The sequence below is a fragment of the Ruminococcus flavefaciens genome (assembly GCF_900119075.1).
Taxonomy (GTDB): Bacteria; Bacillota; Clostridia; order Oscillospirales; family Ruminococcaceae; genus Ruminococcus; species Ruminococcus flavefaciens_Q.
In genome coordinates this window covers 460,159-575,501 of record NZ_FPIP01000001.1, presented here as the reverse complement: position 1 = coordinate 575,501, position 115,343 = coordinate 460,159, and the positions used below count along the sequence as shown (strand labels likewise).

108 protein-coding genes, 2 tRNA genes and 1 other RNA gene (2 of these 111 only partly in view) are annotated in these 115,343 nt (G+C 43.1%); 78 read left to right on the top strand and 33 right to left on the bottom strand.

What is annotated here, in order from left to right; genetic code table 11:
* The 5 genes from BT105_RS02625 to BT105_RS02605 all read right to left on the bottom strand — a co-directional run.
* Window positions 1–610, bottom strand: the 5' portion of a protein-coding gene (locus tag BT105_RS02625; protein WP_072299267.1) for a LysR family transcriptional regulator. Its footprint begins 329 nt before the window's first position; the window shows 610 of its 939 coding nt (coding positions 1–610); its start codon is at window positions 608–610; the stop codon falls past the left edge of the window.
* Window positions 611–922: 312 nt separating this feature from the next.
* On the bottom strand, window positions 923–1,528 hold the full coding sequence (locus BT105_RS02620) for a DUF308 domain-containing protein (RefSeq protein WP_072299266.1): 606 nt from the start codon (window positions 1,526–1,528) through the stop codon (window positions 923–925).
* A 1-nt stretch (window position 1,529) separates the two neighbouring features.
* Window positions 1,530–4,289 carry a transglutaminase-like domain-containing protein gene (locus tag BT105_RS02615; RefSeq protein ID WP_072299265.1) on the bottom strand — a complete coding sequence of 920 codons (2,760 nt, stop codon included), beginning with the start codon at window positions 4,287–4,289 and terminating at the stop codon, window positions 1,530–1,532.
* Window positions 4,289–5,482, bottom strand: coding sequence for a DUF58 domain-containing protein (locus tag BT105_RS02610; protein ID WP_072299264.1), 1,194 nt, complete (start codon window positions 5,480–5,482; stop codon window positions 4,289–4,291). The genes BT105_RS02615 and BT105_RS02610 overlap by 1 nt, the downstream gene beginning before the upstream one ends.
* 9 nt (window positions 5,483–5,491) lie before the next feature.
* Entirely contained in the window at window positions 5,492–6,445 is a 954-nt protein-coding gene (locus BT105_RS02605; RefSeq protein WP_072299263.1) for an AAA family ATPase, read from the bottom strand.
* A 443-nt stretch (window positions 6,446–6,888) separates the two neighbouring features.
* Between BT105_RS02605 and BT105_RS02600 the strand changes: the two genes are divergently transcribed.
* From BT105_RS02600 to BT105_RS02560, 9 genes are all read left to right on the top strand, one after another.
* Complete coding sequence (locus BT105_RS02600; protein WP_072299262.1) at window positions 6,889–7,866, top strand: cell wall hydrolase; 978 nt, start codon at window positions 6,889–6,891, stop codon at window positions 7,864–7,866.
* A gap of 98 nt (window positions 7,867–7,964) precedes the next feature.
* Complete coding sequence (locus BT105_RS02595) at window positions 7,965–8,231, top strand: Asp-tRNA(Asn)/Glu-tRNA(Gln) amidotransferase subunit GatC (RefSeq protein WP_072299261.1); 267 nt, start codon at window positions 7,965–7,967, stop codon at window positions 8,229–8,231.
* On the top strand, window positions 8,231–9,664 hold the full coding sequence (gatA, locus tag BT105_RS02590; RefSeq protein ID WP_072299260.1) for an Asp-tRNA(Asn)/Glu-tRNA(Gln) amidotransferase subunit GatA: 1,434 nt from the start codon (window positions 8,231–8,233) through the stop codon (window positions 9,662–9,664). The genes BT105_RS02595 and gatA overlap by 1 nt, the downstream gene beginning before the upstream one ends.
* Complete coding sequence (gene gatB, locus BT105_RS02585) at window positions 9,627–11,096, top strand: Asp-tRNA(Asn)/Glu-tRNA(Gln) amidotransferase subunit GatB (RefSeq protein ID WP_242940070.1); 1,470 nt, start codon at window positions 9,627–9,629, stop codon at window positions 11,094–11,096. The genes gatA and gatB overlap by 38 nt, the downstream gene beginning before the upstream one ends.
* A gap of 1 nt (window position 11,097) precedes the next feature.
* The gene (locus BT105_RS02580) at window positions 11,098–11,448 is read left to right on the top strand and encodes an arsenate reductase family protein (protein ID WP_072299258.1); all 351 of its coding nucleotides are present in this window, start codon (window positions 11,098–11,100) and stop codon (window positions 11,446–11,448) included.
* 84 nt (window positions 11,449–11,532) lie between these two features.
* Window positions 11,533–14,043 (top strand): heavy metal translocating P-type ATPase, encoded by a 2,511-nt coding sequence (locus BT105_RS02575; RefSeq protein ID WP_072299257.1) that lies wholly within the window; start codon window positions 11,533–11,535, stop codon window positions 14,041–14,043.
* Between the two features lie 134 nt (window positions 14,044–14,177).
* The gene (locus BT105_RS02570; RefSeq protein ID WP_072299256.1) at window positions 14,178–16,157 is read left to right on the top strand and encodes a toprim domain-containing protein; all 1,980 of its coding nucleotides are present in this window, start codon (window positions 14,178–14,180) and stop codon (window positions 16,155–16,157) included.
* A gap of 11 nt (window positions 16,158–16,168) precedes the next feature.
* The gene (locus BT105_RS02565) at window positions 16,169–16,393 is read left to right on the top strand and encodes a hypothetical protein (protein WP_081367765.1); all 225 of its coding nucleotides are present in this window, start codon (window positions 16,169–16,171) and stop codon (window positions 16,391–16,393) included.
* On the top strand, window positions 16,394–18,634 hold the full coding sequence (locus tag BT105_RS02560) for a DNA gyrase/topoisomerase IV subunit A (RefSeq protein ID WP_072299255.1): 2,241 nt from the start codon (window positions 16,394–16,396) through the stop codon (window positions 18,632–18,634). It begins immediately after the preceding gene.
* Between the two features lie 42 nt (window positions 18,635–18,676).
* Here BT105_RS02560 and BT105_RS02555 read toward each other — a convergent pair whose 3' ends face one another.
* From BT105_RS02555 to BT105_RS02490, 14 genes are all read right to left on the bottom strand, one after another.
* Window positions 18,677–19,651, bottom strand: a complete 975-nt coding sequence (locus BT105_RS02555; protein ID WP_072299254.1) for an aldolase catalytic domain-containing protein — start codon at window positions 19,649–19,651, stop codon at window positions 18,677–18,679.
* A gap of 180 nt (window positions 19,652–19,831) precedes the next feature.
* Window positions 19,832–20,647, bottom strand: coding sequence for a putative ABC transporter permease (locus BT105_RS02550; RefSeq protein WP_072299253.1), 816 nt, complete (start codon window positions 20,645–20,647; stop codon window positions 19,832–19,834).
* Window positions 20,648–20,650: 3 nt separating this feature from the next.
* A complete protein-coding gene (locus tag BT105_RS02545; RefSeq protein WP_072299252.1) occupies window positions 20,651–21,322 on the bottom strand; it encodes a lactate utilization protein in 672 nt (223 codons plus the stop codon).
* A gap of 66 nt (window positions 21,323–21,388) precedes the next feature.
* Window positions 21,389–21,916 (bottom strand): ribosome hibernation-promoting factor, HPF/YfiA family, encoded by a 528-nt coding sequence (gene hpf / locus BT105_RS02540; protein ID WP_028515516.1) that lies wholly within the window; start codon window positions 21,914–21,916, stop codon window positions 21,389–21,391.
* A 141-nt stretch (window positions 21,917–22,057) separates the two neighbouring features.
* Entirely contained in the window at window positions 22,058–23,419 is a 1,362-nt protein-coding gene (locus BT105_RS02535; protein WP_072299251.1) for a penicillin-binding transpeptidase domain-containing protein, read from the bottom strand.
* Complete coding sequence (locus tag BT105_RS02530) at window positions 23,416–24,708, bottom strand: FtsW/RodA/SpoVE family cell cycle protein (RefSeq protein WP_072299250.1); 1,293 nt, start codon at window positions 24,706–24,708, stop codon at window positions 23,416–23,418. The genes BT105_RS02535 and BT105_RS02530 overlap by 4 nt, the downstream gene beginning before the upstream one ends.
* Window positions 24,698–25,117 carry an FHA domain-containing protein gene (locus tag BT105_RS02525; RefSeq protein ID WP_072299249.1) on the bottom strand — a complete coding sequence of 140 codons (420 nt, stop codon included), beginning with the start codon at window positions 25,115–25,117 and terminating at the stop codon, window positions 24,698–24,700. The genes BT105_RS02530 and BT105_RS02525 overlap by 11 nt, the downstream gene beginning before the upstream one ends.
* 121 nt (window positions 25,118–25,238) lie before the next feature.
* Complete coding sequence (gene ftsH / locus BT105_RS02520; protein ID WP_072299248.1) at window positions 25,239–27,140, bottom strand: ATP-dependent zinc metalloprotease FtsH; 1,902 nt, start codon at window positions 27,138–27,140, stop codon at window positions 25,239–25,241.
* Window positions 27,141–27,157: 17 nt separating this feature from the next.
* Window positions 27,158–28,495, bottom strand: a complete 1,338-nt coding sequence (gene tilS / locus BT105_RS02515) for a tRNA lysidine(34) synthetase TilS (RefSeq protein WP_072299247.1) — start codon at window positions 28,493–28,495, stop codon at window positions 27,158–27,160.
* A complete protein-coding gene (gene dnaB, locus BT105_RS02510) occupies window positions 28,492–29,847 on the bottom strand; it encodes a replicative DNA helicase (protein ID WP_072299246.1) in 1,356 nt (451 codons plus the stop codon). The genes tilS and dnaB overlap by 4 nt, the downstream gene beginning before the upstream one ends.
* 12 nt (window positions 29,848–29,859) lie before the next feature.
* Window positions 29,860–30,306, bottom strand: coding sequence for a 50S ribosomal protein L9 (gene rplI, locus BT105_RS02505; protein WP_028515647.1), 447 nt, complete (start codon window positions 30,304–30,306; stop codon window positions 29,860–29,862).
* 18 nt (window positions 30,307–30,324) lie between these two features.
* Window positions 30,325–32,301 carry a DHH family phosphoesterase gene (locus BT105_RS02500; protein WP_081367764.1) on the bottom strand — a complete coding sequence of 659 codons (1,977 nt, stop codon included), beginning with the start codon at window positions 32,299–32,301 and terminating at the stop codon, window positions 30,325–30,327.
* 55 nt (window positions 32,302–32,356) lie between these two features.
* Entirely contained in the window at window positions 32,357–34,186 is a 1,830-nt protein-coding gene (locus tag BT105_RS02495) for a ribonuclease J (protein WP_143186525.1), read from the bottom strand.
* A 501-nt stretch (window positions 34,187–34,687) separates the two neighbouring features.
* A complete protein-coding gene (locus BT105_RS02490) occupies window positions 34,688–35,947 on the bottom strand; it encodes an alanine/glycine:cation symporter family protein (protein WP_072299244.1) in 1,260 nt (419 codons plus the stop codon).
* 127 nt (window positions 35,948–36,074) lie between these two features.
* Here BT105_RS02490 and BT105_RS02485 point away from each other — a divergent pair, with 127 nt between their 5' ends.
* The 3 genes from BT105_RS02485 (at window position 36,075) to rnpB (ending at window position 38,358) form a co-directional block, all read left to right on the top strand.
* A complete protein-coding gene (locus BT105_RS02485; protein ID WP_072299243.1) occupies window positions 36,075–36,527 on the top strand; it encodes a PH domain-containing protein in 453 nt (150 codons plus the stop codon).
* Window positions 36,517–37,980, top strand: coding sequence for a PH domain-containing protein (locus BT105_RS02480; RefSeq protein WP_072299242.1), 1,464 nt, complete (start codon window positions 36,517–36,519; stop codon window positions 37,978–37,980). The genes BT105_RS02485 and BT105_RS02480 overlap by 11 nt, the downstream gene beginning before the upstream one ends.
* Before the next feature lie 31 nt (window positions 37,981–38,011).
* Window positions 38,012–38,358: RNase P RNA component class A (gene rnpB, locus BT105_RS02475), an RNA gene on the top strand.
* 34 nt (window positions 38,359–38,392) lie between these two features.
* Here rnpB and BT105_RS02470 read toward each other — a convergent pair.
* From BT105_RS02470 to BT105_RS02460, 3 genes are read right to left on the bottom strand one after another with little or no spacing between them, the layout of a single operon-like run.
* On the bottom strand, window positions 38,393–39,253 hold the full coding sequence (locus BT105_RS02470; protein ID WP_072299241.1) for an AraC family transcriptional regulator: 861 nt from the start codon (window positions 39,251–39,253) through the stop codon (window positions 38,393–38,395).
* Between the two features lie 31 nt (window positions 39,254–39,284).
* Window positions 39,285–39,536: a hypothetical protein gene (locus BT105_RS02465; RefSeq protein ID WP_072299240.1), complete on the bottom strand. Its 252-nt coding sequence runs from the start codon at window positions 39,534–39,536 to the stop codon at window positions 39,285–39,287.
* 50 nt (window positions 39,537–39,586) lie between these two features.
* Window positions 39,587–40,408 carry a DNA-3-methyladenine glycosylase family protein gene (locus tag BT105_RS02460; RefSeq protein WP_072299239.1) on the bottom strand — a complete coding sequence of 274 codons (822 nt, stop codon included), beginning with the start codon at window positions 40,406–40,408 and terminating at the stop codon, window positions 39,587–39,589.
* Window positions 40,409–40,511: 103 nt separating this feature from the next.
* Between BT105_RS02460 and BT105_RS02455 the strand changes: the two genes are divergently transcribed.
* The 5 genes from BT105_RS02455 to BT105_RS02435 all read left to right on the top strand — a co-directional run bounded on the left by BT105_RS02455 (window position 40,512) and on the right by BT105_RS02435 (window position 45,122).
* The gene (locus BT105_RS02455; RefSeq protein WP_072299238.1) at window positions 40,512–41,405 is read left to right on the top strand and encodes a TPM domain-containing protein; all 894 of its coding nucleotides are present in this window, start codon (window positions 40,512–40,514) and stop codon (window positions 41,403–41,405) included.
* Window positions 41,406–41,425: 20 nt separating this feature from the next.
* Window positions 41,426–43,291 (top strand): ABC transporter ATP-binding protein, encoded by a 1,866-nt coding sequence (locus BT105_RS02450; protein WP_072299237.1) that lies wholly within the window; start codon window positions 41,426–41,428, stop codon window positions 43,289–43,291.
* 21 nt (window positions 43,292–43,312) lie between these two features.
* Complete coding sequence (locus BT105_RS02445; RefSeq protein WP_072299236.1) at window positions 43,313–44,005, top strand: GTP pyrophosphokinase; 693 nt, start codon at window positions 43,313–43,315, stop codon at window positions 44,003–44,005.
* A gap of 480 nt (window positions 44,006–44,485) precedes the next feature.
* Window positions 44,486–44,788 (top strand): hypothetical protein, encoded by a 303-nt coding sequence (locus BT105_RS02440; RefSeq protein ID WP_072299235.1) that lies wholly within the window; start codon window positions 44,486–44,488, stop codon window positions 44,786–44,788.
* 94 nt (window positions 44,789–44,882) lie between these two features.
* Window positions 44,883–45,122: a YdbC family protein gene (locus BT105_RS02435; RefSeq protein WP_072299234.1), complete on the top strand. Its 240-nt coding sequence runs from the start codon at window positions 44,883–44,885 to the stop codon at window positions 45,120–45,122.
* 30 nt (window positions 45,123–45,152) lie between these two features.
* Here BT105_RS02435 and BT105_RS02430 read toward each other — a convergent pair whose 3' ends face one another.
* Together BT105_RS02430 and BT105_RS02425 are read right to left on the bottom strand one after the other, a co-directional pair.
* On the bottom strand, window positions 45,153–46,016 hold the full coding sequence (locus tag BT105_RS02430) for an undecaprenyl-diphosphate phosphatase (protein ID WP_072299233.1): 864 nt from the start codon (window positions 46,014–46,016) through the stop codon (window positions 45,153–45,155).
* 101 nt (window positions 46,017–46,117) lie between these two features.
* Window positions 46,118–46,729, bottom strand: a complete 612-nt coding sequence (locus BT105_RS02425; RefSeq protein ID WP_278289511.1) for a Crp/Fnr family transcriptional regulator — start codon at window positions 46,727–46,729, stop codon at window positions 46,118–46,120.
* 161 nt (window positions 46,730–46,890) lie between these two features.
* Between BT105_RS02425 and nrdD the strand changes: the two genes are divergently transcribed.
* The 9 genes from nrdD (at window position 46,891) to BT105_RS02380 (ending at window position 56,862) form a co-directional block, all read left to right on the top strand.
* Window positions 46,891–47,157, top strand: a complete 267-nt coding sequence (gene nrdD, locus BT105_RS02420) for an anaerobic ribonucleoside-triphosphate reductase (protein WP_028515631.1) — start codon at window positions 46,891–46,893, stop codon at window positions 47,155–47,157.
* Window positions 47,158–47,227: 70 nt separating this feature from the next.
* Window positions 47,228–47,779: an NADH peroxidase gene (locus BT105_RS02415; RefSeq protein ID WP_072299231.1), complete on the top strand. Its 552-nt coding sequence runs from the start codon at window positions 47,228–47,230 to the stop codon at window positions 47,777–47,779.
* 142 nt (window positions 47,780–47,921) lie between these two features.
* On the top strand, window positions 47,922–50,690 hold the full coding sequence (locus tag BT105_RS02410; RefSeq protein WP_072299230.1) for a glycoside hydrolase family 3 protein: 2,769 nt from the start codon (window positions 47,922–47,924) through the stop codon (window positions 50,688–50,690).
* Between the two features lie 2 nt (window positions 50,691–50,692).
* Window positions 50,693–51,034, top strand: coding sequence for an arsenate reductase family protein (locus BT105_RS02405; protein ID WP_072299229.1), 342 nt, complete (start codon window positions 50,693–50,695; stop codon window positions 51,032–51,034).
* A 180-nt stretch (window positions 51,035–51,214) separates the two neighbouring features.
* Entirely contained in the window at window positions 51,215–52,555 is a 1,341-nt protein-coding gene (locus tag BT105_RS02400) for an SPFH domain-containing protein (protein WP_072299228.1), read from the top strand.
* Window positions 52,556–52,627: 72 nt separating this feature from the next.
* Window positions 52,628–53,707 carry a TFIIB-type zinc ribbon-containing protein gene (locus BT105_RS02395; RefSeq protein WP_072299227.1) on the top strand — a complete coding sequence of 360 codons (1,080 nt, stop codon included), beginning with the start codon at window positions 52,628–52,630 and terminating at the stop codon, window positions 53,705–53,707.
* Between the two features lie 12 nt (window positions 53,708–53,719).
* Window positions 53,720–54,184, top strand: coding sequence for a hypothetical protein (locus tag BT105_RS02390; RefSeq protein ID WP_072299226.1), 465 nt, complete (start codon window positions 53,720–53,722; stop codon window positions 54,182–54,184).
* Between the two features lie 130 nt (window positions 54,185–54,314).
* On the top strand, window positions 54,315–56,153 hold the full coding sequence (glmS, locus tag BT105_RS02385) for a glutamine--fructose-6-phosphate transaminase (isomerizing) (protein WP_072299225.1): 1,839 nt from the start codon (window positions 54,315–54,317) through the stop codon (window positions 56,151–56,153).
* Between the two features lie 67 nt (window positions 56,154–56,220).
* Complete coding sequence (locus BT105_RS02380) at window positions 56,221–56,862, top strand: class I SAM-dependent methyltransferase (RefSeq protein ID WP_072299224.1); 642 nt, start codon at window positions 56,221–56,223, stop codon at window positions 56,860–56,862.
* Window positions 56,863–56,867: 5 nt separating this feature from the next.
* Here the strand turns inward: BT105_RS02380 and yunB are convergent, their stop codons facing one another.
* The gene (gene yunB, locus BT105_RS02375) at window positions 56,868–57,449 is read right to left on the bottom strand and encodes a sporulation protein YunB (protein WP_242940068.1); all 582 of its coding nucleotides are present in this window, start codon (window positions 57,447–57,449) and stop codon (window positions 56,868–56,870) included.
* Window positions 57,450–57,640: 191 nt separating this feature from the next.
* Between yunB and BT105_RS02370 the strand changes: the two genes are divergently transcribed.
* The 13 genes from BT105_RS02370 (at window position 57,641) to BT105_RS02310 (ending at window position 70,288) form a co-directional block, all read left to right on the top strand.
* Complete coding sequence (locus BT105_RS02370; RefSeq protein WP_081367762.1) at window positions 57,641–60,211, top strand: translation factor GTPase family protein; 2,571 nt, start codon at window positions 57,641–57,643, stop codon at window positions 60,209–60,211.
* 224 nt (window positions 60,212–60,435) lie between these two features.
* On the top strand, window positions 60,436–61,833 hold the full coding sequence (locus BT105_RS02365; protein ID WP_072299221.1) for a pyruvate carboxylase subunit B: 1,398 nt from the start codon (window positions 60,436–60,438) through the stop codon (window positions 61,831–61,833).
* Between the two features lie 12 nt (window positions 61,834–61,845).
* A complete protein-coding gene (locus BT105_RS02360) occupies window positions 61,846–62,235 on the top strand; it encodes an OadG family transporter subunit (protein ID WP_072299220.1) in 390 nt (129 codons plus the stop codon).
* Between the two features lie 2 nt (window positions 62,236–62,237).
* On the top strand, window positions 62,238–62,639 hold the full coding sequence (locus BT105_RS02355) for a biotin/lipoyl-containing protein (RefSeq protein ID WP_072299219.1): 402 nt from the start codon (window positions 62,238–62,240) through the stop codon (window positions 62,637–62,639).
* Between the two features lie 12 nt (window positions 62,640–62,651).
* On the top strand, window positions 62,652–63,872 hold the full coding sequence (locus tag BT105_RS02350; RefSeq protein ID WP_072299218.1) for a sodium ion-translocating decarboxylase subunit beta: 1,221 nt from the start codon (window positions 62,652–62,654) through the stop codon (window positions 63,870–63,872).
* 195 nt (window positions 63,873–64,067) lie between these two features.
* The gene (locus tag BT105_RS02345) at window positions 64,068–65,288 is read left to right on the top strand and encodes a phosphoglycerate kinase (RefSeq protein ID WP_072299217.1); all 1,221 of its coding nucleotides are present in this window, start codon (window positions 64,068–64,070) and stop codon (window positions 65,286–65,288) included.
* A 129-nt stretch (window positions 65,289–65,417) separates the two neighbouring features.
* Window positions 65,418–65,639, top strand: coding sequence for a hypothetical protein (locus BT105_RS02340; protein ID WP_072299216.1), 222 nt, complete (start codon window positions 65,418–65,420; stop codon window positions 65,637–65,639).
* Window positions 65,640–65,657: 18 nt separating this feature from the next.
* On the top strand, window positions 65,658–66,434 hold the full coding sequence (gene tpiA / locus BT105_RS02335) for a triose-phosphate isomerase (RefSeq protein WP_024859683.1): 777 nt from the start codon (window positions 65,658–65,660) through the stop codon (window positions 66,432–66,434).
* Between the two features lie 60 nt (window positions 66,435–66,494).
* Window positions 66,495–68,015 carry a 2,3-bisphosphoglycerate-independent phosphoglycerate mutase gene (gene gpmI / locus BT105_RS02330; RefSeq protein WP_072299215.1) on the top strand — a complete coding sequence of 507 codons (1,521 nt, stop codon included), beginning with the start codon at window positions 66,495–66,497 and terminating at the stop codon, window positions 68,013–68,015.
* Between the two features lie 113 nt (window positions 68,016–68,128).
* Window positions 68,129–69,166, top strand: a complete 1,038-nt coding sequence (locus BT105_RS02325; RefSeq protein WP_072299214.1) for an FAD:protein FMN transferase — start codon at window positions 68,129–68,131, stop codon at window positions 69,164–69,166.
* A complete protein-coding gene (locus BT105_RS02320) occupies window positions 69,159–69,515 on the top strand; it encodes a NusG domain II-containing protein (protein ID WP_072299213.1) in 357 nt (118 codons plus the stop codon). The genes BT105_RS02325 and BT105_RS02320 overlap by 8 nt, the downstream gene beginning before the upstream one ends.
* 1 nt (window position 69,516) lies before the next feature.
* Window positions 69,517–70,017 carry a Gx transporter family protein gene (locus tag BT105_RS02315; RefSeq protein WP_072299212.1) on the top strand — a complete coding sequence of 167 codons (501 nt, stop codon included), beginning with the start codon at window positions 69,517–69,519 and terminating at the stop codon, window positions 70,015–70,017.
* A gap of 43 nt (window positions 70,018–70,060) precedes the next feature.
* Entirely contained in the window at window positions 70,061–70,288 is a 228-nt protein-coding gene (locus BT105_RS02310) for a hypothetical protein (protein WP_072299211.1), read from the top strand.
* 27 nt (window positions 70,289–70,315) lie between these two features.
* Here the strand turns inward: BT105_RS02310 and BT105_RS02305 are convergent, their stop codons facing one another.
* The gene (locus BT105_RS02305; RefSeq protein WP_072299210.1) at window positions 70,316–70,831 is read right to left on the bottom strand and encodes a cob(I)yrinic acid a,c-diamide adenosyltransferase; all 516 of its coding nucleotides are present in this window, start codon (window positions 70,829–70,831) and stop codon (window positions 70,316–70,318) included.
* Between the two features lie 119 nt (window positions 70,832–70,950).
* Between BT105_RS02305 and BT105_RS02300 the strand changes: the two genes are divergently transcribed.
* The 3 genes from BT105_RS02300 to BT105_RS02290 all read left to right on the top strand — a co-directional run bounded on the left by BT105_RS02300 (window position 70,951) and on the right by BT105_RS02290 (window position 75,450).
* Window positions 70,951–71,739 (top strand): HAD-IIB family hydrolase, encoded by a 789-nt coding sequence (locus tag BT105_RS02300; RefSeq protein ID WP_072299209.1) that lies wholly within the window; start codon window positions 70,951–70,953, stop codon window positions 71,737–71,739.
* 184 nt (window positions 71,740–71,923) lie between these two features.
* Window positions 71,924–73,141: a 6-phosphofructokinase gene (locus BT105_RS02295; RefSeq protein ID WP_072299326.1), complete on the top strand. Its 1,218-nt coding sequence runs from the start codon at window positions 71,924–71,926 to the stop codon at window positions 73,139–73,141.
* 212 nt (window positions 73,142–73,353) lie between these two features.
* Window positions 73,354–75,450 carry a glutamine synthetase III family protein gene (locus BT105_RS02290; protein ID WP_072299208.1) on the top strand — a complete coding sequence of 699 codons (2,097 nt, stop codon included), beginning with the start codon at window positions 73,354–73,356 and terminating at the stop codon, window positions 75,448–75,450.
* Between the two features lie 44 nt (window positions 75,451–75,494).
* On the opposite strand, the gene BT105_RS02285 is transcribed toward BT105_RS02290, so the two are convergent.
* The 4 genes from BT105_RS02285 to BT105_RS02270 all read right to left on the bottom strand — a co-directional run bounded on the left by BT105_RS02285 (window position 75,495) and on the right by BT105_RS02270 (window position 78,775).
* Complete coding sequence (locus BT105_RS02285; protein ID WP_072299207.1) at window positions 75,495–77,036, bottom strand: hypothetical protein; 1,542 nt, start codon at window positions 77,034–77,036, stop codon at window positions 75,495–75,497.
* Window positions 77,026–77,559: an RNA polymerase sigma factor gene (locus BT105_RS02280; RefSeq protein WP_081367761.1), complete on the bottom strand. Its 534-nt coding sequence runs from the start codon at window positions 77,557–77,559 to the stop codon at window positions 77,026–77,028. The genes BT105_RS02285 and BT105_RS02280 overlap by 11 nt, the downstream gene beginning before the upstream one ends.
* A 66-nt stretch (window positions 77,560–77,625) precedes the next feature.
* Window positions 77,626–78,513, bottom strand: a complete 888-nt coding sequence (locus BT105_RS02275; protein ID WP_081367760.1) for a radical SAM protein — start codon at window positions 78,511–78,513, stop codon at window positions 77,626–77,628.
* The gene (locus BT105_RS02270) at window positions 78,503–78,775 is read right to left on the bottom strand and encodes a hypothetical protein (RefSeq protein WP_072299204.1); all 273 of its coding nucleotides are present in this window, start codon (window positions 78,773–78,775) and stop codon (window positions 78,503–78,505) included. Before BT105_RS02270 ends, BT105_RS02275 begins: the two co-directional genes overlap by 11 nt.
* A 172-nt stretch (window positions 78,776–78,947) precedes the next feature.
* Here BT105_RS02270 and proC point away from each other — a divergent pair, with 172 nt between their 5' ends.
* From proC to BT105_RS02245, 5 genes are all read left to right on the top strand, one after another.
* A complete protein-coding gene (proC, locus tag BT105_RS02265; RefSeq protein WP_072299203.1) occupies window positions 78,948–79,748 on the top strand; it encodes a pyrroline-5-carboxylate reductase in 801 nt (266 codons plus the stop codon).
* A 107-nt stretch (window positions 79,749–79,855) separates the two neighbouring features.
* Window positions 79,856–80,386 carry a hypothetical protein gene (locus BT105_RS02260; RefSeq protein ID WP_143186524.1) on the top strand — a complete coding sequence of 177 codons (531 nt, stop codon included), beginning with the start codon at window positions 79,856–79,858 and terminating at the stop codon, window positions 80,384–80,386.
* A gap of 18 nt (window positions 80,387–80,404) precedes the next feature.
* Window positions 80,405–81,328, top strand: a complete 924-nt coding sequence (locus BT105_RS02255) for a YesL family protein (RefSeq protein ID WP_072299201.1) — start codon at window positions 80,405–80,407, stop codon at window positions 81,326–81,328.
* A gap of 102 nt (window positions 81,329–81,430) precedes the next feature.
* On the top strand, window positions 81,431–81,913 hold the full coding sequence (locus BT105_RS02250) for a sigma-70 family RNA polymerase sigma factor (protein WP_072299200.1): 483 nt from the start codon (window positions 81,431–81,433) through the stop codon (window positions 81,911–81,913).
* A complete protein-coding gene (locus BT105_RS02245; RefSeq protein ID WP_072299199.1) occupies window positions 81,910–83,310 on the top strand; it encodes a hypothetical protein in 1,401 nt (466 codons plus the stop codon). The genes BT105_RS02250 and BT105_RS02245 overlap by 4 nt, the downstream gene beginning before the upstream one ends.
* Before the next feature lie 88 nt (window positions 83,311–83,398).
* Here the strand turns inward: BT105_RS02245 and BT105_RS02240 are convergent, their stop codons facing one another.
* Window positions 83,399–83,884: a metallophosphoesterase family protein gene (locus BT105_RS02240; protein WP_072299198.1), complete on the bottom strand. Its 486-nt coding sequence runs from the start codon at window positions 83,882–83,884 to the stop codon at window positions 83,399–83,401.
* Between the two features lie 189 nt (window positions 83,885–84,073).
* On the opposite strand from BT105_RS02240, the gene BT105_RS02235 reads away from it, so the two are divergent.
* The 8 genes from BT105_RS02235 (at window position 84,074) to BT105_RS02200 (ending at window position 89,416) form a co-directional block, all read left to right on the top strand.
* Entirely contained in the window at window positions 84,074–84,322 is a 249-nt protein-coding gene (locus tag BT105_RS02235; protein WP_028515699.1) for a hypothetical protein, read from the top strand.
* Window position 84,323: 1 nt separating this feature from the next.
* Complete coding sequence (locus BT105_RS02230; RefSeq protein ID WP_072299197.1) at window positions 84,324–84,677, top strand: hypothetical protein; 354 nt, start codon at window positions 84,324–84,326, stop codon at window positions 84,675–84,677.
* 16 nt (window positions 84,678–84,693) lie between these two features.
* Window positions 84,694–85,002 (top strand): hypothetical protein, encoded by a 309-nt coding sequence (locus BT105_RS02225; RefSeq protein ID WP_072299196.1) that lies wholly within the window; start codon window positions 84,694–84,696, stop codon window positions 85,000–85,002.
* Window positions 85,003–85,012: 10 nt separating this feature from the next.
* Window positions 85,013–85,267, top strand: a complete 255-nt coding sequence (locus BT105_RS15410; RefSeq protein ID WP_072299195.1) for a pro-sigmaK processing inhibitor BofA family protein — start codon at window positions 85,013–85,015, stop codon at window positions 85,265–85,267.
* A 76-nt stretch (window positions 85,268–85,343) separates the two neighbouring features.
* A complete protein-coding gene (locus BT105_RS02215; RefSeq protein ID WP_072299194.1) occupies window positions 85,344–86,618 on the top strand; it encodes a thymidine phosphorylase in 1,275 nt (424 codons plus the stop codon).
* 36 nt (window positions 86,619–86,654) lie between these two features.
* Entirely contained in the window at window positions 86,655–87,068 is a 414-nt protein-coding gene (locus tag BT105_RS02210; protein ID WP_072299193.1) for a zinc ribbon domain-containing protein, read from the top strand.
* Between the two features lie 207 nt (window positions 87,069–87,275).
* Window positions 87,276–88,910 carry a class I adenylate-forming enzyme family protein gene (locus BT105_RS02205; RefSeq protein ID WP_072299192.1) on the top strand — a complete coding sequence of 545 codons (1,635 nt, stop codon included), beginning with the start codon at window positions 87,276–87,278 and terminating at the stop codon, window positions 88,908–88,910.
* Between the two features lie 146 nt (window positions 88,911–89,056).
* Window positions 89,057–89,416: a sporulation initiation factor Spo0A C-terminal domain-containing protein gene (locus BT105_RS02200; protein WP_072299191.1), complete on the top strand. Its 360-nt coding sequence runs from the start codon at window positions 89,057–89,059 to the stop codon at window positions 89,414–89,416.
* A gap of 178 nt (window positions 89,417–89,594) precedes the next feature.
* On the opposite strand, the gene BT105_RS02195 is transcribed toward BT105_RS02200, so the two are convergent.
* A tRNA-Lys gene (locus tag BT105_RS02195) sits at window positions 89,595–89,670 on the bottom strand.
* Window positions 89,671–89,846: 176 nt separating this feature from the next.
* On the opposite strand from BT105_RS02195, the gene BT105_RS02190 reads away from it, so the two are divergent.
* The 23 genes from BT105_RS02190 to BT105_RS02080 all read left to right on the top strand — a co-directional run bounded on the left by BT105_RS02190 (window position 89,847) and on the right by BT105_RS02080 (window position 115,156).
* Window positions 89,847–89,923: transfer RNA gene (locus BT105_RS02190), tRNA-Arg, on the top strand.
* A 97-nt stretch (window positions 89,924–90,020) separates the two neighbouring features.
* A complete protein-coding gene (locus tag BT105_RS02185; RefSeq protein WP_072299190.1) occupies window positions 90,021–91,106 on the top strand; it encodes an SGNH/GDSL hydrolase family protein in 1,086 nt (361 codons plus the stop codon).
* Window positions 91,107–91,200: 94 nt separating this feature from the next.
* Window positions 91,201–91,989: a hypothetical protein gene (locus BT105_RS02180; protein ID WP_072299189.1), complete on the top strand. Its 789-nt coding sequence runs from the start codon at window positions 91,201–91,203 to the stop codon at window positions 91,987–91,989.
* The gene (locus BT105_RS02175) at window positions 91,989–92,678 is read left to right on the top strand and encodes a class D sortase (protein ID WP_072299188.1); all 690 of its coding nucleotides are present in this window, start codon (window positions 91,989–91,991) and stop codon (window positions 92,676–92,678) included. The genes BT105_RS02180 and BT105_RS02175 overlap by 1 nt, the downstream gene beginning before the upstream one ends.
* A complete protein-coding gene (locus BT105_RS02170; protein WP_072299187.1) occupies window positions 92,675–93,571 on the top strand; it encodes a hypothetical protein in 897 nt (298 codons plus the stop codon). The genes BT105_RS02175 and BT105_RS02170 overlap by 4 nt, the downstream gene beginning before the upstream one ends.
* 152 nt (window positions 93,572–93,723) lie before the next feature.
* Window positions 93,724–94,956, top strand: coding sequence for a UTP--glucose-1-phosphate uridylyltransferase (locus BT105_RS02165; RefSeq protein WP_177243907.1), 1,233 nt, complete (start codon window positions 93,724–93,726; stop codon window positions 94,954–94,956).
* Window positions 94,957–95,033: 77 nt separating this feature from the next.
* Window positions 95,034–96,767 carry an ABC transporter ATP-binding protein gene (locus BT105_RS02160; protein WP_072299186.1) on the top strand — a complete coding sequence of 578 codons (1,734 nt, stop codon included), beginning with the start codon at window positions 95,034–95,036 and terminating at the stop codon, window positions 96,765–96,767.
* Window positions 96,760–98,499 carry an ABC transporter ATP-binding protein gene (locus tag BT105_RS02155; protein ID WP_072299185.1) on the top strand — a complete coding sequence of 580 codons (1,740 nt, stop codon included), beginning with the start codon at window positions 96,760–96,762 and terminating at the stop codon, window positions 98,497–98,499. The genes BT105_RS02160 and BT105_RS02155 overlap by 8 nt, the downstream gene beginning before the upstream one ends.
* Before the next feature lie 128 nt (window positions 98,500–98,627).
* Window positions 98,628–100,565, top strand: a complete 1,938-nt coding sequence (locus BT105_RS02150) for an aconitate hydratase (RefSeq protein WP_072299184.1) — start codon at window positions 98,628–98,630, stop codon at window positions 100,563–100,565.
* 13 nt (window positions 100,566–100,578) lie between these two features.
* Window positions 100,579–101,301 (top strand): TraX family protein, encoded by a 723-nt coding sequence (locus BT105_RS02145; protein WP_072299183.1) that lies wholly within the window; start codon window positions 100,579–100,581, stop codon window positions 101,299–101,301.
* Between the two features lie 43 nt (window positions 101,302–101,344).
* The gene (locus BT105_RS02140; RefSeq protein ID WP_072299182.1) at window positions 101,345–102,556 is read left to right on the top strand and encodes an NADP-dependent isocitrate dehydrogenase; all 1,212 of its coding nucleotides are present in this window, start codon (window positions 101,345–101,347) and stop codon (window positions 102,554–102,556) included.
* Between the two features lie 21 nt (window positions 102,557–102,577).
* The gene (locus tag BT105_RS02135; RefSeq protein WP_072299181.1) at window positions 102,578–103,225 is read left to right on the top strand and encodes a redox-sensing transcriptional repressor Rex; all 648 of its coding nucleotides are present in this window, start codon (window positions 102,578–102,580) and stop codon (window positions 103,223–103,225) included.
* Window positions 103,226–103,740: 515 nt separating this feature from the next.
* Window positions 103,741–105,117 (top strand): class II fumarate hydratase, encoded by a 1,377-nt coding sequence (gene fumC / locus BT105_RS02130; protein ID WP_072299180.1) that lies wholly within the window; start codon window positions 103,741–103,743, stop codon window positions 105,115–105,117.
* A 24-nt stretch (window positions 105,118–105,141) separates the two neighbouring features.
* Window positions 105,142–105,939, top strand: coding sequence for a CoB--CoM heterodisulfide reductase iron-sulfur subunit B family protein (locus tag BT105_RS02125; RefSeq protein WP_072299179.1), 798 nt, complete (start codon window positions 105,142–105,144; stop codon window positions 105,937–105,939).
* Window positions 105,932–106,315 carry a 4Fe-4S dicluster domain-containing protein gene (locus BT105_RS02120; RefSeq protein WP_072299178.1) on the top strand — a complete coding sequence of 128 codons (384 nt, stop codon included), beginning with the start codon at window positions 105,932–105,934 and terminating at the stop codon, window positions 106,313–106,315. The genes BT105_RS02125 and BT105_RS02120 overlap by 8 nt, the downstream gene beginning before the upstream one ends.
* A gap of 14 nt (window positions 106,316–106,329) precedes the next feature.
* Complete coding sequence (locus BT105_RS02115; RefSeq protein ID WP_072299177.1) at window positions 106,330–108,321, top strand: CoB--CoM heterodisulfide reductase iron-sulfur subunit A family protein; 1,992 nt, start codon at window positions 106,330–106,332, stop codon at window positions 108,319–108,321.
* The gene (locus BT105_RS02110) at window positions 108,312–108,758 is read left to right on the top strand and encodes a hydrogenase iron-sulfur subunit (protein WP_072299176.1); all 447 of its coding nucleotides are present in this window, start codon (window positions 108,312–108,314) and stop codon (window positions 108,756–108,758) included. The genes BT105_RS02115 and BT105_RS02110 overlap by 10 nt, the downstream gene beginning before the upstream one ends.
* A complete protein-coding gene (locus BT105_RS02105; protein WP_072299175.1) occupies window positions 108,743–109,714 on the top strand; it encodes a 4Fe-4S dicluster domain-containing protein in 972 nt (323 codons plus the stop codon). The genes BT105_RS02110 and BT105_RS02105 overlap by 16 nt, the downstream gene beginning before the upstream one ends.
* Window positions 109,714–110,733 (top strand): 4Fe-4S dicluster domain-containing protein, encoded by a 1,020-nt coding sequence (locus BT105_RS02100; RefSeq protein WP_072299174.1) that lies wholly within the window; start codon window positions 109,714–109,716, stop codon window positions 110,731–110,733. Before BT105_RS02105 ends, BT105_RS02100 begins: the two co-directional genes overlap by 1 nt.
* Window positions 110,733–111,560, top strand: coding sequence for an FAD/NAD(P)-binding protein (locus BT105_RS02095; RefSeq protein WP_072299173.1), 828 nt, complete (start codon window positions 110,733–110,735; stop codon window positions 111,558–111,560). The genes BT105_RS02100 and BT105_RS02095 overlap by 1 nt, the downstream gene beginning before the upstream one ends.
* 15 nt (window positions 111,561–111,575) lie before the next feature.
* Window positions 111,576–112,259: a 4Fe-4S dicluster domain-containing protein gene (locus BT105_RS02090; protein ID WP_072299172.1), complete on the top strand. Its 684-nt coding sequence runs from the start codon at window positions 111,576–111,578 to the stop codon at window positions 112,257–112,259.
* Between the two features lie 14 nt (window positions 112,260–112,273).
* On the top strand, window positions 112,274–113,875 hold the full coding sequence (locus tag BT105_RS02085) for an FAD-dependent oxidoreductase (protein WP_072299171.1): 1,602 nt from the start codon (window positions 112,274–112,276) through the stop codon (window positions 113,873–113,875).
* A gap of 117 nt (window positions 113,876–113,992) precedes the next feature.
* A complete protein-coding gene (locus tag BT105_RS02080) occupies window positions 113,993–115,156 on the top strand; it encodes an aspartate-alanine antiporter-like transporter (RefSeq protein WP_242940067.1) in 1,164 nt (387 codons plus the stop codon).
* 35 nt (window positions 115,157–115,191) lie between these two features.
* Here the strand turns inward: BT105_RS02080 and pyrE are convergent, their stop codons facing one another.
* Window positions 115,192–115,343: the 3' portion of an orotate phosphoribosyltransferase gene (pyrE, locus tag BT105_RS02075; RefSeq protein WP_072299169.1), read on the bottom strand. Its footprint extends 502 nt past the window's final position; only the last 152 of its 654 coding nucleotides appear in the window; its start codon lies off the right edge, out of view — the gene reads right to left on this strand; its stop codon occupies window positions 115,192–115,194.

Sequence of the window (115,343 nt, the reverse complement as noted above, 5' to 3'; positions counted from 1 at the left end):
GGATTATCTCAGGATACTCTGAAAGAAGCTCATAGGGGACGTCGTCGTATTTGGCAAGAGGGTGAGAATCGCTCATAACGATCTGGAGAGGAAACTCCATGATAGTTCTCCCCACAAGATTGCGAGCCTTAAGACGGCTCTCTATCATTTCAGCATAAGTGCTTGGGACGCGGATAAAACCTATATCGTATTTGCCAGCACATATGTCCTCAAGTACCTTAGCAGTGCTTGTTTCCATGACATGGACTTCGATTTTATCTGTCTTATCGATATATTTGCTGATAAACTTTCCGATAGCTGCGGTAGCATAGGTAGAGCGTGCAGCAGCAACCTTGAGTCTCATTTCGTTGTCAGGAGTCTGTGCGTAGTCTCTTTCAAGGCTCTGCATTTCGTCTACGATAGTCTGAGCACGGGCAAGGAACTCCTCGCCCTCAGGAGTAAGTATCATTCCGTTGGGGGAGCGATTGAATATCTGTATACCCAGAGAAGCTTCAAGCTCTTTAAGGGCAATGCTTATATTAGGCTGAGCCTGATAAAGCTTCTTAGCCGCCTTTGTAATACTGCCTTCTCTTGCAACGGCAATAACATATTCGAGCTGCTGTATTTTCATAAGCAAATCCTACCTTATCATTATTCATAGTAAACTATATAAATATTATATCACTATATAAATGAAATTGCAATACTAATTTCAGAATAATTTAATTTAAGTTAGTTTTAATAATTTAATTTCTATGATATAAAGAATTATATAAGTTTTTTATAATCCCAAAGCGCTTATACACAAACTTATAGTTTTATCATGCAGGAGCTTTCGGGAAAACACCGATTATTATTGTACCATAAAATGCTTGATTTGTCAAAGCCCTGTCCTGTTTCTCAGGCAAAAAAGAACTGCCGATAGCTCAGCAGTTCTTTTATATTATTGAAGCTTTGGTTTGGTATCATTATCAGGAACATCATGTCCGACGGTATCGATTATGTCATCGTATTTTTTATCGGCAGAAGTATTGCTTATAACTCCGCCATTGCGCTCATTGATAACATAAGCCACGTAGAAGTTGAACAAAGCATAGCCTATCAGGATAATGCCAACAATGATACGGATAATATTTCCGCCCTTGAACGGATCAAAAATGAGAAATACCGAACCGATAAGAAGAATGATTCCGAAAACCAGCTGAAATATCTTCAAGCCCTTTTTCATTTCCTTGGTCAGCGCCTTTATTATCTGAACAATTGCGATTATTAGTATGATGAATCCAACTATTATTGATATATGAGCGCTTATGACCTTTGGAAGACACATGACGAACAGACCTATCGCTACGCCTATTCCGCCGACAGGGAGAAGCGAGCCGTCCCCCTGAGTGATACCACCGAGGGAAGTGAGAGCACTTCCTACGACGATTATTCCGCCGATGATATAGAATGTCCAGGAAATAACATTGGGGAAGAACGCAAAGCATACACCGCACACCGCAAGAAGTATGCCTTTGACGATATATCCTGTGTTGTCTATCTTCATATTATTCCCCCTTTACAAGAACCTTAAGATATACAAGAGTGAATTTTTGCAGCCTGTCTGACTTCTTGAATATGGTTTCCGCGAGGTCATTCAGGATCTTTTCACACTTTTTGATATCTTCATCGCTTGGAGTTTCATTATTGAAGGCCGATCCGAGAGCAATATCTGTGATTTTTTCAAATCCGCCCTTTTCAAAGTATATATCTCCGTGATATTTTTCCACTTCAGCAGCGAACTGCTTGTATTTTCCGTATTCGTTCCTGAGATTCAGCTCCGCAAGAAGCTTTTCCGCATAAGAATACATATATCTTATACGAGTGCTGTTATCTCCTGACTTGAAGCGCTTATCTCTTAGCCTGAGAATAAGAGTTCTTCTGGCTTGTACCAGCAGTACTATTGCAGCGATAAACAGGATAATAAACAGGATATCCTTGATAAAACTCGGAATATGGGCTCCCTTGCCGCCCTTACCGCCCTTTACATCAGTTGTAACAACGCTTGTGTCTGTCACGGTAGTTGATGTATGTGCAGAGGTTATCGCAGTATTCTTTGATGTATTTGATACGGAAGTACCTGTTGTTGTAGTAGTAGTCGAACCTGACTGAGTTGTTGTAGTTGTTTCAGAAGATATTGTAGTCTCAGGCGGGATATTCTGATGTATGTAATCAGCTGTAAACTCATATGGTATCCAGCCTATACCGTCGATATAGATCTCAGCCCATGCGTGGCTTTTGTTGTCTTTTACTTCAATGGTAACGGACTCGTCGTCGTTTATTTTGCCGCCTTTTATATCGTCGTCTAAAATAATGTAGCCTGTAGCGTAACGAGCGGGGATACCTGCCATTCTTGCGAGGATAACACCAGATGAAGCGTAATGTGTACAATAGCCCTCATGCTTTTCAAGCAGAAAGTAATTTATAAAATCGCGCGTGGGAGGAGTTGCTCCCGGTTCAAGAGTATAGGTGTTATTAGCAGCCATTCTTATCCTTATATTATTGAGTATCTCGAATACTTCCTCAGGCGTATTGCCATGCTTGACATTTACCAGATCGCTGTAAGCCTCTCTGACCTCATCCATGTCCTTATTATCCGGTACATCAAGATAGTTTTCGTAAACGAACTTCTTATAGCTGTTCTGTAAAAGCTCAGCCATGATAATGTTGCCGTGTTCATAAAGATATGCAGCGTCCGCAGGAAGTTCAAAATCTATGCAGAAATAATCATCATAGGTTATGAGGTCATTATCCTTGCAGTATTTGATTACTTTGTCCTTCCATTTTGTATCTTTTATTTCCGAAGCTGAGAAAATATTTCTTGCAGAAGAGAGAGAGGAGTTTGATGAAGGATTAAGAATGAGAGCGTCACTGTTTGAATTAGCAAAAAAGACGTCCATGCCTGTACCGAGAAGAACCTCCATGTTGTCAGGGTTGGTCGGTACGAATTTATATGATGTTTCGCCTTTTTTCTCTGTTTCGGGGAAAAGAAGAGTATCATTGGTGTATTTGATCTTACCGAAGTTTTCGACTCCGTAAGGAGAGAATACACGTCGTTTTTTTCTGGGGCTGTTCTTGATCCAGATAGTATTTTTGTCGTCTTTTCTTTTTATGTAGTTTCCGAAGATAGCGGGGAAATTCTGTGGCGAAACGCCGTATTCCTTAAAATCAGAGAATACCTTGTCCTTGTATTTTGACGACGGAAGCAAAAACCACTCATTGTCGTGATAAACGGAACGTATATTGTCCTTAAGATATAACGCACCTGATACAGGTTTCTCAATAGTGACTGTAAGGTCGGTGACGTTTTTGTAGCGTACATGCGCGACAGTTCCCATCTTGTAATTTTCGTAATCAAACTCAAAGCCGAAGGCTTCGGTCAGATTTGTAATGCTTTCGCCGAAATTACGAAAAGAGAAATCCTCTACAGCGTCACTGATGTCGCGGCGCTTTTCGTTTATGGAATCGCTTCTCTTATAATGTGTGAGATTAAGGTAGCAGTTTGCAAGAACTGCAACTATCATAACAGAGGCAATGACGAACATACCGCATCGTTCTGTTACCTTTAGTTTCATGTGCCGTTTGGGGAAGAACAGATTGTTTTTTCGGACGAATCCACTTTGTCCGCCAGAATATTCGCCTACGTCAATTGTAGACATAGCCAGTATTGCAAGCCAGTATGCGATACACATGATTCCCCAGAATACAGGCATTTTAACGCCGTTGTACATACCGATCTCAAGTACGGGGAAGGTCACCATGAGCGGGAGAACAGGGTTTGGTCTGCATATGGTGAAATAGCATATCACAATGGCAAGAAGCCATATGTAAAGGACGAAGAGCGTGGTTACATGCGATATTTCAAGTGCCTTTTTCAGATCCGTATAAAGGGTGGCATTTGAGTCAAAGGCTTCTTTGCATATAACATTGTATACGAATTTATAACCGAGAAGTATTTTTTTCTTTTTCTTATACACGAAAAAGAAAAACCCCATCAACGACAGCAGATATGCACCGAGAGCTTTTCCGCCTTTAAGGGCTATCAGAATGTGAAATGCTGCAAAGCAGAAAAATGCAGCAACGACAGTGCTCTTGCTATAGCGGAAATGGTACATTCCAAGAAATGACATGACAACGGACAGCATACCGATAACGGAGATAGCCGCCGCATAGAATTTTCTCATGCTCGGATGTTTTTGTTTTACGGACATTACTATGCTGTCGCTGATATTAATGCCGTTTGTGTTTTGTATGTTCTTTCTTTTCATTATATATCTATATCCTTTATTGAGGCAGATATTCTGCCGACTACGACAGGTATAACGTTAAGTGAAGAATAACCGCCGCCCAAGGAAGCGGTCTTATCTATATCGTCAATGATTATGACAGCGTTCTTGAAATCGGCTTCGACTTCCTCGTCGATGCTGTCAAGAAGCTTCTCATTGAAATCAGAGCTTATATAAGTGAATGAAGCAAATGAAAGCGAATCATTCTCTGTAAAGTAAACATCGGGCTTCTGACAGTAGCGCATATCGTCTACCGAAGCTATAAGAGCTTTGACTACTGACGCGAGATCAGCTGAGCTCGTTATGCTGTACTCGGCGAACTGATTCTGAGAAGCGTTGAAGAATACAACCGAATGACATCTTTCGTTATCAAGCAGGAACTGCGAGATAGAAAGAAAAGTCTCGATAAGTGTGTCTGTTACAGGGAGCGCCGAATCATTTTCAGAATAGCATTTCAGGTCAATGAAAAGCATACACGGAACGTCTATGGGCAGGCTGTAATCCTTTACGATGAAATCGTCCTTTTTTGAGCTGAGCTTCCAGTGTATGCGGTTAAGCTTGTCTCCTGCATTGTATTCGCGGAGATCAAATACCTCTGACGGATCATCACCTGGGCGGTGCTCCGAGAAAAGATCGCTTTCCTCATTTACGCGGTCGCTGTAATGAACGATACCGCCGATATCGTGCCCCTCGGGCATGATAGTTACCTCTGTATGGATATTGCTTGCAGTTCTGAACTTGAATATCCTGAGGGGATCGTAAATATTGAGATATAATGTTCTTATTTTAATAGTGCCGCAGAACTTGGAGTTGAGCTGAAAGGTAACACGCTGTGAGTTCCTTGGCTGTATGGGCAGAAACAGGTCAAAGGAGGAAATATCCTTGCTGAATGAATTGTAGTATTCCACCTTTGCCTCGGCTTTTCCGATAGGGAAAATGCTGTTGTTGGTAACAACGAGCTGAACAGGAAAGTCCTTGAACTTTACAGCGTTCTTGTCCTTTACAGCGAATTCAACCTTTATACTGCGTTTTGCTATCAATGTTGAGACAAACATAATGATAGGAAGAGCTATCATTACAATAAGAAGTACAAGTGCAAAGTCCCATATATATAGTATATAGAAAAGTGCACATACTATAATAAGTACGATGAACAGCAGCTTAGTAAGTATCATGCCGCCGCCTTACTTTTCGCCGATCCCCGGGACAGGAACCGTTCTGAGTATTTCCGTGATCACATCTGAAGCAGTGGTATCCGAAAGCTTTGCCTTGGAATTGAGCATTATACGGTGCTCAAAGACATCGTTGCAGATATATGAGATATCCTCGGGAATAACGTAATCACGTCCCATAGCAACAGCGATACCCTTTGAAAGCTGCATAAGTGCCAGAGTGCCGCGGGGGCTGACGCCAAGCTTGAGCATAGGGTGCTTACGTGTAGCAGCGGAAATAGAAACGATGTACTCGTAAATTCTGTCATCTATGTATATATTTGATATGTATTCCTGAAGCTCGGTAATAAAGCTTGCGTCGGCAACAGGCTTTACATTCTGAAGCGGATTGTCATTATGTTTGGCTTTAAGTATCGACACCTCTCCGCTGAAATCAGGATAGCCCATGCTGAGCTTTATCATGAAACGGTCAAGCTGCGAATCGGGAAGATTATGAGTACCAGCCGAACCGATAGGATTCTGTGTAGCTATTACGGTATACGGCTCAGGGAGCTTATATGTATTACCGTCTACGGTAATGCTTTTTTCCTCCATGAGCTCAAGAAGAGCTGACTGAGTTTTGCTTGATGTACGGTTTATCTCATCAGCAAGAAAGAGGTTGCAGAATGCAACACCGGGACGGAACTCGAATTTTCCGTTGGTCTTATTATAAACGGAAAAGCCTGTAACGTCCGACGGGAGTACATCGGGAGTAAACTGCATACGGTTGTGTTCAAGAGAAAGTGCTTTTGAAAAAGCAAGTGCAAGAGTAGTTTTTCCTACGCCGGGGATATCCTCTATAAGGATATGACCTTTACACAGCATAGCGAGCAGTGCCTTGACGATTATAGCGTCCTTGCCGATAACGGCTTTTTTTACTTCTGCGATTACAGAATTTATTTGGTTAGTATAATAAGTCTTGTCCATATTGTTTCTCCTATGAATTTGTTTATACTATATTATTATAGCATTAAAAGCTGACATTTGCAATAGCTCCCTGTATATTTTTACAATAGTGATTTGTAACTATTCAGTTACCAAAAACACTCTTGCAAAATGTCGTAAAATGGTGGAAATGGCGTAAAACAGAGAGTTTAATTTTGCGCAAATATACGGCAAAACGAACTGCGTTGTTACTATTTTGTAACAAAACGCAGTTAAAATCGAATTATTATTAATAATTTAGTAACACATAGTCCATTAAATCTCCATATAATATGTGCACATTTACTCCGAGTCAATAAATACCGTGGAAAATATTAGCCACAAAATGGAAAAAATCCTAAAAGTATTGCCATTTCGAGGAAGATGTGTTATCATATCAACAGCCCGAAAAAATTGAAAACACTTTTTCAGGAAAGGATGAGTTGATGGGTAATCTCAAAGCCGCAGCGTTAGCTTGCGGAGTAGTTGCTTCAGTTTTGGGCGGAGGAATCGGAGTTGGATATCTTACATCTTCGACCGTAAGAACATCTGATATAGTTAGTGCGGAGGGCACAGTGGCAAATGCCATGAGCGCTGTTTCAAACACAGCGGCTGAGCTTTCAGTAATGACCGAAAAGGCAACTGCAAACAAAGGAACAACCACCAAGAAATCTTATACAGTCGAAAAGTCGACGGCTGCAAGCAAAAACCAAATTGCTGCACAGGAAGGCACAACTTCACTGTACGGTATAGAAGTAGCTACAACAGCTGCTCAGATTTCAAGATCGGTGCCCGCACCGGCACATGCGCCGGCTGCAATCACACAGCCTGCTACGCAGGCATCTACAACTGCTGCAATAGTAGCAAGAGCTACAGAGGCAGTTAAGGTAACTACTGCAAAGCCCGTAGTTACAACAACATTGATGACAACAACAACGACTGCTGCCACCACGACCACGATGGTAGAAACAACAATTGCTGCAGAAGAATACGTTGAACCAACAACCGAAGCTCCGCAGGAAACAACAGAGACTTATGTTGAGCCTGAAACAGAGCCTGTAGTGATCGATGTTGAAACAGAAGAGGACTCATTGCCTATAACCGATGAAGAGTACATACTCCTTTGCAACGCTGTGGCACACGAAGCAGGCTGCAACTGGATCAGTACCGAGGATAAGGCAAAGGTAGTAGAAGTGATTATGAATAGAGTTTCTTCTCCTAAGTTCCCGAATACGATTTACGGTGTAATCACACAGCCGTACCAGTTCTCGGGTTCAAGTACATACGCAAACTTAAACACATACAGTTCTCACGTTACACAGAGCGTGAAGGACGCGGTTACACTTTACTTCAAGGAAAATGGATCCTTTACTCAGGGTTACATTGGTTTCTGGGGTGACGGTTACAGTAACCACTTCTATTAATTAATAGTATCAAAACAGTCGGCATACAGTCGGCTGTTTTTTTATTTGCATAAAAACTGCCGATGTGATATAATATATAAAAATAAACGGAGTTGATTATGGATATTAATGTTAGAAAAATAGCAGAGCTTGCGTCCCTTGATATCTCTGATGATGATATACCGCGCTTTGAACGTGATATGAAAGATATAGCCGCTATGGTATCAGAGCTTCCCGATTTGGGCGGCGAGAGCTTTATCGGAATGCCTATGGAGCTTCGCAGTGATATTGTAGAAGATAGCGCTGTATCCCGTGAGGAGCTTATGAAAAATGCTCCTGAGTCTGTCAAAGGCTGTTTTGCTGTTCCGAGGACGGTGGAGTACTGATGAAGCTGTATGAAAAAAGCGCATATGAGATTGCTGCAATGCTCAGAAGCAGAAAGTGCAGTGCAAAGGAGCTTCTGCATGATGTAATGGGCAGAGCAAGGGAGCTTCAGCCGCGGCTCAATGCGTATATCACATTCAATGACCAGGCAGAAAATGCTGCCGAAAATGCCGACAGGCTAATTGCAAAGGGTGGAGATATTCCGCCTTTATGCGGAATACCTATCGCTGTAAAGGACAATATCTCTACAAAAGGTCTGCGTACCACCTGTGCTTCAAAAATGCTTGAAAACTACATACCTCCCTACAGTGCCACGGCAGTTGAGCTTCTCGAGGCGGCAGGAGCTGTTATTATAGGCAAGACCAACATGGACGAGTTTGCCATGGGCTCCGCCTCGGATACAGGAGCGTTCGGAGCAGTGTACAATCCGGCAGATACAGCATATTCCGCAGGCGGCTCATCAGGAGGTTCAGCGGCGGCTGTTGCAGGCGGCGGTGCAGTACTTGCACTCGGTTCGGATACAGGCGGCTCTGTGCGTCAGCCTGCTTCATTCTGCGGAGCAGTTGGCTTCTGTCCGTCTTACGGTGCGGTATCGCGTTTCGGACTTATAGCCTTTGCCTCTTCTCTTGACAGAATAGGTTCTATCGGAAGAAACGTGCGCGATGTTCATATGCTCCACAATATAATAAACGCTTCGGATATCAAAGATGTAACACATATTCCAAAAAAATTTTCAAAAACTCTCTGCGGCAGTCTTAAAGGTATGCGCATAGGTGTTCCCAAGGAGCTGTTTGACGAATATATAAGCGATGAAGTAAAGTCAGCCGTTATGAATGCAGTGAAGCTGATGGAGAGAGCAGGAGCCATCATAAAAGAGGTATTCCTGCCCTCAGCTTCGGCAGCTGTAAAAGCATACTATATAATCTCTTCGGCTGAGGCTTCTTCCAATCTTGCAAGATACGACGGCGTACGTTATGGCTTCAGAGCAGATAATTGCACCACTCCTGCCGAGATGTTCAGAAAGAGCAGGACCGAGGGCTTCGGTGATGAGGTCAAAAGGCGTATTCTGCTTGGAACCTTTGTACTCAGCGAGGGATGTTTTGATAGGTATTACAAAAGAGCGGCAGCTCTCAGGCAGAAACTTTGCGGCGAATTTGATGATATATTTACAGAATGCGACTTTATTGCCGCACCTGTTTATCCAAATGCAGGGATACTTCACGGAGCTGAAAGAAAACCCGCAGAGTTATATGCTGCTGATATATGCACAGTACCGTCAAGCCTTGGCGGACTGCCTGCCGTAAGTATTCCCTGCGGCAGGGCAGGCAACGGACTGCCCATAGGCTTACAACTCATAGGCAGGAGATGTGGCGATGAGGAGCTGCTCGATGCAGCGTATGGATATGAGCTTGCAGGAGGTGGCTGCGATGTATGAGCTTGAATGTACAATAGGGCTTGAAGTCCATGCAGAGCTCAAAACTGCGACAAAGATATTCTGCGGCTGTAAGAATGAGTTCGGCGCAGAGCCCAATACTCATGTATGTCCCGTTTGTCTCGGTCTTCCGGGAGCATTGCCGCGGCTCAACAGTAAGGTCTGCGACTTTGCAGTAAAAATGGGACACGCTCTCGGCTGTGAGATAAATCCGGTAAGCCGTATGGACAGAAAGAATTACTTCTATCCCGACCTTCCCAAAGCCTATCAGATATCTCAGTCGGATATCCCTTTATGCGGCAGGGGCAGGCTTGATATCATAGTCGACGGGGATATCAGAACTGTTGGAATAACACGTATCCATATCGAAGAAGATGCGGGCAAGCTTATACACGACGATGATTTTGCAGGAACTCTCTGTGACTATAACCGCTGTGGAGTGCCTTTAATAGAAATAGTTACAGAGCCTGACCTGCACAGTTCCCGTGAAGCCTATGTTTTCCTCGAAAACATACGAAGCATACTCAGATACATCGATATCTCCGACTGCAAAATGCAGGAGGGAAGTATACGATGTGATGTGAACGTTTCTGTTCATGAAAAAGGAACTCCTCTCGGTGAGCGCTGTGAACTGAAAAATGTCAACAGTTTCAGTGCGGCTGTCCGCGGTATCGAATACGAAATAAAGCGGCAGAAAGATATCATAAGCTCAGGCTGCATGGTAGAGCGTGAGACTCGGCGCTGGGACGATAAAAAGGGCATAAGCACAGTAATGCGAAGCAAGGAGAATTTGCAGGATTACAGATTCTTTCCCGAACCTGACCTTGGTGCTATAGTTCTTGAACATGAGAGGATAGAGCGCCTTCGCGATGAGATACCTGAACTCCCGAATAAAAAGATGATACGCTATGTCATTGAACATGGCATGAACTGCGATGAAGCCTTTGTTATCGCTGACTCACCTGATAAGGCGAAGCTGTATGATGAGTGCGTTGCTCTTAGTATTTGTAAGCCGCGGTCTGCTGCAAACCGAATACTTGGCGATGTAACGAAATTCATGAATGATACAGGCAGAAGCATTGCTGATACGCCTCTTACTGCCGAAGCTCTCAGCGAACTCTGTAAAGCCGCTGAGGACGGCGTTATATCAAGTACAGGCGCAAAGCGCGTATTCATCGAGCTTGTAACAAAAGGCGGAGACACTGCCGAGATAATAGAAAGGCTTGGTCTTGCACAGAATTCAGACGAGGGCTTTCTTAATGAAATTGCGGAGAAGGTAATTTCAGATAATGAGAAGAGCGTCAGCGATTATATTGGCGGAAAGTCCAATGCGTTGGGCTATCTTGTCGGACAGGCGATGAAGCTTTCAAAGGGCAGGGCAGATCCTGCAAAGCTGAAAAGTATACTCGAAAACAAACTAAAAAAGGAGAATTGATATGAAGTTTATATGCTATCCAAAATGCACTACCTGCCAGAAGGCAAAGAAATGGCTTGATGATAAGGGAATATCCTACGAGCTTAGAGACATCAAGGAGAATAATCCGACAGAAAAAGAGCTGAGAGAATGGTATAAGAAAAGCGGACTTCCTCTTAAAAAGTTCTTCAACACAAGCGGACTTCTCTATAAATCAATGGAGCTGAAGAACAAGCTGCCTGATATGAGCGATGACGAGCAGATAAAGCTGCTTGCTTCGGACGGTATGCTCGTAAAAAGACCTATTGTCGTTGACGGTGACAATGTACTTGTAGGTTTCAGGGAAAAGGAATACGAAGAGCTTTTCAAGTAATACTATATATGTGCTGTTAACCGCGGTTAATTGACAATTGTCAGACTTTGCAGTATAATCAAATAAAAGGAAGGGAGATAAACTATGAAGCAGTATAATGTTACGGGAATGAGCTGTGCGGCTTGCAGCGCACGTGTAGAAAAGGCTGTATCATCAGTTGACGGCGTTACATCATGCTCCGTCAGTCTCCTTACCAATTCAATGGGAGTCGAGGGAACTGCCTCTGCTGAAGCGATAATAGCCGCTGTGAAGAATGCAGGTTACGGCGCGTCAGTTAAAGGTGAAAGCAGCAATGTATCTTCAGGTGAAGATGAACTCAAGGACACGGAAACTCCTAAGATGAAACGAAGACTTATAGCTTCACTTGGTTTCCTTTTGATACTGATGTATATTTCCATGGGGCATACTATGTTCGGAGCTCCATTGCCCTCCGTAATGGCAGGAAATCATGTTATGACTGCTCTTGCGGAGCTTCTTCTTGCCGCTATAGTAATGGTCATCAATCAGAAGTTCTTTATAAACGGTTTCAAGGGAATAATATACCGTTCACCCAACATGGATACTCTTGTTGCACTCGGCTCGGGAGCGTCTTTCGTTTACAGCACGGCTGTACTGTTTATGATGACTGCCGCTCAGCAGAGAGGAGATACATCTGCGGTCCATGCCTATATGCATGATCTGTATTTTGAGTCGGCGGCAATGATACTGACTCTTATAACCGTAGGTAAAATGCTTGATGCCCGCTCCAAAGGAAAAACTACCGACGCATTGAAAAGTCTTATGAAGCTTGCCCCCGAGACGGCTGTTGTGGTTCGTGACGGCGCAGAAGCAGAAGTCCCTGTGGCTGAGGTAAAAAAAGGCGATATTTTCATAGTCAGGGCAGGCGATAGTATACCCGTTGACGGAATAGTCATTGAAGGTGAAAGCGCAGTAAACGAAGCGGCTCTCACGGGTGAGAGCATACCTGTTGACAAAACTGCAGGCGACAGCGTATCCGCGGCAACGATAAACAGTTCCGGATATCTGCGCTGCGAAGCTTCCCGTGTAGGCGAGGACACAACACTGTCCCAGATAATAAAAATGGTAAGTGACGCAGCGGCTACAAAAGCACCGATTGCGAAAATAGCCGACAAGGTCTCGGGCGTTTTTGTACCTGTAGTAATTGGTATCGCGGTCTTGACGCTTATAGTATGGCTTATTATCGGCAAATCTGTAGGCTTTTCGCTTGGCAGAGCCATAGCTGTGCTCGTTATAAGCTGTCCGTGCGCTTTAGGACTTGCAACTCCTGTTGCTATAATGGTCGGAAACGGCGTTGGAGCTAAAAACGGACTGCTATTTAAAACAGCGGCTTCACTTGAAGAAGCTGGAAAGGCTCAGATAATAGCCCTTGACAAGACAGGTACGATAACAAGCGGTGAGCCGAAGGTCACAGATATTATCCCCGTAAACGCCAACAGCGAGCATGAACTAATAACGCTCGCGTATTCTCTGGAAAAGAAAAGCGAACACCCCCTTGCAGGCGCTATAATACGATACGGAAGTGAAAACGGGATCACATCTGATGAGATCACCGAATTCAAGGTACTCGCAGGCAGCGGCGTATCGGGAAAGTGCGGAGAAAGCACATATATCGGCGGAAACTTCGGACTTATAAGCTCTGCTGCTGTAATAAGCGAGGATATTAAAGCAATGTCCGACAAGCTATCGGAGCACGGAAAAACTCCGCTGTTCTTTGCTAAAGACGGAGTTCTTGTCGGGATTATCGCTGTTGCTGATGTTATAAAGGAGGACAGCCCTCAGGCGATCCGCGAATTGCAGAATATGGGTATCCGCGTTGTAATGCTTACAGGTGACAATGAGCGCACAGCCAAAGCTATCGGAACTCAGGCAGGTGTTGACGATGTCATTGCAGGCGTACTTCCTGACGGCAAGGAAGCCGTTATACGCAGGCTGAAAAAGCAAGGCAAGACTGTAATGGTCGGTGACGGAATCAATGACGCTCCTGCACTGACAGCGGCTGATATGGGTATAGCTATCGGAGCAGGCGCTGATGTAGCTATTGACGCTGCGGATATAGTCCTTATGAAGAGCAGACTAAGTGATGTTCCGGCGGCTGTAAGGCTTAGCAGGGCAACTCTGCGGAATATCAGGCAGAATCTTTTCTGGGCGTTTATCTACAATATCATCGGTATACCGCTTGCGGCAGGAGTTTACTCAAAGCTTTTCGGCTGGCAGATGAATCCGATGTTTGGAGCCGCTGCAATGAGCCTTTCGAGCTTTTTTGTTGTGAGCAACGCTCTCAGACTTAACTTTTTTAAGGTTAATGACAGCAGCCGTGACAAGAAACGCGCTTATACGCTCTCCGAAGCTTCAGGTTCAGCAGATACTGCGGTCATAAAGATAAAAGGCATGATGTGCGGACATTGCGAGGCAAGAGTTAAGAAGGCTCTGGAGGAGCTGCCCTTTGTTGATGAAGCAGTAACAAGCCATGAAAAGGGAACAGCGGAGCTTAATTTATCAGGCACCCTTGACGAAAAGGCAGTCAAAAAAGCCGTTAACGACGCAGGATATAAATATATCGGCATTAACCGATGAATATATAAAAAGCAGTCTTTTGGGCTGCTTTTTTCAGTATATCGGGAAATTATTGCCGCGCACTTGCTTTTTTGAAAATTATATGATATAATAACTTTTGTATGCATTAAAACGTGACCGAAAGGCAGAGGATTATGGCTAAGAAACAAGACTACGGCAACGACAGTATATCAATGCTCAAGGGCGCGGACAGAGTCCGTAAACGTCCTGCGGTTATATTCGGCTCTGACGGCTTAGACGGCTGCGAGCATTCGATTTTTGAGGTCATCTCGAACTCTATTGATGAAGCTCGTGAGGGCTACGGAAACAAGATAATAATCACTCATTACAGGAACAACGACATCGAAGTAGAGGATTTCGGCAGAGGCTGTCCTGTAGACTATAATAATAATGAAAAGCGTTATAACTGGGAGCTTGTTTACTGTGAACTCTATGCAGGCGGCAAGTATGATTCAGCTGCTGAGTCCTATGAGTACTCACTTGGTCTTAACGGACTCGGTCTGTGCTCAACCCAGTATTCTTCGGAATTTATGGACGTTGAGGTAATTCGAGACGGATTTAAATATGACCTGCACTTTGAAAAGGGCAATAATGTAGGCGGACTTAAAAAAGAGCCCTGCAAGAAAAAGCAAACAGGTACAAAGACTCGCTGGCGACCTGACCTTGAAGTATTTACTGATATAAATGTTTCTGATGAGTTCTTCTGTGATATTTTAAAGCGTCAGGCTATCGTAAATCCGAATATACTCTTTGTTTTCCGTTCAGAAAATGAAGCAGGCGGCTTCAATGAGCAGGAATTCTTATATGAGCAGGGTATAACCGAGTACGTTCAGGAGATTGCAGGTGAGGGCGCACTGTCCTCAATACAGCACTGGACTGCCGAGAAAAAGGGCAGAGACCGTGACGACAAGCCTGAGTACAAGGTAAAGCTTGATGTGGCTGTTACATTCTCAAATAAGGCAAAGCTTACGGAGTATTATCATAACTCCAGCTTCCTTGAGCACGGCGGTTCACCTGCCGAGGCTGTAAAACGAGCTTTTCAGGCGCAGATAGACAGTTATATCAAATCCGTGAACGGCTATCAGAAGAACGAGAGCAAGATAACCTATGCCGATATTGAGGAATGTCTGATACTTGTATCATCTTCCTTCTCAACTCAGACTTCTTATGCTAACCAGACCAAAAAGGCTATAACCAACAAATTTATCCGCGAGGCTATGACAGAGTTCCTGCGTCATCAGCTTGAGGTATACTTTATTGAGAATCCAGATGAAGCCCAGAAGATAGCCGAGCAGATACTCATAAACAAGAGAAGCCGTGAAAACGCGGAAAAAGTCCGCCTTAATGTAAAGAAGAAGCTCACAGGTACTATCGATCTTGCAAATATGGTGGAGAAGTTCGTGGACTGCCGTACAAAGGACGTTTCACGCCGTGAAATATACATCGTGGAGGGTGATTCGGCTCTCGGTTCTGTAAAGCTTGCCAGAAATGCGGAGTTTCAGGCTATAATCCCTGTCCGCGGCAAGATACTCAACTGTCTCAAGGCTGAGTACTCAAAGATATTCAAGAGCGAGATAATCACTGACCTTATCAAGGTACTTGGCTGCGGTGTTGAAGTTACCACCAAGGCTAACAAAGAACTCTCAAACTTTGATATCAATAACTTCCGCTGGAGCAAGATAGTTATCTGTACCGATGCGGACGTTGACGGTTTCCAGATAAGAACACTAATACTTACAATGCTGTACAGGCTCACACCTACTCTTATCGAGCAGGGATACGTTTATATCGCAGAGTCTCCGCTTTTTGAGATAAACACTAAGGAAAAGACATATTTTGCCTATACAGAGCAGGAAAAGCAGCGTATTCTCGAAATGATAGGCGATAAAAAGCACACTATACAGCGCTCGAAAGGTCTCGGTGAGAACGAACCCGACATGATGAGCCTTACAACAATGAATCCTGATACAAGGCGTCTTATCAAGGTAACTGCCGATGATATCACGGAGTCCGCAGAGGTATTTGAGATGCTTCTCGGTGACGATCTGCAGGGTCGTAAGGATTACATCTCTGAATACGGCGCTGATTACCTTGAACTTGCTGATATCAGCTAAGGAGCTGTCCTATGAAAAAGATCAGAATGACAAAATGCCGTTTTTGCGGCGGAACTGAATTTATAACAGGATATCAGAACTTTTACGGAGCTGTTTACAGTGCCGACAGCCTTATGCGCTCAACATCACTGTATCATACCATATGCAGAGATTGCGGCAGTATTGTAAGGTCTTATGTAAAAGATCCCGAAAAGCTCCTGAAAAAGAGTGAACGACGTAAAGAAGGAGAAGAATAAATGCCAAGGAAAAAGGATACTCCAAATAAACAGCCTGTTTTCAAGCATGAAGCTTATATTGAGGGCTCGGGAAGCGTTGTTGATGAAAGAATAACAGATACGCTGAAAAAGAACTATATGCCCTATGCCATGAGCGTTATCATCTCCCGAGCACTTCCTGAGATAGACGGTTTCAAGCCATCACACAGAAAGCTCCTTTATATGATGTACAAAAGGGGACTGCTAAGCCCTGATAAGGAGCGTTCCAAGTCTGCTAACGTTGTCGGCGAGACAATGAAGCTGAATCCTCACGGCGATCAGGCTATATATGAGACTCTTGTCCGTATGACACGAGGCAATGAGGCACTTTTGCACCCCTATATTGACAGCAAGGGTAACTTCGGAAAGCAGTATTCAAGCAAGATGCACTTTGCTGCTCCGCGATATACTGAGGTAAAGCTCGAAAAGATATGCAACGAGCTTTTCCGTGATATCGACAAGGAGACTATAGATTTCGTACCTAACTACGATAATACCATGCAGGAGCCAACTTTGCTCCCTGCAACATTCCCGACTGTGCTTGTCAACTCAAACACAGGTATCGCTGTTTCAATGGCGAGCAATGTGTGTCCCTTCAACCTTGAAGAGGTCTGCGAGACTACAATAGCTCTCATGAAGGATCCGAATCATGATATTATCAGTACGCTTAAAGGACCTGATTTTCCCGGCGGCGGACTTATGCTTTATGATGAAGCAGAGCTCAACAAGGTCTATGAAACAGGACGCGGAAGTATAAAAGTACGTTCAAAATACAGCTATGATAAGAGCGCTAACTGCATAGAGGTAACTGAGATACCTTATACGACCACTATCGAAGCTATTATCGAGAAGATAATCGACCTCGTTAAGCAGGGCAAGATAAGAGAGATATCATATATCCGTGATGAAACTGATATCGACGGACTTAAGATCGCTATCGACCTGAAGCGCGGAACCGATCCCGATAAGCTTATGCAGAAGCTTTACCGTCTTACTCCATTACAGGACAGCTATCCTTGCAACTTCAATATACTTATTGCAGGTACTCCAAAGGTAATGGGAGTTCGTGAGATACTTATCGAGTGGACTGCTTTCCGTGAGGAGTGCGTACAGCGCAGGACATACTTTGACTTACAGAAGAAAAAGGAAAAGCTCCACTTGCTGGAGGCTCTCTCAAAGATACTTCTCGATATTGACAAGGCTATAAAGATAATCCGTGAGACCGAAAACGAAGCGGACGTTGTGCCGAACCTTATGATAGGCTTCGGTATTGACGAGATACAGGCTGAATATGTTGCAGAGATAAAGCTCCGCAACATCAATAAGCAGTATATTCTCCGCCGTGTTGAGGAAGTCGACCAGCTCAAAAAGGATATTGAGGAAATGGAGGATATCCTCCGTGACAAGAAGAAGATACGCAAGATAATCGTAAACGAGCTACGTGACGTCATTAAGAACTACGCTCAGCCGAGAAAGACGATGTTCTACTATCAGGCTGACGTTGAGGAAGCTGAGGAGGTCGATGATACTCCCGATTATCCTGTTAATATCTTTGTGTCCGACAGCGGCTACTTCAAGAAGATAACTCCTCAGTCTCTCCGTATGAGCAGCGAACAGAAGCTTAAAGAGGGAGATTTCATCAGTCAGTGCTTCGAGGCAACTAATAAGACTGAGCTTGTATTCTTCTCGGATAAGGCTCAGGCTTACAAATCGAGAGCCAGCGCCTTTGACGATACAAAGGCAAGTGTTATGGGTGATTATATCCCTGCGAAGCTCAGCTTTGACGAGGGTGAGAGCCTTAAAATGGTAGTTCCGACTATTGATTACAGCGGATATGTTATATTCTTCTTTGAAAACGGAAAAGCTGCAAAGGTACCGCTTAAGTCATATGAGACAAAGACTAACCGTAAGAAGCTTGCAAATGCATATTCGTCAAAGTCTCCGCTTATTGCAGCTCTGTTTATCCCAGAAGAAACTGATATACTCTTAAGAACTACAAGCGGTCACGCTCTTGTATTCAATACAGGAATGATACTGCCCAAGTCTACAAGAGATTCTCAGGGCGTACAGGTCATAACACTCAGAAAGAAAGCGACTCTTTCATCGGCTTCGCTTATAGCTCCCGAGGAACTGCCTGAGCTTGAAAAATACCGTTCAAAGAGCGTTCCTGCCGCAGGCAAGCCTGCAAAGGAGCTTGGAGACAGCAATCAACTTACATTCTGATAAAAATAAGCCCGAAAGCATTGCTTTCGGGCTTTATCTTTATTATTCCTGTGAGATGATCTCCTTGTAGAACTCGGAGAAATCCTTGCGCTTATCCTTTGTGAACTGGATAGCTGTTCTTGGGTGCTGATTAAAGAGACCTGTGAGGAGGTACTGGAGATCATATCCCCATACAGCGCCTTCCTCGCGGAGCTTTTCCATGTGTTTCTCAATGAACTGGAATACAGGATATACATTGTACTTTGGATTTTTGAGGAAACCGAGAAGAAGCTCCATTGCGCAGTTGCCTGCGCCTCTGCCCATTGATGAGTATGTAGCGTCAAGCCAGTCAACACCGTCGCCAACAGCTTCAATTGTATTTGCAAAAGCAAGCTGCTGGTTGTTGTGAGCGTGGATACCGACCTTTTTGCCGTATTTGTCTGCTGCTTCAAGGTAAAGGTTTGCTATCCGTGCCAGTTGCTCGGGGTAGAGTGCTCCGAAGCTGTCAACGATGTAGAATACATCAACAGGGGACTGTCCGATAATGTCAAGAGCTACTTTAAGGTCGCCCTCCTGAGCATTTGATATTGCCATGATATTGCAGGTAACTTCATAGCCCTTCTTCTTAGCGTCTTCTATCATATCAACAGCAGTTGGTATCTGGTGAAGGTATGTTGCAACACGGATAAGGTCAACAGGGGAGTTCTCACGCTCAACGATGTCCTGCTTGTAGTTGCAGCGTCCTACGTCAGCCATGATAGCTATTTTGAGGTCAGTGTGGTTCTCGCCAACTATAGAGCGGATATACTCATCGTCGCAGAACTTGCATGGACCGAAATCCTCGACCTTGAACATTTCCTTGTCAGCTCTGTAGCCGAACTCCATATAATCAACGCCTGCCTTGATATTGGACAGGTAAAGGTCTCTTACGAACTCATCAGAAAATCTGAAATCGTTTACAAGTCCTCCGTCGCGGAGAGTAGCGTCTACAACTCTCACATCTGATCTGTAATTCATCAGCTTAGATATCTCTTTCATATTTATCCCTCTTTCACAAAGTAAACTGTAACGCTTTTAAGCTTTTGAGCTTTAAAGCGATTTGTTTCTTTGTATAGTATATCACACATTTTGTACTTTGTCAAATACTTTTTTGGAGTTTAAGAATGCAAATTTTTATGTAAAATAACAAGGGACTTTGCAAAAAAGTCCCTTGTTAATTCAATGTTTGTTTTTACGGAGCTCCTCGAGTTGATCCTTAAAGCTTTTAATGTTTATGATATCAAGCTGAGGAAATGCTTTGGAAAGACGTTTAAGAGTAAAGCTTCGTTTCTCATGGATCGATTTGTACTTATCCCTGAGCTCTTCGAGCTTTTGTCTGTATTCTGCATTGCGTTCATCGAGCTCACTTTTCTTGTCCATGACGTGTTCTACACCCGTAAAGATCTTTTCGCCTGTTTTATCTGATATCTTTCTCATTTCAGCGGATATTCCTTCAAGAACCACAAGTCTTTGCTTGATATGGATTATTGCCGCAACAGTGATTATAGTATCGCTGATGAAACCTATAAGTATCACCGTTAAGATAACGATACCGAAGGCAGAGGGGATATCGCGGACAAATTTAACAGTAAGAGGGTGTATAAGTCTGACGGTAACAAGGCAGGCGACTCCCCATAGAAGGGAGAATTTAAGACATATATAGCCTTTGAGGTTGAAACGTTCACCTGAGTAATCCCACCATTTCTGCGAAAAAAACTTTTCCAGCAGAAAGCCTGTAATAAGTTCAAGGAACGTTGTCAGCAGAACAGAGCCAACATAAAGAACAACAATGTTCTCCTTGATAGGTTCAAGGGCGAAACAGACGAGTATCACCCCAAAGCCGTATATAGGACAATACGGACCGTTGAGAAAGCCGCGGTTTATGAACCTGCCATGTTCTACAGCCTGATAAACGACTTCAAGGCACCAGCCTAAAAAGGCGTATATGACGAAATAGCCTGCTGTTCGGCAGATAGCAAGGGCAGTATCGTTCATATATTAATAGCCCAGCTCCTCGCCGACGATAATGACCTTGATACGTCCCTTATGGCGCTGATGTGCGGAGATAAGATAATTACAGCATATTCTGCCGTCACTGCCGCAGCCGTCATACATCTGAGAGCCCGATTTTGTAAGAGAGACGCATTCGCCCTTTTCCTTACAGTAGGTATCACAGTTGAGACGGACGCAGTTAGGCGGTGCAGCCTCGCGCTTAACACGGAGCTCTGCTTCCCTGAGGTCCTTTACAATTTTATTGTAGCCTGCGATAATGATAACAGACTTTGGTCCGAAAGCTATTGCGGCGATACGGTTGCTGTTGCCGTCAACATTATAAAGAACGCCGTCCTCGGTGATAGCGTTTGAGCTTGAAATATACACATCTGCGAAAAAGGCTTTTCTGTAGAGCTCCACTACTTCCTCGGGAGTATTTACCTTTGCGCGGTCAAGGTATTTATACTTTGGCGATTCAAGGAGTGATTTGAGTCCTATCTCTCCCATAGTCATCGTGCCGCCGTTTGTGATAACGTCGCCCTCTTTTAAGAGAGATTCAACGATAGGACAGACATCGGCGCTTGTTTCGGCGTAGTAGAATTCCATATTGTTCTTTTTGAGGTTTTCGCCTGTTTTATTTATCCTTTTTTCGATTATTGATTTTTTATTATCGTCCATGATCTTTACTCCTTTATAAATTTAATATGCGGAACATAACGTTCCGCATATTATTTCAATAATTAATTAAGCGTTGTCAGGCTCAAGTACAGCGTAGTTTCCGTCGTCACGCTTATAAACTACGTTTATCAGACCTGTCTCTGCATTTGTGAACATAAAGAACTCGTGATCCAGCATATTCATCTGGAGTATAGCCTCGTCGATGTCCATAGGTCTCATCTTGAACTTCTTGTGCTTGATAACCTCATACTCGACTGTCTCGGGTACAGGATAAGCGAAAGCCTCCTTGAAAGCGGCGTCTTTAAGCTTCTTCTCGACCTTGGTCTTGTTCTTGCGGATCTGTCTGATTATCTTGTCGATAGCGTCATCGAGGGCAACATACTTGTCCTCGGCAGACCTTTCTGCACGGAAAATAATGCTGTTATATTTTACTGTGAGCTCAAGAACTATCTGAGTCTTGATCTCAGAAATTACGATTTTTGCATCAGCGTCCTCTCCAAAGAATTTTCCCAGACGGGAGTCGATTCTCTTTTCAGCATACTCTGTAAAGTTTGTTGGAATCTGCATTTTCTTAGCTGTGATAGTTGTTTTCATATTGGTCCTCCTTTTTGCTTTGTAAAAACAAAGCATAAGTTTATGGTTATATTATACCATAATAAATCGTGGTATACAATAGATTTTTATTAATTTTGTTTAAATGCACAAAGAGTTTTCCATAATTTGTTTGTTTTGACATCAATAATTGTTTTTTAAATTATCAAGAAGCACCTGTGCAACTTGTTCTGTAGTGAGATATCCGCTGTCTTTATCCTCGATAAGAATGCAGAATGCAATAGGGAATGAGGGATCATCTACAAAGCCCACAAGAAGCGAATTTTCCTTTGCACCCTCGTCTACCTGTGCAGTACCGCTCTTTACGCCGACTTTATATCCGCTTATCAGATATGAATATCTATCGGAGCCGTTTGTCAGCATTATCTGTTTTACGGTTGAAGCTGTGCTTTCGGAGAAAAGCTTTTCGCTGTAGTGAGTTTTGGCTTTTTCTTTTTCGTGGCCGTTAAGGTCTGTCACATGGTCGATGAGGTAGGGCATGGTCATTTTGCCTGTGCCGTTAGCAATGGCGCTCTGCCACATCATGAGCTGTATTGGGCTTACGAGAGTATCGCCCTGACCGATACAGCCCCACTGGGTACGGAATTCGTAGGAGTTTTCGAGAGTTGTGGAGGCTGTTTCACACTGTATACCGTTGATGTCGATATAGGTCGGCTTGCCGCCGTTAAGAACATACCCCATTTTTTCGTACTGCTTCTTTACCTTTTCAAGAGGCATATCATCGTCCTCGATAAGCTGTGCAAAGAACGGGTTACAGCTGTTTTCAAAGGCTTCCTGTATATTCTGAGTGCCGTGACCGTAGATGTTATGGCAGTCAATGTCATTTCCTGTCCTGTTGGTATATTTGCCGTTACAGGTATAGCTTTTGGAGAAAAGCTGAGCGCTTCCCATTATTTCAACAGCGGAAATAACCGTGGAGACCTTTTGTGTCGAACCTGGAACTGTTCCGTACATATTCTTAGATAAGAGAGTACCTGATTTGAAGTTTTCAAGCCCCTCATAGCCCTTTGTAACATCAAGAGAGGGGAGACTTGTGCAGACAAGAATTTCGCCTGTTTTGTAGTTATAAGCCGATACACAGCCTTCCATATAGCCGAATGAATTGAATACAGCACGGTTGGCTTCGTGATTGAGTGTCGTGTAGATAGCGGCTTTTCCGCCCTGTTTTTTCAGTCCGTCAGAGAAGCTGTAGTTGTTCAGCTTCTGGAGATTGCGTGCAACAAGAGTGTTCTCCATTTGTCCCTTGTCATCACCGATGAGGTTGCCGATGTCAAGGAAATAATTATCGGGATATGAGCCCTGTCCAGTACCGTCAAAGAGTACATCGCCCTTGCGGTCATAAACAAAACCAAGCTGATGTGTGTCGGAGTTCATCATGTAGAAATCGGCTTCGTGGTTTATTTTTAAAACCAGAAATGCCATGCCTGCGATGAAAAGGATAATTATGAGACTTATTATTCGCTGAGTTCTTCTTATGCTCTTCATTCCTGCCACCTCCAAGTCGGTACGTCCGCTTCTTTCTTCTTATGCTTGGGTTCTTTGAAAGAAGGCGACTGTGCAGCCATAAGCATTCCAACCATGAATCCGCTTACCATGAGGGAGCTTCCTCCTGCAGAAATAAACGGAATCGTAACGCCTGTGAAGGGAATAAGATTGCATGAACCGAAGATATTCAGAGCCATTTGTACTATCAGAGCAGCGCATACACAAGCTGATATAGTACCGTGATAGTATGAACGTGCAGGATTTACAAGGGGAACAGATGTCATTACGAGAATAGCGAATATCGCCATGAGCGCATAAATTAGTCCCCATTCTTCGCTTATTGTTGCAAATACGATATCATTTTCAAAGGCGAATACATTTGAAAGAAACCCTTTTCCGGGACCTACGCCGAACCAGCCGCCCTTGGCAATAGCGATAAGCGCCTGTGACTGCTGATAGCCGTCGCCTGTCTTGTCGCTCCATATGTCAACATGAAGTCTGTGCTGAACGTACTCGGGAGCGTACTTTAAACCGATAAGAACGAAAACGATAACAAGAGCGATAACGCCTATAAGCTTCTTTTTTGAGAATTTTGCCTTTGGATAGCATATCCTGAGAAGAAATCCTGCGGCAAAAATGCTTAAAAAAGTGGGGAGACTTCCGTAATCGTGGGATTTTACCTGTATAAGGCATACTATCGCAGTAAGAGCCAAAAGAGCAAGATTCTCATAGACAACGCTGAAAGTAAGTATCTTGTGCTTCTTCTGCTGGTCTGCAATTGAAGTTGCACAGGCAAGTATGAACAGCGGCTTTGCAAACTCTGAGGGCTGTATTGCGAAGCTGCCTATTCTTATCCACATATCCTCGGGACTGGTGAATACAAAAACAATGAGCATTACAAATATTACTCCGCCGTAGATATATGGCTTTTTGTCCTGTAGCAGCTTGTGATTCCTGCAAAGAATATACCCTGCCTTACATGAAGCAAGACAAACGATACATGTTATGAGGTGTTTTACGTCAAAACCTACCTTGCCGAAGCAGGATTGGAAGATAAAGCTCATATTAAGTACAAGTATCAGCAAAAAATCAAGGACGTATGAGGTCTGCTTGAATAGAAGTATCACTATAAAATAGGAAATATCAAGTATGAGAACTGCTGCTCCGAGAACTGCAACATCTCTTACTTCGGTGTAGTTTCCGTTGAAATACACGTTCAGAAGCATTGCAATGTGAGCAATAAGAACAAAAATACATGAGAAAACATATGCAACAGGGTTAGCGTACACGTTCAGACCTCCTTTTTCTGAAAATCAGTCTGCGGTTGCCGAGAGTAATGAGGTCATTTTCGTGCAGAACAGCCTCGCGGACCATACTGCCGTTTACAAAGAGTCCTGATTTAGAGCCCATGTCGTGTATGGTCCATATACCGTTTGAAACAGTAAGCATGGCGTGATATCGGGATACTGACAGGTCGGGTAGTCTGATATCTGCCGACGCGTGGCGTCCGATGAGAACTTCGTCACAGCCTAATTCATAAGTGACGTTCTGCTCAGTCAGAACCATATCGTGTGATAACTCATGCCATGTCTTCTTTGATGACCTGCGCTCACGGTAGGCGGTCAGAAGCAGTACGAATATACACACATCAAGTGCAGCGGCTGCTGCAATACATAATATCGTATCAAGTGATTCCAAAAGAAAACCTCCGATCAGATAATGTTATTTTTTTATCACTGATTTATATTATATCACAAATCAGCAAGGAGTTCAACAAGGCAAAGAAAATCCCGAAGAAGATCTCTTCGGGATATTTCTATTATAAATTGCTTTCGTCAACATCAGCCTTTTCATAAGGCGGAATCTCGTCGGGAATATCCGAAACATCAACTATGAGCTCATTTCTCATAAGCTTTTCAAAGTCATCGCCGTCGATCTTTTCATACTTGAGCAGATATTTTGCAAGGAGATGCATCTTATCAGCATTAGCTCTGAGTATCTGTAGACAATCAGCATATGCCTTGTCGATGATAGCCTTTACTTCTTCGTCTATCTGAGCTGCTACAGTTTCGCTGTAGTTCTTTGTGTGACCGTAATCCTTGCCAAGGAATACTTCGTCGTTATCAGAACCGTATACAACAGTACCGAGCTTGCTTGAGAAGCCGTACTTGGTCACCATTTTTCTTGCGGTAGATGTTGCACGCTCGATATCGTTTGAAGCTCCCGTACAGATATCATTTGTGAACAGCTCCTCTGCACAGCGTCCGCCAAGCAGCGAGATGATGTTCTCGAACATTGTAGTTCTTGTAAGGTGCTGATCATCGGTCTCAGGACGGTAAATAGTCATACCTGCTGCCATACCGCGCTGGATTATAGTTACCTGATGAACTCTGTCCTGAGTCTTGAGGTTATAGGAAGCAACAGCGTGACCTGCTTCATGGTAAGCGGTAATGAAGTTATCACGGGGAGTAACTATCCTTGATTTCTTTTCAGGACCCGCAATGACCTTGAGGGTTGCTTCTTCGATATCAGCCTCAGTGATAGAGAGTCTGTCATTTCTTGCAGCAAGGAGAGCTGCTTCATTGAGTACGTTTTCAAGGTCGGCACCTGTAAATCCGCGGGTAGTTCTTGCAATACGCTTGATATCAACATCAGGGCCAAGAGGCTTGTTCTTGGAATGAACAAGAAGTATCTCCTCACGTCCCTTGACATCAGGGTATCCTACAACTATCTGTCTGTCGAATCTGCCCGGTCTGAGAAGAGCGGGATCGAGGATATCACGTCTGTTGGTAGCGGCGAGAACGATTACGCTGTCGTTGCCTGTGAATCCGTCCATTTCAACGAGAAGCTGGTTAAGCGTCTGCTCACGCTCGTCATGTCCGCCGCCGAGACCAGCGCCTCTGTGGCGTCCTACAGCGTCTATCTCATCGATGAAGATGATAGCAGGAGCGTGTTTTTTAGCCTGCTCGAAAAGGTCTCTTACACGCGAAGCACCGACACCGACGAACATTTCAACGAAATCAGAACCTGAGATAGGGAAGAACGGACAGCCTGCCTCACCTGCAACTGCACGGGCAAGAAGAGTCTTACCTGTACCGGGAGGGCCGAGAAGAAGTACGCCCTTAGGCACCTTTGCGCCAAGCTCTGTATATTTCTTAGGATTCTTGAGGTAGTCAACTATCTCGATAAGCTCCTGTTTTTCCTCATCAGCACCTGCAACGTCCTTGAAGGTAGCCTTACGACCGCTTGCGCCGTTCTTAAGGTTTGCCTTGCCGAAGGTAGCATATTTTCCGCCGCCGCCGCCCTGTTTCATCATAAAGTAGAGGATAGCGATGCCGAGAAGTATAGTGAGTATAACAGGAATAAGCGAATACAGCCATGTTCTGTCTGTTATCTTGATATAGTCCTGTTCAAGAGGCGTATCATGTGTGGCATTGTATTCCTTACGGTAATCCTTTGTGTCCTCGAGGAAGATATTAACGTTAGGAACAGTGTAATGCCTGTCTTTTTCTTCGTCTTTGATCCTGTATGTGAGTTCTCCTGTACCGAGATCAAGCTCGTAGTATGAAACATCATAGCTGTCAAAGTAACTGATTATCTCAGTATACTCGGTTTTGTCGGTATTAGCATTGAGCTTTGAGCTTATAAGAACAAGGCAAAGAACAGCAATGGTAATAACGATAAGGTAGGTAAAAACTCCCTTGCTTTTTTTAGGTGTCAAATTATCCTCTCCATTCTTTAGTGTCTTTCTACTGAAACCTTAAGACATCTGACTGTATTATTATCAGGCGCAACGCGGTCGGCTATACCTATGCCCTCCGCAAAAATCGTACCTGCTTCATCTTCAATGAAGTGAAGCGTAGGACGTGATCCAGCATCAATAGTTTCATTTATCAGCTTTTTTATCGAAGAAGTAAAGCTTCTTCCGCTAAGCCTTATTTTGTCGCCGAACTTTCGGCTTCTTAAAATAGTCCTTCCACTTATTTTATCATAATCAAGGAGATAAAATGTGGATTTTTTATGAACAGCTTCAATTTTCTTCAAATTATCACATTCGACAATTTCGCAGATAAGCTCACAGTTCTCGAAAATTCGGTTTATACCGATTATAAGAGGTACTTCCTTTACATTATTTGTCTGTGCTGGGATTTTTTTCAGCTCCAGAGAATCTTCTGAACCGATAAGGTAGATATCTCCTGAAATGTTTATCTTGCCGCCATTCATCAGCGCATTATCAGCTTCTTCAAGGCGTTTGTGCGAGTAGGGAAGTCTTTTTTCACTGAGAAGCCTTGAAATACAGCGCTTTCTGATAACAGGCGGATACTTTTTTAGTCCATTCAGAGTATTTTCCTGACGGCAATTTTTCATTGCATCATCAGCAAGCTCTTCTATAAATGCGTTTTCCTCACGGACTGTGCTTATCGAGTTAATAGATGTTTCCACTGCTGAGCTGTTTATTTCAGCAAGCAGGGGCAGTATCTTGTGTCTAATCTTGTTTCGGGTATAATCGTCAGACAGATTTGTGCTGTCCGTCACAAAGGACTGTGAATGCTCTGTGAGAAAATCTTCTATCTCCTGACGTGTTACAGCAAGAAGCGGTCTGATGATACTTCCGCGGACTATTGGTATTCCTGCAAGTCCTTTGATGCCCGTGCCGCGAGCAAGATTCAGTATTACAGTTTCAAGATTATCGTTGGCATTATGAGCTGTAGCAAGCTTTTTGCCTTTGGAATGCTCCGTGAAAATATCATATCTGAGTTTTCTTGCAGCTTCTTCCGTCGAAAGGGAATACTGTTCTGCATATGACCTTACATCGCATGACACAGCCTTGAATGGAACATTCAGCCTTGCGCACAGTTCATGGCAGAACTGTTCGTCGCCGTCGCTTTCAGCGCCGCGCAGACAATGATTGACATGAAGTGCTTCAACGGATATTCCAAGCCTTTCGCTGAGTTCAGACATTGAAATTAGAAGTGCAACGCTGTCTGCACCGCCTGATAGTCCGCACACAACAGTATCGCCGCGGCATATCATTTTATTATCAGCAATGAATTTGTAAACCTTGGTTAACATCATACATTTTCAGGTGTAGCATTATAGTCGGGGTTAGAGAAGCGTGTATACTGTCCGTCCCAGATGAGCTCCACAGTGCCAGTTTCACCGTGACGGTTTTTAGCCACGATACATTCGGATATATTCTGCCGCTGACTTTCTTTATTATAGTAAGCGTCGCGGTAGAGGAAAAGCACGATATCAGCGTCCTGCTCGATAGAACCCGATTCACGGAGGTCTGAAAGCATTGGGCGCTTATCTGTACGGCTCTCAACAGCACGTGAGAGCTGTGAAAGCAGTATTACAGGAACATTCAGCTCCTTAGCCATGACCTTTAGCTGACGGGTTATCTCACTGATAACAGTAACTCTGTTATCGGATTTTGACGTAGATTCCATGAGCTGAAGGTAGTCGATGATGACAAGCCCGAGGTTCTTAGTCCTGCGGAGCTTAGCTTTCATCTTCTGAACAGTCATGCTCGCTGTATCGTCTATATAAAGGGGGAGTGTGCTGAGATAGCCTGCGCTTGTAGCAAGCTTTACCCAGTCATCACCTGATATTCTGCCGTTTCGGAGCGTATTTGACTCTACGAGAGCCTCCGTCGAGAGGATTCTTGTGGCTATCTGCTCCTTGGACATTTCCAGATTGAAGGTAACGACTTCTTTTTCGGCACGTCTTGCAACATTCGTTGCAATATTCATGGCAAAAGAGGTCTTTCCCATACCAGGACGGGCAGCAATGATTATTAGATCTGACTTGTTAAGTCCCGAGGTTATGCTGTCAAGGAGAGTAAAGCCTGTCCTTGCACCTACATATTTTTCCTTATCAGGACCTGATATTTTACCGAGACGGTCATAAGCTTCGGAAATAGCCTCAGAAAGGGGAACAAGTCCTCTTACATCACGTCCCTGACGGATATCATATATTTTCTGTTCAGCCGCGTCAAGAAGAAGCTGAGCGTTCTGCTCGCCTGACTGTACCTCTTCAAGTATAGTTCTTGCCACATAGCTGAGGCTTCTGAGGAAATACTTATCTGCAACGATTTTGCAGTAGCTTTCGATATTTGCAGTTGAGGGGAGAAGATTTCCTATCTCTGCGAGATAGCGTCTTCCCTCGGCAGGGCTTTCAAATATGTGCTGCTTTTCAGCCTCGTTGAGTACCGTCACGATATCAACTGGCAGGCTCATGGAGTTCATTTGCAGCATTATTGAATACAGCGCCTTATGCTGGTCATTGTAGAAGTATTCGGGCTTTATGAGCTCGATCACGTCAGACAGGACCTGCGGATCGGAGATTATCGCTCCTAAAACAGACTGCTCCGCCTCGATACTGTGTGGCAGTTCTCTGGCGGAGAGCAGGATATCGTTTTCGTCCATATTACGCACCTATCAGCCTTCGCTGACTTCAACGTCGATAGTCTCTGCAATACCATTATAGAGCTTTACAGTTGCGGTGTAGGAACCGAAGTTCTTGATATCGGTGCTGAGAACTATCTTTTTCTTATCGACCTTTACGCCAAGCTGCTGTGATAAAGCGTCGGCTACGTTTGCAGCAGTTACCGAGCCGAAAAGCTTGCCGTTTGAACCTGCCTTTGCAACGATCTCGACTTTCTTGCCCTTGATCTTTGCAGCAGCGTCCTTGGCAGCCTGTACATCAACGTCTATTTTGTGCTGTGCAGAAGCCTGAGCTCCCTCCAGCTTGTTCATATTTTCTGGAGTTGCTTCAACGGCGTATCCCTTGGGGAGAAGCATATTTCGTGCATATCCGTCTGCAACGTTCTTTAATTCGCCTTTTTTTCCTGAACCTTTAACGTCCTGTAAAAAAATTACCTTCATTGGTGATTCCAACCTTTCTTAGTGAGTATTATCCGCATTTTTACGGCATTCGTCTATTGCATATATAAGTGATTTTACAGCGTCCTCAACGGAAGTGCCTTCAAGCTGTGTTGCAGCCATAGTCTGATGACCGCCGCCGCCAAGCTGTTCCATAATTACCTGCACGTTGAGCGCACCGAGAGATCTAGCTGAGATATTGAGGGTGTTTCCTGTTTTGTAGATAACAAATGATGCGTCTACATCAGTTATGCCAAGGAGCTCGTCAGCAGCCTGCGGAGCTACAAGCCGTATATCGTCTGACTTGAAATCAGCGGCGGCGATAGCACAGTTGTTATGTATCTTCGCAGATGCCACAATCTGAGTTTTTCTCCTGTATGAATCGATTGAATTGGAGAACAGAAGCTTTACGGCAACTGTGTCAGCTCCCAGTTTTCTAAGGAAAGCTGCTGCTTCAAATGTTCTGACGCCTGTACGCATAACAAAATTCTTTGTATCAAGCATGATACCTGCAAGGAGAGCGTCAGCGTGACAGTTTCTGAGCTTTTCGTCACCGTCGTAATTGAAGTATTCAAGAAGCTCTGTGACCATTTCCGAAGCTGACGAAGCATACGGCTCATGATGGAAGATAACGGCATTGTCTATGAAGTTGACATTCTTTCTGTGGTGGTCGATAACTACCACATTCTTTGCATTTTCATAGAGGGTTCTGCTCTCAACATAATCCTTGTTATGGGTATCGACGATAATGAGCAGGTCATTCTGAGCGATCATGCCTTCAGCCTCAGAGGGAGTTATGAACAATTCGCCCTCAGTTTCCTCATCAACAATGTCAATAAGGTTAGCGGCAAGGTTCTTAGTCCTGTCAACAGCTATATAAACAGGCTTGCCCACAAGTGAGATAGCTCCTGCAAGACCGCAGGCGGCGCCTACAGAGTCAAGATCGCCGAATCTATGTCCCATAATGAATATCTTGTCGCTGTTCATTATAAGATCCTGAAGAGCGTTAGCGATAATTCGCGTTTTGGAGCGTGAACGCTTCTCGACGCCGTTTGATACGCCTCCGAAGAAGCGGTAGCCGTTGTCAGTCTTTACTACAGCCTGATCGCCGCCGCGTCCGAGAGCCATATCAAGGCACTGACGGGCAAATTTTTCGCTTTCTGCAAGAGAAGTCGCTCCCTGACCTACACCTATGGAGAAAGTGAGGGAATACTTGCCTGATATCTTGATATTTCTTGCTGCGTCAAGTATCTTGAACTTGTTGTCGATTATCTCGTTTACATGATGATTTTCAAGAATTGCAAAGAAAGTATTGGACGAGGTCTTTTTTATAAATCCGTTGGTCTTGCTCATAAAGTTTTCAATGAGCTTTTCCGTCTCAACGGAAGCCTGAGCCTTTTCGCTTTCCTTTGCATTCTGCATGATATCGTCATAATTATCGATATTTATTATAACAACATTAGGACGAGATTCGTCCATTCGCTTCTTGACGGTATAGTAGCTTGTATCGTCGTGGAAATACAGAACAAGGAAGGACATATCGTTCTTGTCGAACTTTTCGGCTGTGACATTATATATCGAGCCGTTCATGGGACATATAGCCGAGCCGTCCTTTAAAAGCATATTCATGTCTATTTTGACGAAGCCCTCAAGCTCAAGTCCGTATACGTCCTGACCGAGACCTATTTTTTCGGCGAATATCTGATTATACCAGACAAATTGTCTGCTTTCGTCGATAACTGCCACAGGAGCGGGGAGCGAATTCATAAATTCAGCGGCGGAGCTTTCAAGGTGCTGATTCATTTTAGAAATGCGCCGCATTGAGTTCTTGGAATATATTATAGTATAGATAACACAAATTAATATAAGTGCGACCACGGATAGTATCAGTGCATTTAGTACTGTGTTTTTGCGGTCTATCAGCAGATACGTCGGGATAAGGACTCCAAGTACCAAAACATGGAGCATCATCAGAACTGCCGGAAATTTCTTTTTCAACTTTAAGCTCCTTTCGGATATGCCTGCCTGAGCGTTAAGACTCAGGCACAGCCTATCATGTTTCCATGATAATAGGCAGTATCATAGGACTGCGCTTAGTTTTCTGGTAAATATAGTCAGAAAGCGCGTCACGAAGCTTGCCTTTAAGTGAATTCCATTCTCTGAGCTCACTTGCGGAGCAGTTAGCAAGGGTATCAGTGAGAAGTCCCTTTGCTTCGTCCATGAGTTCCTCCGATTCGCGGACATAAACAAATCCGCGTGATATGATATCAGGACCTGCAACTATCTCGTTGCTGCTTCTCTCGATACCGATAACGATAATGATGAGACCGTCCTGAGCAAGATGCTTTCTATCACGGAGCACTATTGAACCAACATCGCCTACGCCAAGACCGTCCACGAGAACTCGTCCTGCAGGCACCTGTGAAACGACCTTCATAGTGCTGCCGTCAGTTTCGATGACATTGCCTATTTCAGCGATTATAACATTATCCTTTGGCATTCCGAGCTGGAGCGCAAGGTCTGCGTGTTTTTTCAGGTGCTTGTACTCGCCGTGAACAGGGATAAAGAACTTTGGCTTTGTAAGTGACTGCATGAGTTTAAGCTCTTCCTGACAAGCGTGTCCCGAAACGTGTACCTCGTACATAGCCTCGTAAACTACCTCAGCTCCTGATTTCATAAGCTCGTTTACTACTCTGGTAACAAATTTCTCATTGCCGGGGATAGGAGTTGCAGAGATGATAATGAAGTCCATAGGGGTGATATTGACCTTTTTGTGGTCATTCATAGCCATTCTGGTAAGAGCTGACATCGGCTCGCCCTGACTTCCTGTGGTTATAAGAACTATCTGCTCGCTTGCATAGCGGTTCATCATTTCAATGTCAATGAATATTCCGTCTGGTGCGTCAAGATATCCAAGCTCAATAGCCGTATTTATAACATTAACCATGCTTCTGCCGAATACAGCGACCTTACGGCCATATCTTGCGGCGCAGTTCACTATCTGCTGAACACGGTGTATGTTAGATGAAAAGGTAGCGATGATTATACGCTTGCCCTCGCCCTTCTGGAAAAGCTTGTCGAAGGAGTCTCCGACAGTTCTCTCTGAATGAGTATATCCTGGGCGCTCAGCGTTTGTGGAGTCAGCCATAAGAGCGAGAACACCTCGGCTTCCAAGCTCACCGAAACGTGCAAGGTCAATTATTTTGCCGTCAATAGGGGAGTAATCAACCTTGAAATCGCCTGTATGAACGATTACACCTGCTGGAGTATGGATAGCCATACCTACCGAATCAGGGATAGAGTGGTTCACCTTGATGAACTCAACAGCCATACAGCCCATTTTTACAGTCTTTTTTGGCTCAACGATGTTGAGATTAACCTTTCCGTAGAGTCCCTGTTCCTTGAGCTTGCCCTCGATAAGTCCGATAGTAAGCCTTGTAGCGTAAACAGGAACGTTTATCTTTTTGAGCAGATAAGCAAGTCCGCCGATATGGTCCTCATGACCGTGGGTGATAACGATACCTCTTACCTTTTCCTTGTTGCGCTCAACATAGGTAAAATCGGGGATAACAATATCGACGCCCGGCATATCAGCGTCAGGGAAGGCAAGTCCGCAGTCGAGAATGAACATATCGTTTGAGCACTCGAATACGGTCATGTTCTTGCCGATCTCGTTAAGTCCACCGAGAGGGATTATCTTTACGGGAGTCTTTTTTACTTCCTTGGGCTGTCTTGTTCTCGTCCTTGTCTTTGCGGGAGCAGAGGTATCAGCCTTTACAGCAGTATCCTTTGCAGGCTTTTCCTTTGGAGAAGTTCTTCTTCTGTATGTCCTCTTAGGAGCCGCAGACTTCTTTGCGTTGTTTTTTTCTTTTTCGTTCACTATATGACCTCACTTTCAAAAATAGGGAAGACTTTCACATGAACGGTGTGAAGGTCTGTATGATATGTAAAAAAGCTCCGGAATATTACATTGTGTAAAAATTAATCAATATTAACATAAATGTAAAATACAATGTTATCATCAAAATAGCGATAAAAATACTGACCACATCAAGCAGGCAAACGTACAAGCTCTTTGAATTTGAGCCAAACCTGTTGGTATATGTGACCTGATAACATTATTATCCCGAAGCTGTTGACCGTATATCGCCTTGCGGTCTTATATCTTAATGACGATTTTTCGCCATAAAAGCCTTAAAAAAATCATTTTGGCATAATTTGCCAAGCATAACTATTCAACTATAATTATACATAATCAGATGACGGCTGTCAAGAGTAAAAGTGTGACTAATACAACATTATGCAAAATCAATAAATTTTTACTGAGAGTTGAATTTATTGTATAGTGAAATATGTCATTCGATATCAAAAGGTCACATTCTATTTATTGGCGCAGGAGCGTACTTTTATTCGCGTCTGACGTTTTTCTCAGGAGGAGAAGCGCCAGAAGGTTCGGGAAAGCCATTAATCCGTTAAAAATGTCGGATATAGTCCATATGCTTTCAGCCTTGAATATTGCTCCGAGTGAAGCAGTCAAAGAGAAAACAAAAGCGAATATGGCAGTTTTTCTGCTTTTGAAAAGATATTTAAAAGCAGTTTCACCGCAGTAATACCAGCCTATAACGGTGCACAATGCAAAAACAGACATTATCACTGCGAGAAAAAAATCGGTTTTTGATCCAATTACTCGGAAAAAGGCTGTTCTGACAGTATTGTCATCTGAAGCGCATAGAATAACTGCGGCTGTCAGTGTACAACAGAGCATTGTGTCAATAAAGACCTCAAGCATACTGCTCATGCCCTGTATAACGCCGCAGTTAGCACTTTCGGAGGTGCTGTGAAGTATAGGGGAGCTTCCCAGACCTGCTTCATTTGAAAAAACACCCCTGCGTATGCCTGCTGAAACAGCTTTTGATAGCGTATAGCCTGATATTCCTCCTGCGGCTTGCCTTATGCCGAAAGCTTCGCTAAAGATTTGAGATAAAACAGAAGGCAGTCTGACGCTGTATTTAGCTATCACGACAATGCAAAGTACTGTATAAAGCACTGTTGCAAATGGCAGAAGAAGCTGTGCGGCAGAGCCGATCCGCTTTGCTCCGCCGCTGATTATTGCCAATATAATGGCGAAAAGTGTTACAGATAGAAAAAATTCAGGTATTTCACTGCAATTTCTCACACTTTCCGAAAGAGCGTTTATCTGGACCATTCCTCCCATGCCCAAGCAGGCAAGAATACAGCAAAGTGCAAAAAAAGCAGCTAAACGCTTACTACCAAGTCCTTTTTCTATGTAAGCCATAGTTCCGCGAATGTTTTTGTCAGTAAATTCTGCGGAAATACTGTTTTCAGCGTATACAGTAGCCATTCCGAAAAAGGCTGAAACCCACATCCAGAAAACAGCTCCTGCACCGCCTATCGATATTGCAGAAGCTACGCCCGTGATATTTCCAGTTCCCATTGCAGTCCCCAGAGACATACAAATCGTGCGGAACTGACCTTTATGTCTTCTATTTTTCAAGCTTTTTATAAAATAGGGGAACATCTTGAACTGTATAAAACGGAGTTTTAACGTATATATTATTCCTGTTGTCAGAAGAAGAGAAATGAGAAAGCCGCCCCATACGAGAGAATTGATCTTTTCCAGCATATCACCTTATACTCCTTGCAAAGTTTACAATTTGTTTTTAATTTTTGTTTTACAATAAATTGTATTTGTGATATAATAAAGAGAAACCATTGAGAAAACTTGATCTTAATGCGAGAGGGGGCTGAGAATGAAGCAGTATGTACCTGACAGGCACTGTCTGTCAACGTTGAGGATTTTAATAACCGCAGCAGTCGTTATTATCATTTTTGCGGCTAAATATTTTATTCTCGTAGATAAAATAGTATTTATCATAATGATCTCAGCCGTTTCCATTGGCTGTTTTGAAATGTTCATTCATCTCCCTCTGTATTTTTCTTCCATAAAATACACTGCCACTGAAACGGAAGTTATGAAAAGCAGCGGCGTTTTTATTAAAGTACATCAATCTGTACGTTATTCCTCTATCCAGTATACAACAATCATTAGCAGCCCTTTTTCTCAGTATACGGGATTCAATTTCATAATATTCTTCGTTTACGGCGGACAGCTTAGACTGCTTTTCCTTAAACAATCCGATGCCAAGGAGATAATAAAGCTTTCGGGCAGCATAAGTGTAAAGGGGGACAGGTATGTACCATGAACACCCTCTGAAAATACTGAAATACTCGGCAAAGAACATATGGCTCCTTATTTTTCCTTTGCTTCGCGGAGTCTACACCTATCATTTTGATAAAAACTGGCTCTACAGCTGGGTAAAGGGCGCATGGTTCGACATAGCTGTTCTTGGAGCTATCATTATATTTGGTTTTGTGCGCTGGTTCTTTTCGCGAATTGATTTCACACAGCAGGAACTTGTACATCGTGACGGAGTATTCGTTCGTGTAAACACCTATATACCGTTTAAGAACGTAAGCTCCGTTACCATTGAAAGACCTTTTTATATGGCTCCTTTCAGAGCTATGCGGTTCAGGTGTGATACCCGTGCAGGCATATTCAAGACCGTGGACTTAAAGCTTCTTGTGAGCAAAAAAACACGAAATGCCATAATGAAGTATATGCCCGATATAAATGAAAACGAAAAGATAAACGGCATACCGCAGCCTACATCGCTTTCGGTATTGCTTTTTTCAGTTTTCTTTTCCAGCGGTTTTTCGGGAACTATCTACCTTGCTACATTCTTCTTCAAGGGCGGAGATATAGCCTATGATATCATCAGCCGTTCCTTGAATATTTTGACCACAGAGACAGCAAAGCTTACTGAAAAGCTGGTATTAAAGATACCTACAGCGGCAATTTTTGTAGGTGTATTCTTTATCGCCTCGTGGTTTTTGTCTTTTCTTGTAAATCTTTTCAGATACGGCAGGTTCAGCATTGACTGTGATAAGAACTGCATGAAAGTTGCCTACGGTATCTTCGACAGAAAGGAATACAGGATAAAGAATTCTCATATAAATTATACAGACCTTCGCCAGAATCTGATAATGAAGCTGTTCAAGGCGGTTGCGGTCAACATAAGCTGTGCAGGCTATGGTTCTTCAAAGAACAGACTTCCCGTGCTTCTGCCTGTCAAGCTGGAAAAGCGGCTTGGCAGCAATTTGCAGGTCATCGGCATTTACAGCGGCATAAAGAACGATTACAGCGCTCAGCCGGCAGGTATCGGTTCATACCTGCTTATCCCGCTTGTTGTGGCTTCGCTGATAATACCCTCCCACGACTGGCTTGCAAAGCTGTTTCCGCGCTTTTCGGAGCTGTCTTTCTTCGTGGCTGTCATGCTTGAGATACCTGCGGTATGGTTCATAATCGTGAAGTTTGTAGCGCTTCTTACAAGCGGAGTCGCCCTTTACGACGACAAAATAATGATACGCTGTTCCGCCTGGACTCGTTTCCATACTGTGGTTTCAGAGCGTGAAAAGATAGTCAAGATAGAGCTTGAACAGAATCTTTTGCAGGCAATGAGCGGCAGATGTGCCATGAGCATATGGTTCGAGGGCGAGGAGCACAGACGCTTCAAGATAAAGGCTATGAAAGCTGCTGATGTAAGAAAAATAGCCGATTTGCTCGGCTATAAGCTTGGTGAAAAGGTTGAAACTTGACTTTTTCGCAAAAAAATGGTATTATATCAAATGAGCAGACTATGCGGTAGCGGAAACGTTTTAGTTTACGAGGAAAGTCCGAGCATCATAGAGCAGGGTAGCTGCTAACGGCAGCCGAGGGCGACCTTAGGGCAAGTGCAACAGAGATATACTGCCGTCTTTATGGCGGTGATGGTGGAAAGGCGAGGTAAGAGCTCACCAGAGTACTGGAGACAGTACTGCTATGTAAACCCTATCCGATGCAACGTCTATTGGTGCCTGTTATCTTAACGTCGGCTCGGCGGATAACAGGTAATGACGGCTTGAGCTTACCGGCGACGGTAAGCGTAGATAAATTACCGCACACGACAGAACTCGGCTTATCGGTCTGGTCATAAAAAAGAGAGCTTATGCTCTCTTTTTTGTTATATATTCAGTCTCGCCACATCTTTCTGTAAGAAAAACAGGTGAGATTTTCGGATTTTTTGAATTGTCTTGCAAAATAGCTCTGGTCGTTGAAGCCGCAAAGATGAGCTATTTCTTCAACGGATTTATCCGAAAAGCGCAGAAGCTTCTTTCCGTAGTTGATACGTGCAGTTATTATATGCTGGAAGATAGTTTTTCCGTAGATATGCTTATATTCTCTGGTAAGATAGTATTTGCTTATGTAAAACTCCGATGAAAGCTTTTCAAGTGAGATATCCTCGGTGAAATGGTCTTCTATGTAGCTGTTTACAGCGGCAAGCTTCTGTTTTAACGCGGAATCGTATTGCTGCTCACTGTTATTGACTGTCAGGGAAATAGTAAGCAGGTCAACGATATATTTTGATGTATAAATCTCTGCATTAGGCTCGTTTTCCTCGTAAAGCCCGATTATTTTGCCTATATCCGAAACTATCTTATCAAAAAAAGGCGGTCTGAACGTATATTTTGAATTTGAAGCAAAGAAGTCATAGTACTGCTGAGAAGTACTGCCATTAAAGTGTATCCACATCAGCTCCCACGGCTCGGATTCCGAGCTTTTATAGGAATGCGGATCGCGGCAGTCAACGAAAAAACAATCTCCTTTGACAAGAGAGATCGTTTCATCACCGACAGTAAGTTCGCCCCGTCCGCTGACAACAGCACCAATAAGGAAGAGGTCAAGTTCGCGGCGATGTACGGCATAAGCGTCCTCTTTCATGGTACAGCCTGCCTCCTGTATATAGAAAAAAGCGCTTTTAGCGGCAGGAGTCGGCGTGGATATTATTCTTTTTGAAAGCTTGTTTCTGAATTTCTTTTCATGATGTTCCATACTCGGACTCCTTTACTTGAAGATGTTTAAATCATCCCATTAATAATAATATCAGCAGGCATAAAGCTATGATCAGGGAAGAAATGATATACTTTCTTATCCGTCCGCCTTTTCCTGTTTTTTTATCAGGGAGCAGTCTGTTAAGAAGTCTTTCAGCCTCATTTCGTCTGACAGCTTCAGGAAAAACAGTGACGTTTGGTCTGACATACAAAACTGCCTTCTCAAAATAGATACTGTCGGGATTATTTATCTCGATTATACTCTTATTAACGCCTTTAACCATAGAATCTCCTCAATATTGATTTATTGGGAGTATTGACGGCTTTCGACGATTTATTCGCCCTGTTTGGCAATGCTTCTTATGTAATGGAAAAGGTACTGCTGAGCAATACCGCCTTTTTCTCTGGCAAATTCAGGGAATCCATTGGGGTAGTACTGCGCAAGAACTCGCTTGATCCATACATCGATCGGAAAGGCTTCTGTTCTGTACATTCCGAAAAGAAGCACACATTCTGCGACCTTTGGTCCGACCCCCTTTATCTGTTTCAGAGCGGTACGTGCCTCGTCTATAGGCATGATTGCTATTTTATCAAGGGATATTTCACTGCATGAAGTTTTGCTTGCGGCGTCTAAGATGTATTTTGCACGGAAGCCGCTTCTGAGATATGCAAGGCTTTCTTCGGTTTCACAGCATAACTGCTTGGACTCAGGAAATTTACCGTGATAATGTTCGCATAGACGGTCGATTATTCCTTTTATTCTCGGGATATTATTATTCTGGGAAATAATAAAGGAAATAAGGCACTCCCAGCTGTCCTGTCTCAACAAGCGTATGCCCTGAGCGAATTTGCAGGCTTTTGAAAGTGTTTCGTCTTCAGAGAAACAGCGCTTCAGTTCAGAATAATCTGTCTCAAAGTCGAAATATCTTATCCATTTTGAGACAAAATCGTTTTCAGATGTGTTGTGAAAAATGAAATTGCCCTTGCTTTCCTGAGATATCATAAGCTTATCATTTATAAAAAAGCCCTCATATGTGCATTCATAGTCCGACGATATCTTTTTCCAGCGGAAAGCCTGTCCGCAGTCAAGAGTTTCATCGAGGTCAAGATCTGGCTCATGTACGATAATATCTCTGCCTTGTACGCGATAATCCATATTACAACTCCTTTTTTTGAAATTTGTTGAACGGTTGTACTTGATTTTTCTATTAAATTATACTAAAATATAATAGTAATTACAAGAGTAAGGAATGATTTTTTTGAAAAAATTTTTATCCGCAGCAGTTTTTGCGGCTGCTATCGGACTTACAATATGCAGCTGCTCGAAAAAGAGCAGTACAACTTATTACGTGCCAAAAAGCAAAGTTGAAACAACAAGTCAGCCCTTTACAGAGCGTGAGGTAAGAGCGGCTGAGGGAACTTATGTATTTGATAAGGCAGGTATATTGAGTCCCGAGGCTGTAAAAGCCTGCAATGACTACGCAGGCTGGCTTTATAGTGAAAAGCTTATAAATGCGGCAGTTCTGACTGTAAATGACCTGGGGGATAAATCTCCCTACGATTATGCTGCTGATGCATTTGCCGATATTTATGAAGCAAAGGGCAGCGGTCTGATAATTCTTATCAATAACGCCACAAATGAAGATATTGTCTTCAAAACAGGTAACTGTTTTACCAATATAAGCGATAAGGAGCAGGAAAACGCTGTTTACTGGGCTACAAAGGAATTTATGAGCGGAGATTACCGAAAGGGTATCATGCGTCTTTTGCAGCTGGGCGAGCTTTGTCCTGCTCATGTAGCGGATAATGTTCAGCTTTTTGAGTATGAACAGTCCAAAACTCTGGAAAAGGCACTTGCTTCATGCAAGGAGGATATAACGCTTTTAGCTTCAAAGAATAACTCGTCTACTCCTAACGAAGAGATATTAAAGACGTATTATAAACGCAAATACATAGACAGAGACGGAATTATGCTGATGATAGATACCAAAAGCAAAAAGATATTAGCTTATTCCGATAAAAAGCTGCCGAAGGCGCTTGATACAGCGCTTAAAGAAGCAAACGAGCTTACTGCAAAAGAAGACTATTACGGCGCTGTAAACAAGATAGTTGAAGCAATGGACGGAAAAGCAGCTTCAGATAAAAAGGAATAATTTTTAAGGAGTTGATACTTATGCCTCCTGTTGGCGGACCGCGCGGAATGGGCTATCTTACCGAAGAAGAAAAGAAGAACCGCCCGAAAGTTACCAAAGAGCTGCTGAAGAGGATATTTTCATATTTAAAGCCTTATTGGAAACAAATGCTGTTAGTTCTTGCAGCTATAATCATTTCGTCTACACTTACCCTTCTTCCTTCTGTGCTCACAGGCAAGATAATCGACGAGGGACTTATCGGCAGAAGTTTAAAGAAGCTTATATTCTTTATTGTTATGTCTCTTGCGGTAACTCTCGGAGCAAATCTCATAGGTGTGCTGGAAAGCTATATGAACACATGGATAGCTCAGCATATAACCTATGATATGCGAAACAAGATGTACGCCCACTTGCAGAAGATGTCCCAGAGATTCTTCACAACCAATAATCAGGGCGATATCATAACACGAATGACCAGTGATATATCGGGAGTTCAGCAGATAATCACCAATACGCTTACAAGCATCCTGTCAAACTCCATAACTCTTATCGTTGCAATGATAGTTATGTTTCGACAGAACTGGATACTTGCAATAGTCGGCATACTTGTGGTACCTCTTTTTGCAATTCCTACAAGAAGTGCAGGAAAGACTCGCTGGTCCATAACCAAGGAGTCTCAGGCTTGCAGTGACGAGATAAACGGCATACTCAATGAAACAATGTCTGTCAGCGGTCAGCTTCTTGTAAAGCTTTTTGGCATGGAAAAGGCCGAATATGAGAAATATGAGAACGTCAACCGCAAGATGATAAAGCTGAATATCCGCGAGGGTATGGCAGGACGCTGGTTCAGAGTTGCACTTACGACTTTTTCAAGCATTGGTCCTATGCTTATTTATCTTGCAGGCGGTATTCTGATGATGAAATACGATTCAGACCTTACTGTGGGCGATATCACTGTCCTTGTAGCACTTCTCGGAAGAATGTACGGTCCTGTGAATCAGCTTCTTAACATACAGGTTGACTGGATACGCTCTATGGCTATGTTTACAAGAATTTTCGAGTATTTCGATATGCCTGTTGAGATTGAGAACGCTCCTGATGCTGTAACTCCTGACAAAGAGCCTGAAGGTGAGGTGGAGTTCAAAAATGTGGGCTTCTATTACGATAAGGAGCGTCAGATACTCAGTGATATCAATTTTACCCTTGAAAGCGGAAAGTGCATAGCTGTTGTAGGACCGTCGGGCTCAGGAAAGAGCACTCTTGTAAATCTTATCCCAAGACTTTACGATGTCACGGCAGGAAGTGTTCTGTTCGACGGAATCGACGTGCGAAAGCTTGACCTTGCGTACCTGCGCAGTCATATAGGAATAGTAAGTCAGGAAACATATCTGTTTAACGGAACTATCCGTGAAAATCTGCTTTATGCAAAGCCTGATGCAACAGAGCAGGAGCTTATCGAAGCCTGCAAGCAGGCAAATATCTACGAATTTATCGGAAAGCAGGAAAAAGGTCTGGATACCGTAGTGGGAAACCGAGGACTGAAGCTCTCGGGCGGTGAAAAACAGCGTATTTCCATAGCTCGTGTGCTGCTTAAGGATCCTGCACTTATGATATTTGACGAGGCTACATCTGCACTTGACTCTATCTCGGAGCAGAAGATACAGGACGCTATAGAGCCGCTTATATCTTCAAGAACAAGTATTCTCATAGCGCACAGACTCTCGACTATTCTTGCCGCAGATGAGATACTTGTCATAAAAGATGGCGTAATATCAGAAAGAGGCACTCACAGTGAGCTTGTTAATAAAGGCGGCGTTTACTCTGAGCTTTATAAGACACAGTTCAGCAAAGCCGAAAACGGTAATGAGCGCTTTGAATATACCGAGGGTGAGGATCACACAGCCTAAAGACAGAAAGGAAGGATACATATGAGCGAAACGGACTTCATTATAGAAGCATTTGACAATCTTCCGGCACTTAACGACAACAGCGAATCTATGAAAGAGATGTTTTCTCATGTTTTCTATGATTTTTTGCAGTTACAGCACCTTTATGACTCGGCTATCGAGGTTGTAAGGACTCACCTTAACATACTTGATAACGAATTCAGCGTGAAATTCCAGCGTAATCCTATCCATAATATTGAAAGCAGACTGAAATCTCCTCAATCTATAATAGGGAAGCTTCAGAAAAAGGGGCTTCCTATTTCTACCGACGCTGCAAGGAAGAATCTTCTTGACCTTGCGGGTATCCGCGTGACGTGCTATTATATATCGGATATTTATGCTATAGTTGAAATGCTGAGCAGGCGCGATGATTTTACAGTCATAAAGCGTAAGGATTATATAAAAAATCCCAAGCCAAGCGGCTACAGGAGCTATCATATGATACTGAATGTACCTGTTTATCTGTCAACTCATAAGGAATACGCTCCCGTTGAGATACAGATAAGGACTATTGCTATGGATTTCTGGGCAAGTCTGGAGCATCAGCTAAAATACAAGACGTCTTCCGAGATTACTCCCGAGATATCTGAGGAACTTCGGGAATGTGCCGAGCGGATTGCGCAGACAGACATACAAATGCAGAGAATTTATATGCAGATAAATGATATGGAATAGTAAAAAGCTTGCCTTAAATGTGATACTTATATAGCAGGTCATACTTTTTATCGGAGGAAACCTTTCTGAAGAAAGGCTTTCCCCCGCCCCCCTTTCCAAAGACTTTTTAGCTGATTTTTTCTCAATAGGGCTCGCCCAAAATAAAAAAGCCCTGTAATAATACAGAGCGAGCCCTATTTGAGAAAAAATAAAACTGAAAGTTTTAGGGAGAGAGTTTGAGAGTGACTCCCCGCAGTGCGGGGAGATGTCACGCAGTGACAGAGGGGACGTCCTCCGTCAGAGGGCCCCTTTTTCAAAAGGGGTTCTCGCAATAATAAGCATAAAACTTTTATATGAGTTTCACATCTATGGGCGAGTTTTTTCGTCAAAATGCCGCTTAATGCTTTCTGTTTTACAAAAAAACACCCGTTCACAATGCGCTTTGTCGATGTTATAATAGTATTGTCTTATGACGGAACAGAAAACGAAAGGAGCATAAATATGTTCGGGATAGTAAAAAGAGTAACACATGAGGTACGTGACAAGACCGTATATATGGAGATTTTCGGTGATAATAAAGTAGCGTACAGAGTTCTCAGCGGCAGGCTTTTCATGTACGGCGATGAATTTATTACATACGGAATAGAGGTGATCGACAGAAAAAGCGGTGAAAAGGAAAGTATTCCTGATTTTTCACGAAATATAGAGGACGCTGTAGCTTTTGCAGAGGCTCTGATATCCGAAAGATGCCGCCCGAGACAGCTTTACACAAAGGCACTTGATTTCCTGAGAGTATCTATTTGAATTTTTTTCTCCGTGGCTGTTGCTTTTTATTATGTTTTATGTTATAATACTAAATTGAATGGTAAACAGCCAAATTTTGAAAGGAGAACTGACAATGGCAGAGCTTAAATATGAAATTACAGAAAAGATAGGCGTTCTTTCCGAAAACGCAAAGGGATGGACAAAGGAGCTTAACATGGTAAGCTGGAATGAGCATGAGCCTAAATATGATATACGCGAGTGGGCACCTGATCATTCAAGAATGGGCAAGGGCGTTACTCTTACAGCCGATGAGCTTGCAGAGCTCAAGGAACTTCTTGCAGGTATCGATCTTGATTCATTTGACGAAGCATAATAAAAAGGCAGCTCATTGAGCTGCCTTTTATCATTTAATAAGCGCTTTTGCACCAAAATAAATAAGTACAAGTGCACCGAGTATTATTCGATACCAGCCGAACACCTTGAAATCATGCTTTTTGATGTAATCCATAAGGAATTTGATGACAAATAATGATACAAGGAATGAAACTACACAGCCAACAAGAAGAACAGCAAGTTCGCTTCCTGTGAAATCAAAGCCGAATTTTACAAGCTTGAGCAGGCTTGCACCGAACATAACAGGAATTGCAAGATAGAATGTGAATTCAGCGGCAACTGTACGTGAAATGCCGATAAGCAGGGCGCCTACTATAGTCGCTCCGGAACGTGATGTTCCCGGGAAAATAGCTGCGATAAGCTGAAAACCTCCGATTATCAAAGCCGCAGTAAAAGTAAGCTCAGAGATAGTTTTTATCTTTGGTTCTTTGCCTTTGTTCCAGTTTTCAACAACGATAAATGCGATACCGAATACGATAAGGGCAACTGCAACAGTCCACGGATTGTAGAAATGCTCGTCTATCCAGTCGTCGCAAAAAAGTCCGACACCAGCAGCAGGTATGCAGGCCGCAAGCACCTTGAACCACATTTCAAATATATCCTTCTTTATCATCTGACCGAAAGGTGACTTGTTTAACGGGTGAGCATTGTTTTTCTTTCCGAATGGCCAAAGCTTTTTCCAAAATATAACGACAACAGCCATTATTGCTCCGAACTGAATGACAACATCGAACATTTCCTTGAAGTCCTCGGATTTATCGAGGTTCAGGAATTCGCTTACAAGAATAAGGTGTCCCGTACTGCTTATAGGCAGCCATTCCGTGATTCCTTCGACGATACCGAGAATGATTGTTTTGATTATCTCCCAAATCATAGTTTGTTTTGTTCCTTTCAATTAAAAATCAACATTTATTAGTTTATCACTTCAATAGCGAAAAGTCAACATATATTTTCTGATGTGACGAAATTGTTATTTTAAATGTCGCGGTCAGGAGAATGCTGTAATTTGAATTTGCGCTTTGAAATTGTAAGTACGCCTGCTTTTTTCAGCCTTGATATCTCGCGCTGTAATGCGCTTCTGTTGACGCAGAGATAGTCCGAAAGGGCAGTAGTTGAAAAAGGTATCTGCGGTGCTTTTCCTTTCGGAGTTTTTTCTTCGATTATACTTAGACAGCTTATAAGCTTATCCTCAATACTGCGCTGGCTGAGGACTTCGATGCGTTCATTCAGCGATATTGCCTTTTCCGACATCAGTTCAAGGAGATTCTCAACTACTCGCGAATGACACTGACAAGCGTTTTCGCATCTTTTTGTGATCTCGGAACGCCTTACGAACATGACCTCGCAATCAGTTTCGGCAGCTATTTCGATTCCGCTTCGCTGAGAGGCGGTAAAAGTAAAATATACGCCGAAAACGCTTTGCTCTCCGAGAGATTCCATAATAGAGCGTACTCCGTTCGCGTCGTACCTGACCATAACAGCAGTACCGTTCAGTACTATGCCAAGCTTGTCGGGATTATCGGAATAATCCATGATTCGGCTTCCTGATTTGAATTTTCTGATATCCGCGTTAAAACAGCTTATCATACGGTGGCAGTCATCCCGTTCAATACCTTTAAATAATACGTTATCTTCTGGTAACATAAAAAACTCTCCTGATGTTGCATATGCAACAGATTTTTGATTCCTTTTATGATACAATATATTCAGACAAATGTCAATACTATGTTTATGGAGGTCAAAATATTATGAAAATCAATGTAATTGGCGAACAGCTCTCACAGGACGAGATAAACGCCTATATCGACTATGGCAAGAAGAAGTACAGCGACAGAGAGATTCTTGGCATGACAGTTAAGACCGACGGTGAATACGTTGATCTCCGCTACGATTTTGCACAGGATGTGCCGTTTGACAGAATAAGAAGGATCACAGGCTATCTCGTAGGTACACTCGACCGTTTCAACAACGGCAAGCGCGCAGAGGAGCGTGACAGAGTAAAGCATTCCGTTTAAAATGTCCATATCGCAAGGCTTTCAGCTTAGCTCGGACTAAAAATAATTCAAAACAATGGAGGTAATTATTATGAAAACTTATGTATGTCCAGTTTGCGGATACGTTCACGAAGGAAACGAACCACCAGAAAAATGTCCACAGTGCGGTGTTCCTGGTTCTAAGTTCATCGAAAAGGAAACAGGCGACAAGCTTGTATTTGCCTGCGAGCATGAGCTCGGTGTTGCAAAAGCTGTAACAGACCAGGAGATACTTGACGGACTCAGAGCTAATTTCAGTGGAGAGTGCACAGAGGTTGGTATGTATCTTGCAATGGCAAGAGTAGCTTACAGAGAGGGCTATCCCGAGATAGGCGCTTACTGGGAGAAGGCTGCATACGAGGAGGCTGAGCACGCTGCTAAGTTTGCAGAGCTTCTTGGAGAGGTCGTTTCTGCTTCAACAAAGGAAAACCTCGAAAAGAGAGTTGCAGCTGAGCACGGCGCTACAGAGGGCAAGCTGAAGCTTGCAAAGAAAGCTAAGGAGCTTAATCTTGACGCTATTCACGACACAGTTCATGAAATGGCAAAGGACGAAGCACGTCACGGCAAGGCTTTTGAAGGACTTCTCAAGAGATACTTCGGTTAATGATACATAAAAAGCGAGGCGAATGCCTCGCTTTTTTTATAAAAATGAATTTTTTGTATAATTTTAACTAAAGCCCTTGCAATGGCAACATTAATTTGATATAATGTATTCATAATATTTTTTCACAGTGAGGTGCACAGCTATGAAAAGAACTCTCGATTGGAACAAATATCTTGAAAAAGCCGCAGAAACAGTTGCAGAGGGCATTGTTATGCTGAAAAATGATAACAATGCGCTGCCTCTTGATACAAGTAAAACCGTTTCTGTTTTCGGACGTATACAGTTACATTATTATAAAAGTGGAACAGGCTCGGGCGGAATGGTAAACGTTTCAAAGGTCACGGGCATTGTTGACGGACTTGTTGATGCAGGCGTAAAAATAAACGAAAAGCTGTTTGACATATATCGTCAGTGGGACGAGGAAAATCCCTTTGATCAGGGTGACGGCTGGGGCGGAGAGCCTTGGAACCAAAAGGAAATGCCGCTTGATGAGAGCGTTGTGGAAGAAGCCGCTTCTTTAAGCGATACAGCCATTGTTATAATAGGCAGAACAGCAGGCGAAGAACAGGACGCTCGCCTTGAAGAGGGTTCATATTTGCTTACTTCAACAGAGCTTGATATGCTCAAAAAGGTGAGAAAACACTTCAAAAAGGTCGTTGTACTGCTCAATGTCGGCGGACTTATAGACCTTGAACAGATACTCGAATGCTCTCCCGATTCATTATTATATGTATGGCAGGGCGGTATGACAGGCGGTACAGGCACAGCGGCTGTTCTGACAGGTAAGGTCAGCCCGTCAGGCAAGCTCCCTGATACTATCGCTTATAAAATATCAGATTATCCCTCGGACAAGTATTTTGGCGACAAGAACAAGGCTGTTTATAAAGAAGACATCTTCGTTGGCTATCGTTGGTTCGAGACATTTGCAAAGGATAAAGTGCTTTATCCTTTCGGTTTCGGATTATCTTACACTACATTTGATATTGAGCTGACTGATGTCAAAAATACAGAAAACGAAACCATAATTAGTGTTATTGTTACAAATACAGGAAAATTCAAGGGCAAAGAGGTAGTTCAGGTCTACTGTGAAGCACCTCAGGGAAGACTTGGCAAACCGCAAATGGTACTTTGTGCCTTTGAAAAAACACGTGAGCTTGCTCCTTTCGAAGCTCATTCTATGGAGATAAGGGTAAAACACAACGACCTTGCTTCATATGACGATTCAGATGGCAAAAATTGCTGGATTCTTGAAAAGGGAAAGTATATCTTTCATATTGGAAACAGCGTAAGAAACTGTACGTTGCAATGCTCTTATGAGATCGAAAACGATAAAATCATTGAACAGTGCTCTCAGGCTCTTGCACCTCATGCTGAATTTGACAGGATCAGGGCTGTTTCCTCAGCTAACGGTGTTTCATACGTCATGGAAAAGGCTCCTCTCAGTAAAATTAACGAGGAAAAGTGCAGACTTGACAATCTGCCTGCTGAGATAGCTTACACAGGCGATAAGGGTATCAAGCTTGCCGATGTCAAGAACGGAAAGTACACTATGGAGGAGTTTGTGGCTCAGCTTTCCGATCACGACCTGTCGTGTATAATTCGTGGCGAGGGCATGGGAAGTCCTCGTGTTACAGCAGGTACAGCCTCGGCATTCGGCGGAGTTTCAGACGCTCTTGTTAAATTCGGGGTCCCTGCAGGCTGCTGCTCAGACGGACCGTCGGGCATGAGACTTGACTGCGGAACAAAGGCGTTCAGTCTGCCCAATGGTACTCTTATAGCTTCAACATTCAATCGTAAGCTTGTGGAAGAGCTTTTTGAGTTCATGGGAACTGAGATGATAGCTAATAAAGTAGATTGTCTCCTTGGTCCAGGAATGAACATACACCGTCACCCGCTTAACGGCAGAAACTTCGAGTATTTCTCGGAAGATCCGTTCCTTACGGGACACATGGCTTCTGCCGAACTGAATGGACTTCACAAGATAGGCGTTACAGGAACAATAAAGCACTTCTGCGCAAATAATCAGGAGACTAATCGTCATTTCCTCGATTCTATAGTCTCCGAAAGAGCATTGCGCGAAATATACCTTAAAAGCTTTGAAATTGCTGTTAAGGTCGGCAAAGCAAAAACAATAATGACAACATACGGTTCTATAAACGGTTTATGGACAGCAGGCAGCTTTGACCTAAACACAACGATTCTTCGTGACGAATGGGGCTTCAAGGGCTTTACCATGACAGATTGGTGGGCTAATGTAAACTTCCGCGGTCATGAGCCTAAACGTAACTACTATGTTCCAATGGCAAGAGCTCAGAATGACGTTTATATGGTTTGTTCCGACAGCTCCTGTATTGACGAGGATATTGAAGCCGCACTTAAGGACGGAACACTCACAAGAGCAGAGCTTCAGCGAAACGCTATGAATATCCTTGGATTTATCATTGATACTCACGCTATGAAGCGTATCATGGGCGAAGAAGACACGGTTGAAATAATAAACCGAAGTGAAGGTGACGATGCTTCCGACGAGCCTGTAGTATTCTACGAAATCGAAGATAACTTCAAGCTTGATCTTTCAGGCGTTAAAAGTGAAAAAGGAAAGAATCATTCATTTGCACTTATTATAAGTAAACAGGGCTGGTATGATGTTACTATTACAGCTTCATCAACTCAGAGTCCGCTGGCACAGATACCTGTTACTATCTTTGCTATGGGTACAGCAAGCGGAACTCTTACATGGAACGGAACAGACGGAAAGCCCGTTGCATTGAACTGTGAAATACCGTTTTTCTCACGCTTTACAGCTATACGGCTTTATTTTGCTCAGAACGGACTCGACCTGCACAGCATAGAGTTCAGGCTTGTCCGTGAGGCTGATGATATGGATCTTGCTTTTGCGGAGGATAATTGACAATGAATATACAGATTTTCGGAACAAAAAAGTGCTTTGACAGTAAAAAAGCTGAGCGTTACTTCAAGGAAAGAGGAGTAAAGTATCAGTTTATCGACATGAAGGAAAAAGGCATGAGCCGCGGCGAGTTCAATAATGTCAAGCAGGCTGTAGGCGGAACAGATAAGCTTATAAACACCGAACACAAGGATAAGGACTTACTGGCACTTTTACAATATCTTTCCGACGAGGACAAAGAGGAGAAGATTCTTGAAAACCCACAGATAATTCGTACTCCTGTAGTTAGAAACGGCAAAAAAGCTACTATAGGTTATTGTCCTGATATCTGGAAGGAATGGGATTAATATAGTTAAAAAATAAAAATATATTGAAATCCGTAAAAAATTGCTAAAAGGTAGTGCAATTTTTCTTAAAATATGTTATAATTACATCATGTTGGTTTGGACACTAACAGGATAATGACGGAAAACAGCTATTTTCCGCGAAATATTTATAGGGATTATTTCCCGAAAGGAGCTATAATTATGGGTCTTATCAAAGCAGGTCTCGTAGCAGCAAGTCAAACACTGGCTGATACATGGCTGGAATTCTTCGTTTGTGAATCGATTCCGAGCGACGTTCTTGTCGTAAGAGGAAAGAAGCAGCTTGGCAAACATTCTTCCAACACAAAGGGAAATGATAATGTTATTTCAGACGGAAGCGGTATCGTTGTACACGAAGGTCAGGCTATGATCATGGTTGATCAGGGCGTAGTAACTGAAATTGCTACCGAGCCGGGCGTTTACAAGTACGAAACAGGCACTTCTCCAAGCATCTTCTCAAGCAGCTTCGGTGCAGGTCTCAAGGAAACTTTCAAGGAAATGTGGGATCGTATCAAGCACGGCGGTACAGCTGCTAAGGATCAGAGAATTTATTACTTCAACATGAAGGAGCTTGTTGACAATAAGTTCGGTACACAGAATCCTGTTCCTTTCAGAATGACATATCCCGATCTCGGCAGAAGCTTTACAGTAGGCGTTCGCTGCAACGGTATCTATTCTTACAGAATAGCTGATCCTGTAGTTTTCTACGTAAATGTATGCGGCAACGTTACTGACAGATACACACGTGCAGAGCTTGACAACCAGCTCAGAGGCGAGTTTGTTGATGCTCTCCAGCCTGCATTTGCTGCTATTTCAGCAACAGGTATCAGATATGATGAGCTTCCCGGCAAGCAGAACGAGGTAAAGCAGGCATTCGAGACACAGGTAAATCCTGTATGGATTGAAAAGAGAGGTCTTAAGATCTGGTCTGTAAGCATTCTCTCTGCTACAGTAAGCGACGCTGACATGAAACGTATTCAGGAATTCGAAGACAGAGCTTGGAACCGCGATCCAGGCAATGCTGCTGCTACTCTTGTTGAAGCACAGGCACAGGCTATGCAGAATGCTGCAAGCAATCCGAACGGTGCTGCAATGGGACTCTTTGGTATGGGAATGGCTCAGCAGGCTGGCGGAATGAACGCTCAGAGCTTATTTGGCATGGCTCAGCAGAATCAGGCACAGCAGGCTCCTCAGGCACCTGTTGGCGGCGGCGCTCCCGCAGCTGATTCATGGAAGTGTGAGTGCGGCGAGACAAATACAGGCAAGTTCTGTGCAAGCTGCGGCAAGCCAAAGCCTGTAGTTCTTACTCCAGACGGCTGGACCTGCGACTGTGGTTCCGTAAACAAGGGCAGATTCTGCTCTAACTGCGGAAAGAAGAAGCCGGAGGGCGCACCGCTTTATAAGTGCGATAAGTGCGGCTGGGAGCCCGAGGATCCTAAGAATCCTCCTAAGTTCTGCCCGGAGTGCGGCGATCCTTTCACTGATGATGATATTGTAAAGTAATTTCTCCATAACGGGCGGACCTTTGCGTCCGCCCGTTTTTAATGATACATTTTGATATGAGAGGTGAACAAAATGCCGAATGTTATGGAGTACAAGTGCCCTGCCTGCGGCGGTAAACTTGAATTTGACAGTAATTCCCAGAAGATGAAGTGCCCTTTTTGCGATTCCGAGTTTGAAGTTGAGTCGTTAAAGGAATATGATAATATTCTTGAAAACTCCAAAGAGGACGATATGTCATGGGATACGGCAGGGAATGATTGGAAGGACGGAGAAACGGAGGGAATGCGCGTTTATACCTGCAAATCCTGCGGCGGTGAGATAATCACAGACTCAACGACTTCTGCTGCTACCTGTCCTTACTGTGATAATCCGGTAGTAATGAGCGGTAATTTCTCGGGAATACTCAAGCCTGACTGTATAATTCCTTTTAAATTCGATAAAAACGCTGCCAAAAATGCTCTTAACAAGCATATTGAGGGCAGAAAGCTTCTCCCAAAGGTCTTCAAGGATCAGAATCATATCGACGAGATAAAGGGCGTTTATGTTCCTGTGTGGCTTTTTGACGCCGAAGCTGACGCCCGGATGATATATAAAGCCGAAAAGATACGCCGCAGAAGCGATAATAACTTCAATTACGTTGAAAGAAGCTTTTATTCCGTAAGACGAGAGGGAGCAGTGGTTTTTGAAAACGTTCCCGTTGACGGTTCAAAGAAAATGGCAGACGAGCTTATGGAATCCATTGAGCCGTTTGACGCAAATGGTGCTGTTGCTTTTCAGACTGCATATCTGTCAGGCTATCTTGCTGATAAATACGATGTTTCTGCGGAAGAAAGTATTGAACGTGCCAATCAGCGCATAAAGAATACAACAGAGCAGCTTTTTGCAAGTACAGTTCAGGGATACGACACATTCAACAAGGAAAACGGCAATATTTCCCTGAAAGGCGGTAAAGCTAAGTATGCACTGTATCCTGTATGGCTTTTAAACACAACATGGAACGGTAATAAATACACCTTTGCAATGAACGGGCAGACAGGAAAATTTGTCGGAGACCTGCCTGTTGATTCGGGAGCGGCATTTAAATGGTTTATTGGCATATCGGCTGTTGCAACAGCAGTTTGCTTTGGCTTATCTATGCTTCTCGGACTTTAAGGAGATGAGAAAATGAAATTAAAAAGATTTGCATCTGCTGCTGCCACGATCCTGCTTATGTTCTGTGCAGCAGGTACGTTTAGTGAAAGTCTTCCTTATGCCGATATGTCGCTTTGTGCTACAGCTGATTATGATTTTGAGTTTATAGACGAAGATGACGCCGAAGATATAGTCAATGCTTACGCAGATGAGTATGACGAAGAAGATACTCAGGAGGAAAGAACAGCTGTAAGGCAGTTCAATCCAGTTCGTTCATTTTTTATCAGTCTTATTATAGGACTTTTGATAGGTCTTGTGGCGGTTTCTATTATGAAGTCAAGCATGAAATCAGTGCATAAGAAGGCAGGCGCAACGGATTATCGCAAACAGGACAGCTTTAAGCTTTCGGTCAAGACAGACGAGCATCTTGGTACCAAAGTCGAGAAAACTCCCATTGCAAGAGCCGCTTCACCGCAGAATCTCTCTGTAAAGAAATAGAATTGACCGCAATATTTGAGTTGACAAAACGACTTGTTTGTTATATAATAAATATACTGTGGTGTTTTTCAATATAATTTATTGATATACAAGTAATTATTAAATAATATACATTGGAGGAAATTGAATTATGTGCGGAATCGTTGGCTTTACAGGAAGCGCTCAGGCAGCACCTATTCTGCTTGACGGACTTTCAAAGCTGGAATACAGAGGATACGACTCAGCCGGTATCGCTGTTCGTGACGGCGAAAAGGAAACAGAAGTAGTCAAGGCTAAGGGCAAGCTTAAAGTTCTTAAGGAAATGACAAATAACGGCGACGCTGTTAAAGGCGACTGCGGTATTGGTCATACACGCTGGGCAACTCACGGTGAGCCGTCTGCTCTTAATGCGCACCCACACAGCAGTGATGACGAGAATGTTATCGCTGTTCACAATGGTATCATCGAGAATTATCAGGAGCTCAAGGAAAAGCTTGTAAAGAGCGGTTACTCCTTCAATTCTCAGACTGATACAGAAGTCGCTGTAAAGCTTATCGACTATTACTTCAAGAAGTACGGTCTTGGTCCTGTTGACTCTATCGCACGTGCAATGATAAGAATCAGAGGTTCTTACGCATTATGTGTAATGTTCAAGGATTATCCGGGCGAGATATACACAGCACGTAAGGACAGCCCGATGATAATCGGTATCGCAAACGGCGAGACATATGTTGCATCTGATGTTCCCGCTATTCTTAAGTATACAAGAAACGTTTACTACATTGGCAACATGGAGATCGCCAAGCTTGAAAAGGGCGCTGTAACTTTCTTCAATATTGACCGTGAAGAGATAACAAAGCCTCTCACAGAGATAAAGTGGGACGCTGAAGCTGCTGAAAAGGGCGGATTCGAGCACTTCATGCTCAAGGAGATACATGAGCAGCCAAAGGTTGTACGCGATACTATCAATTCAGTTATCAAGGACGGCAAGATTGATTTCTCTGATGTTGGACTTACTGATGAGGAAATGCAGAAGGTAAGCCAGATATACATTGTTGCCTGCGGAAGTGCTTATCACGTTGGTATGGCAGTTCAGTATGTTATCGAGGATTTCACTTCTATCCCTGTAAGAGTTGAGCTTGCTTCTGAGTTCAGATACAGAAAGATGACTCTTGTTAAGGACAGCCTTGTTATCGTTATCAGCCAGTCAGGCGAGACTGCTGACAGCCTTGCTGCTCTCAGAGAAGCAAAGGCTAAGGGGATAATGACACTTGGTATCGTTAATGTTGTTGGTTCTTCAATTGCTCGTGAAGCTGACAACGTATTCTATACACTCGCTGGTCCTGAGATCTCGGTTGCTACAACCAAGGCATACAGCACACAGCTTATCGCAGGATATCTTCTTGCTCTTCGCTTTGCAGTTGCACGCGGAGAAATGACAGAGGAGAAGTGTGAGGAGCTTCTTAAAGAGCTTTACACTATTCCAGATAAAATCGAAAAAATACTCGAGGATAAGGAGCGTATCCAGTGGTACGCAAACAAGCTTGCAAGCGCTAAGGACGCATTCTTCATCGGTCGTGGTATCGATTACGCCATTGGTCTTGAGGGCAGCCTTAAGATGAAGGAGATCAGCTATATTCACTCCGAGGCATATGCAGCAGGAGAGCTCAAGCACGGTCCTATCAGTCTTATCGAAGAAGGAGTTCCTGTAATTGGTGTACTTACCCAGCAGGATCTTTACGAAAAGACAGTAAGCAATATGGTCGAGGTAAAGAGCCGCGGTGCTTCACTTATGGGACTTACAACATATGGCAATTACAGCATGGAGGATCTTGCTGACTTTACAGTATATATCCCACAGACCGACTGCCATTTTGCAGGAAGCCTCTCTGTTATCCCGTTACAGCTCCTTGGATACTATGTATCCGTTGCAAAGGGCTATGATGTTGATAAGCCGAGAAACCTTGCAAAGAGCGTTACAGTAGAATAATAACAATAAAAGGCTGTCGTTTTACGTCAGCCTTTTTAGGTTGAAGATATATACAAAGGTGATTTAAATGAGCGAACAAAAAATATCGATCACCGAATTGGGTGATCCGAGAAAACCTCACGGCGAAGCAGGAGCTGAAATGCTGTCAGGAATGAACGAACATCATTCTCCTGTGACAGACTGGTCGTTGGAATTCTTTGAGTTCAGGGATGAAGATAAAGTACTGGATATAGGCTGCGGCGGTGGCGAAACTATCAGAAAAATATCCCAAAAGCTGAAAAATGGAAGAATTTACGGTGCTGATTATTCTGAGCTTTCAGTAAAGCTTTCGACACAGCATAATGTAAACGACGTTAAATGTGGAAAAGTCAGCGTTGTCGAAGCATCAGTTGAGAATCTGCCATTTGAGGATAATTTCTTTGATAAGATAATTACCGTGGAGAGTTTTTATTTCTGGCCTGATCCACAGGAAAATTTAAAGGAAGTATACCGTGTTCTTGCGAAAGGCGGCAGATTTCTTATTGTTGCCGATATTAACGGCGACGCAGAGCTTGACGAAACTGATATCGAAGGCATACAGAAATATCAGCTTTTTAATCCAACTCTTGCAGAATTCCGTACTCTCCTTGAAAAAGCAGGCTTTACAGATGTAAAGATCAACACTCTTGACGGAAAGAAATGGGTTTGTGCTGAGGGAAACAAATTATAATTGCTTTATCCGACATTGTACGGTGAAATGTCAGGAACATTGCCGACTATGACATTTTCAGCGAGAACAAATTCATATTCTGTATTCGTATCAAAGCTGTACAGCGGTACTGAAGATGACATTTTTACGGATATAAGTGCCGATATTCTGTGACAGGTCTGATTCAGTCCTGCGCTTGAAAAGTCATTTTTGATCCTTATCTGTGCCGAACCCACTGGGGAGACCTTGATATTGATTTTCGGACCTTTTCCCGCTAAAATATTAGAATCCATAAGAGAACCTATCGGGATATCAGTGGCTTTTCCGCTTAATTTTTCAATTTTTTTATTTATCAATATACCAAGCTCCGCTTGCACTTTGTTGATATTATAAGGAACCGTTTCGATTGCTGATACTTTTTTCTCATCATCATATAAAACGGCTGCAAAATCGCTGTATGTAAATCTGTTTGCTTCAAGATAATCCGAAACAGTTGTTTCAATGACCTGAGCGGCTGTTTTCTGAGCAAAATGCTCTGCCTGCAATTCAGCAACAGGTTTGATGCATTTTTCTGTTTTTATAAGTGCAATGAGCACTATAGTTGACACTGACAGTAAAAATAGAAATGCTGTGCAGTGCGATCTGTTTGACTTTTTTCGATATCGCATAATTCACCTTTTTATGATATTATTTGTTGATATTATATTCGCTGATATGTATTTATGTGATAAATACTATTATTAAATGGACAAAACCTGTTTTTTATGATAGAATACTTTTATAAATGCGAGGTGATACGATGAAAAAGATAACTGTCGGCATAACAGCTCATGTCGATTCGGGAAAGACCACTCTTGCCGAAGCAATGCTCTATAAATCGGGAAGCATCCGAAATCTTGGCCGCGTTGACAGCGGAAATACTGCTCTTGACACTAATTCTATCGAGCGTGAGCGCGGTATTACTATTTTTTCGGCACAGGCTGAGCTTTTTACAAATGATTCACGTATCACACTCCTTGACACCCCCGGACACGTTGATTTTCTTGCCGAGACGGAGCGTACAATGTGCGTCCTTGATTACGCTATACTGGTTATAAGCGGCACAGACGGCGTACAAAGCCATACCTCGACATTATGGAATATGCTGAGAAAGTACGAAGTTCCTGTTTTTATCTTCGTAAACAAAATGGATCTTATAGGAGCTGATCAAAGCTTTGTAATTAACGATCTCAGGAATCGTTTATCTCAGAACATCGTTGATTTTACAGGAGATTTCGGTGATATAGCCGAAAATGTCTCTCTTTGCAGTGAAGAGATCATGAATAAATATCTTGAAAGCGGTACAGTAGATAAAAACGACATAATACAGGCTATAACCGAAAGACGTATCTTTCCGTGTTTCTTTGGTTCTGCGCTGAAAATGCAGGGAGTTGACGAATTTCTGTCTGTACTCGATGAATTTACCTGTGAGAGACAGTATAAAAGCGATTTCGGAGCAAAAATATATAAAATTTCCTATGATCCCAAAGGCAGTCGTCTTACTCACATGAAGATAACAGGCGGCTCGCTGAAAATGAGAGACGAGCTCTGTTACTTAGATAGTGATGAAATCGAGCAGAAGAGTAAGATAAGCTCCATACGCTTTTACACAGGCGAAAAATTCAGAACGGCGGATAATGCAGAAGCAGGAGAAATATGTGCGGTAACAGGACTTATCGGAACATACGCAGGGCAGGGAATAGGTTCCGAGCATAATTCTCACGATGTATTATTTGAGCCTGTAATGACATACCGTGTTATTTATCCCAAGGATAAGAACGCTTTTGATGTGCTAAAAGAAATGAGACTGCTCGAAGACGAAGATCCGCAGTTACATATCTGCTGGAATGAGCAGAACAGGGATATCCATATCCAGATAATGGGTGCTGTACAGCTGGAAGTCCTTGTTAAGCTCATTTCGGAGCGTTTCGGATATACAGTTTCATTTGAAAACGGAGCAGTTACTTATAAGGAAACAATAAAAGCTACTGTAGAGGGTGTTGGACACTATGAGCCGCTGCGTCATTACGCCGAAGCTCATATACTTCTTGAGCCAATGCCAAGAGGGAGCGGTGTGAGCTTTGATACTGTATGCTCCGAGGACGAGCTTGACCGAAACTGGCAGAGACTTATTCTGACGCATCTTTCCGAAAAAACACACATCGGCGTTCTGACAGGTTCTCCTATAACAGATATGAAGCTCACACTTGTGGCAGGAAAGGCACATCTCAAACATACCGAGGGAGGAGACTTCCGACAGGCTACTTATCGTGCAGTAAGACAGGGACTTCGTCTTGCGGAGTCGGTATTGCTCGAACCGTATTACGATTATGAGATAGAACTTCCCACCGAAAATGTTGGCAAGGCAATAGCTGATCTACAGCATATGTGCGCTGAATTTGAAGCTCCCGAAAGTCACGGTGAAATGTCCATTATCCGCGGAAATGCTCCTGTTTCCGAAATAAACGATTATCGCTCGGAGCTTATTGCCTATACTCACGGAAATGGAAATATCTCATTTACTCTCAGCGGCTATAAGGAATGTCATAATACTGATGATGTTATTGCTAAAATCGGCTATGACTCTGACAGTGATATTGAAAACAGCGCTGATTCTATTTTTTGCTCTCACGGTGCAGGCTATGTCGTGAAGTGGGACGAGGTGTATGAGCATATGCACCTGCCGCTCTCTATAAGCAATGATGAAGAGAACGAAAATGAGGAGCAAAGAAGTGTAAAAGCCGCTAAATTCATTGAAAAAGCCGTAAGTGACGAAGAATTGATGGCTATATTTGAAATGACCTACGGCAAGATAAACAGAGATCCTGTAAGAGCTTTCAAGAAGACAAAGGCTGTTTCGATCGAAGATAAAAAGGTGAGACTTCCACAGTACGAAGGACCTGATTATCTGCTTGTTGACGGCTATAATATAATTTTTGCATGGGACGATCTTAAAAAGATTGCCGAAGAAAATCTTGACGCCGCAAGAGCCGAGCTTATACACAAGATGTGTAACTATCAGGGATACAACGGAAGTGAGCTTATACTTGTTTTTGACGCTTACCGCGTTAAAGGCAAGCACCGCGATGTCGAGAAGTACTGCAATATAAACATCGTTTACACAAAAGAATCTGAGACAGCCGATTCATACATTGAAAAAGTGAGCCACGAACTTTCAAAGAAGCACAGAGTTCGCGTTGCGACTTCTGACGGACTTGAACAGATGATAATTCTCGGCAACGGAGCAATGAGAATATCGGCAACTGAATTCAGAAAGCGTGTTGAAGCTGCTGAAAGTGCAATAAAAGAGTACATTGATACAATAAAATAGCAATAAAAGACTTGCTTCAGGCAGGTCTTTTTATTTATGTAAACGTATATTTTGTTTAAATAAAAAAATAATTATAAATTTGAAAAAAGTAGTGGAAATTTGTTTTTCACTGTGATATAATAAATTTTGATTGGGGTTTTTGCAGGGTATGCAATTGATCCCGTGGTTTATTATCTATATAATTTTTTTCTGCTATGCAGAGTTATTTTTGAGGAGGCTTGTACATGAAAAAAGTGCAACTGACAGAAACCGTTTTGCGTGACGCCAATCAGTCATTGATGGCAACACGTCTGCCTTATTCGGATTATGAGGGTATCCTCTCCGATATGGACAAGGCAGGATATTACTCTATCGAGTGCTGGGGCGGAGCTACCTTTGACTCTTGTCTCCGTTATCTCGGTGAGGATCCATGGGAGAGACTTCGCAATCTCAGAAAGAATCTTCCCAACAGCAGACTCCAGATGCTTCTCAGAGGTCAGAACCTTCTGGGCTATAAGCACTACCACGACGACGTTGTAGAGAAGTTCATTGAACTCTCTATCAAGAACGGTATCGATGTTATCCGTATTTTTGACGCACTTAATGATTTCAGAAATATCGAGACAGCACTGAATGCTACTAAGAAGTATGCAACAGAAAAGACTATTGCTTCAGGCTGTATTTCCTACACACAGAGCCCTGTACATACTGTTGACAAGTACATTGAAATGTGTAAGGAGCTCAAGACAATGGGCTTCGACACGATCTGTCTTAAAGATATGGCAGGTACAATGTCTCCATACGAGGCAGAGCACCTCATCAAGGGCATCAAGGACGCTATCGGCGATATGACTCTTATTCTCCATACTCACTGCACAACAGGTATGGCTTACATGACTCTCACCAAGGCTATCGAGTCAGGCATTGACGTTATCGATACAGCTACATCATGTTTCTCTGGCGGTACATCACAGCCTGCAACCGAGACAATGTTCTATGCTCTCAGTCAGTATGGTATCGAGTCAGGTCTCAACGAAGACATTATCAATAAGGTAAACGATTACTTCAAGCCTATCAAGCAGAAGTACATTGACAACGGTCAGCTCAATCCAAAGAGCCTTGGAACAGACGCTCAGGCTCTTGTATATAAGGTTCCTGGCGGTATGCTTTCAAACATGATCGCTAACCTTACAGATATGCACGCTATGGATAAGTTTGACGATGCTCTCGCTGAAATTCCAAAGGTAAGAGCTGACATGGGTTATCCTCCGCTGGTTACACCTCTTTCACAGATGGTCGGAAATCAGGCTGTAACAAATGTACTTGTTGGTGAAAGATACAAGAACATCTCCAAGGAGATAAAGAATTACATCAAGGGCGAGTACGGCAATCCTCCTGCACCTATCGCACAGGAGCTTGTCGAGAAGGTTCTTGGCGACAGCGAGGCTGTTGACTGCCGTATCGAGGATCAGAAGCGTACAGGCGAAGAATTCGCAGCAGCAAGAGAAGCTCTCGGCGATCTCTGCCGCAGCGAGGAAGATGTAATGAGCTACATCTGCTATCCTGACCAGACGATCAAGTTCCTGAACGACCGCAAGGCAAAGGAAGAAAACGAAGCTGTTTACACTATCGAGGAAATGTAAGGAGGCAGAGGTATGTTTGATAATATGCTTATTTCTGCCGCAGCTGAAACAGCTGATGAGCTTTCCATCGGCGATGCTGCCATAACCGCCATTTTTGGTTATGCAGTTGTTTTTGCAGGTCTTGTTATCCTGATGATCGTTCTCTATATCACAGGAGCTATTTTCAAGTCAAAAGATGCAAAAGCCAAGGCTGCTGCCGAAGCTGCTGCTAAAAAGGCTGCTCCTGCTGAGCCTGTGGCAGAAACAAAGGCTGAACTTCCGCTTGCACCGGGTTCAGCAGGTCATGTCAAGCTCTTTGACGTTCCTGATAAGGAAGCTGCAATGATAATGGCAATTGTTGCCGACAAAATGCAGAAGCCGCTCAATGAGCTGCACTTTATTTCCATTAAGGAGGTCAAATAATCATGAAATATAAAGTTACACTTAACGGTAAGACATATGAAGTAGAAGTTGAACAGGGAAAAGCTGTTCTTCTCGATGAATATGAGGCACTCGCTCCTGCACAGGCAGCTCCTGCTGCACCTGTTGCCGCTGCTCCGACAGCAGCTCCCGCTCCTGCGGCTGCACCTGCTGCTCCTGTAAATCTCGCAGCAGGCGAGACTGTTACAGCTCCAATGCCCGGCAATATCCTCAGAGTTGACGTTGCACAGGGCGATACAGTAAAGGCTGGTCAGATCCTTATTATACTTGAGGCTATGAAAATGGAGAACGAGATCGTTGCTCCCAAGGACGGCACAGTAGCTCAGGTAGTTACAAGCAAGGGTTCAGTTGTAGATACTGGCGCACCTCTTGTTGTTATAGCATAAGGGGGACAGAAAATGGATATTCTCGAAACCCTTAAAACCCTTTGGGAAAGCTCGGGCTTCCACAGCTTTCTCATTGAGGGAGGCTGGAAAAACCTTATAATGATAGCTGTTTCCTGCGTCCTTCTTTATCTCGGTATCAAAAAGAAGTTTGAACCGCTTCTTCTCGTTGGTATCGCATTCGGCTGTCTCCTTGTAAATCTTTCATACTTTACAGCAGGAGACACCTCTGACGCACTTTACCATGTAAATCTGTGGGATAACTTCCTTAACCCTGAACACGCGGATTATCACAGCTACGGAGCTATAATGGCTCACGGCGGACTTCTTGATATCCTTTACATAGGCGTTAAGGCTGGTATCTATCCTTCGCTGATATTCCTCGGCGTTGGCGCTATGACAGACTTTGGTCCGCTTATTTCCAATCCTAAGAGCCTTCTCCTCGGCGCAGCTGCTCAGATGGGCGTATTCCTTGCATTCTTCGGAGCTGTATGCCTTGGATTTACAGGAAATGAAGCTGCTTCTATCGGTATCATCGGCGGTGCCGACGGTCCTACAGCTATCTTCCTTACAACAAGACTGGCTCCTCATCTTCTCGGACCTATCGCTATAGCAGCATACTCCTATATGGCTCTTATCCCGATGATACAGCCGCCTCTCATGAAGCTCCTTACAACCAAGAAGGAGAGAGAGGTAAAAATGGAGCAGACTCGAGTTGTATCAAAGACAGAGAAGATAATCTTCCCTATAATTGTTGCAATGTTCGTTATCCTGCTTCTTCCTTCAACAGCTCCTCTCGTTGGCTGCCTTATGCTGGGTAACCTCTGGAGAGAGTGCGGAGTTACAGAGAGACTTTCCGATACAGTTCAGAACGCTCTTATGAACATCGTAACAGTATTCCTCGGAATCTCAGTTGGTGCTACAACTGCTGCTGACAGATTCCTCTCACTGGAAACTATCAAGATCGTTGTTCTCGGACTTACAGCATTCTGCTTCTCAACAGTCGGCGGACTTCTTGTTGGTAAGATCATGTACGCTGTAACAGGCGGCAAGATCAATCCGCTTATCGGTTCGGCAGGCGTTTCTGCTGTACCTATGGCTGCCCGTGTATCACAGATGGAAGGTCAGAAGGCAAATCCTTCAAACTTCCTGCTCATGCACGCTATGGGACCAAACGTAGCAGGCGTTATCGGTTCTGCTATCGCAGCAGGATTCCTGCTTGCAGTATTCAAGTAATACGAAATGCCCTGTTGGATAAAACAGGGCATTTTTCATAAAATTGCTCGGTCACAAAAAATTTTCATGTTTGACAAGAAAAATATTACGGAAAAGCTTGCAAAATATTTCAAAATAGTGTAAAATAGAAATGTACGTTGTTAATAATATAACAACAGCTAAGAATGAATTTTATTACGAAAGGATGTCATACCCATGGCAGGATTAAACAAGGTTACTGTAGAAGACATTAACGTTAAGGGCAGAAAGGTTCTCGTAAGAGTTGATTTCAACGTTCCTATGAAGGACGGCGTTATCACAAACGATAACAGAATCCAGGCTGCACTCCCAACTATCAATAAGCTCGTTGAGAATGGCGCAAAGGTAGTTCTTTGCTCACACCTCGGCAAGCCAAAGAACGGTCCTGAGGCTAAGTTCTCACTCGCTCCCGCAGCTAAGAGACTCGGCGAACTCGTTAAGACAAACGTAATTTTCGCAGCTGACGATACAGTTGTAGGCGAGAACGCTAAGAAGGCTGTAGCAGCTATGAAGGACGGAGAGATAGTTGTTCTTGAGAATACACGTTTCCGCGGCGATGAGGAGACAAAGAACGGCGAGCAGTTCTCAAAGGAGCTTGCTGATCTTGTCGACGGCGAAGTATTCGTTATGGACGCTTTCGGTTCTGCACACAGAGCTCATGCTTCAACAGCAGGCGTTACAAAGTTCGTTAAGGAGACAGCTGTTGGTTACCTCATGCAGAAGGAGATCCAGTATCTCGGTAATGCAGTAGAGGTTCCTGAGAGACCTTTCGTTGCTATCCTCGGCGGTGCTAAGGTAGCTGACAAGCTCAACGTTATCTCTAACCTCCTTGAGAAGTGTGATACACTTATCATCGGCGGCGGTATGGCTTACACATTTATAAAGGCACAGGGCGGCTCTATCGGTAAGTCACTGGTTGACGAAGAGAAGCTTGACTACTGTAAGGAAATGCTTGCTAAGGCTGAAAAGCTCGGCAAGAAGATCCTTCTTCCTGTTGACACAGCTGTTGCAGCTTCATTCCCTGATCCAATCGACGCAGAGATCAGCGTAGAGTACGTTGACGCAGACAAGATCCCTGCTGATAAGATGGGACTTGATATCGGACCAAAGACAGCTGCTATCTTTGCTGAGGCTGCTAAGTCTGCTAAGACAGTTGTTTGGAACGGACCTATGGGTGTATTTGAGAACCCAACACTCAAGAAGGGTACAGTTGCAGTTTGCGAGGCTCTTGCACAGGCTGACGCTACAACAATCATCGGCGGCGGCGATTCAGCTACAGCAGCTATCCAGCTCGGTTTTGCTGACAAGATGAGCCACATCTCAACAGGCGGCGGTGCTTCACTGGAATACCTTGAGGGTAAGGTACTCCCAGGCGTTGCAGCTATTGCTGAAAAGTAATTTTATAATCAATAGGGCGGGTAGAGATATTCGCCCTTGATTGCTATTTGATAAAGTGAATGATCCTACAGAATATAATGCTTTTTGTTTGTATTATTCGCTTTATTTTCAAATCAAGAGGAAATTATCATGAAAAATTGTAATTGCAATTGTAAATTTACAGAGGAAGTCAAGAACAGTTCCACGGCAGTATGGCTGTTTGCTGTATGCAGCTTTCTTGCAGGTATCATCGTTGGATTTTTCCTTTCTCCAATAAAAAAAGGAGTAAAGATAGGCTGCAATAACGGCAATACTACTTACGAGAAGGAAACAGAAGCACTTCCTTATTATGATGATGAAGTAAAATTTTGATCAAAGGAGTTAATTAACATGAACAAGTCATTAAGAAAGGCTATTATCGCAGGAAACTGGAAGATGAACAAGACACGCCCCGAGGCTAAAGCACTTCTCGAGGCTATCAAGCCCCTCGTTGCTAACGCTGAAGGCAAGATCGAGGTCATCGCATGTGTTCCTTTCACAAACCTTGAAACAGCTATCAACACAACAGCAGGCAGCAACGTAAAAATCGGTGCTGAGAACGTTCACTTCGAGAAGAGCGGCGCTTTCACAGGCGAGATCTCTGCTGATATGCTCACAGAGCTTGGCGTTGAGTATGTTGTTATTGGTCACAGCGAGAGAAGACAGTACTTCGGTGAGACAGACGAGACTGTAAACAAGAGAACTATCGCTGCTCTTGAGGCTGGTCTCAAGCCTATCGTTTGTGTTGGCGAGCTCAAGTGGGAGCGCGAATGCAATATCACTGAGGAAGTTATCGCTCGTCAGATCAAGCTCGACCTCTGGTCACTCACTGCTGAGCAGGTAAAGAACGTGGTTATCGCTTACGAGCCTGTATGGGCTATCGGTACAGGTCTTACAGCTACTCCCGACCAGGCTGAGGAGGTTTGCGGATTCATCCGTGCACAGCTTGCTAAGCTCTTCGATCAGGCAACTGCTGACGCTGTTACAATCCAGTACGGCGGTTCTATGAACGCTAAGAACGCAGCTGAGCTCCTTGCTAAGCCAAACATCGACGGTGGTCTTATCGGCGGTGCTTCACTCAAGGCTGAGGATTTCAACGTAATCGTTCAGGCAGCTGTAAACGGCTGATAAAACTTATAATTATGAGGGCGGATATCTTCCGCCCTTATGTATGAAAGGAAAATTAGAATGGCAAAGAAACCTGTAGCACTTATCATCATGGACGGCTTCGGCTACAATCCTGATAAATACGGCAACGCTATTGCTGCCGCAAAGAAGCCAAACATTGACAAGTATATGGCAGAGTGCCCGAATACTATCATCGGCGCAAGCGGACTTGATGTTGGTCTGCCTGACGGACAGATGGGCAACTCTGAGGTAGGTCACACCAATATCGGTGCAGGCCGCATCGTATATCAGATGCTCGTTAAGATATCAAAGGATATCAAGGACGGCACTTTCTATAATAACAAGGCTATTCTCGACGCTATGAACAACTGTAAGGCAAAGGGCAGTGCACTTCACCTTATGGGACTTCTCTCACCGGGCGGCGTTCACAGCCACATGGAGCATATGTACGGCATCGTTGAAATGGCTAAGAAGAATGGTCTTGACAAGGTTTATATCCACGCATTCCTTGACGGACGTGATGTTCCTCCGTCATCTGCTGCCGAGTATATGGAAGAGGCGGTTGCAGAGCTCAAAAAGATCGGTCTTGGCAAGATAGCTACTATCTCAGGTCGTTTCTACGCTATGGACAGAGACAACGCATGGGACAGAGTTGAAAAGGCTTATGCAGCTCTCGTTTACGGCGAAGGTGTTAAGGAATCCGATCCTGTTCAGGCTATAAAGAATTCCTATGCTAACGAAGTTACTGATGAGTTTATGCTGCCAACAGTAATTGAGGGCGGCGCTCAGATAAAGGCTGATGACAGCGTTATCTTCTTCAACTTCCGTCCTGACAGAGCAAGACAGATCACACGTTCATTCGTTGATCCTGAGTTCAGCGGCTTTGAGAGAAGAAACGGCTTCTTCAATGTCAACTTTGTATGCATGGCTCAGTATGACGCTACAATGCCTAATGTATCAGTAGCTTATCCGCCTGAGCAGCTCACCATGACAATGGGTGAGTACCTTGCAAAGCTCGGTAAAACACAGCTTCGTATTGCTGAGACACAGAAATACGCTCACGTTACATTCTTCTTTAACGGCGGCGAGGAAAAGCAGTTCGAGGGCGAGGACAGAATACTTATCAAGTCTCCTGACGTTCCCACATTTGACCTTAAGCCTGAAATGAGTGCTTATGAAGTATGCGACGCTGTATGCGAGGCTATCGACTCTGATAAGTATGATGTAATTATACTTAACTATGCAAACTGCGACATGGTTGGTCATACAGGAATCTTTGACGCTGCTGTAAAGGCTGTTGAGGCTACTGATACCTGCGTAGGACGTATGGTAGACAAGATACTTGCAAAGGGCGGCGCAGCTCTTATCACAGCCGATCACGGTAATGCCGACAAAATGATGGAGCCTGACGGAAGTCCGTTCACAGCTCATACAACAAATCCTGTTCCTCTTATCGCTGTAGGCGTTGAGGGCAAGCTTATCGAAGGCGGCGTACTTGCAGACCTTGCACCTACAATGCTCGATATCATGGGAGTTCCACAGCCTGCTGAAATGACAGGTAAGAGTCTCCTCAAGAAGTAATATTAAAAGCGGATCATATGATCCGCTTTTTTGTTGCACTTGGTTTACTAAAATGGTTGCAAATGCTAACAAGATGTGTTATAATTAGCACAGTTTTGATTAGGAGAACATCTATGTCTTTGAGAAAAAATCTTGTTTTCACAGTAATTGCCGCTGTTTCGATCCTTTGCGGCTGCGCAGATAAAACAAACAATGATAAGAATATTGCAGTAACACGCGATGTATTTGCAATGGATACATATATGAATCTGAAAGCTTATGGCAAAAACGCCGAACCTGCTCTTGAAGAAGCTGAAAAGCGTATCCATGAGCTTGAAAATGAGCTTTCAGCGACTTCGGAACAAAGCGATATATGGAAGATAAACCATTCAAGCGGAGAAGAAACTGCTGTCAGCCGTGATACAGCCGCATTAATTGATAAAGCATTAGAAATAGGGAATAGCACTCACGGAGCTCTTGATATTACGATTTTTCCAGTTTTAAAGGAATGGGGCTTCACAACAGAGAAATATCATATCCCTGATGAGAACAAGCTAAAAAGTCTGCTTGAAAACGTTGATTACAGGCAAATAAAACTGAATGATAAGACTGTTTCTATTCCCGAGAAATCCGAAATCGACCTTGGAGCTCTTGCAAAAGGCTACACAGGCGACGAAATAATGGAGGTATTCAAGTCGCACAGCATTGATTCTGCTATAGTAAGCCTTGGCGGCAATGTACAGGCACTTGGAAGCAAGCCCGACGGAACAAACTGGAAAGTAGCAGTCCGCGATCCGTTTTCTCCTGAAAATGATATGTGCGTAGTGGAAATAAGTGACAAAGCAGTAATAACTTCGGGAAATTATGAGAGGTTCTTTACAGGAGATGACGGCAAAAGATACTGGCACATTATTGATCCTGCTGACGGCTATCCTGCGGATAACGGCTTTGTTTCCGTAACAGTCATAGGCGAAAACGGCCTGAACTGCGACTGCTTGTCAACTGCACTTTTTGTTGCAGGTATAGACGGATACAAGGATATTATGATGGACTATCCTAACTATGACTTTATTTTTGTTACTGACGATGAAAAAATTCTTTATACAGGTGGAATCAAGGATAAATTCCAGAACATCAGCTCAATGAGTGCCGAGGTGATAGATATTGACTAAGAGTATAAAGCTTTTGATAGCAGCAATAGCGTTGATTTTCATTGCGTCGGTAATAGCAATAATTCTCGGTACAAAAAAACCGGACAGCACCTGCGTAGAGGTAGTTCAGAATAATAAAATAATATACAGATTTGACCTGTCTCAGGAAGAAAACAGGACTTTCCGAGTAGAATTCGCTGACGGCGGCTGGAATGATATAAAAATAGAAAACGACGAAATATCAATAATCGACGCAGATTGTCCTGATAAGACCTGCGTAAAGACAGGCGTTCTGCGTTCTGAAAGTATTCCGATAGTGTGTCTGCCGCATAAGCTCGTTATCAGATTTGCAGATAAGGAGAACGAATAGTATGAAAGCAAAAAAATTAGCCAGACTGGCACTTTTGACCGCTGTTGCTCTCATAATATTCATTATAGAACTGCAGATTCCGAATATTATCCCGATACCCGGCGTAAAGCTTGGACTTGCCAATATTGTCACAGTTTATGCTGTATATAAGTACTCAGCTAAGGAAACAGCAGCAATTGTAATTATAAGAGTAGTTCTTGGCTCGATTTTTGGCGGAAATATCGCCGCTATCATGTACAGTATGGCAGGAGCCTTGCTGTGCCTTGCAGGTATGCTTCTTATCAAGCGTATCGTACCGATGAATTTTATTTGGCTTAGCAGCATTTTAGGCGCGATACTGCATAACACCGGACAAATGATAGCTGCAGTTCTTGTAATGCGTTCATTTGCAGTCATTTCTGTTTATCCGTTTTTGATAGTTTCAGGCTGTATTGCAGGCGCTTTCACAGGATTATGTGCACAGTTCCTTATAAAAAGAGGAAGCCTTGAAAAAACAGATTGAAAAATCCCTCAATATGTGATATAATACATTAGAGGTGAAAAAAATGAATCCAATGAATCTGATAAAGCTGAAATCTCTTCTCGATAGATTTAAAGAAAACCACCCAAAGGTTCCGCTTTTTTTCAAAGCTGCCGTTGGTTCTGTGCGAGAGGGAAGTATTATAGAGATCAAGGTGATACCTCCCGAGGGGGACAGCAAGACCATAATAACTAATCTGAAGGTAAATTCCGAAGACATAGCTTTATTTGAAGAGCTTAAAGAAATGACATAAAAACTGCCGCATGATAGCGGCAGTTTTTTAATATTCAATACCTTTTCTTGCTGAAATACCCTTTGTATAAGGGTGCTTTACAGCTGACATTTCAGTGAGATAATCGGCAGTTTTTTTTAATTTTTCATTCGGAGCACGACCTGTCATTACAACTTCACACTTATCAAGCATATTATCTATAAAATAATCGGCAAATTCTATATCAATAAGCTTTTTATTGTATGCGTCAACGAACTCGTCGAGAACAAGGAGCTTAACATCGCCTTTTTCAAGTAATTCAGCCGCTTTTCTGAGCATTTCAGTATGCTGCTTCGTTATTTCATCAAGCTCCTGTTCATTCATTGAAAAAGTGAATTTATTACATTTATCGCAGCAAAACACTTCGATATTACCTATATTTTTAAGAATTGTTATCTCTGAAGAACTGCCGTTTTTCAAAAACTGAAAAAAGCCGACTTTCATATCTGCACCAACTGCTCGTACAGCCAAACCTACAGCGGCAGTAGTTTTTCCTTTCCCGTTGCCATAGTAAATGTGGAGCATATCTCATCACCTCGAATACATTATATCATTTTACAGTATTATTTGCAACTCCGAAATTTCTTGACATTGCCTTTATTTCGTAATATAATGTTTATTGTTAATGAATAAGGAGTGTTTTTATGCGTTCAATAATATTTTTCGATATCGACGGGACTCTTGTAACCGAGGACGCAAGAGCAATAATTCCCCAAAGCACCCGTGAAGCTATAAAGCTTACTCGTCAGAAAGGCAATCTAACGTTTATTAATTCGGGCAGAACTGCTTTCAATATCAGTCCGCGAGTTAAGGAATTGGGATTTGACGGTTACATCTGCGGCTGCGGAACATATATAGAATACGGCGGAGAAGTGCTTTTTTCAAGAACTATCCCACAGGAAGAGTGCAGAAATATAGCAGAACTAATGAGAAAATGCAGGGTTACACCTGTTTATGAGCACTCAGAGGGCTATTTTTTCGATGATAAAGCTCCGATAGCCGATGGCCTGAAAGAGTTTATGGAAGTATTTGTGGATTCGGGAATAGACATCAGCGGTAGGGTAGAGGACAACGATTTTGGATTTGATAAATTCGTAATTTGGACAACTCAGGATAGTGATATGGAGCTTTTCAGACGCGAAATAGGAAAGAATTTCTCGATAATTGATCGGGGGGGCGGATTTTACGAAAACGTTCCGCTTGGCTACTCAAAGGCTACAGGTATAGAAATGGTACTGAAAAAGCTTGGAATATCAATTGATAACGCATATGCAATAGGAGACAGCGCCAACGACCTGCCAATGCTTGAAGCGGTTCCGAACAGTATTGCTATGGGCGGAGCCGAGAATATTTATCCATATGTTTCGTACATAACATCTCCTATTGAAGAGGACGGAATAAAAAACGCATTGTTGCATTTTGATTTGATATAACCGATCGTATATATGTTGTGCAAAAATTGCTGCATTTTTCAAATATTGCGCTTTGATGTTACTGTTTTTTGGATTTTATACTTATTGAAAAATACTATTCATCATGATATAATATAATTGAAGCCGTATGGCTAATATTATGGGAGGGACAGCTTAGCATATTTTGCTGAGCTAATATGTGAATATGAATATTGCAGTTGCACAGTCAGGAGGTCCGACCTGCGCTATAAATGCTTCATTGGCAGGCGTTTTCAACGCAGGAAAAAAATCAGGCAAGATAAACAAGATATTTGGCGTTCTAAATGGCATAGAGGGTATCATTAATGACCAAATGGTTGATCTGTCCGAAAAGATCGACAGCGATGTAAGCTATCAGCTGCTTCTCAGAACACCGTCAGCAGTACTTGGATCATGCAGAAAAAAGCTTCCGAGCTATACAGAAAGCACTGAGATCTACGAAAAGATAACAGCAGTGCTTCGCTGGCGCGATATAGGCATATTTTTCTATATCGGCGGTAATGATTCCATGGACACTGTTGCCAAGTATTCGGAGTATCTTCGTGCATACAATATTGATGATATAAAAATAATCGGTATTCCTAAAACAATAGACAACGACCTTTGCGAAACAGACCATTCACCGGGATTCGGTTCAGCCGCTAAGTATGTTGCTGCTACTGTTCAGGAGATAACCCGTGACAGTAATGTTTACAGTATACCGTCAGTAACTATAATCGAAACTATGGGACGTCACGCAGGCTGGCTTGCTGCCGCTTCATGCTGTATCAGAGCAAACGGCGAGAGCGCTCCTCATCTGGTATATCTTCCTGAAGCTGTGTTCAGTATCGAAGGTTTCCTCAGAGATGTCAAGGAACAGATGAAGAAGCACCGTGCAGTTATTGTTGTTGTATCTGAGGGAGTAAAAACTGCTGAGGGCAAGTTCGCCGCCGAGGAATATCAGTCAGGTCAGAAGGACGTTTTCGGTCACAGCTATCTCGCAGGAATCGGCAAGTTCCTTGAAAAGCTTGTAGGTGCTGAGATAGGCTGCAAGGTTCGTTCTATTGAACTCAATGTTATGCAGAGATGCAGCTCGCATATTGCTTCGCTGGAGGATATTCAGTCCGCAGAGGCTATAGGTATGGCAGCTGTAAATGCAGGACTTGAGGGCAAATCAGGCTGTATGATGACTTTTGTAAGAGAATCAAATATGCCCTACAGCTACAGGATAGATACTGTAGACGCAGCAAAGGCAGCAAATACAGAAAAGTTCTTTCCGCGTGAGTGGATCAACGAGGAGGGAAACAACGTTCTTCCGCCTGCATATGACTACCTTATGCCGCTTATACAGGGCGAACTCCACGCAATTATGAAGAACGGTATGCCTCTTAACTTTGTAATATAACGAATTATCCTCGGATTGCTCCGAGGATTTTTTATGTTAGCATGGCAAAATATACTTTTTTTAACATCAGCGTACATATATTTTGTATCAAGAAGAAAAAGTATATCCCTCGAGTTCATGTTATATTGACAAATTGACGTCATAGTGGTATAATTGAAAAATATAATGGAGTATTGTATTTAGGAGCGGATATGCTCTGAGGAGGAAAGAATATGTCAGTTAATATCCCCGAGATTTTTGCCTGCAACGTCTTTAACGAGGAAGTAATGAAAACAAGACTTCCAAAGAATGTCTATAAGGCACTTAAGAGAACAATGCAGAACAACGAGCCCCTTGCTGATATGGAAACAGCAGATGTTGTTGCCAATACTATCAAGGAATGGGCTATAGAAAGAGGCGCTACTCACTACACACACTGGTTCCAGCCAATGACAGGCTCTACAGCCGAAAAGCATGACTGCTTTATAAATCCTGCCCCTAACGGTATGGCTATCATGGAGTTCTCAGGCAAAGCTCTCGTAAAGGGCGAACCTGACGCTTCATCATTCCCGTCAGGCGGACTCAGAAGAACAAGCTCAGCAAGAGGATATACAGCATGGGATCCTACTTCCTACTGCTTCGTAAAAGAGGGAAGTCTCTATATCCCAACAGTATTCGTATCATACACAGGCGAAGTCCTTGATAAGAAAACTCCGCTTCTTCGGTCAATGCAGGCTCTCAGCAAGACAGCTGTCCGTTTCTTAAAGCTTTTCGGAAACGACAGAGTTACAAGAGTAACATCAACTGTAGGCGCAGAGCAGGAATATTTCCTAATAGACAAGGAAAAGTTCGACCAGCGTGAGGATCTTATCCTTACAGGAAGAACACTTTTCGGTGCAAAGCCGCCAAAGGGACAGGATCTTGACGATCAGTACTTTGCAAATCTCCGTCCGAGAGTTGCGGCTTATATGGCTGACCTTGACGAAGAACTCTGGAAACTTGGTATCTACTCAAAGACAAAGCACAATGAGGTAGCTCCTGCACAGCACGAAATGGCTCCTATTTTCACTACATCTAATCTCGGTACAGACCAGAACGAGCTTGCTATGGAAGTTATGGAAAAGGTAGCTCTCAGACATGGTCTTGTATGCCTTCTCCACGAGAAGCCTTTCGAGGGTGTAAACGGCTCAGGTAAGCACAATAACTGGTCTATGTCCACAAACGACGGTCAGAATCTTCTCGATCCCGGCGATACTCCAATGGATAATCTCCAGTTCCTCACAATACTCTGCGCTCTTATCAAGGGCGTTGACGAATACGCTGACCTTATGAGACTGTCAGCTGCTTCAGCAGGCAACGACCACAGACTCGGTGCTGATGAAGCTCCGCCTGCTATCGTTTCAATGTTCCTCGGTGAAGAGCTTGAAGCTGTATTACAGGCTATCGAGGACGACGGCGAGTACAAGACAAAGACACGTACATTCAAAATAGGTGTTGACGCTCTTCCGTCTTTCCCTAAGGATTCTACAGACAGAAACAGAACTTCACCATTTGCATTCACAGGTAACAGATTTGAGTTCAGAATGGTTGGTTCTTCCGATAATATTGCTTGTCCGAATGTACTTCTCAACACTATCATGTGCGAGGAGCTCAGCCAGTTCACTGAGATACTTGAGCCGTTCAAGGGCAAGGATAACTTTGATGCAGAGGTAAGAAAGCTCCTCAAGAGCGTTATCAAAGATCACAGAAGGATAATCTTCAACGGCGACGGCTACTCTGCCGAGTGGGTCAAGGAAGCAGAGAAAAGGGGACTTCCGAACTATGCTTCAACTGTTGACTGTATGCCTCACTACACAGATGAAAAGAATATCCGCATATTCCGCAAGTTTGAGATATACAATCAGAACGAGGTAGCTGCAAGAACCGAGATACACCTTGAAAAGTACTCCAAGACTGTACGTATCGAGGCTCGTACAATGGTCGAAATGGCAAGAAAGCAGCTTCTTCCTGCAACTATGGAACACGTTCAGAGTCTCTGTGAAGCTATTGCAACAAAGAAGCAGATAGGCTTTACCTGCAACACAGATGAGAAGATAGCCAAGAAGCTCAATGAGCTTGCTGACCGCTTCTACGATTCAATAGAGCGTCTCGAAGCTCGTATCACTGAAGCAAATGCAGTCAAGGAGATACAGGCTCAGGCTGAATTCTTCCACGACAAGGTGCTTGCTGAAATGGATATCATGAGAAGCATTGCAGACGAGATAGAGCTTAATATGCCTGCTTCAAAGTGGCCAATCCCGGCTTATTCCGAGATCATTTACAACGTATAATTATAAAAGAAAGGCGATACACACTGATGTATCGCCTTTTGATATTATTTGATATCCTTTACAGGTAATATCGGGTATTTTTCCGAGTTCTTATAGTATGAATGATTCATCGCATGACCTGTATAGTCTACATACAGATCATCAAGGTCATCTGCATCAGCGACAAGCGATATCCTTACATGAGTTTCGCCGCCTGCCGGGATATTTATAGCGTTTTTACCCGATTTATTATCTGATTCAAGTGATAAAAAGTCCTCGCAGGCAAGCTTACTGTGATTCAGAAGCATTTTATCTGTATTGCTTGCTTTAACACGCCAGTTGCAGTCCCATTGGGGAGCTATGATCAGACTTGGGAATATATTGCAGCCGACCTTACAGTTTTCGAGATCCTCACATATATCTTCGTCCCCGACGTTTTTATATGTCAAATCGAGAACTATAACTTTCTTTTGTGTCTTTACAGTATCTGTAATTTCATCAATAGTATTTATACCGTCTCCGACAGTACCGTAGTAATAGGTTTCATATATCTTGCCGTCTTCGCCAAGAAATTCGCTGTAATCCGCATCCCAGCCGCAGCCGTCAGTTGTTATACCGTCGAAATTATCCTGAACCCACGCGTCATTAACAGTTATTTCGATATTATTTCCGTCTTCACGCTCGTCCTTGACTGTATCACCAACGCTTACTATAGTAAAGTCGTCAATACTCTTTCCGCTTGTTGCAGGCTGAACGTTATTGTTGCCGGCAGATTCTTCTCTGTTGAACCATATACCTGCTGCCTGTTCCTCAGACGGAACAAGCTTAGCACCGTCAATAACACTGCGGGCGTCATCGTCTGAGATATCATCGGTAAGGTACAGTTGAAGCATAAAGTTTGTTCCCTTGAAATGAATCCACACAACTCGTCCGAATGAATTTGTGTCTTCTGCCCCTAAGTACATATTTTCCTGACGGTAGAATATATAAGCTGTCTTTTCATCATTGGATACATCGTCAAGCTTTACTATACTGCCCACTTTTTCGATCATAGGTGTAGCCGCTGATACACGGTATTTAATAGGAGTAATGCCTCCGCCTGTTCCTACAACATACTTGAAGTCGTGTTCTCTCATATAAGTTCCTTCAGGCAGAAATGTGTACTCAACATCATAGTTCTGCTCGTCGCTTGCTTCTTCATCAGTAGGGGTAAATTTAAGGATATACTGATATTCGCCGTTCTTTTCAAGCTGGAGTACACCTTTTGTTTCGTCTTCGGCTTCTGTAGGTTCTTCGGGAGTTATAACTGTCTGAGTTGCAATTTCTTCCTCGTTCTCAACCTCAGCCATAGGTGACGAAGTGGGAATTACTCTTGAGATAGCATATATCGATATAGGAGCGCCTATAACAACGGCTGCCGCAGCCGCTACCATGCCGATATATCGCCTTTTAATATGATTTGTTGTCTTTTTCATAATATTTCCTTTCTGTATGTCCTCCCTGCGAAGTTCATACCTCACGGAGAAATCATGCTTTTTGTCTGATGAAAAGGCTTCATCAACTATTTTGTCCCATTCTTTTTCGGAAGGTATACCTTTATTTCTCATTGTTGATCTCTCCTTTCGATTTCAAGCGCTTTTTCGTACGTTCAAAACGCTTTCGTACATTTGCTTCGGTGAGGGATAATTTATCCGCAACTTCCTTCCATGACAGTTCCTCGATACATCTAAGAGTAACGATCTTTCTATCAGTCTCGCCCAGTACGCCCAATATCTCGTTAATTGAACCGTTATCAGAATATTGCTGAGCTTTATCGGCGACTTGCAAGGCATCGTCAATGGAGATTTCCTCGCTGTACCGACGTTTATTCCTGCGATAGATGTTTATGGAAGTGCTTTTTATGACCTTAACGATATACGCCTTTGTCTTTTCGCTGTGACAGTCACCGAGTTTTCCTATCTTGTGCATGATACGGATAAAAGCCTCTGAGACAGCGTCCTCGGCAAGTCCCACGTCATGCAGAACAGCATATGCTATCCTGTACATGGGCTGCTCGTATATTTCATAAAGCTTTTTCAGCTTTTCAGATTCGTCATAAGTCATTTTATCACCTCGATTGAAACGTTTCATAACATATAACACATTTGAAACGCTATTTGTGACACAAAAATTAAAAAAGCTCCGTATTGGAGCTTTTTATATTCCCGAAAGGTCAAAATCGGGCACATATTCCTGTGAAGCAGAGCTTTTTTGCTGAGTAAAGCCGTTGATACCAAGCTCAGCTGCAAGATTCACAACGCTGTTGTATTCCATTTTCGTAACGCGGCGTTTTAGCTCGGGATATTCATCAGAGATAAATTCAAAAGGCGTATACTGGTTCATTATACTTGCAAGTACATTTTTGGGAGACGTATTTTCAGCTATCCACCTGATTATTTCCATGGAATCATGTCTGTGAGAGGGGAGTACCATATGACGTATTACAGTGCCTTTCAAAAGACCGCCTTCGTCGTTGAATTTAAGTTCTCCTGTCTGCTTTATCATTGCAAGCGCTGCCGCCGAAGCTCTTTCAAAATAATCAGGAGCATTGGAGTACTTTGCTGATATTTCTGAGGAAAAGTATTTCATATCCGGCAGATAGATATCTATATATCCGTCGAGCATTTCGATAGTTTTTACTGATTCATAGCCGCCGCAGTTGTAGACTACAGGTATGGTCAGTTTATTTTTTGCCATATCAAGAGCTTTTATAATATTCGGAACGAAATGTGTCGGAGTAACAAGGTCAATATTATCTGCTCCCATGTCCTGCAATCGCAGAAAAATTTCGCTTAATTTCTCGTCAGATATCTCTTTTCCGAAAAGCTCATTGCTTATTTTATTGTTCTGACAGAAACAACAATGCAGATTGCAGCCTGAAAAGAAAACAGTTCCTGCGCCGTTTTTATAGGAAATACAAGGTTCCTCCCATTTGTGCAGTGAAGCTCTTGCGACTACAGCTTTATCTCCAGCACCGCAGAAACCTTTTTCCTTTGTCCTGTCAGTTCCGCATTCTCTCGGACAAAGCTTGCATTCATAATTCATATTCATCTTCCTTATATTCCCTGAAATCAAAGTTTTCAGAGGTAGCAGTGCTGTTTAGCAGTTCCTTTGCGCTTATATTGTTATTTATGCAATACATAGCCGCAGAAGCAAGAAAAATGCTCTTAGACATCCTGTTCTTTTTACAAAAATCAGTTATAAGCCTGTCCTCGTATATACTTGCCCTGCATGAAAGACTTTTATAATAGATAACACTGTTGGAATAGCGTGTTATTTTGTTGTTTTTGGGTTTCTTTCTGTCCATTTTTGTTCCCTCCGCCGACTGAATAATCTAATTTTATCACCCTAATTATAAAAAGTCAATAAACGCCGCAAAAAAACGCCGCTAATCATTGAATAACGCAAAAAATACACTTGCTTTTTTGTACAAAGTGATGTATAATAAATAGTGCATTATTACATAAGGAGCTATAGCTATGATGAATATAGGTTTTATCGGTGCAGGAAACATGGGCACCGCAATAATGAAAGGAATCTCAACAAGCACTCTCGAAGCTGAGGTAAAGCTTTTCGCATTTGATCCATGCACAGAAAAGCTTGCTGCTCTTGCTGAATACGGAGTAAACGGCTGCTCTTCCGAAAAGGAGATAATGGAGAATTGCAAATATGTTTTTCTTGCAGTTAAGCCACAGATAATCGAGGGCGTACTTGAGGCAATATCCGCACACACAACAAAAGACACTGTTATAATCTCTATCGCCGCTGGTATCGGCGACGAATTTATCGCAAAGAAAACTATTCCCGACGCAAAGGTAGTTCTTGTAATGCCTAACACTCCTCTCCTTTTAGGCGAGGGCGCTTCTGCACTTTCAAGAAACGAGCGTGTTACAGATGAAGAATTTGATGTCGTTCTCAACATCTTCAAGATATGCGGTAAGGCAGCAGTTATCTCAAAGGATAAAATGAAGGAGATAATCGCTATTAACGGCAGCAGCCCTGCATTTATTTATCTCTTCGCAAAGGGCTTCATTGATTACGCAGCTTCAGTTGGTATCGACAAGGCGGCAGCTGAAGAGCTTTTCACACAGAGTCTTATCGGTTCAGCAAAGATGATAACCGATTCAGGCTATTCGATCGACGAACTCATAAAAATGGTATCCTCACCGGGAGGAACTACTCTTGCAGGTCTTGACAGACTTTACGAGGGCAATCTTACAGATGTAGTAAAGAATTGCTGCGAAAGCTGTACAAAGAGAGCATACGAGCTTTCAAAATAAGTCTAAAATAATTATCATGCGCATATATTTCTGTGAAAGGAATGATGTGCATGAAACAAATAAGTACGTTCAACAATAAAAAAGACGGGACAAGTCTGCTTTTTTACATGATATTTATTATCATAGGCATTGCAATAGGCGCATTTATTGCGGGCAAAGGACAGTTTTCGGCTTCTGTTTGGATAAATCAGATGCTTTTTACGCAGTCCTTTTCGTGGAGGGCTTCACTGCATGCTTTTATATCGCTGCTTCTGTTTTTAGGTGCAGCCTATCTTGCAGGATTATTTGCATTCGGACGAGCCTGCGGACTTGCTCTGCTCATATACAGAGGGATAGGTATAGGCGTGTCGGCAGCAATGATGTATGTTGTTTACGGCAAAGGCGCTGTGCTGTCTGTTGTTTTCACTTTTTTGCCAAGAGCTGCCGCTGCTGCGTTTATTGCCGCAGTATCAGTAAGGGAATCCGTTCGGAATTCAAGGGCTATCCTTGCTTTCTGCACCAATAAATACGACAGCAGCGAAAACAGTATAAGTTTCAAGCTGTATTGTCTCAGATTTATCGTACTTATTATTTTTTCAATATTTATTTCTGCGGCTGACGGAGCTATATTGCATCTCTACAGTTCTTTCCGCAGATAGAAATCGGAGGAATTTCAATTGGGCATTTTTTTCAAGGATTATGTCAGCGCAGGCTCGGGTATAGCCAAAAACGCTCCTAAAAAGAAAGGAGCTGCACTTTTTTTTGACATACTTGGCAGAAAATTCTGGAAACTTCTGGCACTTAATTTTATCTATATGTTATTTTTCCTGCCATTTCTGCTGATATTATTTGCACTGGCAATATTCAAGAACAATTATAATGGCTTTGTAATATCCACAGTCGCTTTATTGGTGATTTTCGCAGTTCTCATCGGACCTGCTACAGCAGGAATGACCAAGGTAATAAAGGCGTTTGTAATCGAAAAGCACACATTTATATGGCGTGACTTCTGGGACGCATTCAAAAACAACTTCAAAAATGCCGCTATAGTCGGCTTTATCGACTGTCTTGTACTTGCGTCAGCATTTGCGTCATTTCAGGTCTATCCTGCAATCGCTATCCAAACAGGGTCTAAGATAATGTATGTACCTATGGTTATTGCATTCAGTTTGTTCCTCGTTATCTTGATAATGAATTATTACATCTTCCCGATGATGATTGCGACAACATTATCTCTGAAAAATCTGTTGAAGAACTCATTTGCCCTCGCTTTTGTAGCATTGAAGCAGAATTTCATTATATTTATCGTTTCATTGCTGACACTTGCGATTATGGGAGTGTTCTTGTTCTTCGTATTCCCTGTATTCATGCTTCTGCTGCCATTTTTTCCAGCAGCATTCCTGTGTCTGTTCAGCTGCTTTATCAGCTATCCTGTGATACAGAAATATGTTATTAATCCATATTACACAAGCATAGGCGAGATAAACCCCGAGCTTATTGACGATACTCCCGACGAAGACGAGCGTATCTTCGAGGACATGGGCGGCAAGGAAAAGCCTATTGAAAAGCGAGCAAAAGGCAAGGGAAAAAGAATATCCTAAAAATAATCGGCACTTTTTGTGCCGATTTTATTTTTTGTGTGATATTTGAGATAGCTTTTTCGTTTTATTAGTGAAGTACTTCAAAAAGAAAGGAAGCAAACGATGGATTCCGAAAAAATGACGGAAATATACGATAAATACAGTAATGCCGTCTATCGAATGGCGTTTGCTTACTGTAAGAATAAAGCTGACGCTGAGGATATAATGCAGGAGGTGTTTATCAGCCGCTTTTCCGCTGACATTGTTTTTGAGGACGAAACAAAGGAGAAAAGCTGGCTGCTTAAAGTAACTGTCAACAAATGCAGGGATCTGTTCCGTTCTTTGCGATATAAGTACTCCCTGACCTCGATACCGCTTGAAGAAGCAAGTCTTGTCTTCGAAACACAAGAGGAAAGCGACGTATATCATGCTGTAATGTCACTTCCGAAGAAATACAGGACAGTTATTCACCTCTTTTATTATGAGGAATACTCAATAAAAGAGATAAGTGCCATTACAGGTGATAAAGAGACCGCAATACAGACTCAGCTATACCGTGCACGTAAAAAGCTTAAGGATATTCTTGGAAAGGAGCTCCGACTATGAATATGAATGATTATAAAAGAGTAACAGACCGCTTGACACCTGACGAGCGGTGCAGAAAAGAGGTACTTGACATGAGTAAACGTGAGAACAAAATAAAGCTGAATACAAATGAATATACCGAATCCGTATCAGGCGTTGAAGTGCGCAGCGGTCACGGCATAATGAAATATGTCGGTATAGCAGCAGCCTGCGCAATTATCGTCGGCGGTATAGGCACAACAGGAGTACTGCTCCACAAGGGCAGTAAGAACGCTCAGCAGTTTGCCGAGGTCATCGAAGAAGAAACAACTGCCGAGGCTGTAACAGAAATAACTGAGGAGCCAACAGAGCCGCCTGTTGAATATGATTATGAAGCAATTGCAAATGAGCTCACACAGCATTATATTGACAGTTTGAATGTAATGCAATACGGCGATGTGTCATATGACAGCAATGAAAGCATAACATTCTATACCTATGACAGCACAAGAGAAGAATGGTCAAATAATTACGGCGGAGAGCGAACATTCTACAAGGTAACTGATGAACGCTTCAAGAGCTGTCAGGATATCTACGAGTACTACAAAGCACCGATTGCGTCTTCAATAGACAGAAAACATTACGGCGAAACATATGAAAGCTTTACAATGCCTGATAACTTCAAAGATGCAGCGGACGTTGAGTATGAATCTTCTTTACAAAGCTGGCTTGGCGGAGATGTAAGCAAGTTCGAGAACGGAAGCAGGGTAGACATCAGACCAAATGGCAAAGACACTTGTGATGACGAAGCCTTTTCGATCAATATCGGAATTTACGTTGAATACAACGGAAATCTGTATGTTTCAAAGCGTACTGTAGAGTCGGAAACAGCTCCCTATTACGCAAACGGCAAGCACTCATTCCTGACAAGCTTAACGACTGAACCTAATGTACTCGAAACAGAAGATAATAGCTTCAAAGCATCTTGTTTCGTAAAAACGCCTTATACAGGCTGGGAAAACGCTAAATACGGCGATGAAAAAATTATTACATTCAACCTCATCAACGGTGAGTGGAAAATAAGTTCAATCGAAACAGGCGACAGACCAGAATACACATCAGCAGTAGCTATTCAGAATTATATTGAGAAGAGAGCAGAATATAACGATATAAATATCGGCTATGATTCCGAAGGCAAAGCAGGCAGAGGTATCGGACATATCATGGATAAGCTTGAAGTTACAGAATATGATCCTTCTATCCACGTATGCAAGGTTCATGCAGTTCTTCATAATATGAACGGCGAGGACGCATTGGATATGACAGCAGAGATAAGCGTTAATCATAACGGAAGTCCAGTGGTTATGTCGGCAGATATCACAAGAATAAAAGAGTATGACAGCTCATATGAGCGTCCAAATGCAGTTTCAGCAAACTGAAAATAAAATTATCCCCTTGAAGTTGATTCAAGGGGATTTTCTTATGTAACAATAAAATATGATCTGCATAAAATATAAGCAGGGAGTATCAGACATTAACGATATTGGTGACAACATCACCCTCGGGAGTAATATCAATATGCCCGAATGACGGCTTTGCACCGTCTCGTGGGATAGAAGCGCTGCCTGGGTTCATGATATAGAATCCGTCCTCAAAGCTTTGGTAGCGCTCATGAGTATGCCCGAAAAGAATGATATCACATTCATTGGCAGCTGCAAGCGCTTTTAGTTTGTCAAGTGAGCAGCCTACACCGTAAAGATGACCGTGGGTAGCGAGAAGCTTATGACCTATAAGTGGAAGAACGAAGTAATCGTCGCTTAAACTGTCAAAATCGCAGTTGCCTGCAACATGGATTATCTTAGGAGCCATTCTCTGATGAGACAGGATAAAATTATCAAGCTCGCGTTCACCGTCACCAAGATGGATTATCCAGTCTGCGTCAGTATTTCGCATAATAACACTTTCAAGAGCATAAGAATTACCGTGTGTGTCTGATATTACAACAATGCGCAATTATATCCCTCCTAAGAAGTTTATACCATATTATAACATAGTTTTTTGAAAAAATCAACAGGTATTATCAAAAAAATATAGCCTTGTTTGTTAAAATCGCAAAAATGCGGCAGGTACAGGCATTAAAAACATATTTTATCAGTAAATACAATATATTATTGTATATATCAAGTTTTTATGGAGGCAGCTATGAACAATATCGATCCTAATAAGATATCGGGACTTCTTAATGTTGTGAGCAAAAAGATAGGAGTTCCGCCAGAGAAATTACGTGCAGAGCTTGAAGAAGGCAAATTTGACAGTGCGCTCTCTGCGATGAACAGAAATGACGCGGCAAGATTTCAACAAGCAGTGAATAATCCTAAAATTGTTGAAAAGATGATGAGTACGCCGCAGGCAAAAGCGCTTTACGAGAAGCTTTCGGGCGGAAAGAAATAAAATGGACGATATAATGGGCAAGATCAGCGAGCTGCTGTCAGACGAGGAAAGCGTGAAGCAACTGTCCGAGCTGGCGCAAATGCTGGTCTCAGACAGTGAAAAGAGCGGTGAAAAAGCAGAAAAAGCTGATAATGCCACAACCGAAGAACAGCCTGATATAGCTTCAATGCTAAAGCTGACAAGTCTTATCGGCGAAGCTTCAAAACAGGACAAAAATGCTGATCTGCTTCTGGCTTTAAAACCACATCTCAGTGCAGAAAAGCAAAAGCGTGTTGATAAAGCGTTAAAGCTTTTAAAACTACTTGCTATTTGGAATATTGCAAAAGAAAGCGGTCTTTTGCAGGAGCTGATTTAAGAAAGGAGGCGAGCCGATGGCGGTATACGGAGAAAGATCACCAAAGCATACTGATATGAACTGTTTTAGGCTGTATCACAGTACAGGGCATAATACCGCTGTCGACCTGCCGCCTGATATATGCCAAAAAGAAAAAAGCGAGCATTTTTCGGAACAGCATGAGGACAAAAATGCAAAAAGCCGTATTTTTGACAGCCTTATCGATGAATTTCTCGACGGCGGCATAGATAGTGACAAGCTTCTTATCGCTGCCATACTATATATGCTTATAAAAGAAGGTGCAGATATCAAACTTATTATCGCACTTGGATATATACTGATGTGAGAGGTAAAATATGGATATTGAAATGGTGTTTAAAATACTGTGCGGAATCGTAGTCATTATAATGATGATATATTATTTCAGGCGGCAAAAAAAGCTGTTATCCTTTATTATAGGCGCATTTACAGGCGGAGCCGCGCTCTTTATTGTCAATAAATACGGAGCTTTATTCGGAGCAAATGTTCCTCTTAATCTTTTCAATATACTCGGAAGTCTTATCCTTGGAGTTCCTTTTGTTGTATTTATTGTAATAATGAATTTTTTGTAAATTCAAAGGCTTATTTCACAAAAACTATTGAATTATTACGATAATAATGGTAAAATATATGTATAGGAGGTGGATCATGAATATCATCGATATAATCAATAAAACTAAAAAATCACAGGAACTTAACGAAGAAGAGATAGCATGGCTTGTAAAAGGCTATACTAATGATGAAATCCCCGATTATCAGATGTCTGCGTGGCTTATGGCTGTGTGCCTTAACGGACTTACCGAAAAAGAGACATTTGCTCTTACAGCAGCAATGCGCGACAGCGGAGATATATTGCATCTGAATATCCCGTTTACTGTGGACAAGCACAGTACAGGAGGAGTCGGAGATAAAACATCTCTTATCATCGGACCTATCGCAGCTGCCTGCGGAGTATGCATGGCAAAAATGTCAGGACGCGGCTTAGGTCATACGGGCGGAACTATTGACAAGCTTGAAAGTATCGAGGGGTACAGAACTGATCTGCCTCTGGACGAGTTTGAGGCAATACTCAGAAAAACAGGCTTCTCGATCATCTCTCAGTCAGGAGAATTTTGTCCTGCTGATAAAAAAATGTACGCACTCAGAAACGCAACAGGTACGGTCGACAGTATACCGCTTATCTGTGCAAGTATAATGAGCAAAAAGCTCGCTATGAACGCGGATTGTCTTGTTCTCGACGTAAAATACGGCACGGGAGCTTTCATGAAAACCAAAGAGGACGCTGAAAAGCTTGCGGTTCTTATGGAAAAAGCAGGCAGATCAGCAGGGAAGAAGTGCAAAGCTGTCGTAACTGACATGAATACGCCGCTCGGTAAAAACATCGGAAACGCTCTTGAAGTTAAAGAAGCGGTAGAGCTTCTGCAAGGGAAATCAAAGGGTAAGCTGTATGATGTTTGCATAGAGCTTGCAGCTGATTTATTAGAGCTTGCAGGCAAAGGAACTAATGCAGAATGCAGAAAAATGGCTGAAGACGCCGTTTCATCGGGCAGAGCACTTGATGTTCTTCGTGAAACTATCAAGCTACAGGGCGGAAACGAAAAGATATGTGATGATACTTCACTGCTTCCGAAGCCGCTCCTAAAATACGAGATAAGAGCTACAAAGGGAATGAAGATACTGGGGTTCAACTGTGAGGAGCTGGGCATGACATCTCTGCTGCTCGGCGCAGGAAGACTTAATAAGACCGATAAGATCGACATGAGCGCAGGTATCGTCATGAACTGTGATGTTGGCGATCAGCTTGCTGCCGATGACATCATAATGACTCTGTATTCAACAGTTTGCAGCGATTTTTCGGACGCTGCGGTAAGAGCTCTGAATGCAGTCAAATTTGAGATAACCGAAAAGCCAAGTTATACGTAATATAATTACTCTAAAACATAACAGGAGGTCATAAATATGGGATTTGTTGATTCAGTAAAGGATTTTGCAGGAAAATTCGGAGAATCTGTTGAGCGCGGAGCAAAAACAGTTTCAAACAGCTCTAAGAGATTTGCAGAAAAGACTAAGATAAAGCGCGAAATGGCTCGCGTTGAATCTGACATCAATACAGACTACATAGAGCTCGGAAAGGTAATGTACGAAAAGATTTGCAGCGATCCTGACAGTGAGTTTATCACAACAATAAACGACATCAAGGAAAAAACACTAAAACTTGACGATCTTAAAGCTGAGCTCATGTCTCTCGAAGACAAGGTATTCTGTACAAATTGCGGTTCTCAGATACGCAGAGAGCAGGTTTACTGCGATAAATGCGGTAAAAAAGTTGAAGAAGCTGAAACCGAGACAGTTTCAGATGTAACAGTAGAATAATGATCGAAGGCGCATTAGTTTCATTAATGCGCCTTGTTTTATGCAACTTGCTGAAAAACAGCCGTTCCAATTTGTTCAAAAATGAGCTTAAGAAGTATTTACTTTTTCGCTTTTTTGTGATAAAATAAAAATAGTTTATCGCTTTGCAGCTTTTTGCCTTTTAAACATAAAAGCAGAAAAGCAGCATAGTCAGAAAGGAACATTATAATGCCAATAACAGAATTACTTGAACGAAACGCTAAATTATACGGTACTGATGTTGCTCTGGTAGAAGTAAATCCCGAGATAACAGAGGTAAGACGAATTACATGGAAAGAATATGAGCTTATCGAGCCAAATCCCGAATGTCATTACAGACGCGAGATAACATGGAAGGTTTTTGACGAAAAAGCTAACCGCTTCGCAAATATGTTATTAGAAAGAGGCGTCAAAAAGGGCGATAAGGTCGGAATCCTTCTTATGAACTGCCTCGAATGGCTCCCTATCTACTTTGGTATTCTTAAAGCAGGCGCTCTTGCTGTGCCGCTTAATTTCAGATATACAGCTGACGAGATAAAGTATTGTCTCGACCTTGCAGAGGTAGATATTCTTGTATTCGGACCTGAGTTTATCGGACGAATCGAGGAAATAGCCGATGAGATAAGCAAGAATCGTCTTCTTTTCTACGTAGGCGAGGGATGTCCTTCATTTGCAGAGCACTATGACAGCCTTGTTGCTAACTGTGCAAGTACAGCACCTGACGTAAAGATCACAGATGATGATAATGCAGCAATTTACTTCTCATCAGGAACTACAGGATTCCCAAAGGCGATTCTCCACGACCATACAAGCCTTATGCACTCAGCTAAGGTAGAACAGAATCATCACGGACAGACAAGGGACGATATATTCCTTTGTATTCCTCCGCTTTATCATACAGGCGCAAAAATGCACTGGTTTGGCAGCCTTTATTCAGGAAGCAAAGCTGTTCTGCTTAAAGGCGTAAAGCCAAAGTCGATTATCGAAACTGTTTCTGAAGAAGGCTGTACAATAGTATGGCTTCTTGTTCCGTGGGCGCAGGATATTCTTGACGCTATAGACAGGGGAGATATCAATCTCGAGGATTACGACCTCGATCAGTGGAGACTTATGCACATCGGTGCTCAGCCTGTACCTCCGTCGCTTATCGCACGCTGGAAGAAAGTATTCCCCAAGCACCAATACGATACAAACTACGGACTCAGCGAGTCTATAGGACCTGGCTGCGTTCATCTTGGTGTTGAAAACATACACAAGGTAGGTGCTATCGGAAAGGCTGGCTATGGCTGGGAAGTAAAAATAGCCGATGAAAACGGTAATGCCGTTGAACGCGGACAGGTCGGCGAGCTTCTTGTTAAAGGTCCCGGAGTTATGAAGTGTTATTATCGTGACGAAAAAGCTACTGCGGAGACATTAAAGGACGGCTGGCTTTACACAGGCGATATGGCTCAGGAGGACGAAGACGGCTTTATTTACCTCGTTGACCGTAAGAAAGACGTTATCATCAGCGGCGGCGAGAATCTGTACCCTGTACAGATAGAGGATTTCCTCAGAAGTCACCCTGCTATCAAGGACGTAGCTGTTATAGGACTCCCTGACAAGAGACTTGGTGAGATCGCAGCAGCTATTATTTCCATTAAGGAAGATCATACCTGTACAGAAGAGGATATCACTTCATTCTGCCAGAAACTTCCAAGATACAAGAGACCTCACAAGATCATATTTGCAGATGTTCCGAGAAATCCCACAGGAAAAATTGAGAAGCCAAAGCTTCGTTCCATTTACTGCGGCGAAAGCCTTGTTGCAAAACAGATCAAAAACTGATAAAAAAGAGCAGCTATGCTGCTCTTTTTTAATTAATCGACATTATTCGACAAAACTCGTCAATAATCGACGCAATTAACCCTTACCATTTTATAACAATTATGCTATAATTATACTATCATTGCTAAAAGGAGTGCGAAAGCCAAATGAATAACGTTGTAGCAATAATTGTAAAAACTCTTCTGAATCTCGGAATAGCTCCTAACACAAAAGGATACCACTATCTGCGAGACGTGATCTTCATGTGTGTGACATCAAACGAGCACATAACGAATTTCAGTAAAACGCTTTACGCCAAGCTCGCAGACAAATACCAGACTTCTGAATGTTCAATAGAAAGAGCCGTCAGGCATGCAATCAAGTCAGGCTGGTATCGTCATAATGAGGAGCTTGCAGAAAAGATTTTTATGAACACTTTGCAAAGTACAAACGATATTCCAACAAATTCTGTCTTTATTTCCACTGTTTCCGAGTGGATAAGGATCAATTGCGCAGATCTCCTGTAATGTAATATATCATAGGATTGAGGCTATTATTTATTTGATTTCCCCCTTGATGATTCAAGGGGATTTTTTTATCAAAAATAGTGTCCTGACATAAAATAAAATGCCTTCACTCCGAGCATGACCGTAATAAAGGCATATATGAGGTAAAATAAAAACGCCCCGACTATTGCCGAGGCGCTGGTGAGACATGAGGGATTTGAACCCTCGACCCTACGCTTAAAAGGCGTATGCTCTACCGACTGAGCTAATGTCTCACAACAAAAATAATTATATCAATTTTTAGCTTGGTTGTCAAGGCTTTTCCGCCTTTTTTATAAAATCAGTCTATAAGCCAACAATTGCAAAAATATTTAGTGCAACTTGACGTTTTTTTGATTTGTTGTTGACATTTCTGTAATATCATGATATAATATTTAAGTCATCAAACGATGTGCTTGTAGCTCAGCTGGATAGAGTGACTGGCTACGAACCAGTAGGTCGGGGGTTCGAATCCCTCCAGGCACGCCAAAAAAGCCTTACGATTTTTCGTAGGGCTTTTTGCTTTTTTACTTGAAAATTTAACATTTCCATGATATAATCATAAAAAACTCAATAGGAGGACTATATGAAAAAGTTTATCTCAATCCTGACGGCCTTAGCTATGACATATACAGGAATGTTTTTTTCAAACAAAACTGCCGTCTGCGAGGATAAAACAGGCTCAGAACCTATAAAAATCATGGCAATAGGCGATTCGATAACCGACGGATACGGTGTAACAGGCTCTTATCGCAAATATTTTTATAATGAGCTTACTAAAAAAGGATATGATATAGATATGGTCGGTTCAAAGGGAAACGATATGAAAATCGAGTTTTCCGACGATGAAACAGGAGAAAGCTTCACTTATGATGACGATAATACAGGCTACAGCGGATATACTATAAAGGAATACTCCGGCAGAAACGGTATCCTTGAAACGCTGAAATCCACAAACTGCCTCGAGACCTGCAAGCCTGATATTGTCATTCTTCAAATCGGCACAAATAATATAATTGATAATTATGACGCAAACAAAACTCATTCTGATCTTGAAGAGCTTATAGACTATATACTTGGCAATATATCAAAAAACGCTACTCTTTTTGTAACAACTATCCCCGATGTTGATCCGAATCGTCATGAGGTTTATAACTGGTTCAGCAACTACCGCCATTCAGCAGACTGGCAGACTAATTACTCAGATGAAGAAGCAGAAGAAAAAATAATAAAACAGCTTATTACGTATAATTCAAATCTTACAGCTTTGGTTCAAAAAAAGATAGCAGTAAAAATCGCGAACAATTGGGATATTACATCAGAGCGTGAAAGCCCTGATATACAAGATTTAGATGGTCCTTATCTGCGCTCTGCAGATGTTGCTTCTGTAATTACCGATGTCAAAACTCAGCTTATGGACGGCGTTCACCCAAACAACAAGGGATACAAGCTTATGGGAGAGTACTGGGCTGAACAGATCGATAATTACCTGAAAAATAAACCTACCAAAAAAAACTCTTATAAAGTCGCTGATCTTGTAGAGCTTCAGAAGTATCTCCTTGGAATTGCTGATATTGAGGCAACACTTGAAAAATATGACATGAATAAAGATAATGCAGTTGATATTTTCGACCTTGTACTTCTCAGAAAAGAGCTTATCAAGAACTCTTAAAAGCTAAAAAGCTCATTATGTTATAATATTTCTTGACATTATTCTGATTAAAAGGTATAATGTTTATTGTATATATGAGATTGGAGGGATTTATATGTACATTAAAAAGATAATTTCTGCTTTAGCTTCTTCAGCTGTCATAGCAGGAGCTTCTGTAGCTTTTTCTGCAAATGTATATGCAACAACAGCCGATGATGTTGCTGCTGTTGCAAGATCATACGGCTACTCAGAGGAAGATATTCAGGCAGGATACAACGAATATAACGCACACCCACAGGATTATCCGTCGGAAATCCTTGATAAGGCTATCCAGAAGCTTCACGAAGCAGGAAATCAGATAATAACTGTAGGTCCGCAGGTGCCAAGTGTTCCAACGACAACGACCGTCGCCAACGATCCCGAAAATCCGGAAACCGTAGATGACGGTATAACTCTTACTGCAAGCGACGGAACAACATTTACAAGAATAAGCGTTACAGCCTTTATCAATATGTCATACGATGAAAAAATGGCTTATGTAAGAAGCTTTCCTGAAGCTCAGCAGCAGGCTATAATCGATAATCTGACGCCCGAGGAATACAGAAGTCTTATGAAGCAGAGTCCTTCTGAGCAGAAGCTCCAGATCGTAGGCAAGCTTTCAGAGGCGGCAGAGCAAATGGGACTTAATATTACTGTTGACGAAATAAGCGACAGTTCACTTACCATAGCAATGAGAAATGAAAGCGGCGAGCTTCTTAACGTTTCTACAGCAGGAGCTTCCGTTGAGGATACAGGATATGACAGAAGAGGCATTTTAGCCTGTGTAGCTGCATTTATGGGCATAGGTATTTCTGCGCTGTTTCTTGTTATGCGTAAACTTAAAGCAAATGGAGCAGAAGAATAATGGCTGAAAAAAAGAAAAAAGATAGCGCATTTATCCATATCATAACTCCTTTTATCGTATTGTTTCTTTGCGTCGGAATATTCATTGCAGCAATGATAAAGCCGTCGGACAAGCTCAAGGTTTATCTTAATCTTGCATTTATGGATAATCTGAAAGCAACTCCCGAAGCCGCAGGCTCAGGACTTGTTGTAAGAGACAACGATATTATAGACGAATTTGACGGTCAGACATACGATGAGGGCGAAATAATACGCCCGAAATTCGGCGAAATGTATGCTGTTCTTACAACATCTGCCTTTGATATTTCTATCCCTGTTTACTGGGGCAGCAATTCAGAGCTTTTTGAGCGCGGAGCTTGTCAGTCATCAGGTTCAAAGATTGCAGGTGAGGACGGAAATACTGTCATCAGTGCCCATGAGGACACCTTTTTCTCACAGCTTAACAAACTGAAAAGCGGCGATACAGTTACCTTAAAGACAAATTATGGTGAATTCACCTATAAAGTCAAAGAGCAAATAACATTCAATAAAAAAGACGGCAAATACGTTTCTCCGTCAGCTTCTTCAAAGCTTACGCTATATACCTGCAAAAAGGATATACTCGGTAATGCTGATGAAAGAATCGGTGTTATTTGCGAGCCTACAGAAAAGAAATTCTACAAAAAAGCAGGAGAGGGGAGTTCAAATTGAAAAAGATCAGCACATATCTTCCCTCACTGATAGTTTCGATATTACTTGTTTTTCTTACAATAGCAGGCTCGGCAATGCTGCTTGTAGACATCAATATCTCAGGTGAAAAGCTCAAGAAGCTTGCACAGAAGAATTCCCTCGAAACAAGTATTTATCCCGAGATAAGCAAGTATTACAAGGATAAGTACAATACAACAGGAATCCCTGCCGAGGTTTTTATGGACGCGATAGATGAAAATTATATCCGCTCATACGAAGAAGCTTATATAGATTCTGCCTTTGAAGCTCTTGAAAGCGGCACTAAAATGGCTTCAGTCCACCCTAAAAACGCAAAGCTTGAAGAAAATATCGATAATTTCTTCAATTCTTTCGCAGAAAAAAACAACTACGAAAAGGACGATAATTTCGGCTTAAAGCTTCGCAATACCAAGGAAAATGCCTATACAACAATAGGTTCTTTCTGTGATGTATACAAGTTTTCTTCCATGAATCAGCATGGTATCCTTTCAAAGCTCGCAAAAGTATATTCTCACCGCATAGAGGCTTCGATCGCGGTTCTTGGTGCGATAGTACTGATGATAATTCTTCTGACTCTTATCAATCACAAGAAGAAAATAACAGCTATGTACTGGTGCGGTGTTTCTTCGATAGTTGCAGGCATACTCGGAGCTGTTCCAAGCATATACCTAATCGCAGCTCGTTATTATGATTCGTTTACTATCAAGCAAGTACCTGTTTTTAAAGCTTTTACCAGCCTTATGTATAAGTATACCGAAGCTTTTGCGGCTGCAAGCATAGCTCTTGCTGTAATCGGAATCTCGCTTATGGTGATTTACGGGGTAACTCATGAAAAGAAAAAATACCCAAATGTAAAACCAACAAAAATTAATTAAGTTACCAAGCAGCTGCCTGAGAAGGCAGCTGCTTTTTTATCAATACAGCAATAAATAGCAAAATATTGTACATTAATGCCATTGACTATTTTAATATCTTATGCTATAATATATAAAATCATGCGGTAAAAGCCGCTTTCAAGGAGGAGTTTATGATAAATCGAGATGACGCGCTCCGTATCCTCTCAAAATACGGACAGGAACACATTTTAAAACACTATGACGAACTTGACGAAGCAGGTAAGCAGGAGCTTCTTGGTCAGATAGAAATAATAGATTTTTCTGTTCTCAACAATCTTAACGCTGAAAAAAACAGCAATTCGGTCCGCGGCAAATTTGAGCCGCTGGGTGCTGTAACAATAGATAATATAGCTTCAAACAGCGATGAATATATCAAAGCAGGAATCGAAGCCATAAAGGCAGGCAAGGCGGCTGCCGTACTTTTAGCAGGCGGACAGGGCACAAGACTTGGCTTTGACAAGCCAAAGGGTATGTTTAATATAGGCGTAAACAAGGAACTTTACATTTTTGAATGTCTTATCAATAATCTCATGGACGTCGTAAAGCTTGCTGATGCGTGGATCCCGCTCTATATCATGACAAGCGAGAAGAACCACAAAGATACAACAGAGTTCTTCAAGGAAAAGAATTATTTTGGCTACGATCCGCAGTATATCCGCTTCTTTATACAGGATATGGCTCCTTCCGTAGATTTTGACGGCAAAATATTAATGGAAAGCAAATCAAAGATATCCATATCGCCAAACGGAAACGGCGGCTGGTTCTCATCTCTGGTAAGAGCAGGGCTTCTTGATGAGATCAAAGAAAAAGGCGTAGAATGGCTAAATGTATTTGCTGTTGACAATGTTCTTCAGCGTATCACAGATCCCGGATTTATCGGAGCTGTTATAAAATCAGGTCTCCAGTCAGGCGGTAAGGTCGTAAGCAAGGCTTCACCTGATGAAAAGGTTGGAGTTCTCTGCCTTGAGGACGGTATGCCCTCTATCGTTGAATACTACGAGATGACAGAAGAAATGCGCACTCTTCTAAATGAAAACGGAGAGCTTGCATATAAATACGGCGTTATCCTCAATTATCTTTTCAACGTTGCAAAGCTTGAAGAGATATGCGACAAAAAACTGCCTGTTCATATAGTTGACAAGAAGATACCTTATATGAACGAGAACGGCGAATACATTATCCCGTCCGAACCAAACGGACACAAATTCGAGACTCTGGTTCTTGATATGGTACATATGCAGGACAGCTGTCTTGCGTACGAAGTTGTTCGTGAAAAAGAATTCGCTCCTGTAAAAAATGCAACAGGCGTTGATTCTGTTGATTCTGCAAGAGAGCTTCTTAAAGCAAACGGCGTAAGTATATAAAAGTAAAACAACGGCACTTTTGATGATTCAGAAGTGTCGTTGCCTATGTATGGAAAAAGTGGGTGTTTTGATTATAAATGAAGGATCTTTTGAAATATCTGAAAAATTACAAAAAAGAGCTCATATTAGGACCTTTTTTCAAGCTGTTGGAGGCGATTTTTGAGCTTATCGTGCCTGTTGTAATGGCTAAAATAATCGATAACGGCATAGGAAGAAATGACAGTTCCTATATTTTCAGAATGAGCGGACTTATAGTTTTGCTGGGAGTCTGCGGACTTTGCTTTGCTCTGACCTGCCAGTATCTCGCCGCAAAATGTGCTTACGGTTTTGGTACGGAGCTTCGTTCAGCCTTATACAAGCACATCAATAAGCTCTCCTACAGCAGTATCGATAAAATAGGTACTTCCTCTCTGGTAAACAGACTTACAAACGACTCCAACACTGTTCAGAACGGAGTCAATATGTTTATCCGTCTTGCTGTAAGAGCGCCTTTTCTTGTTATCGGAGCGGCTGTTATGGCTGTGACCATAGATGTAAAGCTATCGCTTATATTCTTTGTTGTTGCTCCGCTTATCTCCGTAATTATATTCCTTATAATGAAAAAGACCGTTCCGATGTATAAAAAAACACAGAAATGTCTTGACAGAGCATCAACTTTAACACGCGAAGGACTGGAAGGAGCAAGGGTAATACGTGCTTTTTCACGTCAGCAGGAGGAAATCGACGAATTTAAAGAAGCAGTTGACGAAATATCAGCCTGTTCAATTGCTGTCGGCAAAATATCTGCAATACTCAATCCTGTGGCATTCATGGTAATGAACCTCGGTATCGTAGCCGTAATATGGTTCGGCGGAAAACGCATAAATATCGGTGGACTTACTCAGGGTGAGCTTACGGCGTTCACCAACTACATGACGCAGATACTTCTTGCACTTGTTGTTCTTGCAAATCTTATCGTTATCTTTACAAAAGCTCTTGCTTCGGCTAACAGAATAAGCGAAGTTTTTGTGCTTCCAGCCGAAAGAAGCGGCGATATAGCTGATTTTGACAATAAATCAGAGAACATTATCGAATTTAACGATGTTTCTTTCTCTTATGAGGGTGCAGGAGATTATTCCGTAAGAAACATAAGCTTTTCACTGAAAAAAGGACAAATGCTCGGAATAATCGGCGGTACAGGCTGCGGAAAGTCTACGCTTGCCAACCTTATACCATGCTTTTATAGAGCAACTAACGGTAAAGTAAGTATATCAGGTATAAATGTCAATGACTTCGATTCGTCCGAGCTCAGAAGCAGGATAGGCACAGTTCCGCAGAAAGCCGTGCTTTTTTCGGGAACTATCCGTGAAAATATGCGCTGGAGAAAAGCTGATGCAACTGATAATGAAATAGTCTCCGCTTTGAAAACCGCTCAGGCATGGGAATTTGTCAAGCAAACTCCAAACGGACTTGACACTGTAGTATCTCAGGGAGGAAAGAACCTTTCAGGAGGTCAGAAGCAGAGAATAGCTATTGCACGCGCTCTTATAGGTTCGCCTGATATCTTAATTCTCGATGATTCGACCAGTGCTCTGGATTATAAAACAGACCTTGCCCTGAGAAGAGCGCTCAGCAGTGATATGCCTGATACCACTGTTATTATGATCTCTCAGCGAACGACTTCACTTAAAGACGCTGATAAAATAATCGTTATGGACGACGGTGAAGCTGTCGGAATCGGTACTCACGACGAACTTATCGATAACTGTGAGGTCTATAATGAGATATACCGTTCACAGATGAATCAGAGGGAGGGGGAGAATAATGCTTAAAACATTGAAACGTGTATTCTCATATGCGCGTCCCTACCTGAAATTCTTTTTTCTGACTGTGATTTTTGCAGGTCTCGGAGTAGCGCTTTCTCTGTCTGTACCTGTATTTATCGGCGAGGCAGTTGACTGCTGTGTTGGAAAAGGAAACGTAGACTTCGACAAACTTCTGAAAATCATTATAACTCTTGCCGTTATAGTAATTGCAAGTACGTTTTTTCAATGGCTCATGAGTTTATGCACAAATAAGCTTGCTTTTCTCACCATACGCGATCTGAGAGCAGATATATTTAACAAGCTTGAAAGAGTTCCTCTGAAATATATCGACGGACACACAAAAGGCGAGCTCACAAGCCGCGTCATCAATGATATTGAGATAATCTCAGACGGCTTATTGCAGGGATTTACTCAGTTTTTCAGCGGTATAGTCACTATCATCGGAACGCTCATTTTCATGATGACAATAAACGTGAAGATAGCCATTGTTGTAGTAATTCTTACACCTCTTTCATTTGTCGCAGCTTCACGAATAACAAAGGCTTCTCACGATTCGTATATGAAGCAGTCCAAGCTGCGCGGTGATATGGTAGGACTTGCGGAGGAAATGGCAGGCAATCAAAAGATAGTCAAGGCTTTTGTCTATGACGAAAGAGCAGAAAAGCGTTTCGACGAGATAAACACCGCTTACGGCAAAATCGGCGCAAAAGCAACATTTTTCAGCTCCATGACCAATCCTACAACCAGATTCGTAAACGGACTTATTTACGCGGCAGTAGGTATGCTTGGCGCTCTCGGCGTTATCGGCTATTCATCAATAATAGGCTATATGTCAGTAGGTAAGCTGTCAAGCTTTCTTGCCTATGCTAATCAGTACACAAAGCCCTTCAACGAGATATCAGGAGTTATCGCAGAACTTCAGAACGCCATAGCTTCTGCACAGCGCGTATTTGATGTACTTGACGAAAAAGAAGTTCCCAACGATTCCAACAAGGAAAAGCTTACATCATGCGACGGAAGTCTTGAATTCAATGATGTTTTCTTTTCGTACACCCCCGACAGAAAGCTTATTGAAAACTTTACTCTCGATGTAAAAAGCGGACAGCGTATAGCTATCGTAGGACCTACGGGCTGCGGTAAATCGACCATTATCAATCTCTTGCTCCGCTTTTACGATATAAACAGCGGAAATATAATGATATCAGGTAAAAATATCAACGATATCACCCGTGATAGTCTCAGAAGCTGCTTTGGCATGGTATTGCAGGAAACATGGGTGTTTACAGGAACTGTAGCTGAAAATATCGCTTACGGAGCTCCTGATGCAACACGGGAGCAGATAATCGAAGCCGCAAAGGCTGTCTATGCGCACGGATTCATAAAAAGGCTGCCGCAGGGCTATGATACAGTGATAAGTGAGGACAGCGGTCTGTCTCAGGGACAAAAGCAGCTTATCTGTATAGCACGAATAATGCTCATGGATCCACCGATGCTTATTCTTGATGAAGCTACAAGCTCTATAGATCTTCGCACCGAACAGAGGATACAGAAAGCTTTTCAGAAGCTTATGGAGGGCAGAACAAGCTTCGTTATTGCCCACAGACTTTCTACAATCAAGAGCTCAGATGTTATCCTTGTCATGAAACAGGGAAATATAATAGAGCAGGGAAGTCACAGCGAGCTTATGAAAAACGGCGGATTTTACGCAGAATTGTACAACAGTCAGTTCGCTTCATAATGTAAAAAAGAGCTTCTTATGAGGCTCTTTTTGTTTCTTATAAAAAACTTTGTTTAATTCTTGACAAACTGCGTAAAATGTTGTAAAATAAATATGTATTTTTTATGTATTGAAAGGAATGATCTTCAATGGGTTTAACTTTAACTGAAAAGATCCTCAAAGCACACTTGGTTGACGGCGAATATGTAAAAGGTCAGGAGATCGGTATCCGTATCGACCAGACTCTTACTCAGGACGCTACAGGCACAATGGCTTACCTCGAATTTGAAGCTATTGGCGTTCCTCGCGTAAAGACCGAGCGTTCAGTTGCTTACATAGATCACAATACTCTCCAGAGCGGTTTCGAGAATGCTGATGACCACAGATTCATCGGCAGTGTAGCCAAGAAGCACGGTATATACTTCTCACGCCCCGGCAACGGAATCTGTCATCAGGTTCATCTTGAGCGTTTTGGTATCCCGGGAAAGACTCTTATCGGTTCTGACAGCCATACACCTACAGGCGGCGGTATCGGTATGATCGCTATCGGTGCAGGCGGACTTGATGTTGCTGTAGCAATGGGCGGCGGCGCATATTACATAACCTGCCCAAAGGTAGTTAAAGTTGAACTCACCGGAAAGCTCAGGCCTTGGGTAGCTGCTAAGGACGTTATTCTTGAAGTCCTCAGAAGAATGTCCGTTAAGGGCGGCGTAGGCAAGGTAATCGAGTACTGCGGCGAAGGCGTAAAGACTCTCTCAGTTCCTGAAAGAGCTACTATAACAAATATGGGCGCAGAGCTTGGCGCTACAACATCTATCTTCCCATCAGATGAGATCACAAAGCAGTTCCTCAAAGCTCAGAAGCGTGAAGAGGTATGGACTCCTCTTGCTGCTGATCCTGACGCTGTATACGACGAGGAGCTTCAGATAAACCTCAGCGAACTCGTTCCTCTTGCTGCCTGTCCTCATTCTCCTGATAACGTTAAGAGCGTTGAGGAGATAGGCAGACTCAAGATAGATCAGGTATGTATCGGTTCATGCACAAACTCTTCACTCCTTGATATGCTCAAGGTCGCTCATATCCTCAAGGGCAAGACTGTTAATCCTGATGTATCACTTGCTATCGCTCCCGGCTCTAAGCAGGTACTCAATATGCTTGCTCAGAATGGTGCGCTTTCAATACTTATCGACGCAGGTGCAAGAATCCTCGAAAGCGCTTGCGGTCCATGTATCGGTATGGGACAGTCTCCTAACTCAAAGGGTATCTCTCTCAGAACCTTTAACAGAAACTTTGAAGGCCGTTCAGGTACTAAGGACGGTCAGATCTACCTCGTATCACCTGAAATGGCTGCTGTTTCAGCACTTACAGGCTATCTCACTGATCCGAGAGAGCTTGGTGATATGCCTGAATTCAAGCTCCCCGAGGAATTTGTCATCAACGATAATATGATCGTTCCTCCTGCATCTGTTGAGGAAATGGACAGCGTAGAGATTCTCCGCGGACCAAACATCAAGCCATATCCGGAGACAGCTCCGCTTCTTGAAACTATCGACGCTCCTGTTTCACTCAAGGTCGGCGATAACATCACTACAGACCACATTATGCCCGCAGGTGCCAAGATACTTCCTCTTCGTTCAAATATTCCGAAGATCTCACAGCACTGCTTTGCTGTATGCGATGAAAGTTTCCCTGAGAGAGCTAAGTCTCTCGGCAAGAGCATAATAGTAGGCGGTTCCAACTACGGTCAGGGCTCATCACGTGAGCATGCCGCACTTGCTCCGCTTTACCTTGGTGTAAAGGCTGTTCTCGTTAAATCATTTGCACGTATCCATCGTGCAAATCTTATCAACGCAGGTATTCTTCCTCTTACATTCGTAAACGAAGCCGATTATGACAGCATTTCACAGGGCGATGAGCTTGTACTTGCAGACGTAAGAAAAGTAGTAGAAGCAGGAAAGAGTGAGCTTACCGTTGTAAACAAGACTAACGGCAAGGAAATACCCGTACTTTGCGAGCTTTCGGGACGTACAAAGGATATTATGCTTGCAGGTGGACTTCTTGATTTCACAAGAGAGTCTATGAAATGATCTTTTAGTTTTTATGGGAACTAAAAAAAGAGGCCTTTTCGCTACCGAATTAAAGTACATAGCTATTATCGCTATGTTTATCGATCACTTTGCATATATATTTGTCCCGTGTGATTCATTAGCATATGGTATAATGCGTTTTATAGGTCGTTTTACAATACCTGTTATGTGTTATTTCATCTGCGAGGGCTATCATTACACAAAAAATCTGCGAAAATATTACATAAGAATGATTATTTTCGCAGTGATCTCGCATTTTGCATATTCATATGGCTTTTACGGTACATTCTTCAGTTTTACACAATCAAGTGTTATAGCAACGCTTACGTTATGCTTGCTGAGTGTCAACATTGTTAATACAAAAAAGCTGAGTATTGCATACAAGTTTCCTCTTATTGCAATTGCCGCGTTTTTTGCCGATAAATGCGATTGGGGTATGACCGCAATAGTGTTTACGCTTTCGTTTGAATTTGCTCGCGGCGATAAAAAAAAGCAATGTATCGCATACTCTATTGCTGCAACTTGGTATTGTCTGCCGGTTATAGAGTATCTTATAAAAGGTCAATTTGATATTTTTGCGATGAACTGGTATAAATTCGGTTTATTCGTCCCCGCGATAGTAATTATGCTGTATAACGGCAAAAGAGGCGGAGGAAAAATATCAAAATGGATATTTTATGTCTTTTATCCCTTACATCTTTTTATATTGGGATATTTATATTATAATTATATTTAATGCATTTAATACATTATGCAAATTAATATGGAGGTAAAAACCAATGTCCAAAATAACTATGAAAACTCCGCTGGTCGAAATGGACGGCGACGAGATGACAAGAATTCTCTGGCAGTGGATAAAGGAAACTCTCCTTGAACCATATGTAGAGCTTAATACCGAATATTACGACCTTGGTCTCAAGCACAGAGAAGAGACCAAGGATCAGGTAACTATAGACTCCGCTGAGGCTACCAAAAAGTACGGCGTTGCAGTAAAGTGTGCAACCATCACACCTAACGCCGCAAGAATGCCTGAGTATAATCTCACACAGATGTGGAAGTCACCAAACGGCACTATCCGTGCCGCTCTTGACGGTACAGTTTTCCGTACTCCTATCATCGTTAAAGGTATCGAGCCATATATCCCAACATGGACAAAGCCTATCACAATTGCTCGTCACGCATACGGCGACGTATACAAGAACACAGAAATGCGTGTAAATAAGGGCAGCAAGGCTGAGCTCGTTGTTACAGACGAAAACGGCAATGAAACACGAGAGCTTATCCACGAGTTCACAAAGTGCGACGGTATCATTCAGGGACTTCACAACCTTGACGCATCTATCGCAGGCTTTGCAAGAGCTTGTCTCAATTATGGTCTCGACCTTAAGCAGGACGTTTGGTTCGCTTCAAAGGACACTATTTCAAAGAAGTACGACCATCGTTTCAAGGATATTTTCCAGGAGATTTACGATAACGAGTACAAGGAGAAGTACGAAGCAGCAGGAATTGAGTACTTCTACACACTCATAGACGACGCTGTAGCAAGAGTTATCCGTTCAAACGGCGGTTATATCTGGGCTTGTAAGAACTATGACGGCGATGTAATGTCAGATATGGTATCTACAGCTTACGGCAGCCTTGCAATGATGACTTCTGTTCTCGTTTCACCTGACGGAATTTACGAATATGAAGCTGCACACGGTACTGTTCAGCGTCATTACTACAAGTATCTTAAGGGAGAAGAGACATCTACAAACTCCGTTGCAACAATTTTTGCATGGAGCGGAGCGCTAAGAAAGAGGGGAGAGCTCGATAACACTCCTGAGCTCTGCACATTCGCTGATAAGCTTGAAAAAGCTACTATCCAGACTATCGAAGACGGCGTAATGACAGGTGATCTTTATCTTATATCCAAGCTCGACAATAAGAAAAAGGTCGATTCAAAGACCTTCCTTGACGAAATAAAGATCAGGCTTGATAAATTAATGTAATAAGAGAGAAGGCATATAATAATGTCAAAGGACTCAATATCAAACTCTGTAATAAGAAGACTTCCTCGTTATTACCGTTTTCTCGGCGAGCTCGAACATAACGGCTACGTAAGAATATCATCGAGAGAGCTTTCCGAAAAAATGGGGCTTACCGCTTCACAGATAAGGCAGGACTTCAACTGCTTCGGCGAATTCGGTCAGCAGGGCTACGGTTATAACGTCAGCGATCTTCGTCTGGAAATAGGCAAGATACTCGGTCTTGACAAGCAGACTCCGATGATACTGCTCGGCGCAGGAAATCTCGGAAAAGCAATTGCTTCCCATATTGATTTCCACAATAAGGGCTTTGATCTTATCGGCGCTTTTGATGTAAATCCTGATATCATCGGCAAGGAAATAGGCGAGCTGAAAGTCAGAAGCACAGATGAGCTAAGTACATTCTGTACGGAAAACAAGCCGATAGCTGCTATTCTTTGCGTACCTATGAATGCAGCAGAAAAGCTTGCCAATACTCTTATAGAGTGTGGAATAAAGGCGTTCTGGAACTTCACCCACTACGACCTGAAAGTTACACATAAGGGTATCGCTGTTGAAAATGTTCATCTTGGAGATAGTCTTACAACGCTTTCATACGGATTGAATAATCTCGAATCAAGCGAAAGTAAATAACTCAAAAAGCGAAGCAGGGATGTGCTTCGCTTTTTTGATATCAAGCTGTGAAAAAAATATCAATCTTTATTATGCTTTATATATTATTAGGAATTATAGTATGCGATATTTTTATCATTAATTATAAGCTTTGCATAAAAAATAAAGCTTATTTTTTCCAAAATGAAATTCTCATATCATAAATTTCTAAAGGAATGACCACTGGTTTTATAGTTATAATTGCCTGTATTATAACGAAATGTATGTTGCACCCCCAGAAAAATATACTGTTTGTTACATAAATGCAATACCTATCAAATCAGTAATATAAAAATAAATATACTGTGCAGGTGTTATATAAAATATTTGTAAATATATCATTGTTAATTATATATCAATATCTGAATAGCGCTATTCTTAACTTGAATTTGAATTATTCATAATATGCTGTTATACTTATTATATGTGATAGTTTAAAGTATATTCTGATGTCTTTCGACACAGGATCTGAAATTTTTCTGGGAGTGGATATTAAAATGGATTATCGCGTTGAACATGATTCCATGGGCGAAGTAAAGGTTCCTGCTGATAAGTACTGGGGCGCTCAGACCGAGCGAAGCCACGAAAATTTCCTTATCGGTGTCGGTATCGAAACTATGCCGCGTGAGATCACTCATGCACTTGGAATACTGAAAAAAGCTGCTGCTCTTGCAAACCACGATCTCAAGCCTAAAAAAATGACTGCCGAAAAGCTTTCAGCTATCAGTCAGGCTTGCGATGAGGTAATAAGCGGTTCTCTCAACGAGCATTTCCCACTTGTTGTATGGCAGACAGGCAGCGGTACTCAGTCCAATATGAACACCAACGAGGTCATCGCAAACAGAGGTAATGAAATTGCAGGTTCAAAGCTGCTCCACCCAAACGATGATATCAACATGAGTCAGTCATCAAATGACACATTTCCGACGGCAATGCATATCGCAGCTGTTCTTGCAGTTGAAGATAAGGTCGTTCCGGCTATCAACACTCTTATAGCTACCTTTAAACGCCTTGAAGCAGAAAATGAAGGCGTTGTTAAGAGCGGACGAACACATTTACAGGACGCAACTCCTATCAAATTCTCACAGGAGATCAGCGGTTGGAGAGCTTCACTTGAAAAGGATAAAAAAATGCTCTTATCCGCCTGCGAAGAGCTTAAAGAACTTGCAGTAGGCGGCACAGCTGTCGGAACAGGACTTAATGCTCCAAAGGGCTTTGCTGACAAGGCAGCTGAAAAGATAAGTGAGCTTACAGGCAAAAAATTCATATCATCTCCCAATAAATTCCACTCTCTTACTTCAAAAGACGAAATAGTATTTGCACACGGCGCACTTAAAGCTCTTGCAGCCGACATGATGAAGATAGCCAACGACGTAAGATGGCTTGCTTCAGGTCCTCGTGACGGTCTCGGTGAGATATTCATTCCGGAGAACGAACCCGGTTCGTCCATAATGCCCGGCAAGGTCAATCCAACACAGTGCGAGCAGGTAACTATGGTCGCAGTCCAGGTAATGGGAAACGACGTAACAGTAGGCATGGCTGCTTCTCAGGGCAATTTTGAGCTCAACGTATTTATGCCTGTATGTGCATATAATTTCCTGCAATCCGCAAGACTTCTTACCGAGTCGATAACATCATTCAACAAGAACTGCGCTGTCGGCATTAAAGCCAATAAGGAGAAAATGCACCATAATCTGCATAATTCTCTTATGCTGGTAACCGCTCTTAATCCTTATATCGGCTATGAAAATGCAGCAAAAACAGCTAAAAAAGCATTTAAAGACAATATTTCCCTCAAAGAAGCCTGCGTTGAACTTGGTTTCCTTACTGCCGAGCGTTTCGACGAGGTATTCCACCCAGAGGAAATGGTCTGATCATACAAGAAAGGAATCGCATATATGGAAACCTTTACTTACTACCCGGGGTGTACACTTAGAACAAAGGCCAAAGATCTTGATACTTATGCAAGAAAAAGTGCAGAATGTCTCGGTATAAACCTCGAAGAACCTGCAGACTGGCAGTGCTGCGGCGGCGCGTATACCACCGCAAAGGACGAAATTGCCACAAAGCTCTCAGCAGTAAGAACACTTAACTCCGCCAAGGAACTGAACAGACCGCTTATCACAGTCTGTTCAGCCTGTCATAACGTTATAAAGCAGACTAATTACGATATTTCCAACGATGAGGAAATGGCTGCTAAAGTAAATAATTATCTCAAACTTCCAGAGCCCTACAACGGAGAAACGACTGTTTATCATTATCTTGAGATGCTCCGTGATGTAGTAGGATTCGACACCCTTGCACAGAAGGTGGTAAATCCTCTCAAAGGGAAGAAAATCGCTGCATATTACGGCTGTCTGCTGCTTCGTCCTTCAAAGGCACTTGCAATGGACGATCCTGAAAATCCAACTATAATGGAAGATTTTATAAAAGCGATCGGCGGCACTCCTGTCATCTACGCCCAGAGAAATGAATGCTGCGGCGGTTATATAACTCTTGAGGACAAGGCTCAGGCTTCAAAGAGAAGCAGCGCTGTTGTACGTTCAGCTAAAGATCAGGGCGCTGATATGATAATAACAGCCTGTCCACTGTGTCTTTACAACTTAAAAAAGAACTCAGATACAGAGCTTCCTGTGTATTATTTCACAGAGCTCCTTGCTGAAGCTCTCGGCTTGAAGGAGGTTCAAAATGGATAAGAACTTAAAAGAACAAGTACTGCGTTCAAGCGGAGTAAACGTGCTCAAATGTATGCGCTGCGGCAAATGTTCGGGAACCTGCCCTTCATACGATGAAATGGAATACCACCCACATCAGTTCGTATATATGGTAGAACGCGGCGATATCGAGACTCTGATGCATTCAAAGTCCATATACAAATGTCTTACCTGCTTTGCCTGTGTGGACAGATGTCCCCGTAACGTTGAGCCCGCAAAGGTGGTAGAGGCTGTACGCCTTGCAGCTGTACGCCAGCAGGGAAATAATCACATGAATCCGAATCAGATACCCGAAATGCTTGACGACGATCTGCCGCAGCAGGCTATCGTAACAGCATTCAGAAAATACATAAAGTAAGGAGAGACAGCACCATGAAAAGAATAGGCGTTTTTGTCTGTCATTGCGGTACTAATATTGCTGCAACAGTAGACGTCAAAGCCGTAGCGGAAGCGCTGGGGCATGAGCCTGGAGTTGTTATCTCTCAGGACTATCAGTATATGTGTTCCGAATCGGGACAGAACCTCGTAAAGAACGCAATAAAAGAGCATAACCTCACAGGTGTGGTTGTATGTTCATGTTCGCCGAGAATGCATGAGAATACATTCAGAAAGGCTGCTGCAAGTGCTGGTCTGAATCCATATCTCGTTGAGATAGCAAATATCCGCGAGCAGTGCTCATGGATACACAAGGATATCGCTTCTGCAACAGAAAAGGCTATTATACTCGGAAAGGCAGCAGTTGCTAAGGTTCATCTCAATTCGCCTCTGACAGCAGGTGAAAGCCCTGTTGTAAAGCGTGCTCTCGTTATCGGCGGAGGTATCGCAGGTATACAGACTGCTCTTGATATCGCAGAAGCAGGTTTTGATGTTGATATCGTGGAAAAGAATCCTACTATCGGCGGTAAAATGGCTCAGATTGACAAGACCTTCCCGACACTTGACTGCGCAGCTTGTATCCTTACACCTAAAATGGTAGAAGCTTCACAGAATGAGCATATCACTATACACTCATTCAGCGAAGTAGCCGATGTTAAGGGATTTGTGGGCAACTTTACTGTCAAGATAAAGAAAAAGGCTCGTTTTGTTGACGAGACAAAATGTACAGGCTGCGGTCTCTGTACAGAAAAATGTCCCATGAAGAAAGTCCCCAACGAGTTCAATATGGGACTTGATAACCGTACAGCTATATACATACCTTTTGCTCAGGCAGTTCCGAAGGTGGCAACTATTGATCCTAACTACTGCATGATGCTTCAGAAAGGCAAGTGCGGTATCTGTTCGTCAGTATGCTCTGTAGGAGCTATCGACTACAAGCAGGAGGACAAGATAATCGAGCAGCAGTACGGTGCTATCATAGTTGCTACAGGCTTCAATCCTATAAAGCTTGACAAGTACGATGAGTTTGCATATAATCAGTGCCCCGATGTAGTTACATCGCTGGAGCTTGAAAGACTTATGAACGCCGCAGGTCCTAACGGCGGCACACTGCTTCGTCCTTCCGATAAAACTCACCCTCACAAGATAGTATTCGTACAGTGCGTGGGTTCAAGATGTGACGACAGCAAGGGCAAGCCATACTGCTCAAAGATATGCTGTATGTATACTGCCAAGCACGCTATGCTTATCCGTGAAAAATATCCTGATACCGATGTTTACGTGTTCTATATCGACGTCCGTACCCCAGGTAAGAACTTCGATGAGTTCTACCGCCGTGCAGTTGAGCAGTACAATGTTCACTACATCAAGGGCATGGTAGGAAAGGTAACACCTCGCTCAGACGGAAAGATAGATGTACAGGCTTCTGATCTTCTGGCAAACGAACAGCTCCATATCGACGCAGATATGGTAGTTCTTGCAGCAGCTATCGAGCCTGACAAGACAGCTCGTCCGCTGGCAACAATGCTTACAACTCAGATGGACACAAATGACTTCTTTACAGAAGCACACCCGAAGCTCCGTCCTGTAGAAAGCGCTACCGCAGGTATATTCCTCTCGGGTGCCTGTCAGGGACCAAAGGATATCCCCGAAACTGTTGCGCAGGCAAGTGCAGCAGCCGCAAAGGCTATCGGACTTCTTGTTAAGAACAGCATAACCTGCAACCCATGTGTCGCTCATTCTGACGAGCTCATGTGTAACGGTTGCTCGTCATGTGAAAAGGTATGCCCTTACGGCGCTATCACATATATTGACAAGGAATTCAGAATGCCCGACAGAACCACTGCTATCCGCAGAGTTGCAAGTGTTAATCCTGCCGTATGTCAGGGCTGCGGCGCTTGTACAGTTGCTTGTCCGTCGGGAGCTATGGACCTCAACGGCTTCTCTAACAGCCAGATCATGTCGGAGGTGGACGCAATATGCAAGTAAATGATAATAAAGATTTTCAGCCGCTGATCGTTGCGTTCTGCTGTAACTGGTGTTCCTATGCAGGAGCCGATCTTTCAGGCACTAACAGACTTAATTATCCTACAAACGTTAAGATAATCAGAGTGCCCTGCTCATGCAGAGTAAATCCCATGTTTATTCTCAGAGCCTTCCAGCGCGGCGCTGACGGAGTTATCCTCTGCGGCTGCCACCCGGGAGACTGCCACTATACATCAGGCAACTACTTCACAAGAAGAAGAATGACACTTCTGTTCAGTATGCTTGATTTCCTCGGTATAGAGCGCGACAGAACAAGAGTTGAATGGGTATCGGCAGCAGAAGGCGCTAAGTTTGCTGCTACCATGAACGAATTCACTGAGGCTGTAAGAAAGCTTGGACCAAACCGCAGATTGGAGGACCTGAGATGCAGGAAGCAATGATTAATAAGGCAAAACAGCTTCTGGCTGACGGTACTGTTGACCGCGTTATCGGCTGGAAAAGGGGAGAATTCGCTTATGATATAACTCCTGCTGTTTTTGAAACTGCCGAGGAACTTGAAAAAGAGTTCGTTTTTGACGATTTTACAGCTGCAAATGTATCCAAGTACCTCGTTAAGGAGAGCAAAAAAGAAGGCAAGATACTTGCTTTTCTAAAGCCCTGCGATACATACAGCTTCAATCAGCTCACTAAGGAGCACAGAGTTGTACGCGAGAACGTTTACATCGTTGGTATCCCCGGAGGTCCTAAGCTCGACGCTGAAAAGATAAAGGCCAAGGGCATTACAGGCATACTCGGCGTAAAGAACGAGAATTACACTCTGAAAATAGATACCGTTTACGGCGAGGAGACAATGCCTTTCTATGAGGCTATCCTTGATAAGTGCGCGACCTGCAAGAGCAAAAAGCACGTTGTCTATGACGAGCTCATAGGTGACGAGGGCGAAGTCCTCGACTCAAATCGCTTCGATATGGTCGAGAAGCTTGAAAATATGACCGCTCAGGAACGCTACGACTTCTGGCGCGGAGAGCTTTCAAAGTGTATACGCTGTAATGCGTGCCGAAACGTCTGTCCAGCTTGCACCTGTGAAAAGTGCGTATTCGATAACCCGAACTCAGGTGTAGAGAACAAGGCTCCTGCTGACAGCTTTGAGGAGAATATGTTCCATATAATCCGTGCATTCCACGTTGCCGGAAGATGTACAGACTGCGGCGAATGCTCAAGAGTATGCCCACAGCATATTCCACTTCACCTCCTGAACCGCAAGTTCATAAAGGACATCAATTCACTTTACGGCGAGTATCAGGCAGGCGAGGATACTACATCACGCGCTCCTCTCAACGATTACAAGCAGGACGACTGCGAAACGACCGTAGTACATGAAAGGGGAGTTGAATAATGCTTAAGATATCACTTGATAAGCTTGACAAGCTTTTTGAAGCTATCTCAGCTTCACAGACTCTCTATATTCCCGTTGACCGTGAGGACGGTGCGGCTGAGTACAAGAAGTACGAAAACGGCATGAAGCTCAGCAGCGCTCTCAATACTCTGCGCAGTGCAAAGGATTTCTTCTTCCCACAGACCGAAAATCTCGTTGATTTCAAAATGGAAGGCCAAAACATCGAAGTCATTGATGTACGTGAGGAATCCGAGGATTTCGTAATATTCGGAGTTCGCGCCTGCGACGCAAGAAGCTTTACAATACTTGATAAGGTGTTCCTTGCTGAGCCTGTTGACAGCTATTATAAGAACCGCCGCGATCACGGTACAGTCGTAACTATGGCTTGTACCCGTCCTACCGAGACTTGCTTCTGTGGCACTTTCGGCATTGATGCAGCTGCTCCTGAGGGCGACGCCGCCTGCTACAGTGACGGAGAGAGCTTATTCATCGAGGCTCATAACGAAAAGGGACAGAAGTTCATCGACTCGATATCTTCTCTTCTTGAAGACGGCGACACAGCAAAGCTTGAAGCTGTTCGCGCTAAGACAAGAGAGATACTCAAAAAACTTCCTCTTGCAAATCTTACTACCGATAATTTCGGCGGCGATAAGCTCAACGAGTACTTCAATTCCGATAAGTGGGGAGAGCTCTCAGAGAGCTGCCTCGGCTGCGGTACATGCACATTCGTGTGCCCTACCTGTCAGTGCTACGACATCAAGGATTTCAACACTGGTCACGGCATAAAGCGTTTCCGCTGCTGGGACTCATGTATGTATTCTGATTTTACGAAAATGGCTCACGGTAATCCGAGACTTACTCAGCTTGAGCGTTTCCGCCAGAGATTCATGCATAAGCTTGTGTACTTTCCAGCAAACAACAACGGAGAATTCGGCTGTGTCGGCTGTGGAAGATGTCTTGCAAAATGTCCTATATCCATGAATATCGTCAAGGTAATGAAAGCATTGGAGGTAAAGTGATGAATAATGATACATTGATACCTTACATTGGTGTAGTTACCGATATAAGACAGGATACTCCCGATGTAAAGACATTCCGAGTTGTTTCTCCCGAGGGCGGCAAGGTTTTCGAGCATATGCCCGGACAGTGCGCAATGCTCTCGATTCCCGGTGTCGGAGAGGCTATGTTCTCAATAACATCTTCTCCTACAAACAAGGAATTCATGGAGTTCAGCATAAAGAAGTGCGGCTGTCTTACAACATGGCTCCACGCTATGGACGTAGGTCAGCAGATAACTATCCGCGGACCTTACGGAAACGCTTTCCCTGTAGAGTCAGACCTTAAAGGCAAGGACCTCCTGTTCATCGCAGGCGGTATCGGTCTTGCTCCGCTCCGCTCGGTCATTAACTATGTACGCGATAACCGCGCTAATTACGGTGATGTACAGATTATATACGGTTCACGTTCTAAAGACGACCTTGTTGATTATAAAGAGATAATTGACGAGTGGATGAATGACACTGGTATTGAAGTAAACCTTACCATAGACAATCCGCAGGAGGGCTGGGACGGTCATGTAGGCTTCGTTCCTAACTATGTAAAGGAGCTTGATCCTTCCATAAACAAGACTGTGCTTATCTGCGGTCCTCCGATAATGATAAAGTTCACTCTTGCAGGACTTAAAGAACTTGGTTTCAAGGAAACTCAGGTATATACCACTATGGAGCTTCGTATGAAGTGCGGAGTAGGCAAGTGCGGACGCTGCAATATCGGCAACAAGTATGTCTGCAAGGACGGTCCTGTTTTCCGCTTTGATCAACTCGGCGAACTGCCCGACGAATATTAATAAGGAGATACTCGCATGGATAATATGTTGAATGTTTACCTGTTTGGCAAAAAATACGAAGTGCCCGCAGGTCTTACAATAATGACAGCTATGGAATATGCAGGCTATGAGCTTGTAAGAGGCTGCGGCTGCCGCAACGGCTTCTGCGGAGCCTGTGCTACCATATACAGAATAAAAGGCGAGATAGAGCTTCACGGCTGTCTTGCCTGTCAGACAGAGGTTCAGGAGGGAATGTATGTAGCAACACTGCCCTTCTTCCCACTTGAAAAGAGAACCTACAATATAGAAGAAATAAAGCCGACTCAGCAGATAATGATGCAGCTTTATCCTGAGATATACAGCTGTATCGGCTGCAATGCCTGTACAAAGGCTTGTACTCAGGAACTCAACGTTATGCAGTATATCGCATACGCTCAGCGAGGCGAGTACGATAAGTGTGCAGAGGAGAGCTTTGACTGCGTAATGTGCGGCGTATGTTCTTCACGATGTCCTGCAGGTATTTCCCACCCACAGGTAGCTATGCTCGCAAGACGTCTCAACGGCAAATACATAGAGCCTGAGTGCGGACATCTCTCCGACAGAGTAAAGGAAGTAAACGAGGGTATCTTCGATAAGGAGATCGAAGAGCTCATGACTAAGGCTGTTGACAATATCGAAGAAATAAAAGATATGTACAACCACCGTGAGATCGAGAAGTAAGGAGGGGAGAGAGTATGTACAAGATTGATAAACTTAACGAGCTTGCAAAAGTAGTTGCAGCTAAGAGAGCCGAAAATGCTGCTCTTGAACCCAGACGTATGACAGCAGAGGAAAAGGACGAGCTTCTCGCTCATTTTCACCCCGATTACAAGCAGGAGGAGTTCACAGTTCTCTCCGCCGGCGTAAACAAGGGCGACAAAGTTCCTACACAGCTCGCTGAGCTTTTACAGGGCAAAAGCCGTATCAGCGCTTCTGACGTTGACCTTACCGCTCCTGATTATGAGACAGACGTTCTTATTATCGGCGGCGGCGGCGCAGGCGCTTCTGCTGCCATCGAAGCTGATGAAGCAGGCGTTAAGGCTATGATAGTTACAAAGCTTCGTATCGGCGACGCTAATACAATGATGGCTGAGGGCGGTATTCAGGCTGCTGATAAGCCAAACGATTCTCCTGCTATACATTTCCTCGACGCTTTCGGCGGCGGACATTTCGCTGCAAAACCCGAGCTTGTAAAGAAGCTGGTTACAAAGGCTCCAGAAGCTATCCAGTGGCTCAACAAGCTTGGCGTTGAGTTCGACAAAGAGCCTGACGGCACTATGGTAACAACTCACGGCGGCGGTACTTCAAGAAAGAGAATGCACGCAGCAAAGGACTACTCAGGCGCTGAGATAATGCGTACTCTCCGCGATGAAGTCATCAACCGCGGTATCCCTGTTATCGACTTTACAGCTGCTATCGAGATAATCCTCGATGAAAACGGCAGAGCTGCAGGCGCTGTTCTCATGAATATGGAGACAAAGGAGCTCCTCGTTGCCAAGGCAAAAACTGTAATTATCGCTACAGGCGGTGCAGGCAGACTTCACTATCAGGGTTTCCCGACTTCAAACCATTACGGTGCTACAGCTGACGGACTTATCCTCGGCTATCGTGTAGGCGCAAAGCTCCTTTATGCTGATACACTTCAGTATCACCCGACGGGTACAGGCTATCCCGAGCAGATATTCGGTGCTCTCGTTACCGAAAAGGTTCGTTCACTGGGAGCTAAGCTTGTAAATATCGACGGTGATGTATTCATGCACCCACTTGAGACTCGTGACGTTACAGCAGCTTCAATTATCCGCGAGTGTACCGAGCGTGACAAGGGCATCGAAACTTCCCTCGGCAAGGCTGTATGGCTCGACACACCTATGATAGAGTACAAGAACGGCGAGGGCACTATCGAAAAGCGTATCCCTGCCATGATGAGAATGTTCGGCAAGTATGGCATTGATATCCGCAAGGAGCCTATCCTCGTTTACCCGACGCTCCACTATCAGAACGGCGGTCTGGAGATTTCCGACGACTGCGCTACAGGAGTTGAGAACCTCTATGCAGCAGGCGAGGTAGCAGGCGGTATCCACGGCAGAAACAGACTCATGGGCAATTCACTCCTTGATGTTATCGTATTCGGCAGAAACGCAGGTATCTATGCAGCCGCAAAGGCTAAGGAGACAGCTGCTCCTGCAAAGCTCACACTTGCTCATATCGAGAAGTTCAACAAGGAGCTCGAAGCAGCAGGCGCTGCAAGCAATACAGCTTCACCAATGCTTCTCCCACATTACGCAAGAAAGAAATAAAAATTACGGGACGCCGTAAAAAGCGTCCCGTAAGTATGTATATTATAAAAGAAAGTTAAGTGATAAATAATGGATTGTTTTAACGGAATTCTGTCAATTCACGGCGTTTCCTTCCTTATGATATCAGTTATCGCCATAGCCGCTCTCGGTTATATTCTTGGCAGAATAACAATAAAAGGCATTTCTCTCGGAACAGCAGGCGTATTCATCGTAGCTCTTATTTATGGATGTATTTTCTATAAGAATCTCTCCAATGAGATAAATACCGACTTTGTAGGAAATGCGCTGAAAATAGTTGACAACCTTGGACTTATACTTTTTGTTACAGCAGTCGGTTTTATTGCAGGTCCGAATTTCTTCGGAAACTTCAAGAAAAACTTCAAGTCCTACGTTATCCTTGCAATAATCATCATACTCAGCGGCGGACTTGCCTGTGCAGGCTGCATAATGATTGGCAGGAACTTTACCGACCTTAACAACGAGGAATTCACTGCTATGCTGACAGGTATCCTTTCAGGAGCACTTACAAGCACTCCGGGATTCTCGGCTGCTAAGGACGCAGTCGGCAACGACCATCTCCAGAGTATCGTTTCAGTAGGCTATGCTATTGCATATATCTTCGGAGTAATCGGCGTTGTTCTCTTTGTTCAGATAATACCAAAGCTCACAAAAGCTGATATGGCAAAGGAAAGAGAGCTTCTCGCACCTACAGTCAAAAAAGATACCAAGGAAAAGAAGATGTTCAAGCCCATCGAAATGGACAGCTTCGGAATCATGCCTTTTGCTATGGCAGCTTTCTTCGGAATCATCATCGGTTCATTCAAATTCGGCAATTTCTCACTGTCAACAACAGGCGGCTGTCTGTTAGTATCTCTTATATTCGGACATTTCGGACGCATCGGCAAGTTCTCCATAATGCCAAAGGACTCAACACTCAAAGTGTTCCGTGAGCTTGGACTCATGTTCTTTCTTATCGGCGCAGGAGTTTCTGGCGGAGCTAAGTTCGTTCAGTATTTTGACGCAGTATATTTTATATATGGAATAATAATGACCGTACTTCCTATGGTGATCGGCTATTTGTTCGCTAAATATGTTCTTAAACTCAGTCTTCTCAATAACCTCGGCTCAATCACAGGCGGTATGACTTCAACACCCGCCCTCGGAACTCTTATCAGTACAGCAGGAACAGAAAATGTTGCTTCTGCCTATGCAGCAACCTATCCTGTAGCTCTTATATCGGTAGTTCTGGTATCACAGTTCCTGATAATACTTTTCAAGTAAAAAATAGCGCTTCCATTGCGGAAGCGCTGATTTTTTTATTTCACACCGTACTTTTCTCTGTACTCAAGCATTTTATCAAGGTATTCCTTACCCGGAACAATATCGTTCTTTATAGCCTCGATAATATCCTCCATTGTAACGATAGGATATACGATAACGCCGAAATCACGCTTTACCTCCTGAACAG

Excerpts from the sequence above, each read along its gene's own strand:
- BT105_RS02620 (WP_072299266.1), bottom strand. The coding sequence starts at position 1,528 with ATGAAGATAGACAACACAGGATATATCGTCAAAGGCATACTTCTTGCG.
- BT105_RS02615 (WP_072299265.1), bottom strand. The coding sequence starts at position 4,289 with ATGAAAAGAAAGAACATACAAAACACAAACGGCATTAATATCAGCGAC.
- BT105_RS02610 (WP_072299264.1), bottom strand. The coding sequence starts at position 5,482 with ATGATACTTACTAAGCTGCTGTTCATCGTACTTATTATAGTATGTGCA.
- BT105_RS02605 (WP_072299263.1), bottom strand. The coding sequence starts at position 6,445 with ATGGACAAGACTTATTATACTAACCAAATAAATTCTGTAATCGCAGAA.
- BT105_RS02600 (WP_072299262.1), top strand. The coding sequence starts at position 6,889 with ATGGGTAATCTCAAAGCCGCAGCGTTAGCTTGCGGAGTAGTTGCTTCA.
- BT105_RS02595 (WP_072299261.1), top strand. The coding sequence starts at position 7,965 with ATGGATATTAATGTTAGAAAAATAGCAGAGCTTGCGTCCCTTGATATC.
- gatA (WP_072299260.1), top strand. The coding sequence starts at position 8,231 with ATGAAGCTGTATGAAAAAAGCGCATATGAGATTGCTGCAATGCTCAGA.
- gatB (WP_242940070.1), top strand. The coding sequence starts at position 9,627 with ATGGATATGAGCTTGCAGGAGGTGGCTGCGATGTATGAGCTTGAATGT.
- BT105_RS02580 (WP_072299258.1), top strand. The coding sequence starts at position 11,098 with ATGAAGTTTATATGCTATCCAAAATGCACTACCTGCCAGAAGGCAAAG.
- BT105_RS02575 (WP_072299257.1), top strand. The coding sequence starts at position 11,533 with ATGAAGCAGTATAATGTTACGGGAATGAGCTGTGCGGCTTGCAGCGCA.
- BT105_RS02570 (WP_072299256.1), top strand. The coding sequence starts at position 14,178 with ATGGCTAAGAAACAAGACTACGGCAACGACAGTATATCAATGCTCAAG.
- BT105_RS02565 (WP_081367765.1), top strand. The coding sequence starts at position 16,169 with ATGAAAAAGATCAGAATGACAAAATGCCGTTTTTGCGGCGGAACTGAA.
- BT105_RS02560 (WP_072299255.1), top strand. The coding sequence starts at position 16,394 with ATGCCAAGGAAAAAGGATACTCCAAATAAACAGCCTGTTTTCAAGCAT.
- BT105_RS02555 (WP_072299254.1), bottom strand. The coding sequence starts at position 19,651 with ATGAAAGAGATATCTAAGCTGATGAATTACAGATCAGATGTGAGAGTT.
- BT105_RS02550 (WP_072299253.1), bottom strand. The coding sequence starts at position 20,647 with ATGAACGATACTGCCCTTGCTATCTGCCGAACAGCAGGCTATTTCGTC.
- BT105_RS02545 (WP_072299252.1), bottom strand. The coding sequence starts at position 21,322 with ATGGACGATAATAAAAAATCAATAATCGAAAAAAGGATAAATAAAACA.
- hpf (WP_028515516.1), bottom strand. The coding sequence starts at position 21,916 with ATGAAAACAACTATCACAGCTAAGAAAATGCAGATTCCAACAAACTTT.
- BT105_RS02535 (WP_072299251.1), bottom strand. The coding sequence starts at position 23,419 with ATGAAGAGCATAAGAAGAACTCAGCGAATAATAAGTCTCATAATTATC.
- tilS (WP_072299247.1), bottom strand. The coding sequence starts at position 28,495 with ATGATGTTAACCAAGGTTTACAAATTCATTGCTGATAATAAAATGATA.
- dnaB (WP_072299246.1), bottom strand. The coding sequence starts at position 29,847 with ATGGACGAAAACGATATCCTGCTCTCCGCCAGAGAACTGCCACACAGT.
- rplI (WP_028515647.1), bottom strand. The coding sequence starts at position 30,306 with ATGAAGGTAATTTTTTTACAGGACGTTAAAGGTTCAGGAAAAAAAGGC.
- BT105_RS02490 (WP_072299244.1), bottom strand. The coding sequence starts at position 35,947 with ATGCTGGAAAAGATCAATTCTCTCGTATGGGGCGGCTTTCTCATTTCT.
- BT105_RS02485 (WP_072299243.1), top strand. The coding sequence starts at position 36,075 with ATGAAGCAGTATGTACCTGACAGGCACTGTCTGTCAACGTTGAGGATT.
- BT105_RS02480 (WP_072299242.1), top strand. The coding sequence starts at position 36,517 with ATGTACCATGAACACCCTCTGAAAATACTGAAATACTCGGCAAAGAAC.
- BT105_RS02470 (WP_072299241.1), bottom strand. The coding sequence starts at position 39,253 with ATGGAACATCATGAAAAGAAATTCAGAAACAAGCTTTCAAAAAGAATA.
- BT105_RS02465 (WP_072299240.1), bottom strand. The coding sequence starts at position 39,536 with ATGGTTAAAGGCGTTAATAAGAGTATAATCGAGATAAATAATCCCGAC.
- BT105_RS02460 (WP_072299239.1), bottom strand. The coding sequence starts at position 40,408 with ATGGATTATCGCGTACAAGGCAGAGATATTATCGTACATGAGCCAGAT.
- BT105_RS02450 (WP_072299237.1), top strand. The coding sequence starts at position 41,426 with ATGCCTCCTGTTGGCGGACCGCGCGGAATGGGCTATCTTACCGAAGAA.
- BT105_RS02445 (WP_072299236.1), top strand. The coding sequence starts at position 43,313 with ATGAGCGAAACGGACTTCATTATAGAAGCATTTGACAATCTTCCGGCA.
- BT105_RS02440 (WP_072299235.1), top strand. The coding sequence starts at position 44,486 with ATGTTCGGGATAGTAAAAAGAGTAACACATGAGGTACGTGACAAGACC.
- BT105_RS02435 (WP_072299234.1), top strand. The coding sequence starts at position 44,883 with ATGGCAGAGCTTAAATATGAAATTACAGAAAAGATAGGCGTTCTTTCC.
- BT105_RS02430 (WP_072299233.1), bottom strand. The coding sequence starts at position 46,016 with ATGATTTGGGAGATAATCAAAACAATCATTCTCGGTATCGTCGAAGGA.
- BT105_RS02425 (WP_278289511.1), bottom strand. The coding sequence starts at position 46,729 with ATGATAAGCTGTTTTAACGCGGATATCAGAAAATTCAAATCAGGAAGC.
- nrdD (WP_028515631.1), top strand. The coding sequence starts at position 46,891 with ATGAAAATCAATGTAATTGGCGAACAGCTCTCACAGGACGAGATAAAC.
- BT105_RS02415 (WP_072299231.1), top strand. The coding sequence starts at position 47,228 with ATGAAAACTTATGTATGTCCAGTTTGCGGATACGTTCACGAAGGAAAC.
- BT105_RS02410 (WP_072299230.1), top strand. The coding sequence starts at position 47,922 with ATGAAAAGAACTCTCGATTGGAACAAATATCTTGAAAAAGCCGCAGAA.
- BT105_RS02405 (WP_072299229.1), top strand. The coding sequence starts at position 50,693 with ATGAATATACAGATTTTCGGAACAAAAAAGTGCTTTGACAGTAAAAAA.
- BT105_RS02400 (WP_072299228.1), top strand. The coding sequence starts at position 51,215 with ATGGGTCTTATCAAAGCAGGTCTCGTAGCAGCAAGTCAAACACTGGCT.
- BT105_RS02395 (WP_072299227.1), top strand. The coding sequence starts at position 52,628 with ATGCCGAATGTTATGGAGTACAAGTGCCCTGCCTGCGGCGGTAAACTT.
- BT105_RS02390 (WP_072299226.1), top strand. The coding sequence starts at position 53,720 with ATGAAATTAAAAAGATTTGCATCTGCTGCTGCCACGATCCTGCTTATG.
- glmS (WP_072299225.1), top strand. The coding sequence starts at position 54,315 with ATGTGCGGAATCGTTGGCTTTACAGGAAGCGCTCAGGCAGCACCTATT.
- BT105_RS02380 (WP_072299224.1), top strand. The coding sequence starts at position 56,221 with ATGAGCGAACAAAAAATATCGATCACCGAATTGGGTGATCCGAGAAAA.
- BT105_RS02370 (WP_081367762.1), top strand. The coding sequence starts at position 57,641 with ATGAAAAAGATAACTGTCGGCATAACAGCTCATGTCGATTCGGGAAAG.
- BT105_RS02365 (WP_072299221.1), top strand. The coding sequence starts at position 60,436 with ATGAAAAAAGTGCAACTGACAGAAACCGTTTTGCGTGACGCCAATCAG.
- BT105_RS02360 (WP_072299220.1), top strand. The coding sequence starts at position 61,846 with ATGTTTGATAATATGCTTATTTCTGCCGCAGCTGAAACAGCTGATGAG.
- BT105_RS02355 (WP_072299219.1), top strand. The coding sequence starts at position 62,238 with ATGAAATATAAAGTTACACTTAACGGTAAGACATATGAAGTAGAAGTT.
- BT105_RS02350 (WP_072299218.1), top strand. The coding sequence starts at position 62,652 with ATGGATATTCTCGAAACCCTTAAAACCCTTTGGGAAAGCTCGGGCTTC.
- BT105_RS02345 (WP_072299217.1), top strand. The coding sequence starts at position 64,068 with ATGGCAGGATTAAACAAGGTTACTGTAGAAGACATTAACGTTAAGGGC.
- BT105_RS02340 (WP_072299216.1), top strand. The coding sequence starts at position 65,418 with ATGAAAAATTGTAATTGCAATTGTAAATTTACAGAGGAAGTCAAGAAC.
- tpiA (WP_024859683.1), top strand. The coding sequence starts at position 65,658 with ATGAACAAGTCATTAAGAAAGGCTATTATCGCAGGAAACTGGAAGATG.
- gpmI (WP_072299215.1), top strand. The coding sequence starts at position 66,495 with ATGGCAAAGAAACCTGTAGCACTTATCATCATGGACGGCTTCGGCTAC.
- BT105_RS02325 (WP_072299214.1), top strand. The coding sequence starts at position 68,129 with ATGTCTTTGAGAAAAAATCTTGTTTTCACAGTAATTGCCGCTGTTTCG.
- BT105_RS02315 (WP_072299212.1), top strand. The coding sequence starts at position 69,517 with ATGAAAGCAAAAAAATTAGCCAGACTGGCACTTTTGACCGCTGTTGCT.
- BT105_RS02310 (WP_072299211.1), top strand. The coding sequence starts at position 70,061 with ATGAATCCAATGAATCTGATAAAGCTGAAATCTCTTCTCGATAGATTT.
- BT105_RS02305 (WP_072299210.1), bottom strand. The coding sequence starts at position 70,831 with ATGCTCCACATTTACTATGGCAACGGGAAAGGAAAAACTACTGCCGCT.
- BT105_RS02300 (WP_072299209.1), top strand. The coding sequence starts at position 70,951 with ATGCGTTCAATAATATTTTTCGATATCGACGGGACTCTTGTAACCGAG.
- BT105_RS02295 (WP_072299326.1), top strand. The coding sequence starts at position 71,924 with ATGAATATTGCAGTTGCACAGTCAGGAGGTCCGACCTGCGCTATAAAT.
- BT105_RS02290 (WP_072299208.1), top strand. The coding sequence starts at position 73,354 with ATGTCAGTTAATATCCCCGAGATTTTTGCCTGCAACGTCTTTAACGAG.
- BT105_RS02285 (WP_072299207.1), bottom strand. The coding sequence starts at position 77,036 with ATGAGAAATAAAGGTATACCTTCCGAAAAAGAATGGGACAAAATAGTT.
- BT105_RS02280 (WP_081367761.1), bottom strand. The coding sequence starts at position 77,559 with ATGAAACGTTTCAATCGAGGTGATAAAATGACTTATGACGAATCTGAA.
- BT105_RS02275 (WP_081367760.1), bottom strand. The coding sequence starts at position 78,513 with ATGAATTATGAATGCAAGCTTTGTCCGAGAGAATGCGGAACTGACAGG.
- BT105_RS02270 (WP_072299204.1), bottom strand. The coding sequence starts at position 78,775 with ATGGACAGAAAGAAACCCAAAAACAACAAAATAACACGCTATTCCAAC.
- proC (WP_072299203.1), top strand. The coding sequence starts at position 78,948 with ATGATGAATATAGGTTTTATCGGTGCAGGAAACATGGGCACCGCAATA.
- BT105_RS02260 (WP_143186524.1), top strand. The coding sequence starts at position 79,856 with ATGATATTTATTATCATAGGCATTGCAATAGGCGCATTTATTGCGGGC.
- BT105_RS02250 (WP_072299200.1), top strand. The coding sequence starts at position 81,431 with ATGGATTCCGAAAAAATGACGGAAATATACGATAAATACAGTAATGCC.
- BT105_RS02245 (WP_072299199.1), top strand. The coding sequence starts at position 81,910 with ATGAATATGAATGATTATAAAAGAGTAACAGACCGCTTGACACCTGAC.
- BT105_RS02235 (WP_028515699.1), top strand. The coding sequence starts at position 84,074 with ATGAACAATATCGATCCTAATAAGATATCGGGACTTCTTAATGTTGTG.
- BT105_RS02230 (WP_072299197.1), top strand. The coding sequence starts at position 84,324 with ATGGACGATATAATGGGCAAGATCAGCGAGCTGCTGTCAGACGAGGAA.
- BT105_RS02225 (WP_072299196.1), top strand. The coding sequence starts at position 84,694 with ATGGCGGTATACGGAGAAAGATCACCAAAGCATACTGATATGAACTGT.
- BT105_RS15410 (WP_072299195.1), top strand. The coding sequence starts at position 85,013 with ATGGATATTGAAATGGTGTTTAAAATACTGTGCGGAATCGTAGTCATT.
- BT105_RS02215 (WP_072299194.1), top strand. The coding sequence starts at position 85,344 with ATGAATATCATCGATATAATCAATAAAACTAAAAAATCACAGGAACTT.
- BT105_RS02210 (WP_072299193.1), top strand. The coding sequence starts at position 86,655 with ATGGGATTTGTTGATTCAGTAAAGGATTTTGCAGGAAAATTCGGAGAA.
- BT105_RS02205 (WP_072299192.1), top strand. The coding sequence starts at position 87,276 with ATGCCAATAACAGAATTACTTGAACGAAACGCTAAATTATACGGTACT.
- BT105_RS02200 (WP_072299191.1), top strand. The coding sequence starts at position 89,057 with ATGAATAACGTTGTAGCAATAATTGTAAAAACTCTTCTGAATCTCGGA.
- BT105_RS02185 (WP_072299190.1), top strand. The coding sequence starts at position 90,021 with ATGAAAAAGTTTATCTCAATCCTGACGGCCTTAGCTATGACATATACA.
- BT105_RS02180 (WP_072299189.1), top strand. The coding sequence starts at position 91,201 with ATGTACATTAAAAAGATAATTTCTGCTTTAGCTTCTTCAGCTGTCATA.
- BT105_RS02175 (WP_072299188.1), top strand. The coding sequence starts at position 91,989 with ATGGCTGAAAAAAAGAAAAAAGATAGCGCATTTATCCATATCATAACT.
- BT105_RS02165 (WP_177243907.1), top strand. The coding sequence starts at position 93,724 with ATGATAAATCGAGATGACGCGCTCCGTATCCTCTCAAAATACGGACAG.
- BT105_RS02160 (WP_072299186.1), top strand. The coding sequence starts at position 95,034 with ATGAAGGATCTTTTGAAATATCTGAAAAATTACAAAAAAGAGCTCATA.
- BT105_RS02155 (WP_072299185.1), top strand. The coding sequence starts at position 96,760 with ATGCTTAAAACATTGAAACGTGTATTCTCATATGCGCGTCCCTACCTG.
- BT105_RS02150 (WP_072299184.1), top strand. The coding sequence starts at position 98,628 with ATGGGTTTAACTTTAACTGAAAAGATCCTCAAAGCACACTTGGTTGAC.
- BT105_RS02145 (WP_072299183.1), top strand. The coding sequence starts at position 100,579 with ATGGGAACTAAAAAAAGAGGCCTTTTCGCTACCGAATTAAAGTACATA.
- BT105_RS02140 (WP_072299182.1), top strand. The coding sequence starts at position 101,345 with ATGTCCAAAATAACTATGAAAACTCCGCTGGTCGAAATGGACGGCGAC.
- BT105_RS02135 (WP_072299181.1), top strand. The coding sequence starts at position 102,578 with ATGTCAAAGGACTCAATATCAAACTCTGTAATAAGAAGACTTCCTCGT.
- fumC (WP_072299180.1), top strand. The coding sequence starts at position 103,741 with ATGGATTATCGCGTTGAACATGATTCCATGGGCGAAGTAAAGGTTCCT.
- BT105_RS02125 (WP_072299179.1), top strand. The coding sequence starts at position 105,142 with ATGGAAACCTTTACTTACTACCCGGGGTGTACACTTAGAACAAAGGCC.
- BT105_RS02120 (WP_072299178.1), top strand. The coding sequence starts at position 105,932 with ATGGATAAGAACTTAAAAGAACAAGTACTGCGTTCAAGCGGAGTAAAC.
- BT105_RS02115 (WP_072299177.1), top strand. The coding sequence starts at position 106,330 with ATGAAAAGAATAGGCGTTTTTGTCTGTCATTGCGGTACTAATATTGCT.
- BT105_RS02110 (WP_072299176.1), top strand. The coding sequence starts at position 108,312 with ATGCAAGTAAATGATAATAAAGATTTTCAGCCGCTGATCGTTGCGTTC.
- BT105_RS02105 (WP_072299175.1), top strand. The coding sequence starts at position 108,743 with ATGCAGGAAGCAATGATTAATAAGGCAAAACAGCTTCTGGCTGACGGT.
- BT105_RS02100 (WP_072299174.1), top strand. The coding sequence starts at position 109,714 with ATGCTTAAGATATCACTTGATAAGCTTGACAAGCTTTTTGAAGCTATC.
- BT105_RS02095 (WP_072299173.1), top strand. The coding sequence starts at position 110,733 with ATGAATAATGATACATTGATACCTTACATTGGTGTAGTTACCGATATA.
- BT105_RS02090 (WP_072299172.1), top strand. The coding sequence starts at position 111,576 with ATGGATAATATGTTGAATGTTTACCTGTTTGGCAAAAAATACGAAGTG.
- BT105_RS02085 (WP_072299171.1), top strand. The coding sequence starts at position 112,274 with ATGTACAAGATTGATAAACTTAACGAGCTTGCAAAAGTAGTTGCAGCT.
- BT105_RS02080 (WP_242940067.1), top strand. The coding sequence starts at position 113,993 with ATGATATCAGTTATCGCCATAGCCGCTCTCGGTTATATTCTTGGCAGA.